The organism is Campylobacter sp. LMG 7929, assembly GCF_024723595.1.
GTDB lineage: Bacteria > Campylobacterota > Campylobacteria > Campylobacterales > Campylobacteraceae > Campylobacter_D.
In genome coordinates this window covers 1-87,717 of the sequence record NZ_JANQCY010000008.1, presented here as the reverse complement: position 1 = coordinate 87,717, position 87,717 = coordinate 1, and the positions used below count along the sequence as shown (strand labels likewise).

Sequence of the window (87,717 nt, the reverse complement as noted above, 5' to 3'; positions counted from 1 at the left end):
TTGATGAGATTAAAATGAAAAGTTTTGATATAATAAAGTTATTATAAGGATGTATAATGTTAGATAATAAGTATGATGATAATATTTTTTTTGATAAATATGCCTTAATGCTAAGATCTAAAGTAGGATTGGATGGTGCTGGTGAATGGGAAGATTTTAAAACATGTTTACCAAGCTTAAAAGATAAAGTTATATTAGACTTAGGTTGTGGATATGGATGGCATAGTATTTATGCTTTAGAAAATGGGGCTAAAAAAGTTTTTGCTATTGATTTATCTTTAAAAATGTTAGATAAAGCTAAGACTAAAACAAGTAAATATAAAAATAAAATATCCTTTTATAGAGGTTCTTGTGAAGAAATAGATAAAATCACTGACTTACAAAATATGAAATTTGATATAGTTATTAGTTCTTTAGTTTTTCATTATATAAAGGATTATGAAAAATTAATTTTTAATATTTCAAATCTTCTTAATAAAAATGGTAGTTTGGTTTTTAGTGTTGAGCATCCTGTTTTTACCGCAAATATTTCCCAAGATTTTATATATGATAATAATAGAGATATTCAATATTTTCCTATTAAAAATTATTTTTATGAAAATAAAAATAAATATAATTTTTTAGGTGAGGGTGTGGTTAAATATCACCGTACCTTAACAAGTTATATTTCTCCCTTATTGCAAAATAATTTTAAAATAACCAATATTATTGAGCCAAAGCCTTCTAATAAAATTATTAATCTTTTTCCTGAATTCAAAAATGAATTTAAAAAAGAATGGCATAGGCCAATGATGTTGATAATATCTTGCATGAAAGAGTAGCTTGAACTTAGTTGTAGATAAATTAAGATTTTTTTTAAAAAATAATAATGTATTTTTAAGTGGTGGTGCAGGTGTTGGTAAGTCTTTTTTAACTATGGAACTTATAAAATCTTATAGAGTTCAAGGAAACATTGTTATTGTATTGGGTTCTACTGCTCTTAGTGCTTTTAATATAGGTGGGGTTACTTTACATAGTTTTTTTGCTTTTAAAAGATGTCAAAATTATGATGAGTTATATTATGAAGATAGAAAGCAAAAAGATAAACTAGAAAAATTAAAGAGAATTTTAAAACAATGCGATTTATTGGTTATTGATGAAATCTCTATGGTAAGTGCTTCGTTGATGGAAATGATTTATTATAGATTATCAAGAAGTGGTTTTAATGGTAAAATTTTATTAGTTGGAGATTTTTTTCAACTTCCACCCGTGGTTAAGCATAAAGAAAATCAAATTCAAAGTACTTTATTTCAAAATACTTTATATGCTTTTTCTTCACAAGCCTGGAACGATCTTAAATTTATTAATTTAAAACTTAGTGTTACAAAAAGAACTTTAGATAAACAATTTTACGAATATTTGTTTTTTCTTAGAATGGGTGAAACAAATAAAGAAATATTGAATTTCTTTAAAAAAATGTTAATTAGTTCAAAAAATTTACTTGAGTATATGGATGAGTATACTTTATTATGCGCTACCAATAAAAAGACTAATCATATTAATACTGAAAAATTAAATCTTTTGCAAGGTAAAGAAAGTATATTTAAAGCAAAAGCTGAAAAACTAGATTGTACCTTAGATGATAAAACTTACGAGCAGTGGATTAATGGACTTAATTCTTTGAGTGAGTTAAAATTAAAAATAGCTGCTAAGATTATTTTTTGTGTGAATAATAAAGAAGAAAATTATTATAATGGGGAGCAAGGTGTTGTTTTAGATTTTATAAAAGATAAAGAGCAAGAATATATTCTGATAGAAAAAAATAATGGTGAAAGATTGAAATTAAAACCATATGAATATACCTTAGAAGAGTATGAGTTAGATAAAGATGAAAAACTAGAAGTTAAGATAAAAGCTAAATTTGTTCAATTTCCTATAAAATTAGCTTATGCTATAACAATCCATAAATCTCAAGGCATGAGTATAGATAAATTAATATGCGATATTGATGGAATTTTTGAAAAAGGACAATTATATGTATGTTTATCAAGAGCCATTAATCCAAGTAATTTAAAAATAATATATAATTATAAAATGCCTTTTGAGGATTATTTTTTAAAAATTTTAAAATTCGATAAAGAGGTAAAGCGATTTTATCTGCAAGAAAAGTTTATAAATTTAGAAGAAGATAGGGAGTGATTATGAGATGGGTAGTAATTTTATTTTTTTCTTTTTGTAGTATTTATGCTAATTCTTTAAGCATAGAAGATTTTAGAACAGATTTGTATTCAAAAGCTGGAAATAATACTTTAAAAAAGATTGAAATGACTTTAGATTTTGAGGGAGAAAATTTAGAACAAAAGAAAATTACAGACGCATTAAATACTATTGTATCTAGTTATTTTTATGAAGATTTGTTTACAGAAGTGGGTAAAAACAACTTCAAAGAAACTTTGCTTAAATTTAGCAATAAAAAATACAAAACCCAAATAAAAAACATTTATATTTTAAAAATTAACTCAGTGGCTCAATTTGATATAGAAGAGCTTAAGCGTTTTGTAAAAGATTTAGAAAAAAAGGAAGAAGATTTAAAAGAAACTGCTAAGCAAGAAGAAATTCAAAATATTCTTAAAGTTGCTAAAACTTCAGATCAAAATAATACCCAGCCAAAAGACATAAATGCTACTCAAACAAACAGTATTAAAGATAGTAATATAAGTTTTAATCAAGATGTTAATACAAGCAAAGAAGCTATGGATATGATTTTAAAAACCATGGAAAATGCTCAAATGCAAATGTTAGCACCAAGCAAAGAACAAGATTTGTTTAAAGAGATACCATTTTGATTAATGGATTATATCAAAATGACTTGGAATTTTTGGTATAAAAATATTATCGTTGATATTTTGATCAAATTTTTGATTGTAAAAATAAAGACTGACTAAATTTCCCAATTCATCTTTGTAAGAAATACTGTCAAGGTTACCGTTTTCTAGTTTGATATTATATATGATATTTTCGTATTTTGCTTCATAGTTTTCGTGAGATATTGATTTTGCATTTTTAAAAATTGCTTGAAGATTTGGTAAATTTTGTAATTGAGTATAAATGGCTTGTTCTAATTCAGGTTCTATGATAACAACTTCTTTATTATTGATATAAATTTGCTTTTTATTCGGCTTAGTATAATTCCAAAAGGCTTTATTTTGAGTGATGATAAAATTTCCTTTGTAATTTAGCGAAGAATTATTACTTTGCACTTTTTGTTCAAAATCACTGCTAAAATTTTTAAAATTTATATCAAAAGCAAAAATATTACAAGCAAATATCATTAAAAATACAAAATATTTCATAATTATCCTTTAAAAATTTTACAAATTATATAAAATTTATGCAAATAAAATTTTATATAGTTCTAATTAAAATCAAGGTATAATCTAGCATATATTTTTGTAATTAAAGGTAAAAAAATGTTTTCTAGTGTATTTAAAGCAATATTTGGCACAAAAAACGATCGAGAAGTAAAAAAATATTTAAAGAGAGTTGCGCAAATTAATGCTTTAGAGTCAAAATACCAAAATTTAAGTGATGATGAATTAAAACAAAATTTTATAGATTTTAAAACACAAATTCAAAAAGAAGAAAAAACTTTAGACCAAATACTAAATGATGTTTTTGCAATAGTTAGGGAAGTAGGAAAAAGAACGCTTAATATGCGTCATTTTGATGTGCAATTAATCGGTGGTATGGTTTTACATGAGGGAAAAATCGCTGAAATGAAAACCGGGGAAGGTAAAACCTTGGTTGCAACTTTACCTGTTGTATTAAATGCTATGAGCGGTAAGGGTGTGCACGTAGTTACCGTAAATGATTATTTAGCCAAAAGAGATGCAGAGCAAATGAGTGCTATTTATAATTTTTTAGGTTTTAGTGTAGGTGTGATACTTTCAGAGCAAAATAGCGATGAAGCACATAAAAAAGCTTATGAGTGTGATATAACTTATGGTACAAATAATGAATTTGGCTTTGATTATTTGCGTGATAATATGAAATTTTCAAAGCTTGAAAAAGTACAAAGAGAGCATAATTTTGTTATAGTTGATGAAGTAGATAGTATTTTAATAGATGAAGCAAGAACTCCGCTTATTATAAGTGGGCCTACAAATAGAACTTTAGATGGTTATATTAAAGCAAATGAAGTAGCAAAACAAATGCAAAAAGGCCAAGCAGCGACTACTCCTCAAGAATTACCAAGTGGAGATTTTGTTGTTGATGAGAAAAATAGAACTATCATGATTACAGAGGCTGGAATTTCTAAGGCAGAAAAATTATTTGGAGTAGAAAATTTATATAGCTTAGATAATGCAATATTAGCCCATCAGCTTGATCAAGCTTTAAAAGCACATAATTTATTTGAAAAAGATGTGCATTATGTATTAAGAGATAAAGAAGTTGTAATTGTTGATGAATTTACAGGAAGGCTAAGTGAAGGAAGACGCTTTAGTGATGGCTTGCACCAAGCGTTAGAGGCTAAAGAAGGAGTAAAAATTCAAGAAGAGAGTCAAACTTTAGCAGATATTACTTTCCAAAATTATTTTAGAATGTATAAAAAATTAGCAGGTATGACAGGTACTGCACAAACTGAGGCAACAGAATTTTCTCAAATATATAATTTAGATGTGGTTTCCATACCTACAAATATACAGGTTGCAAGAATAGATAAAGATGATTTGATTTATAAAACACAAGAAGAAAAATTTAAAGCAGTTATTGAAGAGATAAAAAAAGCAAATGCAAAAGGTCAACCGGTTTTAGTAGGGACTGCAAGTATTGAAAGAAGTGAAGTATTTCATAATATGCTTGTAAAAGAACGCATTCCTCATCATGTGCTTAACGCTAAAAATCACGAGCAAGAAGCTTTGATTATCCAAGATGCGGGTAAAAAAGGTGCAGTAACCATAGCTACTAATATGGCAGGTCGTGGCGTTGATATAAAAATAGATGATGAAATAAGAGCTTTAGGAGGGCTTTATATCATAGGAACTGAACGCCATGAAAGTAGAAGAATAGATAATCAACTTCGTGGTCGTGCAGGGCGTCAAGGTGATCCTGGTGTAAGTAGATTTTATTTAAGTTTAGAGGATAATCTTTTGAGAATTTTTGGCGGTGATCGCATTAAAAATATCATGGAAAGATTGGGTATAGAAGAGGGTGAGCATATAGAAAGTCGCATTGTTACAAGAGCTGTAGAAAATGCTCAAAAAAAAGTTGAAAGTTTACATTTTGAAAGTAGAAAACATTTGCTTGAATATGATGATGTGGCTAATGAGCAAAGAAAGACTATCTATAATTATAGAAATGAATTACTAGATGAAGAATTTGATTTGCAAGATAAAATTTTAAAAAATATTGTTGAATATAGCAATCATTTGGTAAGTCAAATTTATCTAAATGCAGAGCTTGAAGATGATGTTAAGCATTTTGAAAGCTTAAAGCAAAAAGTAAGTTATGAGTGTAACTTTGAGCTAAACGAAGCTGATTTTAAAGATTTAGGTGTGATTGAAGTAGAAAACAAATTAAGTGAAATTTTAGAAAAAGCTTATAAAGACAAAATGAGTATTATTGAAGATAAGGAAGCTAGAAGAATTGAAAGAATTTTATATCTTCAAATTTTAGATAATCTATGGAGAGAGCATTTATACCAAATGGATATTTTAAAAACTGGTATAGGTTTAAGAAGTTATAACCAAAAAGATCCTTTAGTGGAGTATAAAAAAGAAAGTTATAATCTTTTCATGGAGCTTGTTGAGCGTATTAAATTTGACAGTTTAAAATTGTTATTTAATGTAGTTTTTACTCAAAAAGAAGTACAAAATTTTGAAGAAAAAAGCCATGAACAAAATGAGCAGTTGTTGTCAAATACTACAGAAAGTGGTGTTAATGAAAACGGTGAAGCACAAATTACTAAAGTACCTAGAAATTCACCTTGTCCTTGTGGTAGTGGCAAAAAATATAAAGAATGTCATGGTAAAAGTGGTCCTAAAAAAGGTATTTTAGCTTAAGGTTTGAGATGAATTTAGTTATAGTTGAAGATGATATAAATATGAGAAAATCACTCGAAATAGCTTTGGGTGAGTATGAAGAATTTACTATAAAATCCTATAAATCAGCAACTGAAGCACTAAAAAAACTTAATGATGATGTTGATTTAATTATTACAGATATTAATATGCCGGGTATGGATGGTATTGAATTTGTACAAGCTTGTGAGAATAAATATGATTTTATCATTATCACAGGCAATGCAACGCTAAATCGCGCTATAGAGGCAGTAAGGCTTGGAGTAAAAGATTTTCTAGTAAAACCATTTGATATTAATACTTTAGTAACTGCAATAAAACGCGCAAAAATAATTCAAGAAAAGACTTCTAAAAAAACAAATAAAAAGACTACTAAAAAAGAAGAAAATCAAGATTTTTATGGTACTTCTAAGGCTTTGGAAAATTGTCTAAATTTGGCTTTAAAAGCTGCTAAGACAGATGCAAGTGTGCTTTTTTTTGGAGAAAGTGGGGTAGGTAAAGAAGTTTTTGCAAATTTTGTGCATAAAAATTCAAAAAGAGCACAAAAACCTTTTGTGGCTATTAATATGGCAGCAATTCCATCAAATTTGATAGAAAGTGAGCTTTTTGGTTTTGAAAAAGGTGCATTTACTGATGCTAATACTACTAAAATAGGGTTGTTTGAGCTCGCTAATGAAGGCACTTTGTTTTTAGATGAAATAGGTGAAATGCCTTATGAAATTCAAGCAAAATTATTAAGAGCTTTACAAGAAAAAGAAATTACAAGATTAGGGAGTACCAAAAGTATAAAGATTGATGTAAGAATTATCAGTGCAACTAATGCTCATATAGAAAAAAAGATTGTAGATAATGAATTTAGACAAGATTTATATTATAGACTTAATACTATTCCTATTAATATACCACCGCTAAGAGAGCGTCAAGAAGAAATTTTGCAAATTGCGCAAAAGGTATTACTTGATACGTGTAAAGAATATGATTTTAATGAGAAAACTTTAAGCCAAGAAGCACAAGATGCTTTATTATCTTATGATTTTCCAGGTAATATTAGAGAATTGATTTCTATTATACAAAGAGCTTGCATTTTAAGTGAAAATGATGAGATTAGTGTTCAAGATTTATTTTTAGAAAGTAGAAAAAGTAAAGATATTAAAAATCTTGAAAAAGAATTGATTTTAGAAGCTTTAAAAAATTCGCAAGATATTACAGAAGCAGCTAAGCTTATAGGGATGAGTGAGAAAATTTTTAGCGAAAAAATGAAAAAATACAATATTACTTAAAAAGGACGGACAATGAAAAAAATAGCTATTGTAGGTGCAACAGGAGCAGTTGGTGAAGAACTTTTAAATGTCTTAGATGAGCTTGATTTTCCAGTTGAAAGTATTTTGCCATTAGCAAGTGCAAAAAGTGCAGGTAGTGAAGTAGAATTTAGAGGTAAAAGCTATAAAGTAAAAGAATTAACTCCAAGTGTTTTTAAAGAAAATCCTGTAGATATTGCTTTTTTTAGTGCTGGAGGAAATATAAGTGCTGAGTATGCAAAATACGCAGTAGAATGTGGTGCTGTGGTGATTGATAATACGAGCCATTTTAGAATGGATGAGAATGTTCCTTTGGTGGTTCCTGAGTGCAATAGTGAAGATATTAAAGATTGGGAAAAAACAGGGATTATTGCTAATCCAAATTGCTCTACCATACAAATGGTACATGTTTTAAAACCACTTGATGATGCATTTAGTCTAAAAAGAGTAGATGTAAGCACTTATCAAGCAGCAAGTGGCGCAGGTAAAGAAGGTATGGAAGAACTAGTTCAAGGAATGCAAAGTTTTTTTGCTTTTAAATTAGATGAATTTGAAGCAAAAACTTTTCCATATACTTTGGCTTTAAATTTGATTCCTCAAATTGATGTTTTTAGCGACAATGACTATACCAAAGAAGAATTAAAAATGGTGAATGAAACGCAAAAAATACTACATAAAAAACTTGAAATTTCAGCAACTTGTGTAAGAGTTCCTGTACTTAGAAGTCATAGTGAAGCCATTACTATGCATTTTGAAAAAGATGTTGATGTTGCTAAAGTTAAAGAGATACTTTCTAAGACACCAAGTGTTGTTGTGATTGATGATGTAGAAAATAAAAAATATCCTATGCCACTTTTTACAAGTAATACTAACGAAACTTATGTAGGAAGAATTAGACGTGATATTAATCACAAAAACATTTTACATTTATGGTGTGTGGCTGATCAAATTCGTGTAGGAGCTGCTACAAATGCAGTGCGTATTGCGCAAAAATGGCTAGAATTGGTTTAAAAAGGAGAAAAATGCTAGAAAGATTTTTTGAGAATTTATTAGTTAAAAGTCGTTTGGTTACTATTTTACCTGTGATTTTTGGTTTAATAGGGGCTTTTGTTTTATTTTTTATCGCAAGTTATGATGTGATTAAAGTTTTAAAATATGTATTTGAATACTTTATGTTGTCAAATTCTACGGTAGATTTGCATGAAGATATTGTTGGTTTGATTATAGGAGCTGTGGATTTATATTTGATGGCTTTGGTTTTATTTATTTTTTCTTTTGGAATTTATGAGCTTTTTATTAGCGAAATAGAGGATTTTAAACAAACAAAGCAGTCAAAAGTTTTAGAAGTGCATAGTTTGGATCAGCTAAAAGATAAGCTCGCAAAAGTAATTATCATGGTTTTAGTTGTAAATTTTTTTCAAAGAATTTTACAAATGCAACTTAATACAGTTTTGGATATGACTTATTTAGCAGGTTCTATTTTGGCTCTTTGTGTGGGGCTTTATTTCTTGCATAAAAGTGATCATTAATAAGGAATAAAAATGATTTTTATTGATGCGTGTTTTAAAAAATCAACTCCTTATACTCCGGTTTGGATGATGCGTCAAGCAGGAAGATATCTGCCTGAGTACATGGAAGTTAGAGCAAGTGCTGGAGATTTTTTATCACTTTGCAAGGACTATAAAAAAGCAAGTGAAGTTACTTTGCAACCTGTGGATATTTTGGGCGTTGATGCAGCTATTATTTTTTCAGATATTTTAGTAGTGCCTTTAGAAATGGGTATGGATTTAAAATTTGAAAAAGGCGAAGGGCCGGTATTTTCAAATCCCATTAAAACTAAGGAAGATTTGGAGAGATTAGATGTTGAAAAAAGTATTAAAAAACTTTCTTATGTTTATGATGCACTAGCGCTTACTAGAGAAAAACTTGCGCATGATAAAGCTTTGATTGGTTTTTGTGGAAGTCCTTGGACTATTGTTACTTATATGATAGAGGGTGGTGGTAGTAAAAATTATGCAAAATGTAAAAAATTAGTTTATCAAAATCCTGAATTTTTACATCAAATTTTATCTAAACTTACTTTAGCTTTAAAGCATTATATTCAAGAACAAATTAAAGCAGGAGCTAATGCTATACAGATATTTGATAGTTGGGCAAGTGCTTTAGAAAAAGAGATGTTTTTTGAATTTTCTTTTAAATACATGCTTGAAATTGCTGATTTTATCAAAGAAAAATATCCACACATTCCCGTGATTTTATTTCCTAAAGGTGTTAGTGGATTTTTGGATGGTATAAATGGAAATTTTGATGTTTTTGGTGTAGATTGGAGTACGCCTTTAGAATTGGCAAAAGAAAAATTAGGCGCTAAGTATACTTTACAGGGTAATATGGAGCCTTGTAGATTGTATGATAAAAATGCGATTGAAGTAGGAGTGGATAAAATTTTGAATATTATGCAAGATAGTGCACATATTTTTAACCTTGGACATGGTATTTTGCCTGATATTCCTGTTGAAAATGCTAAATATTTTATCAAGCTAGTTCAAGAGAAATCTAAAAAGTGAACAAAATTACCTTTGGCCCCATAAGCTCAAGAAGATTTGGGCTTTCTTTAGGGATTGATTTAAGTCCAAATCAAAAGCAGTGCAATTTCGATTGTGTATATTGTGAGTTGCAAGCTGCAAAACCTGTGGAAAAATCTTTAGTATATCCAAAAATTCAAGATATCTTAGAACAGGTAAAGCAATCTTTAGCTAGCGATGTGAAATTTGATTTTCTTACATTAACTGCAAATGGTGAACCTAGTCTGTATCCTTATTTAAAAGAATTAGTTTGCGAGTTAAATAAAATAAAACAAGATAAAAAACTTTTGATTTTAAGTAATGGTAGTGGTGTGTTAAATCCAAATGCATTCAATGCTTTATTGGATATTGATGTAGTTAAATTTAGTCTTGATAGTGCTAAAGAAAAAACATTTTATAGAATAGATAAAGCTCTAAAACAAATTAAACTTGAAACAATGATTGATAAAATGATTACTTTTAGGGAAAAATTTCTAGGTGATCTTGTTATGGAAGTTTTAGTTGTACAAGGTTTAAATGACAATAAAGAAGAAATGTTAGCTTTAAATGAGGTATTTGATAAAATAAAGCCATTAAGAGTAGATTTTAGCACTATTGATAGACCTCCAGCTTATCCTGTTAAAGGTGTATCTATGGAAAAATTAGAAGAATTAAGTATGTATATTAATAGTGCCCCTGTTGTGCTTGCTAAGCATTATTATAAAGGTGAAAAAATTGATTTTAATACTCAAGAGCTTTTAAAAATGTTGCAACTTAGAGCTCAAAGTGAATTTGATGTTGAAAATAAATTTAGTCAATATAGCAAAGATATATTAGAAAAGCTACTTAAGGAGCAAAAAATTATTGTAAAAAATCTAGCTGGAGTGAAATTTTATAAAAAAATATAATTTTTTACGAAAAACTCTTGACAAGAGTATTTTTTTCTTATATAATACCATTTCTTATTTATTGATGTTCCGGATTAGCTCAGCGGTAGAGTAGTCGGCTGTTAACCGATTGGTCGTAGGTTCGAATCCTACATCCGGAGCCACTTCTTTTTAAATTATAATCCTGGTTTTATAAGTGTTAAGTAAATTATATGATTTTATATAACTAGTATTTTCGTAACGAAAATACTAGTTTTTGATATCAAAAGTAAAGAATTTGCTTTCGAAGTTATTGCCTACTTTTTCATACTGAAACATAGCAGGTTCTAGGTTTTGCACTTCATGGTATAAAAGTCCTAAAGCAAGTCTTGCTTCTAAGGTTTCTTCGTTTTCTAATCTTGCAAGTTCAAGTAAAGCAATGGCTGAGTTTGGATTATTTGAACCTATTGCTGCAACTGCGGCTAAAAATAAAGTTTGAGCATCTTTAATTTTGTAATCATCTATTAAAATATTATAAAGTGTATATGCTTCTTGGTATTCTTTTGCAAATATATCTACATAAGCTAGAGCAAAGATTAATCCAATGGAATTTTTATTACTCATGGCTAGTCTTTTTTTAATATCATTTCTAACATGATTAAGCAAGCCTGTTATTTGCATAAGCGTTACATAGCTATCTTTAACTATCCCAGCTCCTCCAAATAAAGAATTATAATCAAGTTTGGTATTTAAAAAATACATTTGAGCTTGTTTGGCGTATTCTTTGATATTTAAATTCATATTTTTGGAGTTAAAATATAAAATATTGCTAATAATATCCTCACTTAATAAATCTTTTAATTCTTTTATTTTTTGGTTTCTTAGGGTTTCAAGATTATTGCCATTTGCAGCTATAATAGCAAATATTAACTCCAAAGGTGCGTTATTAGTATTTGAAAGATTATCTAGGTAAGGAATAGTAGCAGTAAAGTCATTTTTAGCTAAATATAGTAAATATTTATATATATTGTTGTTTTGATCAATGGTATTATCTGCTTGGAGATTTTCTAAAAGTTCATTAGCAAGTTTTGTATAATCTTTCTTTGCTAGATCCATACAATATATGCCAAAAATTCCTGCAATATAATTTTTAGGATTTAAATGATATGCGGTTGAAAAGTGCTTGTAAGCATTGTTATAATCTTGTAATTGTGCGTAAGTTAGGGCAAGATTATAATGAATTACATCATGAGCATGATAAATTTCACTTAAGTTTTTAAATTCTTGATTAGCTTCTCTTAGATGAAAATTAAAAGCTAAGTTAATAGCATGAGATAATTCTATATTAACCCCTGATAAAGCCTTACTTTTAACAAGTAATTCATTTTCGTACTCATATCCTTGTATAAAATTTCCCAAATCAGCCTTTGTAATAAGTTCCATGCTTTGTTTAACATCAAAAACACGATATGGTGAAAAGTAAAACAGTAAATCATATATTTGTTGTTTTCCAGTAATCAATCTCTTGGCAAAATTTTGTTGGGCAATATCAATATTTGAAAAATTTCTTTTTAATCTTGTTTTGATATTATAGTATTTTGAACCTATATCTTTATCTTTGATGTAAAGAGCTTTTAAAATTTGCGCACCACTTTCAAATTGACCGGTTTTTAATTCAACTAAGGCTAAAGCAACCTTACTTCTAGCTTCATGTTCTCCTATCTTTGAGGCTTTTTCAAGATATTCTTTAGCTTTTTGATAGTCTCCTGATTTTGCATATAATAAGCCTAAGGGCAAACTTGCTTCATAATCTTCTTGTTTTTGTAAAAAATCAATGGCGTTTTTTTCTGATTTTAATAAAGCATAAACTTTTGCTCCAAGATAATAAGATTCACCTTGATAACCATTGATGTTGTTTGAGCGCATAAACATTTGCAAAGCTTCAGGGTAAAATCCTTGATAATAATTAATTAAACCTAGATAATAATCATACAAAGATGATTTGGAATCTTGCGGTAAATGCACTCTTGCTAAGTCAAGATAGTAATTAAATTTTTCTTTATCACCAAGATTAAAATAACACACAGCAGTGTTTATGGCAGCAGCCACCTTGTGTTCTTCTAATTCCAAAGATTGCTTGAAATTTTCAATTGCGCTAGCATAATCTTTTTGTTTCATTTGAGCTACGCCAAGATTATAACTAGATAGGGATTGATTGAAAATGTTAATGTTATTGTAAAGTTCTAAAGCGCTTTCTACATCACCTTTTTCATATAATAAATTTGCTTTTTGTACTACAAGATCTAATGCTGATTGTTTTACTTTAGTGATGCTTGAGCTAGTATTATCATCTAAGACTTGAGTATTTAAAATAGCTTGTTTATCTTCTTTGAAAACTATGAGTAAAATTAAAACTACAAGCAATATTAGAGCAAGAGCTCCAAGTGCAGAAATTAAAATAATAAATTTTTTATCAAAAAGCTTTTTTTTCTCTTCAGGTTGCGGTGCTTGAGGTTCTTCTTCCACTCTTTGAAAGGTGCTTTCTTCCTCCTCTAATTCAGGAGGTATCATGCCAGGAGGGATAGCTTGTTCTTCTACTCCTGGATTTTCATCTAACTCAGAGAAAGCTTTTTCTTGGTTGTCTTGTTCTTTAAGTGTTACTTCTTCGGCCATGTTTTCTCTTAAAAGTATTTTCTTAACACATCAGGAATTCTTATGTTTCCATCTTTTTCTTGATAGTTTTCCATAATAGCTACTAAGGTTCTTCCAACAGCTAGCGAAGAGCCATTAAGTGTATGCACTAATTCGTTTTTGCCTTTATCGTTTTTAAAGCGAATTTTTGCACGTCTTGCTTGAAAATCTTTACAATTAGATACAGAGCTAATTTCACGGTATTTATTTTGAGATGGAAGCCAAACTTCTAAATCCACTGTTTTTGCAGCTGAAAAACCTAAATCTCCAGTACAAAGCATCAAATGTCTGTGTGCTAGACCTAAAGAGCTTAGCAAATCACTAGCACAATTTAGCATTTCTTCAAACATTAGCTCGCTTTGATCAGGCTTGCATATACTAACAAGTTCTACTTTTTCAAATTGATGTTGTCTTATAATACCTCTTGTGTCTCTACCTGCACTTCCTGCTTCTTGTCTAAAACAAGCGCTATAGCAAGTCATTTTTAAAGGTAATTCTTCTTGAGTTAAAATTTCATTAGAATAAAGATTGGTTACAGGAATTTCAGAAGTTGAAATGAGGTATAAATCATCATTTTCTACCTTATACATATCATCTTTAAATTTAGGAAGTTGTCCAGTACCATACATGGTCGCACTATTTACTAAAAATGGCACATTAACTAACTCAAAACCTCTACTTCTATTAAAATCTATCATATAATTTACTAAGGCTCTACTTAGTAAAGCTCCTTCATTTTTAAGTACACAAAAGCGACTTTGCGAGATTTTAACTCCTCTTGTAAAATCAAGCCAATTTAATTTTTCTCCTAAATCATGATGTTCTTTAATTTCAAAATCAAAACTAGGTGGGGTAAGAACTTTTTTTAATTCTACATTCTCATCCTCATCTTCCCCAAAAGGCACACAATCATCAGGGGTATTTGGTACTGCTAGAGCAATTTGCTCCAGTTTTTCTTCTAATTCATTAACGATTTTTGATTGAGTATTAATTTTTTCTTTATTTTGACTTAGTTGTGCTTTTAAGCTTTCTTTATCTTGTGCTGTTGCAAGTTCTTTGCTAAATTTGTTTTGAAAAGCTTGAAATTCTTCTAAAAGTGCTTTTTCTTTTTTTAAATTTATAAATAAATCACTCAATTCTTTGAGTAAATTTTCATCCACTTTTTTAGCTTTTAATTTTTGTGCAATTTCATCGAAATTATTTTGTAAAAGTTTTAAATCTAACATTCTAACTCCTTTTATAGTCCTATTTTAGCATAAATTTTTTCCATTGTTTCTTGGGCTTGTTTTTTTGCTTTACTTGCACCAAATTCTAAAATTTCCTCAATTTTAGAAGGATTAGCTAATAATTTTTCATATTCGTCCTTGGCTGAGGCAAAATACTCACTAATGATTTCATTTAAATACATTTTAAAATGCCCATAACCTTCGCCACCTTTTTCATAACGGCTTTTTAAAGCTTCTTGCTCTGTTTTGTCTAAAAATAATTTTGCGATTTTAAATATATTGCAATTTTGCCAATCTTTTGGATCTTCTAAAGCTGTACTATCTGTAACAATGGAAGAAATTTGTTTTTTAATAGCTTTTGGTGTATTAAAAATATCGATTGTATTTTGATAAGATTTACTCATTTTGGCTCCATCAGTGCCAGGTACTACCGCAACTTCATCATTAACCTTAGCTTGAGGTAGAGTGAAAATTTCACCCCATTCATTATTTACTTTTAAGGCTATGTCTCTTGCTATTTCAACGTGTTGAATTTGATCTTTGCCTACAGGAACTATTTGAGCATTAAAAAGCAAAATATCTGCAGCCATTAAAACAGGGTAAGAAAAAAGTCCATGGTTGGCATTTAAACCTTTGGCGATTTTATCTTTATAGCTATGCGCTCTTTCTAAAAGTCCCATTGGGGTAAATTGAGAAAGAATCCAATAAAGTTCCATTACTTCTTTTACATCACTTTGCAACCAAAACACGCTTTTTTGCGGATCAATCCCTAAACTCAAAAAAGCTGCTGCAGCTTTGAGTGAATTTTGTCTGAGTTTTTCACCATCAAAACTTGAAGTCATAGCATGGTAATTTGCTATAAACATATACATTTGATTTTCTTCTTGCATATTTAGCATTTGTTTGATTGAGCCAAAATAATTGCCTATATGTAAATCTCCACTTGGTTGCAATCCTGTAATAACTCTCATTTTACCTCTTTTTTAATCTCTTTGATAAGTTCTTTAATACTTTTGTTTTCAATGTTAATTATAATATCTGCTTTTTTTTCATATTTTTTTGCTCTTTGATTAAAAAGAATTTTGGCATTATTTATATTTGTAAGTAAAGGCCTAGTGGCTAATTCTTCCCTGTTTAATCTTTGCAAAAGATAATCAAAGCTTGCTTTTAAATATATAATTGCTCCAATGTCTTTTAGTTTTTTTTGTTCTATGAAACCACCACCACTTGCAATAGAGCAATCTTGCACACAAGTTAAAAAAGAAACAAGTTTTTTCTCTTCTTTACGGAATTTTTTTTCACCATATGTTTTAAAAATTTCATCAATTTTAAGATTAAATTTTTCTTTGATTAAACTATCTGTATCTAAAAATATTTTATCGTATTTTTTAGCATAAGCTCTTGCTATGGTTGTTTTACCACAGCCCATAAAGCCTACAAAAAGGAGATTATCCTTCTTGTTCATCTTTGCTACCTTTTTTTCTTGAAGCTAAAATCAAAGGAACACCTTCAAAATTAAATTGTTTTCTAATTTGATTTTGCAAATAGCGCTTATAGCTAAAATGTAAAGCTTTTGGTCTGTTCATGATTAGAGCTATTTTTGGAGGTGCTAAGTCATATTGAACCGCATAATAAATTTTTACTAATTTACCATAATCATGTGGTAGCGGGTGGGCTCTTGTGGCTTCTTCTACCAAGGCATTTAATTTTGCAGTTGGAATTTTTTGTGTAAAATTGGCAAAAACTTCTAAAATTTTATCTAAAAGTACATGCACTCTTTTTCCGCTTAAAGCTGATACGCTTACAACGGGTGCATAAGCTAGAAATTTAAAACGATCTAGTTTTAATTCTTTTAAAGTTTTATCAAAATCAAGCTCGCTTTTATCCCATTTATTAAGCACGATAATCACACCTAGACAATGCTTGGCAGCAAGTCCTGCAATACGCTCATCAAGTTCGTTAAAGCCTTCGGCTGCATCAAGCACTAAAAGTGCAATTTGAGCATTAGCTAGGGCATATTCGGTTCTATTTAGCGCATAACGCTCTAAGCCTTGTATTTTACCACGTTTTCTAATCCCTGCAGTATCTACAAACTCAATGATTTTATCTTTATGCATAATGCTTTCATTAACAGGATCAATCGTAGTGCCTGCTATATCACTTACCACGCTACGCTCTTCTTTAACTAAAGCATTTAAAAGACTTGATTTTCCTACATTTACCCTACCTATAATTCCTACTTTAATATGGTTTTCATTGATAGTTTTTAGCTTAAAATCTCCGCTATTTTCATCAAAATTTTCTAAATAGCTTTCAAAGTCTTCTTCTTCATCTGCATTTAAAAAACTTTCATTTAAAAACTTGCCAGCCCACATGCAAAGCTCATCAATGCCTATATTATGTGTAACAGAGATATTAAAAACTTCTTTCACGCCAAAATTAGAAAATTCCCAAGATCTTTCTTCATCCTTTTTATTATCCACCTTGTTAATTACTAAGGCTATAGGTTTGTTGAGTTTTTTCATTTCATAAAAAAAAGCTTTATCTTCATCATCGGGCAGAAATTTTCCATCCACCATATAAAAGATAATATCACTATTTTTAGCAGCTTTTAATGAATTTGCTTTGACATTTTTAAAAAGCTCATTGCTTTCATCAAGTCCGCCACTATCTATCAATAAGGCTCTTTTACCATCAATTTCCACTTCTATTTTGTTAGTATCTCTTGTAGTCCCACTTATGTCACTGGTGATAGCTATGCGCTTTCTTGCAAGTCTATTAAAAAGACTTGATTTGCCAACATTTGGTTTTCCTATTAAAATAATACTTTGCATTAATACTCATTTTTAAATTTTTATTTGTGATTATATAAAAATTGCCTTAAAATTAAGCAAAAAAAGACTAAAATAACGGGAATTTTTATATGGAATTTATATGTTAAGAATAGTTAAAAAAAATTTAGGTATATATTTTATGATTATTGCTTCCATAGAATTTGCACTTGTAGGTGCTTGTGCAAAAATTCTTAGTGAAGAATTATCATCGATTGAAATTATGTTTTTTAGAAATATCATAGGCACAGCTTTTATGCTTTATGCGCTTTCAAAATTAAATTTTCATAAAAGCGGCGGTCGTTTGGGTTTGCTTGTTTTTAGGGGTGTTATAGGAACGATTGCCTTATATCTTTTCTTTTATAATGTTTCTAATATTTCTTTAGGTGGAGCTTTTGCTTTTCAAAAAACAGCACCGATTTTTATAGCTTTAATTGCTTTTTTATTTTTTAAAGAAAGCTTGGGATTAAAAGCTTGTTTTGGGATTTTGATTGCTTTTATAGGAGTATTGTTAATTTGTCAGCCTTTTGCAGATAGTACTATGCATTCAGGTTTTGATTTAAAAAATAGCATTTTGGGAATTTTAAGTGGTTTTTGTGCAGCCTTGGCACTAACTAGTGTAAGAGAGCTTAGAAAATCATATCCAGCACCTTTTATAGCTTTATCTTTTGTTTTAATTGGTACTTTAATGCCTTTAATGTCTATGATTATAGGTTCTTTTTATGAAATAAAAGAACTTGATTTTTTAATTGCTCCTTTTGTTGTGCCTAGTTTTAAAGCTTGGATTTTTATTATTTTAATGGGTGTTTTTGGAGCAATGTATCAAATTCATGTTACTAAAGCTTATGGGGTGGCAAAAAAGGCAGGAGTTGTTGCTGGGGTTAGTTATATAGATGTAGTTTTTACTTTATTTTTGGGCATATTATTAGGAGATGAATTTCCTAGTTTGATGGTTTTTATAGGAATTTTTAGCATTATTATAGGAGGAATTATTTTGGTTAGTAAGCAAACAAAAGGAAATAAAAATGGAAAATAAAACAGATTTAATTTATGGTTTAGAAGATAAACCGCCTTTTGCTAAAGCTTTTTTTGCTGCTTTGGTGCATTTAATGGCTATGTTTGTGGCTGTGATTACACCTGCTTTATTAATTTGTAAGGGTCTTGGAATAGATGATACTAATACAGCTAGAATTATATGCATGTCACTTTTTGCTTCAGGTGTTGCTTCGCTTTTACAGATTAAAACTTGGGGTCCTATAGGGAGTGGACTTTTATCTATTCAAGGGACTAGTTTTAACTTTGTTGCGCCTATTATACTAGGTGGGCTTGTTTTAAAAAATAATGGCTTATCACAAGAAGCAATGCTTGGGGCTATTTTTGGCACTTTAATGCTTTGTTCTACCACTGAAATGATTATTTCTCAAATTTTACCTTTTATTAGAAGAGTGATTTCGCCTTTGGTTTCAGGTATAGTAGTGATGATTATAGGTCTTAGTTTGATTAATGTTGGTCTTGTGAGTGCAGGAGGTGGATTTGCGGCTAAGGCAAGTGGTGAGTTTGGTTCTTTGCAAAATTTATTATTAGCCGGAGTTGTGATTTTTAGCATTATTGTTTTAAATCGCTTTGATAATGCATATATAAGAATTTCTTCTTTGTTTATAGCTATGATAATAGGGCTTTTAGTGGCTATGACTTTTGAAAATTTTAGCTTTAATTTTAATGAAAATTTACCTTTAATGTTTTTACCTGATCCTTTGCATTATGGTTTGAGTATTGATTATAATCTCATTTTGCCTTTGATTTTGGTTTTTATGGTAACTTCTTTAGAAACAATTGGTGATATTAGTGCTACTAGCGAAGTTTCTAATCAGCCGGTTAAGGGTGAACTTTATGCAAAAAGATTAAAAGGTGGAGTTTTGGCAAATGGTTTTAATTCTTTTGTTTCGGCCTTTTTTAATACTTTTCCAAACTCATGTTTTGGGCAAAATAATGGTGTCATAGCTTTAACAGGTGTTGCAAGTCGCTATGTTGGGTTTATTGTAGCTTTTATGTTGATGATTTTGGGTTTATTTCCTATTGTGGCTGATATTACTTTGCAAATTCCAGAACCTATTTTAGGTGGGGCAACTTTAGTGATGTTTGGTACTATAGCTGCAACGGGGGTTAGGATTATCTCTAAAGAAAATTTAAACCGTCGTTCTATTATCATTATAGCTATGAGTTTGGGTATAGGACTTGGAGTTTCTAATAATCCTGATATTTTAGAATTTATGCCAATGTGGTTTAAAACTTTATTTTCTTCAGGGATTGCAGCAGGTGGGATTACAGCTATTATTTTAAATTTTGTTTTTCCTCTTGAAGAAAATAATAAAAATAAAGTAAAATAATAAAAAAACAAGGAAAAAATGATGAAAAAAATGATACTAATAGCAGGGCCTTGTGTGATAGAAAACGAAGAGCTTGTTTTTAAGGTTGCACAAGAGCTTGAATGCTTTTTAAAAGATGATAGAATTGATTTTTATTTTAAATCAAGTTTTGATAAAGCAAATAGAACTAGTATTAATAGTTTTAGAGGGCCAGGCATTGAAAAAGGTTTGGAAATTTTGCAAAAAGTGAAAGATAAATTCGGCATGCAAGTTCTTACTGATATTCATGAGAGTTCTCAAGCAAGTATTGCGGCTGAGGTTGTAGATGTTTTACAAATTCCTGCCTTTTTATGCAGGCAAACTGATTTATTGGTGGCTGCTGCTAAAACAAAAGCTAAGGTAAATGTAAAAAAGGGGCAATTTTTAAATCCTGAAGACATTAAATACAGCGTAGCTAAAATTTTACAAACTAGAGGCATTAACGAAGAAGGTTTTGAAATAGCCAAAGAAAATGGTGTTTTTGTAGCTGAGAGGGGTTCTAGTTTTGGCTATGGAAATTTGGTTGTAGATATGAGAAGTTTGGTTATCATGAGAAAATATGCTCCGGTTGTTTTTGATGCTACTCATAGTGTGCAAATGCCAGGAGCAAATGGTGGAAGTAGTGGAGGCAAAAGTGAATTTGTAGAGCCTTTAGCAAGAGCTGCTGCTAGTGTGGGTGTAGATGGATTTTTCTTTGAAACACACATTGATCCTTGTAAGGCTTTATGTGATGGACCAAATATGCTTGATCTTTCAAGACTTAAAAACTGCGTAAATACACTTTTAAAAATTCAAGAAATCATTTGAAAAAGGAAAAATATGAAGATAATAGAAGGAAATTTAAGTTTAAAAGGTGATGAGAAAATTGTAATTATTAATGCAAGATTTAATCATATTATCACAGATCGTTTAGTTGAAGGTGCTAAAGATGCTTTTTTAAGACATGGGGGTAAGGAAGAGAACTTAAGTCTTATTTTAGTTCCAGGCGCTTTTGAAATTCCTTTTGCGTTAAAACAAGCTTGTGAGAGTAAAAAATTTGATGGAATTTGTTGTGTTGGAGCAGTAATTCGTGGAAGTACGCCACATTTTGATTATGTAGCAGCTGAAACTACTAAAGGTATAGCGAGTGTGGGGCTTGGAGCTAATGTGCCTGTAAGCTTTGGAGTTTTAACAACTGATACTTTAGAGCAAGCCATAGAAAGAGCAGGTAGTAAAGCAGGTAATAAAGGTTTTGAAGCTATGCTTACTGTGGTTGAAATGCTTAATTTAATCCAAAAAATTAAGGCTTAAAATGGCTACTAGACACCAAGTAAGACAAAGTATTGTTTCTTTGCTTTATGCAGCACAGCTAAATCAAGAAAATAAAGATTTTATTAATGAATTTTTAGATGAGAAAAAAATTCGCAATGACCAAAGAAAATTCACTCTAGATTTGTATAATGGCATTAATGAGCAACTTGCTTTGCTTGATGAGAAAATTAATGAGTGTTTAAAAGAGCATAAGTTAGATGGAGTAGCTAGTATAGAAAAGGCCATTTTGCGTTTAGGTGCTTATGAGATTTTATTTACTTCTACACAAAAAGCGATTATCATTAACGAGGCTATAGAGCTTGCAAAAGAAATGGCAGGGGACAATGCTCCTAAATTTATCAATGGAGTATTAGATAAAATCAACAAGGAAGCACAATGAAACTTTGCGTGGCTTTTGACGTGGCAAGCTATGATGAGTGTATAAATTTAGCCAAGGAATTAAAAGGTTTAGATCTTTGGGTTAAAATAGGGCTTAGATCGTATTTAAGAGATGGAGTAAAACTTTTAGAAGCGATTAAAAAAGTGGATAATTTTAAAATCTTTTTAGATTTAAAGCTTTATGATATACCAAATACTATGGCAGATGCTTGTGAAGAACTTGCTAAGCTTGATGTAGATATGTTTAATATCCATGCAAGTGCAGGTAAAAGTGCTATGTGTATGATTATGGAGCGCTTAAATGCTTTAAGCAAAAGACCTTTAGTGCTTGCCGTATCTGCTTTAACTAGCTTTGATGAGCAAGAATTTTTTAGTGTGTATAAACAAGATATTAAACAAGCTGTTAAAGATTTTTCTAAAATTAGTTATGAAAGTGGTCTTGATGGTATGGTTTGCTCGGTATATGAAAGTTTGCTGATAAAAGAAAATACAAGTACAAAATTTATTACATTAACGCCTGGAATTCGTCCGTTTAAAGAAAATTCAGATGATCAAAAAAGAGTAGCTGATATAGAGTGTGCTAAGGATAATTTGTCAGATTTTATTGTGGTTGGAAGACCTATTTATAAAGCAAAAGAACCTAGAAAGATTTGCGAGGATATATTAGAGTATTTAAAATAAGCCTTAAGGCTTATTTTAAATAAACTTTCATTTTTTTATTTTCTAAAATAATTCCTTCATCATCGTTAATGATTTTAAACTCTCCATTAAAGTATCTTAGGAAATTGTCTTCAAATTTCATAGATTCTTGATCACAAAGCATTTTTGTTGAAGCAAGATTGTCTTCTATTTTTATACTATTTCCTTGATCTTTATAATTTCCAAAAAATCTATTACATCCTGCTGTTCCAAAAAGCCTTTTGTCTTTATTGTCAAAACTAATACTTGTTTTTGTATTTTGAGGAAGTTCGTAGCTTTTTCCATTTGCTTCATAAGAACTTATGGTAAATTCTTTATTTTGCAAATCATCTGTGCTTAAATTTGCCACAGAACACCCACTAAAGACAGCTAAACTTGCTATGCTTAATGTGATTATTTTTTTCATTTTTATTCTCCTTATACATGAAAATGTTTTAATTCATCTTCTAAATTTTGACAAACTACATTTAACTCATGAGCAACATCAAGCAAAATTTTTGAAATTTCTTCATTTTTATCGCTTAATTTTACCGTTTCTTGCATTTTATCAAGTAAAGATTGTAAAGTTTCTTGTGTGCTTGAGATTTTTTGCATACAAGCATTTGCTAAGTCTCTTGCGTTTTCATTGCAAACTTTTACTTCATTGGTCCCTTCTACAAGATCTTTTGCATCTTGGTTTAAAGAATTAATTTCTTTAGCATTGTGTTTTAATTCTTTAGAAACTTCATTAATACTATCTACTAATTGCTTGGTGACAATAGCAATATTTTTTAAAAATTCTTCTGAACTTTGAGCAAGATTTCTTACATCTTCAGCAATAACTGAAAAACCACGACCAAATTCTCCAGCACGCGCAGCTTCAATACCTGCGTTTAATGATAAAAGATTGGTTTTATCAGCAATTTCTCCCATCATATCAGAAGCCTTTTTGATCTCTTCCGCTTGTTTTTCCATAACTTCAACTTTTTGAGATAAAACATCTTCATTTTCTGCAACAACTCTTACTTTATCCACTACCTGATTTAATGAATCAAGCATGGTGTTTAAAACTTCAAAAGATTTTGTATTGGCTTTATTTGCATTGTTTGAAAGCTCAGCAAGATCTTGCAACTCTGTATGAATTTGCTCACTTAAATGATAAGATTCATCAGTTTTTGTGTGACCTTCTTTTGTTCTATTTGCTAGATCAAGCGCATTGGTATTTAAAAGCTTAGATTGTTTATCTACCATTTGAGAATTTTCATTAGTAGAAATCACTGCATTTTGAATTTTTTCAATAAATTGGTTGATGTAGGTGCAAGCTTTGCCTATCTCGTCAGTGCTTTTTATGTTGATTCTTGCGCGTAAATCCCCATCGCCGCTAGCTAATTCTTTAGCGTGTTTTAAAAGATCTAAAACAGGATTACCCACAACTATTTTTAAAATATAAAGCACAGCAAAAACAGTAAAAAGTAAAGCTATGCTAAAGATTATAATATAAGTTCTAGCTGAGCTTGCCAAATCATCATCTACATGTTTTAAATCATTATACATATCCATAACACCCAAAACATCACCTTCTTTAGCATTAGCATGACAAGCTAAGCAACTTTCATTAGCGATTAATGGGCGTATAAGTCTTAGATAATGTCCTTGATTGTTATTGATTTCAACAGCTTGTATTTGCGGCTTGTTAAATTGTTCGTTGATGATACTTTCATCACTTTTTGTATATTTTTGCATTTCAAAAAGTTCAATTGTGCCCTTTGAAGGATAAATTTTAATATCTTTTATGCCTTCAATTTCTCCAGCATCTTTTATAGCTTGTTCTATAATAGCAGGGTCACCTAAATTCATTGCCATTCTTAATGTTTGAAAAACAGAAGTACTTAAGGTATCCAAATGTGCACGGCTGATTCTATCGGTCGTTTGCTGAGAATCTTTTTGTAAGATAATTTGCATGATAATAAAACTAATTAGCAATGTAGAAATCATTGCTAAAGATATCTTCGCACCTATGCTTTTAAACATTTGAAGCTCCTTGTATTAATGTAAAAAGTGTCTTACACCGCTAAAATATAATGCAATACCATATTCATTGGCAGCTTGGATGATATCCTCATCTCTTATGCTTCCACCTGGTTCGATAATGGCCTTTACACCTATTTTACTAGCCTCATCTATGCTATCTCTAAATGGAAAGAAAGCCTCGCTTGCTAAAACACAACCATTTAAATCAAGCCCCATTTCCTTAGCTTTATTAATAGCTGCTTTAGCTGCATCGATACGACTTGTCATGCCCATACCAATGGCTACCATAGCTCCATTTTTTACATAAACTACGTTATTTGATTTGGTAAATGCAGCAATTTTCATAGCTATTTCAAGATCTTTTAATTCTTGTTCATTAGCTTTTCTTTCGCTTTTTAATACTGCATTTTTTAATTCATCTTCTCTAACTTCATCGCTATCTTGATATACAAAACCACCATCTATATGTTTAAAATCATATTTATCATAAGCTCTAGTTAAAAATGGCGCTTTTTGTGTAAAGATTTTAATACGTTTTTTATCTTTAAAAACTTCCAAAGCATTATCATCTACATTTGCTGCAATGATTACTTCTATATAAATTTCATTGATTTTTTGCGCTAATTCTTTGTCTAAGGTTCCATTGATAGCTACAACTCCTCCATAAGCACTCAAGGTATCGCATTTAAGCGCATGGATATAGCTTTGGAGTAAGTTTTCTTTTATAGCAAAACCACAAGCATTTGCATGTTTTACAATGGCTACTGCTGGAGCTTTATCAAAAGCACTTGCTAAATTTAAAGCTGCGTTAATATCGGTTAGATTGTTAAAACTTGCCTCGCCTTTTAAGGTTGTAAAATTGTGTGTGAAAAAATCATCAAATTCATATAAAGCACCTTTTTGGTGAGGATTTTCTCCATATCTTGTGTCAAACACTTTTTGACCTACAATAAATTTACTTGCTCCAAAACCACCATTAAAACGCTCGTTCATATAATTTGCTATATAAGCATCATAATTTGCTGTATGCTCATAAGCTTTGATCATCAAAGCTCTTCTAAAATCAAGATCTAAAGTATTATCTTTTAAAGCTTGTATGATTTTATCATAATCTAAAATATCACAAACTACAATGACATTTTTAAAGTTTTTTGCGCCACTGCGTATCATAGCAGGACCACCAATGTCGATATTTTCTACAATCTCATCAAAATCTTGGGTTAAAATTGTAGTTTTTTTGAAAGGATATAAATTCACACAAAGTAAGTCTATGCTTTCTATATTATGCTCTTTAGCTTGCTTTTGGTGGCTTTCATCTTCTCTTTTGTATAAAATTCCGCCATGAATTTTTGGGTGTAAGGTTTTTACACGCCCTTCAAACATTTCAGGACTTTGAGTAAAATCACTAACTTCTTGTACTTGCAGGTTGTTTTCTTTTAAAAGCTTATAAGTGCCTCCAGTAGATAAAAGCTCAAAACCTAATTTTGCAAGCTCACTAGCAAATTCTACTACTCCTTCTTTATCACTGACACTAATTAGTGCTTTCATTGATTTTTCCTTTCTATATATTGTTTTAAAAATTCATAAGATTCATTAACTTCTTGAAATTTTTTTACACCTTCTTTTATTTTTGCTTCATCGCTGTTGTTTGCGTTTAAAATATCAGGATGATATTTTTTAGCAAGTTCTCTATAGCGTTTTTTAAGCTCTTGTAAATTTACATTTTCGCTTACACCTAAGACCTCGCATGCTTTTTGCAAATTCATACCTACCTTTTGAGTTTGCATAGAATTTAGAAGTCTCTCAAGTATATTTACATCAAGATTAAATGCTTTGACAATGGCTTTTAATACATCTTTTTTAGTGCTGTTAAGTTCTCCATCAATCAAGGCCATTGCGACCAAAACATTTAATATATTAATTCTTTCTTGTTGAGGTAAAGGTACTTCCTTGATGAGTTCTTTGGCTACTTCATGGGTGTCATTTAAGGTGTTTTTGTGTTCATTAAAACTTTGTTTTAAAAATTCTCTTTCTCTTGAATCTTTAGCATTGTAATCAAGAATTTGTGAGATCATATTAGCTTCATTTTCACTAACTCTGCCATCACTTTTTGCTATTTTTGCTAAAAGTGCTATAACATAGTAGTTTAATCTTCTTTTAAATCCATCAATTCTTTCTTCGTGATAGCCTTGTTTAAAACCTTGAGAGAAACTTTTAGCTCCTTTTTTAAAAGAGTCTAAAAGATCATCTTTACCCCATGTTTTATAATACCAATAAAATGCCAAAATTGCCAATACGAGTAAAACAAAAAGCATTTTTATCCTAAATACTCATTAAATTTATCAAAATAAATTGTTTGTAGTTTTGCTAAAGATATCTTAATATCATCTAAAATGAAATCTTTTTCAGTTAAATTTCCAAGTTTTGTAAATTTAATTCCCATTTCATTTGCAAATTTGATAAATTTTTCTTCATTTTTAACACCAACTATAACTCTTGTTGGACTTTCTTCGAAAATAAAACTCTTATCTTTAAAATTAGTTTTTACTTCAATACCTAAATTTGCCTTTGCACTCATTTTAGCTAAGGTAATAGCAAGACCACCTATACCTATGCTATTAGCACAATCAAGTAATTTTGCTTCGTTTGCTTTTAATAGGAAATCCCATAGTTTTAATTCCGCGTTAAAATCTATATCTTCAAGCTCTCCTGCTACTTTTTGATCCAGCACTTTAGCAATTAAAGATCCACCAAAACTACCTTTGCTTTCTCCAAGTAGATAAATAGCACTAGTGTCTTTACTAAAATATGATTTTAAAACATTTTCTGCTTTTTCATTTACTCCAACACAAGCTATGGTTGGACTTGGAAAAATACTTACTCCATCGGTTTCATTATATAAAGAAACATTTCCGCTTACTACAGGTGTATTGAGTTCTTTACAAGCGAGTTTAATACCTTCACAACCTTGGGCAAATTGCCACATTACTTCAGGGTTTTGTGGGTTACCATAATTTAAACAATCGCTAATTGCTAAAGGTCTAGCTCCTGAGCATGCTATTTTTCTTCCTGCACTTGCAACAGCTGCTGCTGCGCCGATTTTTGGATTTACATAGTTTAATCTTGAGTTACACTCAATGGCCATAGAAAGTAAGCAGTTGTTTTCTTTGATTCTAATGCTATTGGCTCCTAGAGCTCCATTGCTTTTTAAAGTATTAGTTTGTACGCTTGAGTCAAATTGCTCATAAATATAAGCTTTATTGCTAACATTTTCATCTGCAAGGAGTTTTTCAAATGCTTCTTGGGTAGGAATGTTGAGCTTAAATTGATAGTTTTTTATCTCATCTAAGTATTTTGGTTTAGCCACAGGTCTATCAAGTATAGGTGCTTTTTCACTTAGCGGTTCAATAGGGATTAAGCCAACTAATTCATCATGCCAAAATAGTTCCATTTTGCCAGTATCGGTAACTTCACCTATAATAGCTGCATCAAGCCCCCATTTGTTAAAAATTTCAATAACTTTTTCTTCATAGCCTTTTTTGGCACAAATTAGCATTCTTTCTTGAGATTCACTTAGCATTAACTCATAAGGAGTCATACCTTCTTCTCTCATAGGGGTTTTGTCAAGATAAAGTTTCATACCGCTACCACTGCGTCCTGCCATTTCAAAAGAGCTTGAAGTAAGTCCTGCTGCACCCATATCTTGAATTCCAACTATATAATCAGTTTTGAAAAGTTCTAAACAAGCTTCCATTAACAATTTTTCAGCAAATGGATCGCCAATTTGCACGGTTGGTCTTAAGCTTTTACTAGATTCATTAAAGCTATCACTTGCCATTACAGCTCCGCCAAGCCCGTCACGACCAGTTTTTGAACCCACATAAATTACAGGATTGCCTATACCTTCAGCTTTTGCATAAAAAATATCTTCGATTTTGCAAGTTCCAAGTGCAAAAGCATTAACTAAGATATTTCCGTTAAAGCACTCATCAAAAGCACATTCTCCACCTATGGTAGGTACACCCATGCAATTACCATAGTGTGAAATTCCACTTACTACACCTTTAACTAAATATTTTTGATGTTTGCCTATTTTTTCATCATGGATATTACCAAATTTTAAAGAATTCATACCTGCAACAACTCTTGCGCCCATGGTAAAAACATCGCGTAAAATTCCACCCACACCTGTTGCTGCACCTGCAAATGGCTCTATAAAGCTTGGGTGATTATGACTTTCTACTTTAAATACAGCTGCCATTCCTTTGCCTATATCTATTACTCCAGCGTTTTCGCCAGGACCTTGGATCACCCAAGGAGCTTTGGTCGGAAAGCCATTAAGGTATTTTTTGCTTGATTTATATGAGCAATGCTCACTCCACATAGCAGAAATAACTCCAAGCTCTAGCAAATTAGGTTCTCTACCTAATATATTTAAAATTTCTTGATATTCCTCGTCGCTAATTTTGTGTTGTTTTATAATTTCTTTATCCATTTTCTCTCCTTTTTATTTTCCTAAACAAAAATTACTAAACATAGCATCTAAAATTTCATCTCTTTCAAAATCTTTTGTAAATTGAGCTATCTCTCCTATGGCTAAATTTAATTCAAAAGCAAAAAGCTCTAAAGAACTTTCTTTTAATAAATCTCTTGCACGCAAAATAGCTTCGCTAGCATTTTTACAAGCATTGAGTATTAAGGTATTGCTAATTAGCATTCCATCACCATCTAAAGTATTTAAGTATTCATTTAAACTTTCCTTAATGGCTAGGGTGTTTTCTTGGACGCAAATGCGTATACAAGAAGTGCTAATTTCATGTTTAAATTTGGTGGCTAGATCACTTTTGTTTAAAACATAAATGATTTTTTTATCACAATCTTTTAAAGCTTGTAAAATACGCTCATCTTCTTCTTCAAATTCTTTAGATCCATCAAAAACAGCTATGATAATATCTGCTTCTTTAATACTTTCATAGCTTAAGTTAACTCCGATTTTTTCTATCTCATCATCTGCATTTCTTATACCTGCTGTGTCGATGATTTTGATTAAATGTGAACCTATTTTTAAACTTTCTTCGATACGATCTCTTGTGGTGCCTGCAATATTCGAAACAATAGCTCTATCAAAAGCTAAAAGTGAATTTAATAAGGAGCTTTTTCCTGCATTTGGCTTACCGATAATAGCAACTTTAAAGCCTTCTATAAGTCCTTTTTTACTTAAAGAAATATCTACTATATCGCGTAAAAGTTTTGAATTTTTTTCACACATGGTAATGATTTGATCAAGTAAATCTTGTGGTAAGTCATCATCTGCATAATCAATACTAGTTTCTACAAAAGCAAGGGTTTGAACAAGATCCATTCTAATGGTATTTAAAAATTTACTTAAATCACCTTTAATGTTTTTTGCTATGATATTTGCAGCACTTGTTGATTTTGACATGATGACATCTTGTATACTTAAAGCTTTTAAAAGATCCATTTTGCCATTTAAACAAGCTCTTTTGCTAAATTCTCCAGGGCTAGCAAGACGCGCTCCTGCTAAAATAAGCTCATCAAGTAAAATTTCACTCAAAGAAAAACCCCCATGAAGTTGAAATTCTACTATATCTTCTCCTGTAAAAGAGTAGGGTGCTTTAAAATAAATCACTAAAGCTTCATCTAAAAAGTCATTGTTGTTTTTATAAAGTTTGCACAAGTGTGCATAGCGGGGCGTTAATTCTTTTTTGTGGGTAATTTTCAATGCAAGCTCTAAAGCTTTCTTCCCACTTACTCTAATGATACTTATAGAGCCCACTCCATGGGCTGTGGCTATAGCAGCTATAGTGTCATTCATTCATTTTTCTTCAAAAAATCATTTACAACGATGTATCTTTGATCGTCATTTTGTTTAATAGCTACATATTTATCAGGAAAACGTTCTCTTAATTTTTCTAATGCAAGTTTTAGCCAAATTCCATCTAAAGGCTTTGTTTGGACTCTTCCTGTACTCTCTACTTTTTCTATAAGAATTTTTAAATAATTTTCTATAGCTTGGGTTTGATTTTCTAAAAATTGAGCGATTTCTAGTCTTGGCTGAATTTTATATTTAGCGCTAAGCCAGTTATAAAGTAAATATGAAAAAGCCTTATATCTATGGGCTTCTTTGCCTATAAGTAAAGCTGCATCTTCTCCATCAAGTTTTATCAATACACAATTTTCGTCCCAAACACTAACTTGTACAACCTTGATATCAAAATCAAAAGTTGCCAGTAAATTTTCTAGTGAAATTTTTATCTCATCAATATAAGAAGCGATATTTTTTTCTTCTGGTGATTCTTTATGAAATGAATCAAAAATAGCATCATTTTTTACTTTATAATGTTCTTTCGTTGGAGCATTGGCTTCAAGTGGTTTTTGAAAACTTTCTCTGTGTTCTTTGTAGTGTTCATTTTTTTCAAGATTTTTTTGTGAATGTTTGCTAAAATTCTCGTTTTGATTTTTTTTAGCTTTTTCTTGATGAGGTTTTTTGGTTTTTTTGTGTCCTTTAATACAAATAATAGCATTTTTTCTAAACAAACCAAAAAATCCTGCTTTAGCATGTTGAATAACTTCATATTCTAGATCAATCACAGAGCACTCAAGTTGTTTTGAGGCTTCTATGAGTGCAGTTTGTAAGTCTTTAGCTTCTATGTTCATGTTTAGCTATTTCCTCTTTTTTGTGGTTTTTGAAAAGTTTATTTACAATCACTTGTTGAATAAGTGAGCATATATTATTTACACACCAATATAAAGTTAAACCTGCTGGGAAGGTTAAGAAGAAGAAAGTGAAAATTAATGGTAAAAATTTCATAATCTTTTCTTGCATAGGATCTTGTATAGCCATTGGTGTGATAAGTTGCTGGATAAACATAGTTAGACCCATAAATATAGGTAAGATAAACCATGGATCCATCACAGATAAATCTGTAATCCAAAAAGCCCATGGTGCAGCTTTTAGCTCTATAGCATTTAGTAAAACTCTATAAATTGCAAAGAAAATTGGAATTTGAATGAGTATTGGTAAACATCCGCTCATAGGATTTGCACCATGTTTTTTATAAAGTTCCATCATGTGCAAATTCATCTTTTGCGGATCGCCTTTATAACGTTCTCTGATTTCTTTCATTTTAGGCGCTAAATCTTTGAGTTTATTCATAGAAATCATTGATTTGTAAGTAAGTGGGAAAAGAATAATACGCACGATTAAAGTCATCACTACAATAGCCCAACCCCAGTTGCCCATGTAGCCATGTAAGAAATTTAAAAATTCAAACATAGGCTTAGCTATAAAAGTAAACCAACCATATTCCACAACATCATCTAAATCCGCATGAATGCTTCTTAAAATTTCATGCTCTTTTGAGCCAACATAACCGCTTGCCTTAAAAGTATTTGTCGCACTTGCAAAAACGATAGAATTTTCGTGATTATCTTTAGTAACTACTGCATTTAAAGGTTTTTCAAAATTATAAAAGAAAACACTATAATAGCGATCTGAAGCCGCCATAAGGGTTACATTAGAAAAACTTTCATCATTTTCTACATCGCCATCTTCTAACATTGTGATTTTATCATCTTTATCTAAGATCAAAACCCCATGTACTGTATAGCTATCAACTGCTATATTTGGACGATAACCTGGTGTGATAAAATAAGCTGCGTCTTTGCTTAGATTAACCTCTAAATCATAGTTTCCATATTTATGGAAAGTGATTTTTTTGGTTACTACTAAATCATTTAAATTTTGAGTAAGGATCAAGGTTGTGTTTTCATCGCTGACATTGATAGTTTTTTGACTTGTGGTATATGGTGTATTAAATGCCTCTTGATTGATTTTTGCATCACTAAATCTTATTTCTAATGGTAAAGGTGATAAAGAAGTATCTACTAGATTAATACTTTTGCCATTTTCATCTTTGTATTTTTCATCACTTAGATAAAATTTAGCTATCCTACCTAAAGAGTCAATATGTGCTTCAAAATGTTCACTTTTAACAACTGCTATTTCTTCTTTTTGATTAACGCTAAGTTCTGTTTTTGGAGCTTGAGAGTTAGTACTTGTAGTGCTTTGTGGAGCTGAGTTGTTTTGTTCTATTTGAGTGATATTTTGCTCAGTTTGTGGAGCTTTGGGTATAAAAAAATAATCATAAACTACAAAAAATAAAAATGATAATACAACAGCAATTAATATGCGTTTTTGTTGAGATAAATTTTCTGACACGGATTGTCCTTTGGAAATATAATCTTAATTAAAAAAAATTGATTATCGTTGCAAGGGATATAAAGATAATTGAGTTGTTTTAAAGCATTAAAACTAGGTTTAAAACATATACCTGAGTTTAGATTATTCTTGCGTATTTTAGGATAATCAATACCACCTTTAAAAAACGGATTGCATTTTAAAATTCTTAAAAAAACTGCACCAAATGCTTTAAAAATATTATTTTTTTTAAATTGCCATAAGGCATACTCAGAGCAACTTGGGTAATACCTACAGCATTGTGGTTTAAAAGGACTGATAAAGAGTTGATAAAATCTGATAAATTTTAGACAAACTATTTTATGCATCCTATTTTTTTCAAACCCCATTTCAAGTTTTTTTCTAATTTTAAAAAAGGAATTTCAGTAATACTTGTCTTAGCTACAAGTATGTATTTTCCGTTTTCAACTTGATTTTTAACCTGAAAAAAAGCTGATCTTAAGAGCCTTTTGGCTCTATTTCTTATAACAGCTTTTCCAACTTTTTTACTAGCAACAACGGCGAATTTTTTTTCTTCGCTTAAAGAGTAAAAGATGATCATGCCTTCGCAATGCCATTTTTTACCTTCTTTATAAATTGCTGCAAACTCTCCTAAGTCGTTAATACTTAGAAAATCTTTTATACCGCTAATCTTTTTCTACCTTTAGCACGTCTAGCATTGATCACTTTGCGACCATTTTTACTCTTCATGCGTACACGAAAGCCGTGAGTTCTTTTTTTAGGAGTTTTATGTGGTTGATATGTTCTTTTCATATTTTTTCCTTAACTTAAAATAAAAAACAAAATAATAAGCGAGTATGTTAGCAAAATCTTACTTAAATCTGCTTTTAATTAAGAGTTATTTTAAAACTTTTTGCTAAATTTTGATTTTATTTTGTAAACTAAGGAAAAATAATGGCTTTTGAAATTTGTGAGAGTAAAAAAGAAGATTTGGAAAAAATTTTAGAATTACTCAAAGAACTTGCTATTCATGAAAATATGCTTGAAGATGTAAAATGCACAAGCAAAGAACTTGAAGAATCATTTTTTAAACATGAATATGCTAAGGCTTTGAGCCTAAAGGTTGATGGTGAGATAATAGGCTATGTGATGTATTATTTTACTTTTTCATCTTTTTGGGGTTTGGGTGGGTTGTACTTAGAAGATATTTACATACAACCAAAGCATAGAAAAAAAGGTTATGCTAGAGCTGTTTTTAAATATCTAGCGCAAATTTGCAAAGAAAAAAATCTTAAACGCTTAGAGTGGGTTTGTTTAAATGATAATGATTTGGGGATTGAATTTTATACCAAGTTAAATGCAAGACATATGAGTGAGTGGAGAACTTATCGTTTAGAGGGTGAAAATTTAGAAGCATTGATGTGATGAATAAACGCAGTTTGTATTATCTAAAAGCTTTTGGTTATGAATACTTTGATGAACAAAAGCAAATTAGACATTTTAACTTAAGTTTTAAAGAATTAAACGAAAGAGTAAAAACTTGCAATCTTTGTCATTTTTCTAAATTAAGAAAGTATAGTTTAATAGAAAAAGAAGCCAAAAATGCTAAAATTCTGATTTATCAAGCTTTTATTGATAAAGAAGAAAACGAAAGTGGAAAGTTTTTTGCTTCTAAAAACAAACAAGAGTTTTTAAGATTATGCAAAGAGCTTTTAAATTTAAAAGAAGATGAGATATATTTTTCTTATATGTTTAAATGTTTTAGTAATTTTAAAATAGATGATCAAGCACTAAAATTATGCTTGCCGTATTTTTATAACGAGCTTGATTTTGTAAAAGCAAAGATTATTTTATGTCTTGGTCAAGAAGCTTTTGTAAGTTTGGGTTTTGAGAACTTTCAAAAACACAAAGGGCAATGTATGCGTTTTAATAATGCTTTGCTTTTGCCAAGTTATGATTTGAATTTTTTGAGTAAAAATCCTAGCTTTTATGCTGAATTTATAGAAGATATTAAAAAAATAAAAGGTTATTTATGAGAAAAAGTTTAGTTTGTTTGATGATGAGTTTTGTTTTAACTTTAAGTGCTTTTGCGAAAGAGCAAAAACCATCGCCCATAGAACCTAGTGAGTCTTTTTATCCTAATTTAGAATTTCAAAATTGTGATAATGATTGTTTATTTACTTTGTTAGAAACAGGACTTTATTTCAATTTCTTATCAAGATTTAACAATGATAATGCAAATGAACTTTTGGTTAATATCTATACTAAACTTTTAAATTCCATCATAGATTTTGAAAAAAGAATTCAAAAAAATGCTAGTGTAAAATTAGCTATTATTATACCTGAGCAAACGATTAAAAGCTATTCTAACACTATTATAAATTCAAGCATAGCGTATTTATTAAGACAAAGAGCGCAAATAAAAGTAAAGGTGTTTTTAATAGGCACAGAAGATGAGAACAAGATAACTAAAGCTTTTAAGCAAGCTCAAGAAGAAAAATTTAATTACATCATCGCAGGTTTTACAGATAAAGGTGTGAAAAATTTATTAAAAGAAAGCCTTGATTCTAATGTAAAAGTTTTTATTCCTACTGCACATAAAAGAAATTTTGATACGCAAAATGAAAATGTGTATTTTGGAAGTATAGACTATCAAAAACAAATTCAAAAACTTTTAGAATATTCAAATGGTAAAAATATTATTTTTTCAGATGGAACACCTTTGGCAAATCGCTTAGATGAGAATGTTTTAAACGCAGGTAATGGTAGTGAGAAAATTTATACTATTAATAGTTCTAAATTTGATTTTAGAAGTATTTTAAATCAAAATAGAAGTTTTCAAGATTCTAGTATTATTTTAAATACTTCTTTGATTAAAACAGCGCTTATAAGCTCACAAATAAGAACTTATGATATAGAGCCTTTTGTGTTATTATCAACTCAGATTAATTATAATCCTATTTTGCTAAGTTTAACGCAAATTAACGATAGAAAAAAACTTTTGCTAGCAAATTCCATTTCTAATGAGGATCAAACTCTAAGCTATCTTAATGAGCTTTTTTCGCAAAATATTAATTACAACTGGATAGCGTATGCAACTAGCGTGGGCCTTGATTATTTTTATACGCAGTTTTTAGATAAAGACTCTCAGAGAATTTTCGATGAGAGTTTAAATGATAATCAATTTGACTATAAGGTTAAGATTATTCGTTCGCAAGGCTTAGGTTTTACTCCTTTGCAAAATCAGTAAAAACCCTAGCTATAGCCTCATCTATAGGGGCTACTTTTTCATTTTTTAAAAAAGCTAGGGTAAATTCAGCCTCAAAAAGTTTGGTGTTTTCTTTGTAAATCTCTTGTTTTATATAAACTGAAGCTTTTTTAAGCTTTGTGATAAATGTTTTTACTTCTATAAGATCTCCAAGTTTAGCGGGTTTTAAAAAGTTACAATTTGCTTTTGTAAGTAGAAAATGTCCTGTGCTTTTGTCAAAAATTTTTGCATTTTTTTGAAAAAATATCTCACTTCTTGCTCTTTCGCAAAATTTTAAGTAGTTGCTATGATATACCACTCCACCTGCATCGGTATCTTCATAATAAATTCGTATTTGCATTTAAAATCCTTTTTTTGTTTTTTATAATACATTATATTTAAAGTAAATTGAATATCAAATATGAATTTTAATCATTAATATTCTGTCTTAAATACATTAATAATTAGATATTATTCTATAATTTTTATTTTATATTTGGAAATTACATGAAAAAAGTGAAAAATAAAACTTTAGCCGAACAAGTATATGATGAATTAGAAAGAAGAATAGTTTTTTGTGAAATAGAGCCTGGTAGTATTTTGACAGAACAGGGCATAGCAAATATGCTTGATGTTGGACGTACGCCTGTAAGAGAAGCGTTATTGTTGCTTTCAAAACGTTATTTGGTGAATATATCAAAAGCAGGAATAATGGTTCCACAAATGAATGCTTCTTTACAAATGCAACTTTTGGAAGTAAGAAGAGTTATTTTGAAACTTTGTATAGAATGTGCTATAAAAAGACTTACTGAGGATGATAAAAAAGCTATAAATGAACTTTTAAATGAAATTGAAAATTATGATGAAATAAATTTTTTATCATGGCTTGATAAAAGACAAGATGTATTAGCTAAAGCTTCTAAAAATTATTTTATTTACGAAGAATTGAGAAATGTGCAAGGGATTTCAAGGAGATTTTGGTATCGCTATGCTCAAAATAGTCAACATGATATTGTAAAAGAAAAACACAAGAATATATTAAAAGCTGTGTATCAAAAAAACACAGAAAAAGCTTTGGAATATGTTGATGACATTATTGATTATTTTGAGAATTTTGTTAAACAATATTTGATTTGATATAATCATATAATAAGTATATATTCAATTTTACAACTAAAACTACCTTACTAACTTATTTGATGTTTTAATCATAGGGATATCTTTTAAATATATTTACCAATATTCACATATTTACATGTTTTTTTCAAGGTAAGAAAATATATAATATATTTATTGTCGGCATTAAGTATTTATTAAGTTTTTTTCCTATAGACTTGAAAATATAACAATACAAAAAGGAGTTGTATGTCAAGTAAAATAGCGGTTAAAACAAAATTATTCCCCTCAAAATCTCCATTAGAATGGGCGGTTGTATCAAATAATATTTTATATACAGCACAAATTCCTATTGATAAAAATGGAGAGGTTGTTACTGGTGGTATAGAAGCGCAAACCAAGCAAGTTTTTTCAAATCTTATTCATACTTTAGAATGTGCTGGTTCTAAATTAGATGATGTGTTACAGATTTTAATTTATGTTACAAAAAGAGAAGATTTAAAATTTGTAAATTCGATATATTCAACCTATTTCAATACAGTTTATCCAAATAGAGCTGCATTTATTGTTTCTGGTTTGGCTAGAGAAGAAATGCTGGTTGAATTTGTAGTTTATGCGCAAACTCATAATTAAAATTATAAAGGATATAAAATGTTAGATTGTACTAAGGGTTTATATATTAATGGTCAATGGGTAGAGGGTGTTAATACTATAAAAAATATTAATCCATCTGATATTGATAATGATCTAGGGGATGTAGCACAGGCTGATAAAAAACAAGTAGAGCTAGCTATTGATGCTGCTAAAGAGGCTCAAGTTTCTTGGGAAAAAACTCCTTTAGAAGAAAAGGCAAATTTGCTTTATAAAATCGGTGAATCTTTAATGAATAGAAGCGATGAGATTGGAAAAATCATATCTTTAGAAGAAGGAAAAACAAAAATAGAAGGAAAAGGAGAAGCGTTTAGATCAGGTCAATTTTTTCAATATTATGCAGCTGAAGTATTAAGACAAATTGGGGAAAATGCAGCGTCTGTAAGAAGTGGTGTTGATGTTGAGATTACAAGAGAGGCTGTTGGTGTTGTTGGTATTATTTCTCCTTGGAATTTCCCTATTGCAACAGCTTCTTGGAAAATAGCTCCTGCTCTTTGTTTTGGTAATAGTATAGTATGGAAACCAGCTAATACCACTCCAGCTTCTGCTGTAGCTTTGGCTGAGATTATTCATGAGCATGGATTGCCAAGCGGTGTATTTAATTTAGTTTTAGGTAGTGGTGGAGAAGTTGGTGAGACTATTATTAATTCTAGAAATATCAACGCACTTTCTTTTACTGGATCTGTTGATGTTGGTAGAAAAATAGCACGTGCTACGGCTGCAAATTTTGTTAAATGTCAATTAGAAATGGGTAGTAAAAATGCCTTAGTTATTATGGATGATGCAGATCTTGATCTTGCTGTTGAGTGTGCTATTGCAGGAGCTTTTTCAGGTACTGGACAAAAATGCACAGCAAGTTCTCGTTTGATTGTTATGGAAAGTATTCATGATGCTTTTGTTGAGAAAATGGTTTCTAGAATGAAAACATTAAAGGTTGGCCATTGCTTAGATGATGGAATTTTTATGGGACCAGTAGCCGATAATAAACAATTTGAATCTAATTTCAAATGGGTTCAAAGAGCTAAAGATCTTGGAGCGGAATTGGTATTTGGTGGTAAAAAATTATCACTTGATAAAAATGGTTACTATATGTCTCCTACTTTATTTATTAATACTAAAAATGATTGGGATGTTAATCAGGAAGAAATTTTTGCTCCATTAGCATGTGTGATTAAAGCAAAAGATTTACAAGAAGCTGTTGCGCTTAATAATGGTACTCGTTTTGGATTGACTTCAGGGATTGTAACATCGAGTTTAAAAAATGCAAACATATTTAAAAAAGAAGCAAAAAGTGGTTGTGTTATGATTAATCTTCCTACAGCTGGAACAGATTATCATGTACCTTTTGGAGGCAGAAAAGAATCTAGCTTTGGTCCAAGAGAGCAAGGTTCTTATGCGAAGGAATTTTACACAGTTGTAAAAACAACTTATGTAAAAGCTTATTAAATGTTGTTTACAAAAAGGAGGTGGTTATGTTTGGGAAAGATATCATTATAGATGGTTTGCAATATTGCAAATGGGATAAAGAATATTTTAAATTTTTAAAATCAAGTGGTGTTAGTGCTGTGCATGTTACTTTAGTATATCATGAAAATGCTAGAGAAACACTCACTAGATTTGCCCAGTGGCATAGATTTTTTGAAGAATTTAATGAATATATATTGCCTGTTTTTTCAAGCGAAGATATTTTAAAAGCAAAAGCTCAAAATAAGGTAGGGATTTTTTTTGGAGCGCAAAATTGTTCTTTGATTGATGATGAAATAGGGTTAATATCTGTTATGAGACAGCTTGGTTTGTTGATTATGCAGCTAACTTATAATAATCAAAGCTTATTGGCTACTGGTTGTTATGAAAAAAACGACAGTGGTATCACTCGCTTTGGCAAACAAGCGATTGAAGAAATGAATAGGGTTGGTATGATTGTTGATATGTCTCATAGTAGTGATAGATCAACATTGGAAGCTATTGACATATCGTCTCGCCCTATATGTATATCTCATGCTAATCCTAAATTTGCGCACAATGGATTGCGAAATAAAAGCGATGAGGTGATAAAAGCTTTAGCTAAGAGAAAAGGTTTGATAGGTTTGTCTTTATATCCTTTTCATTTGCCAAATGGAAGCGATTGTACATTGGATGATTTTTGTAAAATGAGTGCTGATTTGGCAGATATGATAGGGGTTGATCATATAGGTATAGGAAGTGATTTATGTTTAAATCAACCATTAGATGTATTAGAATGGATGCGCAATGGTAGATGGTCTAAGATAAAAGATTATGGCGAAGGTAGTGCTACTAATTCCACATGGCCTAAAAATGTGTCTTGGTTTAATGATACTAGTGGCTTATATAATATCTATAAAGGATTGACTAATTATGGGTTTTCTGAGAATGATGTAAAAAAAATCATGGGTCTTAATTGGCTTCATTTTTTACAAGATGGCTTAAAAGCTCAAACTTGCTAAGGAGTTAAAATGTTAAACAGTGCTCCTAAAAACAATACTCGTATTGATAAGTTGACTTTAATTTGTAGTAGTGGATTTTTGATGATATTTGTTGTAATAGCTTTAATTGATTCAAAGTTACTTAGTGCGATCGTTGAGTTTGGTTTTAATGTCTCAGCAAAATACTTTGGTGCATATTGGCAAATTTTACTACTTTTGACTTTTATTATTGGGATCGGGCTTAGTTGGGGAAGAACAGGCGGCGTAGTTTTGGGTAATATTAAAAATCCTGAAATGAGTACATTTCAATGGATATCTATTATTATGTGTACTTTACTTGCAGGCGGAGGTGTTTTTTGGGCTGCTGGAGAGCCTATAGCTCATTTTGTTTCTCCATCTCCTGTATTTGGAAATACTAGTAATATTTTTCAAAAAATCACAGAAGCTCTAGCGCAATCTTACATGCATTGGAGTTTTTTATCTTGGGCTGTTTCTGGAACTATTACCACAATAGTGCTAATGTATTTACACTATGAAAAAGGCCTTCCTTTAAGACCTAGAACTATTCTTTATCCTATTTTTGGTGATAAAGTTATACACGGATGGATTGGTTCTTTAATAGATGCTTTTTGTATTGTGGCTGTTGCTGCTGGTACTATAGGACCTATAGGATTTTTAGGTTTGCAAATTTCTTATGCACTAAATATGATTTTTCAAATACCAGATAATATAATCACTCAAATGAGTATTATTATTTTGGCTATTTTAGTTTATACTATATCTTCACTTAGAGGTTTAGCAAAAGGCATTCAAATTCTTAGTAAATGGAATGTTATTTTAGCTGTAGGTTTGATGTTTTTTATTTTTATTTTTGGTCCTACAAAATTTATTTTGGATGTTTATGTTCAAGGTGTTGGAACTTTGATACAAAATTTTATACCTATGGCTACTTATAGAGAAGATACTGTTTGGCTTGCATCTTGGACTTTGTTTTTTTGGGGGTGGTTTTTAGGATATGGTCCAGTATTGGCTATCTTTATTGCTAGAATTTCAAGAGGTAGGACTTTAAGAGAGCTTATTATAGCTGTAAGTATTTGCGCACCAATTATTACAATGTTTTGGTTTACTATTGTTGGTGGAACAGGATTGTATTTTGAAATAGAAAATCCAGGCAGCATAAGCTCTGCTTTTAAAGGTTTTAATATACCTGCTGCGTTAATAGCAATCACACAGTCATTGCCATTGTCAACATTTATTTCAGCATTATTTTTGATATTAGCAGCTATTTTTATTATTACAACTGGTGATTCTATGACTTATACTATGAGTGTTATTGTTAGTGGGAACACTGAACCTAGTAAGCTTCTTAGAGCTTTTTGGGGAATTTTAATGGGGGTATTGGCAATTATTTTAATATCTATCGGACAGGGGGGAATTTCGGCTTTACAATCATTTATAGTAATTACTGCTGTGCCTGTTTCATTTATATTATTACCAACCTTATGGAACTCTATACAGATTGCAATTAAAATGGCAGATGAGCAAAATTTACGTTAATACAAAAAAGGAGACAAAATGAAAAATGATATGAAATTAAGAAGTCCACAAGAAGTCATGTCTTTAGAAAGACTAGGCTCTATGCACCCATCTAGACTTAGTTTTACTAGAACTTTGATGAGGAAAATTGCTCAAGAAAAATGGGTATTAAAAAATATTTTATGGGATTTAGATGATAAAGGATTTGGTGATGTAATATATCAAGTTAGAACACCTCATGGAATATATCATCTTGTTATATTTGCTAATTATATAAAAGATGAAGAAAGAAATGATAGAGTTATAGCAAATAAGTGGGATGTTACTTTTACTTTTGTAAATGGAGAGATTGACAGTGGATTATTGACTGTTTTAAAAGAAAATGTTCCACTGCAAGAAGCTGGTAGAAATTTTAACAATGCTTTTGTTTTAGCAAGGGCTAATAAAAGTGTAAGAATTTTTGAATATATTGTTAATTCTTTAGCTAATGGAAAACAACCTGATTTAGATGAACTAGCTAAAGTTGGTTATATATTAAGAACCACAGCTGTATATGGAAGTGGAAAATTTGGAATTTCTGATTTTGATAATCTGCAAAAAAATGGAGATTTTTCTCAGTCATTTTCTGCTGAAATGTGTGCTGTTTATATTGTAAGGCAATTTAGTTTAGATTGGGTAAATTATATAGCCAAACAGCGTGGTGGAGATAAAGCTGTAGAACTTGATAGAGATATTCAAAGATATTTAGGTGTGGGAAATGCTACTGGACTTGGTATGGCTCCTTATTTGATTAAACACCCAAAAGTTGTTGATAATTGGCTTTATCAAAGAGAATTAGCTTTGTCAAAAGTTATGCAACAAAAGCTTGATATGAGTAAGGCTAAAGAATTGATTGATTATTTAAAAAGAGCAAGTTTACATCTTAAAGAAATAACAACAATAGATTCAAGGCAAGATAATTTAAACAAAATAGCTTCAAGTGAGCTTTCTTATATAGTAAAAGAAATAAAAACAAAAATAAATGCTTCTATGGTTATTGAGGAATTTGTAGAATATACAAAAAAATATTCTTTGGAAGCACAAGAAATCGTACTTTCGTGTTTATTAGAACTGTATCCTGAATTAGTTGATATACACGATAAAATGATGACAATCGATGAAACTCCATTAGAGCTTACTGGTGTTAAAATTTCTGAAATTAAAAATGTAATAGAGAAAAAATATGATTGGGCTTTAGGTATTAATTTTGAAAATCCTGAAAATAATTATTGGTTTTGGTATATATCTGAAGAAAAAGAAGAGCCTAGGCTTGGAGTAAGAGGTGTTGATAATGGAGATGAACTAGAACAACCTTTAGATATTGCTAGGCAAGTGGTTAAATTTTACAATGCTTTAAAAAATCAGGATGATTATTTACATATAAGTAAATTTTTATTAGAAAACCCTTGTTTTACATCTATAGCTAGAAGAGTTTGGACTATGGGAAATTGTGTAATGGGTGATATAAGAGCTAATGTTTTAGCAAAAGACTTTTTGCCTATGCATCTTTTAAGAGCTAAATTGTCTATGTTTGGTGCAACAAAGTATGATCCAAGATCAGATAGATGGGTTCAAGTGACATTGTTTCAGAATGCACCTTTAATGGATGAAATTCATGCTAATGAGTGGATGTTTCCATTATTGCCAAAAAATAAGCATAGTGTTTGTGATTTATCTAATAATAATGTTTATGTTTCCAAAAACGAACTTAAAGCTGCTTGTATTAAAGCTTATAATGGATTAAAATTAAATCTTGGAGAAGCTGATTTAATTGCATCTATGGTTATTGACATGCAAATGGCTGGATTAAATGGATTGTCAAATTTTCTTAAAGCCGCGCCTTATTTGAAAAGCGACAATTTAGATATAACATTAAACATTACAAATGAGTATTTAAGTGTTGATCTTAATCATCATAGCATATTATGTCATATTCAAATTATTATTGCGTATGCACTTGATTTTTTAAATCAATATAATTCTTTAAATATAAAAATTTCAAAATGTTATAATAGGTGTTTTGTGTATTCTCAGTTAAAAAGATTATCAAATAAAAATTTATATGTTAAAGCTTATTGGTATGACATAAAGCAATCTCAGTATGTGGAATACTTTATAAAAAATAATGAAGATTTTCCAGATATTTTAATGAAAAATATACCTTGTGATTTAGATGAAAGAGCGCTTTATATTGAAATTTCTAAAAATCCTTTAATCAGAAATGATGAGAATGTAAGTATTTCTCATGATATTATTGAAAAAAATTACGAAGAGAGTGTTCAAAAAGGCATCTTGCTACAAAAGAAAGAATGGGAGGAACTGTTGAAATATACAAAAGGAATTATGGTTCAATCTAGTGAGCAATCAAGAAAAGATGCTGGAGGTGTGGTTGAATCCTGATGTTTATGATATTGCAATATAATTATATTGCAATATCATGATATAGGAGTTAAAATTGAATTTAAAAAATATTTTTTTGATTGTTTGTTGTACGCTCAGTTTTGCTATAAATGCAAATGCGTTAAGTGAGGGTAAAGAGTATATTGCTTTAAAAACACCTATCCCAAATGCACAAAATTCTCTAATAGAGGTATTTTCTTATCGTTGTATTCATTGTTACACTCATCATCAATTTCACACTTTAGCAAAGGTTAAAGAGGTTTTGCCAAGTTTAAAATATGATCTTTTTTCAGTAAGTTCTATGAGTGAGTATGGTGGGGCTTTAAATGAGATGTTTGCTTTAGCTTCTTTTAAAGAAAAATCCTTAGGTTTAGATGTTACTAGCGAAAAAAGTCTTACCTATAAGCTTGCTGATGTGTATTTTATAGGTCATTTTGAGCAAAAGTTAAATTTAAATAATCTTGATTTGTTTTATAAAATAGGTTTAAATGCTATCGGTTCTAGCAAAGAAGAATTGCAAAAATTTTTACAAACCAAAGAAGCCAAAGAGCTTTTAGCTGCTTATGATGTGGCTAATGAAATTTCAAGAAATTACGGCACACCTGCTTTTGTAGTAAATGGTAAATATCAAATCAATCCTGAATACATTACTTCTTTAGAAGAACTAATCCGTATAGTTAAAGAACTTTCAGTTAAATAATGCCTTTATTTTAAAGGTGTTATTGATCTTATAAAGGATAAGCATGAAAATTAAAAAAATCATCAGCTTAAGCTTGCTAGCTAGCATGGTTTTAGTGCCAAATTTAGCTTTAGCTGTAGGTGGAGTAAGCGGAGCTAAGATAGACTATCAAGTGCAAGGAAAAATTGGAGCTATAAAGCTCAATCCTTATGGTTTATCCCCGCTTAGTGCTGTGATTGTAGATGGAGGATATGAGTTAAGTGATGTGAGTGTGACTATAGTTCCAAAGCCAAATGGACAAACTATATCTTATAAGGTAAGTTCTAATAAAATTAAAACTTATGGAGGAATTCCTATTTTTGGACTTTATCCATCGTATTTAAACACAGTAAAAGTAAGCTATACTAAAAGTGCTTTTGGAAAAAGTGAAAAAGTAATAGATGAGGTATATAAAATAGCAACAGGTGGGGTAAATATAGAGCCAAGTGGAAGTCTTATGCAAAGAGGTGTGCCTTTTGAAAAAGTGGAAGTACTTAAAGTAGATAAAGAATTTGAAGATAGATTATATCTAGTAAATAATACTCCAGGAAAATACAGCGCAAAAAGCTCTCAAGCTATATGGAATAATCCAAGTGGTGGTGCTTTAGAATGGGATGAGGCTTCTAATGCCTTCATTGTCGATACAAAGGGTGAAATTCGTTGGTATTTAGATAATGATAAGCTAATGGATAAAAATAATATTTATAATCGTGGTATTATGATGGGTTTTAGACAAAACTCAGATGGGGCATTAAGCTTTGGGTTTGGTCAAAGATATGTAAAATATGATTTAATGGGTAGAGAAATTTTTAACCGCCTTTTACCTTCTTCTTATATAGATTTTTCTCATTCTATGAGTCAAATGCCAAATGGAAATTATCTTTTAAGAGTAGCCTTGGCTAATGTTAAGCGTCCTGATGGTAAAAATGTGCGCTCGGTGCGTGATGTGATATTAGAGGTTGATAATAATGGCAATGTGGTAGATGAGTGGAGGCTTTTTGAAATTTTAGATCCATATAGAGCTAATATTATCAAAGTTTTAGATCAAGGTGCGGTTTGTTTAAATGTAGATGTTTCAAAAGCGGGTAAAACTCTAAGCAATGAAGAATTAGCCAAAATGGATACAAGTGAAATTTTTGGGGATATAGCAGGCACTGGAGTAGGGCGTAACTGGGCTCATGTAAATAGCATAGATTATGATCCAAGTGATGATAGCATTATCATTTCAAGTCGTCATCAAAGTGCTATTATAAAAATCGGCCGTGATAAAAAAGTAAAATGGATATTAGGAGCGCATAAGGGCTGGGGAGAAAAGTATAAAAAAGCACTTTTACAACCTATTGATAAAAATGGCAAAAATATAATTTGTGAAGATGATTATAGTAAATGTCCTGGTTATAAAAATAAGGAAGGTGGTTTTGATTTTACATGGACACAGCACACTGCTTTTAGAATAGATGAAAAATCTAACAAAAGATATGTTTACATTACAGCTTTTGATAATGGCGATGCAAGAGCTATAACACAACCTGCTTTTGCTTCGATGAAATATTCAAGAGCGGTTGTATATAAAATAGATCAAAAAAATAAAACCGTAGAGCAAATTTGGGAATATGGAAAACAAAGAGGCCATAAATGGTTTTCGCCTATTACTTCTTTAGCTGAGTACTATAAAGATAAAAATTCAATTATGGTTTATAGCGCTAGCGCTGGTATGGCTTTTGATTTAAGCAAGGGTGTTGCTATAGGAGAGCCAAAACCTGAAATAGATGAGTTTAAATGGGGAGCTAAAGAGCCTTCAGTACAAATTCGCTTTAGTGGAGCAAGTACTGGTTATCAGGCTATACCTATTGATTTAGAAAAAGCATTTAAATAAAAAAGGGCTTAAAATAAGCCCTTTATTTTATAAATATCCTGCGCCTAAAGCTAAGAAATAACCTACTATGCAAGAAACAATTACACCAATTAAACCTGGTAAGATAAAGCTGTGATTGATAACAAATTTACCTATTTTAGTAGTGCCTGATCTATCAAATTGTATAGTTGCAAGATCGCTTGGATAGGTTGGTAAAATATAATATCCATAGCAAGCTGCTGCAAAAGCAATGATAATGCCTGGCTCAACACCAATTCCTAGTGCAAGTGGCACAAAAGCTGCAATTGCTGCTGCTTGAGAATTAACAAATTTAGAAATTAGTAAAAGCATAACTGCATAAGTCCAAGGGTGTTCTATAACAATATTTCCTAAAGATTCTTTCATCATAGGAGTATGTACTGCAAACATAGTATCTGCCATCCAAGAAATTCCAAAAACAGCTACTAAAGCTATCATACCTGATTTAAAAATTTCATTTTTTGCAATTTTACTTGCATCAAGCTTGGTAAAGATGATGAGTGCTGCACCTGCTAAAAGCATAAACATTTGAATGGTTGCAACCATATTCATAGGTTTAGTAACACCTTTTGAGGTAAATTGTGGTCTAAGTTCTGGGAAGGCTCCAAGTATAGCTACTATTGCAATAGCACCTAAGAAAATCCACATAGCTACCCATTGAATAGTTGGAAGTTGTTGGCCAAGAAGTGTTTTGCTATCACCATAGATGTATTCTCTTTGTTCTGGATCTTTGATTCTAGCTTGAAATTCTTCATCTTTGTCAAGATCTTTTCCTCTAAACCAAGAAAAAATTCCTATAGCTAAAACACCCACTAAAGTAGAAGGTATAGTAATAGCAAGTAAATCTACATAGCCATCAAATCCTGCTAAAGGATGTTTGTTAATTTCTGGATTTAAAAGTAATGCAGTTAAACTTACAACAGCAACTGAAACAGGGCTTGCTATAATACCAAGTTGAGAAGAAATGCTAGAAGCAGCCATTGGTCTTTCTGGGCGTATGCCGTTTTTAATAGCAATGTCATAAATAATAGGCATCATAGTATAAACAACATGTCCGGTTCCACAAAGTATAGTTAAAAAGCAAGTTACAAAAGGAGCTAAGATAGTTAAAAATTTAGGATTTTTTCTTAAAACTCTTTCTGCAATTTGCAACATTACATCTAAACCACCACTAGCTTGTAAAGTTGCACTAGCAACAACAACAGCTAAGATAGTAAGCATAACATCAATAGAAGGTTTTCCAGGTGCTACAGCAAAACCAAAACTTAAAACTAACAAACCTATACCGCCTAATAAACCTAGAGCGATACCACCTTTTTTTGCCCCATAAAAAAGACAAATGAGAACTACGGCTAGTTGGATACTAAATTGAGTGCCTTCGCTAAGACTAGTTAGCATTTCCATACTCTCTCCTTGTTTTTAAAATATGCGAGAGTATAGTGTAAGTTTTATTAATAGTAAATAAATTTTTTTATTAATTTAAATAAATATTTACCAATATTTTGAATTTGTTTGTCAAAATATTGGTTTTTTGCTTATTGGTAATTTTTTAAGATAGCAAAAAGAATTTTGCTGATTTTTTCAATAGAAGCTATTTCACATTTTTCATCTGTTGAGTGAGGGCTATGGATATTTGGGCCTATGGAGCAACATTCTAGTGGTTGTTTTTCACTTATAATACCACATTCTAAACCAGCATGTATAGTATAAAGCTTGGCGTTTGGATTTTCTTTTTTGAAATAACTTAGAATTTCTTCTCCAAAATTAGTATCTTTGTTGGTCCAAGGCGGATAAAAATTTGCACTTGCAACTTCACAATTTTGCATTTTAAAATAAGCTAAGGTTTCAAATTCTATATTTTTAAGCTCTTGTAAATCATTCGACCTTGCAAAAAGTTCAAAATGAAATTTACCTTCTTTTTCATAAGCTAACGAAAGGTTGATACTTGTTTGGACTAAATTTAATTGATGATTAAAAGTTCTAACACCTTGTGCAAAAGCATTGATAAGATTTAAAATGATTTGAGAATTTTTATAATATGTCCTTTTGATTTTACCTATATAATTCACTTTAAAATGATTATTTTCTTTTGGGGGATTTTTAAAAAATGCTATGATTTTAGCATGTTTTGGTATAGAGTTGATTCTCTCACCTGCGTTAAATTCACAAAGCTCACCTTGGTTTTGAGTGATAAAATAACTTGCTTCTTTAATAGAAGATTTAATATTTTTAACAATATCAATCCCTGAATGCCCACCTTTAAAATCAATTGCTTCTATTTCATAGCATTCACCTTCTTTTTCGCCTATTTCTAAGTTTAAACTAGCAAAAATATCCACACCACCAGCGCAACCTATAACAACTTCATCATCACTCTCATGATCTAAATTTAATAGTTTGTTTGAAATCAAAGCATGTGAAAGATTATTTGCTCCACAAAGGCCAACTTCCTCATCATTAGTAAAAAGACATTCAATATTTTCAAAGTCTTTTAAAGCTTGCATCATTAATGATACTCCTATGCCATTATCTGCACCCAAGCTCGAGTTTTTAGCCTTTAAATATCCATTTTCTTCATACATTTGTATATTAGGAGCCTCTCCCATGCAAACCATATCATAATGACTTTGTAAACAAATTTTAGGTTTTCCTTTATATGCATGGATATTACCTGCTTTATCAACGTTTACTCGGCAATTTTGACTTTTGGCAAAATCAATAAGAAAATTTTTTAATTCTTCAGTATGGAAACTACAATGGGGTATTTGAGTAATTTGTTTAAAATTTTGTATAATTTCTTGCATAAAATCTCCTTTTTGTTGTAATTATGGCATATTTTTATATAGATGAGGTTTAAATGAAAATTTCTCAAAAGCAAATTAAATTATTAATAACTTTACTAAAAGATCCAAAGAAATTTTTAATTGCACTTTTTTTATTTGCTTTTGCTTATATTTTAAATTATGATAGTGGCTCATATATTAATGCTAAGGTAAGTCGTGTAGTAGATGGGGATACTATTGAGGCTAAATTTGAAGATGAAAAACTTAAAATTAGACTTTTTGGTATAGATGCACCTGAAAGTGATCAAGCTTATGGAAAGATGGCTACGCAATTTTTAAATGCAATTGTCTTGAATAAAGAAGTGGTTTTGAATATAAAAGATGAGGATAAATATGGTAGAATTTTAGCCATTGTGTATTTAAATGATAAAGATATCAACCAAGTTATGGTTAAAAATGGTTTTGCTTGGGCTTATGAGCATTATAGTGATTTATATGTAAATGAGCAAAATTATGCCAAAGAAAATAAAAAAGGCTTATGGGTAGATGAAAATCCTATAGAGCCTTACAAATGGCGTAAACAAATAAGATTAAAATAGGAAAAGAGATGTTTAAAAAAATATTTTTCATTGGATTTTTAGCATTATTTTTTGGTGGTTGTTTTGTAAATGAAAGAGGAATTTCAAACCGCTTTTATGATGATTGTAAAGAATATTATGATGCAAGCGGGACTTACCATAAAGAATGCCCAAAGAATTGGGTGGATTTACCTTTAACCCCCGATTCCTTTTAAAACAGCATTTAATTCCTCTGGAGTAGCATCTTGCTTGGAGGTTTCTTGTTGGTTTTGACTGCTAGAGCTTGTGCTTTGACTTTGTTTTAATTTAAATATATGATCATCTGTGGTGATTACTTGAAAAGATGCATCGAAAATTTTAATATCATTTACAAAGCCAACTACTTTAACCTCTCTTTTTCTTGAATCATCACTAAATAAAGCACTTGCTTCAAGATTTAAAACATCTCCAACTTTTAAAGGCGCATAAAAAAAGCTTCTTGAGCCTATTAAGACGCTAAATTCTTTATTGATTGCAGCTTGAGCTATATAATTTGCTGCATTAAATACAAAACCACTATGCACTAATCCTAGCTCATCTACTGCCATATCATGGGTTGTGATTAAGATACCTTTAGCAAAGTTTTTTTCTATATGAGAAATGCTTCCTGCTAAGGCATTATTTATCCCTGGACAAGTGATAAGTTCTGATTTAATGCGATTTAATTCTTCAGGGTCTATTAGCTCTTCTATAGTAACAGCACTTACTGTTCTTGCCATTTTTACACCTTTAATTTAACATAAACTCTTTTTGGTGCTTCATAGCCTTCACAAGTTAAATTTGAGTCATTTTCGTCTAAAAATTGATCTAAAGAATAAGAATCAATCCATTGCGTTTTTCTTTGTTCTTCAAAATCAGTTTGTTTGGTTGCTATAACTTCAAATTCACTAAATCCAGCTCTATAACACCAATTTCTTAAACCCAATATCGACGGAATGAAAAAAATATTTGGTATTTTTGAATAAGTTTTTTGAGGGATAAGTGCAATTTCTCTTTCATCTTCTATATACATAGTATCTAAAAAGACTATACCATCTTTATTTAAAGATTGCTTGAGTTGTTTTAGCATGGCTATAGGATCACTGCGATGATAAATTACGCCAAGACAAAAAATTACATCAAATTTTATGCCATAATTTGGTACATCAGCCACGCCTAAAAGCTCATATTGTATAGGAGTTTTTGCAATAGAGTTTAAAAGTAAAAATTGCAAATAATACTTAATAGAAGGATCAAAACCTATGAGTTTTGAAGGATTAAATTCAAGCATTTTAAACATATAATAACCATTATTGCAGCCAATATCCGCAACCACCTTGCCTTTGATTTCTTGCATATAAGGCTTTAATGTGTTAAATTTAATAAAACTTTGCCACTCTGTATCTATGAACAAATCATTGATTTTAAAAGGTCCTTTGCGCCAAGGTTTTAATTCTAAGGCAATGTCCTTAATCTCATTATCTAAGCGTTTATCACAAAAAATATCAAAACTTTCGTTTATTAGATAATTTGAGTTTTTAACTTTTGTACTAAGTTTTTGAATTTTTTCATATAAAGGATGTTTTAAAACTTGCTTTAATAAAGCATTATCTTGCATATTTTTCCTTAAAAAACTCCCTTATTCGGGAGTTTTTATTATTGAAGTAGGCTTGCTAATTTAGTTTGTAGCATTACATTTGAGTGAGCATTTGCAAACAAAAACGCATTTTCTTTTAGGTAATTTGCATTAAAATCATTAATATTTTGCGCTAAGTCATTATTTTGCAATTTGCTTTCAGCTTCTTTAGTGTTAATGCTAGTTTGCAAAGATGAGTTGATATTAGAATGGATAGCATTGATCCCAGCACCAATATCTGCGCGTAAAGAACCTACTTGATCTTGAAAATCGCGAATTCCATCTTGGTTTTCAAGGCTTAAGTTTGCCGTGCTTGGTTGATTTAAATTGATACTTTCAACCCCAGATCCAACAACAAAATCCATACTTTGGAAAACATTTTTTCCATTAAAAGTCGCGTTTGAAAATGCATCATTGATCGAGCTGATGAGCTTATTTGCTTCAGCATTTAGCATGCTTTTTTGTCTATCATTTAATGCAGCACTATTTGAGCGTACAGAAAGCTCATTAAGTCTATCTGCAGTAGCTGAGATATTATTTAATGTCGAATCAGCAATTTGTAAAACACCTGCTGAATCATAAGCATTTAAAATGCCTTGATCTATGGTGCTATACTGACTTCTTAAAGAATCAGCTATGGCTAAATTTGCCCCATCGCTCCCATCTATAGCACGCATTGCGGCTATATTTTCTAAAGCTTTTTCTTGGCTTTTTTGCGCTTGATTTAAGTAATGGTTTTGTTGAGTTGTTCCTATATCGCCTATTTTCATCTTTGACTCCTTTTAAAGACTTATTTTATTATATCACTTTTTTGTTTTAAAATTTAAAAAAAACAAAATTACTTGTGATAACATGATAATTTTCATCACAACTTCACTTGCACCATGAATTTTTATAAATTCTTGAGTCTTAGTTGCTTCTTCTCCTAAGCTTTGTGCTTCTAAAACATAAGCAGTGAAGTAAAATACAAAAAGCAAACTTAGTGCCAAAATGATCAAAGAAAGCATAAATTTTGAAAAATTTATTTTAAAAGTTAAATTTTTATCCTTAAATGAGAAAATTTCCATTAAAACAGATAAAACACTCACACCTAGCAAAACATAACCAAATTGCACAAAAATGTGTGTCATTAAAAGTCCGCTTTGAAAATGAGTTAAAACTCCTTCGCCTATGAATTTAACAGGATAAAATATAGTCGGAGCTAAAAACACGCCTATGCTAATTTCAATCCCAATTAAACTTGCTAGTAAAAATAAATATATTGATTTCATATTTTCTCCTATAAAAAGATAATTATAGTCTAATTTTTTAAATTCCACGCAACAAAGGCTCTATCAAATCCATTATAATCTTGATAAAAAGTAGCTTTAAAATCATTTTCTTCTAAAATTTTATTTAAAATTGCTTTTTGATCATAGCCAAACTCACACGCTAAGACTTTTGTGTTATGATTTTTGGCAAAAAGGATAATTTCATGTAAAATTTCCCAACCTTTATCCCCGCCAAATAAAGCATTATGCGGTTCATTTTGCACCCATTTATCCAAAGGATAATTATTTTTTATATAAGGTGGATTAGAAAAAATAAAGTCAAATTTTCCTTGCATAGTTTTAAAATCACAAAGTTGAAAATTAATTAAATTTGGAACATTATGAAAATCTGCATTTTTTTTAGCAAGCTCTAGCGCTTTTGGATTAATATCGCAAGCTTGTATGAAAATTTGCTTTAACTTTGCTAGAGAGATACTTAAAATTCCACTCCCAAAGCCAATTTCAAGTATATTTTTAAAAGAGTTATGATCTAAAATTTCTAAGCATCTTTCAAGTAGTATTTCACTATCAAAACGCGGTATTAAAACCCCTTTTTTAGTAAAAAAATCTAAACCATAAAACTGTGTTTTTTGAAATAAATACTCAAAAGGTTCGCCATTTAAAAATCTATCTACATATTCTAAAAAAACTTTTTCATTGATTTGAAATTCAGGATTTAAAAAAATCCAAGCCTTATCTTTTTGCAAAAGTTCACAAAGAATAAAAAGTATATATTCTTTGTGGGTAGGATCTTTTGCGTAAGCTTGCTTTAAAGCTTGTTTGATTGAAATCATTGCAAAGCTTTAATTCTATCGTAAATACAAGGATGACTTAGATGAAAGAAAGTATAAATTTTACTTGTTTTAACAAAGGCTTTATTTTCTTTTGCTAAGGCTATAAGGGCATTTTTCATATCTTCTTTAGAGCTTAGTTTTGCTCCATGTAAGTCAGCATTAAATTCATTTTTTTGGCTCATTTTATTAAGTAGCGGAGAGATGATAAAAGTAAAAATATTTCCAAAAATCAATAAAAGCGCAAAAACTCCAGCATTAATCCCATCTAAATGACTTTCAATATAAAAAAAGCTTGGTAAATGTGCAAAGATAAAAAATAAAGCAAAAAGCATCAAAGCACTAGAAAATAACATTTTTAGTAAATCTTTATGCACAAAATGTCCTAGCTCATGACCTAAAACAGCGATGAGTTCTTTTTCTTTTAAAGCATTTAAAAGTGTATCAAAAAGCACTACTCTTTTGCTTTTAAATAAGCCACCAAAATAAGCATTTAATCTTTTATCTCTTTTGCTTGCATCGATAACATAAACACCATTTGCACTAAAGCCACATTTTTGCATTAAATTAGTGATTTTTTCTAATAAATTTTCATCTTCAAGTTTTTTCATTTTGTTAAACATAGGTGCAATAAGTGTAGGGTAGATGAGATTTATAATAAGTATAATTATAAAACTTAGAGCAAAAGCCACTACCCACCAGTATGTGTTAAAAAATTCAAAGCAAAATACTAAGGCATAGATGATTAAAAAGCCAAAAACAAGCATTAGAGCTAAAGATTTAATGCTGTCTTTAATAAAAAGTGCTAAAGTCATATTTGAAAAGCCGTGTTTTTTATCTTTTATAAAGCTTTCATAATAACTAAGTGGTAAATTTAAAATACTAATAATCAATAAAAATGCAAGCAAAAATAAAGTATTTTCTAAGGTAGAATTTTCTTTGATGAAAATTTCTTTTAAATACAAAAAGCCAAAGCTAATCCAAGAAATGTTAATCATCAGATTATAAAGATTAGAAAAGATTTTGTATTTTTCATTTTCTATGGCGATATTTGCAGAATTTTTATAATCATGCTCATTTAAAATAATTGCTTGTTTTTCTCTTTCTTTTTTTAAAAAAGAAATTTGTATATAAGATATAAAAAACAAAAAAGCTGTATAAATACATAAAATAGATATTAAAGTCATAGTTTTTCCTTAAATAAATTTGAGTAATTTTATCTTATTTAAAATATATAAAGTTAATCAGTATTTTCACTTTTTTCTAAAATCTCAAAATAAGCTTCTTCTAAAATACTAAGTTCATTTTCTAAGGAATTTAGTTTTTCATAAAGGGTATTTATACCTAGTTCTTGATAGATTGCAGGATTGCTTAGGGCATTTTTGATTTCTTTGATTTCTTCTTCTAATTTATGAATTTTATCAGGATATGAGTTTAAGATTTCATTTTCTTTATAGCTTAGTTTTTTATTTGATTTTTCTTTTGTTTTTACACTTGTTGTGGTGTTTGTTTCTAAACTTTTGGAAAATTTTTCAAAGTCCTTGTATTCTTTTTCATTTTCTAAATACTCACTATAAGAAAGAACTTCTATGTTAATCTTTGCATTCTCTTCAAAAGCATAAAGTTTAGTTGCTATTTTATCAACAAAGTATCTATCATGTGATACAAGCAAAATCGCACCTTCAAAAGAAAGTAAATATTCTTCTAAAATATTAATTGTAGCTATGTCCAAATCATTTGTTGGTTCATCTAAGATTAATACATCATATTCTTTAGTAAAAAGCAAGGCTAAGGCAACTCTGTTTTTCTCGCCCCCACTTAACACACACACACTTTGTTCTAAAAATTCTTTTGGAAATAAAAATTGTTTTAAATATCCATAAACATGCATATTTTTACCACGCACTTGAATATGATCACCGCCATTTGGGCAAAAAATTTCTAAAAGTTTTTTATCGGTATTGAGTAAGCTTCTGCTTTGATCAAAATAGCCTATTTTAACTTCACCTCTTTTAATTTCTCCACTATCAAGTGGAATTTGATCAAGTAAAATTTTTAAAAAAGTAGATTTACCACAGCCATTTTTACCTACTATGGCTATGCGTTCACCTTGTAAAATTCGTGCATTAAAGTCCTTAAAAAGTGTCTTGTTAGCGATAGATTTTGAGATATTTTTAAGTTCAAAAAGCATTTTTTTACGATTTTGACTTTGGGTTTGGTTGAAATTTTTACTTGCTCTTTTAATCTCAAGTTGTAAGCGTTTGATAGCTCCTGGGTTTTTCTTGGCTTCTTCACGCATTTTAAAAATGCGTTCTTTACGCCCTTCGTTACGTTTAAGTCTAGCTTTAACTCCTCTTCTTAACCATTCTTCTTCGCTTTTTAGTTGCTTAAGTAAGGTTTCATGACTTTTAGCTAAGGAAGCTAAAATAGCTGCTTTTTTTTCTAGATATTGTGTGTATCCGCCTTCAAAAACGCTTAATTTTCCTGCTTCTATTTCTACACATTTTTGAGCTATTGCATCGATAAAATATCTATCATGAGAGATGAAAATAACACACATTTTAGAAGCTTTCAATCTTTCTTCTAAAAAGCTACTCATATATACATCTAGATGATTAGTTGGCTCATCAAGCAATAATATATCAGGATTTTTCAGCAAAAGCGTGCAAAGTCCTACACGTCTTATCTCTCCTCCGCTTAAAGAGCAAAGTGCTCTGTCTTTATACTCTAATAGTTTAAACTCTTCTAGTATTCTTTGTATTTTTTGGTCTAAATTCCATGCATCTTTTGAATCTATAAATAAACTTAATTCATCTACTTTCTTTAAATATTCTTTATTTTCAGGATCAAGAGCTAGTTTTTCATTATAGTTTTCAAATTCTTTTAAGGCTTGGTAAATTTCTTCAAGTTCTTTTTTGATAGCCTCACTCACGCTTAAGGTGCTTTCAAAGCTTACTTGTTGGCTTAGCATACCTATGCTAGCGTTATTTTGTTTAATCACTCTACCGCTATCTAGTTTTAAAGTTCCCATAAGGGCTTTTAAAAAACTTGATTTTCCTTCGCCATTTTTGCCTATAATGGCGATTTTTTCTCCTAAATTTGCACTAAAATTTGCATTTTCTAAAACTATTTTTGTATTAAATTTCTTATTTGCATCGATTAAATCTATTAAAGCCAAATTTCTTTCCCAAATGTTTTTTTGCGATTTTACTTTAAAAAGTATTAATTTTGCTTAAATAAAATTACGCTATGAGAGTGTTTGTTTTTTTTACTTTATTAGTTTTATTTTTTGCTTTGGCAAATTGGTATATTTATAAAAGATTTTTAAGTAAGGTTGATTTTTTAAAACCTTATAAGAAGTTTGTATTAGCTCTTGTTTTAATGGTTTTTGCATGTGAATTAATCTTTTTTGTAAATATGCGTGGGGATTTTTTGCATGAAAAGCTTTATTATATTTTAGCTATTTTTCCTACTATTACTTGCTTTTTCTTGCTTTTTGGAGTGGTTTTTGAAATTGGTTCTTGGATTTTCTTTAACGAAAATAAAAAAGAGCAAATTTTTAGCCTTCAAAGAAGAAAGTTTTTAAAATTAATTTTTGATTCTTGGCTTATTATACTTAGCGTTAGTATGGTGTTTAAAGGCTTTGTAAATGCTATTAGCACACCTAAGGTTAATGAGGTAGATATTAAAATTAAAAATTTAAAAGAAGATTTAAACATAGCTTTGCTTTCTGATGTGCATTTAGGGAAAAATTTAGGTGAAGATTTTTTAAAAACCTTAATTGATGAGGTTAATGCTTTAAATGTTGATATAATCATCATAGCTGGGGATTTAATTGATGCAGATATAGCTAGTATGTCTTATATTAATTTATTAGAAAATTTTAAATCAAAATATGGTACTTATTTTGTTTATGGAAATCATGAGTATTATAATGATATAAATGCAATAAGCAAAAAGCTTAAAACGCTTAAAAATTTCAAAGTTTTAGAAGATGAAAGTATTGATTTTGGAGATTTTACTTTAAGTGGGACTTTGGATTTGGCTGCTAAACGTTTGGGTTTTAAAGAAAGCAATATAGAAAAAATTAAAACTCAAATCAATCAAGAAAAAGTTAATATTTTAATCACGCATCAGCCAAAATATGTAAAAACCTATGATGTGAGTGGGTTTGATTTGATTTTATCAGGACATACACACGCAGGACAAATTTTCCCTTTTTCTTTGCTAGTATATTTAGAGCAAGGCTTTGTGTATGGGCTTTATAAATTAAGCAAAGATAGTTTGCTTTATGTAAGCAGTGGAGCTGGATTTTGGGGGCCTGCTGTGAGATTTTTAGCTCCTAGTGAGATAGCTTTGATTAGATTAAAAGGAGAATGAGTGGGATTTAGTAATAGTGCTTCAAAAATATTTGGAATCATAGCAAAATATAAATTTCCAAAAATCATACAAAAAAACATTAATAAAGCTTATGTGAATGCTTTTAATATCAATATGAGTGAATTTAAATCCTTAGAAGAATATGAGAGCTTAAATGCTTTATTTACAAGAACTTTGTTAAATGAGCGAGAATTAGAAGATGGCTTTATAAGTCCAAGTGATGGTAAAATTTTAGAACTTGGAAGTAGTTTTCAAAATGATTTAAAAGAAAATTTAGCCTTTAGCATTAAAGGTTCAAGTTATAGCATAGAAGAGCTTTTAAAAAACTCAGCTAGCAAAGAAGAATTAGAAAATGGCATAGATTATGCAAATATTTATCTATCTCCAAAAGATTATCATCATTATCACGCACCTTGTAATATGCAAATTTTAAGTGCTACTTATATGAGCGGGGCTTTATTTAGTGTGAGTGAGGCAAAGTTGGCTAAGATTATAAACCTTTATACTAAAAATGAAAGAGTAGTTTTAAAGTGTTTAGTGGAAGGAAAATTTATACTTTGGATGGTATTTGTGGGTGCGCTAAATGTAGGTAAAATGCATTTTAGTTTTGATACTAGTGTACAAACTAATGCTGCAAATTTTGATTTTACTCATACTTATGATGGGCTTTTTGTAAAAAAAGGTCAAAGACTTGGAAATTTTGAGCTAGGTTCAACTATAGTTTTAATTGCCCAAAAAGGGTTTTTAAAATTTAGTAAAAACGCTTATGAACAAGTTGAATTTTCTAAGAAGATTGCGGATTTTGCTTATTCTCATCTTCATTAGCAACTTTATATAAAAAGGCAAAAATTTCAGCCACTGCTTTATACATATTAGGCGGGATTTCATCGCCTAAGTCAAGCTTGCTAAGAACTTCTACTAAGTCTTTGTCTTCTTTTATGGGTATGCCATTTTCTTTAGCTAAAGAGATGATTTTAGCAGCGTTTTCACCTTTGGCATTAGCTAGGATTTTTGGTGCATTTTGATCTTCTTTGTTATAGCCTAGCGCAACGGCTTTTTTTGTTTTTTTAGCCATTTTTAAGCCCTTGTATCAAAACCCATATTAAAGTCATTGTATTCTTCTTGATTATGAAATTTACTTTTAACTATATCACTGATGAAAAAATTAGAGCTTAGAAGTCCTACTTTAACTAAGGCTTTTTTTAGCTCATGTGCTCTTTCGTAAAGTTTTTTTCTAAAATTAGCATTTTCTATCATCATATTTATATCGATGTATTTATCATTGCTTAGAGATAAAAATACATTGATTTTTCCTAATTTTTCAAATTCAAGATTAATTTGCGCATAAAATTTATCTTTTTTGCCACGTTTAAAGACTACATTGGATTTTTCTAAATCATCCCAAAAGAAAGGTAAAAAAGTATGAATGCTATTATTAGCTAAAGATAAAAGCTGATTAAACTCAAGCTGAGCTATAAGACGATTTGCTTGATTTAATATGCTTTCATTGTCTAAATTTTTAGCCAGATTAGAAACTTGCAAAAGAGTAGATTTGATGTCTTTTTGTAATTCTGAAGAAATTTCTGCAGTATCTTTTGGAGTAATTTTTCCAAGATCTTTTATAGAAAGTTCTAATTTTTTTTCTATGTTTTTTATATCATCTAAAGAATTTTTTGCTTCATAATTTTTAGGATCTAAAGCTTTTAAAACCTCATTGAGTTTTCTTCCTATTAAGCCTAGTTCTTTGTTTAGATTATTTAAAAGCTCTTCTTGTAAATTTTGACTAAAATTAAGATTTTTACTTACATTTTGTTTGAAAATATCTTCTAGTAAAATTTTACCTGAAGTACTTTTAAATATATCTTCTAATTTAGTATTATTTGTTTGTAAATTTTGACTTTTATTATCATTTTTGTTTAAATCTTCAGTATTTTTTTGTGGTATTTTTTCTTCTTTTGTGTTTTGAATTTCTTTATCTTTTGTCATGCTTTCTTGTTTTTGTTGAGTTTCTTTTTTATCTTCTGTGTTTTTTTGTGGAGTTTTTATTTCCTCTTTTAACTCTTCTTTGATGTCTTTAGTGTGTGGAGTTTTATTTAAATTTTCTTGTATTGTTTCAGTTTTGTTTTTGTGATTTTTTATGTCTTTTAAAAGTGTTATAAGATCTTTAATGTTTTGACTAAGCTCTTTTAATATATGTGTATTTTGAATTTTTATATTTTCAGGTTTGGCTAGTTCTTTGTTGATAAGTGCTAAATTTTTACTGAGATTTTTAATGAAATTATTAGCAATATTTTGTAGCTTTTCTTGGCTAATGGAATTTGGATTTTTATTGATATAGTTTTTAAAATTTTCTATTTTATCAAATAGTTTAAAAAGTGTCTTGTAGTTTGTATTTTCTAAAGAAATTTTATTATCTTTTTTGTGATTTTGTAAGATGTGAATAAGTTCTTTTAAGGTGCTTGTGGTGTCAAGATTTTTAAGATCTAAATTACTTATATCGCGTTTTAGATTTTCACTAGTAGCCCCTTTTATGGTATTTAAAAGATTAAAAAAGCTTTGTGGTAAATTTTGTTCTTTTAAAGAATGATTGAGTTTTGCTTCTAAAAAAACACCTGAATTTTTTACCAAGGATGAAAGATTTTTATTGTTGATATCTTTAGCGGGTTTAACTAGATCTTCTAAAACTTTAAGTAGTTTTTCAAATTCAGGATTTTTAGAAAGCTCTGCTTGAAGTTTTTTAACTTCATTAGCAAAATTAGGTGCAAAATTTAAATCTTTGTGATTTTTTAATACTGCTAAATCAGGATCTTTGTTGGTTTTGATTTGATCTAAGAGTTTATTTAATAATTCTTGTAATTTTTGATCGATTTTGCTTACATAGTCTTTAGGTAATTTGACTTCAGGATCATTTTTAGAAAATAAAGGATTTTTTAAAGCATCATTAAGTGAGGTTTTTTTGTCTGATTTCTCGCTTTTGTTGTCTTTATTTGTTTCGTTTTTTGCAAATTGATTTTGATTGTTAGAAATATTAGTTATCATCTAGCATTACCATGTTACCTGGTTTTCTTTTAAATTTGGTCAGATTTTTAAATTTTGGTTTATCTATAGCAAAGGCAATTAAAACAGTTAATAAAACGATGTAAAAATACATAAAACCATTGCCTTCAAAATAATACATCAAAGTTCCAAGCACAGCAGGCGCAAATAAAGCACCAAAAGAATAAGTAAAAAGAACGGCTCTGCCAAGTTCAACTCTTTTGCTAGAATCTTCAAGCATGTCATTTGCTCTAGCTAAAGAAAGAGCATATAAACAACACATTCCCATACCCAGTAAAAAGCCAAAAAAGTATTTTAAATAAATATTATAGCTTAATAATAAAATACAAAGCATAGCATTTAAAGCCGTAAAAGCACATAAAATAATAGCAAATTTACGACTAATTTTATCAGAAAGGGTTCCGATGAAAAGTTGAGATATAAATCCTCCTAACATGGTACAAAATATAAAAATCGAAGCTTCTTTTGCACCAAATCCTTGTATGAGTATAAATAAAGAAGCCATAGAGAAAAATCCATTTAAAAGCATACCTGCTATAAAGCTTGTCACTAAAGCTAAAGGCACTATGTCAAAAACTTTAGGGATGGAAATTTTGGTTTTTTGTGGTAAAACCGGCTCTTTAATACGGATTAAAAATAAAGGAATAGAAGCAAACATAATAAAACTAGCGCTTAAAATAAATACTGTATTACTTGGGAAGTCAAATGACATAAGTAAAATTCCAAAGCCTGATGATGAGTAAAATACTACCTCATAAAAGGCTATTACTCTTGAGCGAATAGCATTTTTTGCTTTTTCATTAAGCCATGATTCTATGACCATTAAAAGTGCATAGTAACAAAAACCAAGCAAAAATCTCAAAACCATCCAAAAATAAAGATTAGAATTTAAACTATGAAGCATAGTGGCTATACCAAAAATGATGGCAAAAATTCCAAAAGATCTTATATGTCCTACTTTAGAGACTATCCTATGAGCACTAATAGTGCTTACCATAGCACCAAGAAAATAACAACTTCCTATTATCCCTATATAAAAATTACTAACATCGTTATGTTTTAAAATAATTGCTATAGAATTTACCGTTAAAGCGCTTCCTATAAAAACAAAAATCATACCAAAAAACAATGCAGTTAATGATCTAATCGTTCTTTTTGAGCTCAACATTTTCTTATTAAAAAATTATATATTAATACCGCTATGGGTGTGACAAACATTGCACAAAACAAGGCAAAAATACTCATTAAGCCTTGAAACTCTAAAAACAAAAATCCTGCTATTAAAAACACATAAGCAAAAATTTTAAACAAAGAAAAAAAAGCTAATGCGTTTTTAAAAATACTTTTAAATTTTGGTTTTAAATCGTCATCTATATGGATAAATTTTATAATTTTTGGCAAAGAATGTTGTTTTTTAGCAAAAATTTGCAAAGGCCTTTGTGTAAAATCATAATTTTTAGCTGCTTTAAAAATAAAATTTTTATAATTTAAAAAAGATATCAGAATGATTAAATTTTGAGCTAAAAAGCCAAATTCAAAGCTTATAAAGGTTTTAAAGCTTAATTCTTTATAGAAAAAAACTCCTGCTAAGAAAAGTAAATTCAATCCTAGCAAGAGTTTTAGTAAAATTTTAGGCTTTAGGATCATTTTTTAAATCTTTATAGCGATTTTCTTCTTTAAATTCCTCATAGCTTTTTACTTGTGCTTTGTAAGCTTTGTAAACATTTAAAATCGCTGCAGCTACTCCTATAAACACTCCTACCCAAAAAAGCCAAATAATGCCGGTTAAGTTTTTTAAAAAATAGCCTATGCCAACTCCGATTAAAACAGCTACAACCATGGATATGCCAAGGCTTAATCCATCTGCAGCTTCTATACCTTTGCGAATGATTTTTTGTCTTTTATTCATAGGGCTTTAAAACTTTCTTGTGCTGCTTGTATAGTTTTATCAATGATTTTTTTATCCATACATTCACATATAAAACCTGTTTCAAATTGAGATGGTGCTAAATACACACCTTTGCTTAGCATTTGTGCATGAAATTTAGCAAATAATTTAGTATCTGATTTTAAAGCATCTTGATAATTATTAACAGGGTTTTCGCAAAAGAAAAATCCAAACATAGAACCAACGCAATTAACTTGCAAAGGAATTTTGCAATCATTTGCAGCTTCTTTAAAGCCTTGAGTAAGTCTTTTACCTAGTTTTTCTAATTTTTCATATAAACCTTCATAATTTCTTGCTTTTTTTAAGCTCGCATAACCTGCAGCCATAGCAAGAGGATTGCCACTTAGTGTTCCTGCTTGATATACCCCGCCCAAAGGACTTAATAAATCCATAATTTCAGCTCTTGCAGCAAAAGCAGCCGCAGGCATACCTCCGCCTATAACCTTACCAAAAGTTACTATATCAGCTTTTATATTATTAATTCCAAAAGAGCCTAGGTATGAAGCTCTAAAACCACTCATAACTTCATCAAAAATTAAAAGAATTTGATGCTCATCACATAGTTTTCTTAGCTCTTGTAAAAATTCTATTTTAGCAGGTACTAAGCCCATGTTTCCTGCAATTGGCTCTATAATGATACAAGCTATATTATCATCATTATTGATTAAGTTTTTAACACTATCAATGTCATTATAAATAGCTACTAGAGTATTTTTAGCTACATCGGTTAATACTCCTAGTGAGCTTGGGGTGTTAAAAGTAGCGGCGCCACTTCCAGCACTTACTAGTAAAGAATCAGAATGCCCATGATAACACCCTTCGAATTTGATGATTTTATCTTTTTTGCTAAATCCTCTTGCAAGACGAATAGCACTCATAGTAGCTTCTGTGCCACTACTTACAAAGCGTATTTTGTCTAAATGCGGCCAATCTTTTAGGATAAATTTAGCTAATTTAGTTTCAGCTAGGGTTGGTGCGCCAAAGCTTGAACCATGTTCTAAAGCTTTTTTACAAGCTTTTTCAATATCCTCATCACAATGTCCAAAAAGTAAAGGTCCCCAGCTTTGTACATAATCTATATAAGCATTATCTTCTATATCGCTAATATAAGCACCTTTTCCTTGCTTGATAAATAAAGGATTGCTACCCACGCTAGCAAAAGCACGCACAGGAGAATCAACCCCACCCGCTATATATTCACAAGCTTCTTCAAAGGCCTTTTTATTATTTTTCATTTGTTACTCCTTTTGTTGTTAGTAATATAATCATAAAGCGATTTCATCTCATCTTCTGTTAATGAGTAAGTTGGCATAATGCTTTTTGCCTCTTGAGGTTGGCTTAGAATTTCTCTAAAACGTGTATAAGGAGTGTTTTTAATACTTGGCACTATAAAAGGAGTTTTTTCTCCATTTTTAGTATAATATCCTAGTATTTGTTGACCTCCATCACCATGACATTTAGCACAACTTATGCCTCTTGGATTTTTGTAAAGGGATTCTTGGTATTCTTTAGGTGAGATAAAATCTTCAGCCCAAACACCATAAACTATAAAAAACAAAAATAAAATAATTTTCATTTATCACCTTTAACAAAAAAGAAGTTTTATTATGATACAATTTTTTAAGTTAAAGAAAGCTATAAATTTAAGGAAAGAAATGACACTTTTAGATGGTAAAAAGCTAAGTGATGAGATAAAAAATAATCTAAAACAAGAAGTATTAGAACTTAAAACCCAAAGCATAGAGCCTTGTTTGGCCGTGATTTTAGTAGGTGAAGATCCTGCTAGTGCTACTTATGTGGGTTCTAAAGCAAAGGCTTGCGAGCAATGTGGGATTAAGTCTTTGGTTTATAGACTTGATGTAAATACAACTCAAAATGAACTTTTGGCTTTGATTAATACCTTAAATCATGATGATAGTGTTGATGGAATTTTAGTTCAGCTTCCATTACCAGCACATATTAATAAAGATATCATCCTAGAAAGTATTAATTTTAATAAAGATGTAGATGGTTTTCATCCTTTTAATGTCGGGAATTTAAATTTAAATTTAAAAGGTGGTTTTTTGCCATGTACACCTTTGGGTGTTATGAAAATTTTAGAGCATTATGATATAAAATTACAAGGTGCTGATGTAGCTGTAATAGGAGCTTCTAATATAGTAGGTCGTCCCATGGCTACACTTTTATTAAATGCTAATGCTAGTGTGAGTATTTGTCATATTTATACAAAAGATTTAAAAGCTTATACAAAAAATGCTGATATTATCATCGTAGCAGCAGGTTGTCCAAATCTTTTAAAAGAAGATATGGTTAAAGAGGGTGTGGTAGTAGTTGATGTGGGGATTAATAGGGTTGATGGGAAAATAGTGGGTGATGTTGATTTTGAAAATGTAAGTAAAAAAGCTAGTTATATTACTCCTGTGCCAGGCGGGGTAGGGCCTATGACTATAGCAATGCTTTTAGAAAATACTATAAAATCGGCTAAAAATAGGATTAAAAAATGAATTTTTTGAAAAAAATCTATAAATTCACGCAATCTTGGACAGGGACTTTAATAGTTGTTTTATTGATTATATTTTTCTTTATACAAGCTTTTACTATACCAAGTGGTTCTATGAAAAATACTTTATTAGTAGGGGATTTTTTATTTGTAAAAAAATTCTCTTATGGTATTCCAACTCCGCATATTCCTTGGATAGAAGTGCCTGTTTTACCTGATTTTAATAAAAATGGACATTTAGTAAGTGCTGAAGGTCCTAAAAGAGGAGATATTGTAGTATTTAGATATCCACATGAGCCAAAAATTCATTATGTAAAAAGATGTGTGGCTAAGGGTGGGGATGAGGTAATTTTTGCAAATAAAACCTTATATGTGCGTATGGTTGAGGGTGATGAGTATATGAAAGATTATTATCCTAATAAAACAAAAATCATAGGCGGAAGGCTTTTTGTAAAAGAACCTTTTGTAGAAAAAGGAATACATTATGATTCTAGAGTGGATATAGAAAGTGTGTTTTTTCGCTATTTAAATTTAGGTCAATTTGCTATGAAGCCCGCTTCTTTTGATGAATTAGGTGCTAATAATATTTATGGTTTTAATGCTTATTATTATAAAGTTCCTGAAAATGAGTATTTTATGATGGGAGATAACCGTGATCACTCTAGTGATAGTAGATTTTGGGGGAGTGTAGATTATAAATATATAGTTGGTCAACCTTGGTTTATTTATTTTTCATGGGATGAAAATAAAAAAGTTAGATGGGAAAGAGTAGGGCGTTTGGTTGAAACTATAGAAAAAGATGAGCGTTTTATCCATCATAATGAAAGCGATATAGAAGCTTTGGAATAATTACTCAAAGAAACAATGTAAAATTTTTATGTGTAGAAAATGTATAGTTTCTACACAAATTTATAAAAATATACACTCTTAATTTTATTCGTAGATTTTTTTAAGCTCCAAGTTGTAACAATTAACACAAATAAAAATCAAAGCAAAAAAATAAAGGATAAAAAATGCTAAGTCAAAGATCTCAAAATTTAGGAGAATCCTTAACTTTAGTAATGACTGATATAGCCAAAACTTTAAAAGCAAATGGTGAAAAAGTTATTAGTTTTTCAGCAGGTGAGCCTGATTTTGATACTCCAGAAATCATTAAAAAAGCAGCAATTGAAGCCATTGAAAAAGGTTGTGGAGCTTATACGCCAGTTGTGGGTATAAAAGAAGTTATAGAAGCTATACAATATAAATTTAAAAATGATAATAATTTAGAATATAAAGCAAGCGAAATCATTACCAATGTTGGTGCTAAACATTCTTTGTTTATGGCAATTGAGTGTTTAGTTGAAGAAGGTGATGAGATTATTATACCAAGTCCTTATTGGGTGAGTTATCCTGAAATGGTGAAATTTGCAGGTGGAACTCCTGTATTTATAGAAGGTGAAGCAAAAAATGGCTTTAAAATTACTCCTGAGCAATTAAAACAAGCTATTACTCCAAAAACAAAGGTTTTAATGTTTAATTCTCCATCAAATCCTACAGGGGCAATATATTCTAAAGAAGAAATTACTGCTTTAGCTAAGGTTTTAGAAGGAACTAAAATCGTAGTTTTGAGTGATGAGATTTATGAAAAATTAGTTTATGATGGAGAATTTTGTGCTTTTGCACAAGTGAGTGAAGATGCTTTAAATAGAACTGTAAGTATTAATGGTCTTAGCAAATGCGGTGCTATGCCAGGATGGCGTTTTGGTTATATGGCAAGCAAAATGAGTGAGTTTAATAATGCTGTTAAAAAATTACAAGGACAAAGCACTTCAAATATCTGCTCAATCATTCAGCATGCAGCTTTACCAGCCTTACTTGGAAAAGCAGATAATGATATTGAAATGATGAGGCAAGCCTTTTTAAAGCGTAGAGAATTAGCGTGTGAAATTTTAGCTAAAAACGATAAGTTAAAATTAGAACAAATTCCACAAGGAGCTTTTTATTTATTTATCTCTTGTAAAGAAGTTGATAGTGATTCTATGAGATTTTGTAAAAAATTATTAGAAGAGCAAAAAGTAGCTTTAGTGCCAGGTATAGGTTTTGGTATGGAAGGGTATTTTAGACTTTCTTATGCAACTAATGAAAAAGATATCATTGAAGGTTGTGAAAAAATCGTTGAATTTGTAAAAAACTACTAATTTCTTAAGCCTGTTAAAAACAGGCTTTCTTTCAAAAAAACTTATAAGCAAGTCTTTGGTATGATTATGCAAAAAATATAGGAAAATCAATGGAATTTGAAGTTCAATATAAAAGTGCAAATGCTAGAGCTTGTCGTATAAAAACTACACATAGTGAAATTTTAACTCCCATCTTTATGCCAGTTGGAACTTTGGCTGCGATTAAAAGTTTAGATGCTGTTGATATGAGTGAAATTTTAAATGCAAAAATTATTTTAGCAAATACTTATCATTTGTATTTAAGACCAGGATCTAAGGTGATTAAACAAATGGGTGGCTTGCATGGTTTTAGTAAGTTTAATGGATCTTTTTTAACAGATAGTGGAGGCTTTCAAGCTTTTTCTTTAAATAAAAATTCCAAACCTGATGAAAAAGGAATTGAATTTAAAAGTCATATTGATGGAAGTTTGCATTATTTTACCCCGCAAAGTGTTTTAGATGCTCAGTATGATTTTAACTCAGACATTATGATGATTTTAGATGATTTAGTGGCTTTGCCTGCAAGTAAAGAAAGGATAGAGCTTTCTTTAAAACGTACTATAAAATGGGCAAAAGAAGCTATTGATTATCATAAATTAAAGCAAAGCCAAGGTGTAGGAATAGGGCAAAATATCTTTGGTATTATCCAAGGTGGAACGGATTTTGAAGCTAGAAAAATTTGTTCTCAAGCACTTTGTGAGATGGATTTTGATGGACTTGCTATAGGTGGATTAAGCGTAGGAGAAGAAAATGAGGCTATGTATGATACGGTTGAAGCTATGATGCCTTATGTGGATAACAATCGCCCTAGATATTTAATGGGAGTTGGTACACCTGAAGATTTAGTAGAAAATGTAGCAAGAGGTGTTGATATGTTTGATTGTGTGATGCCAACAAGAAATGCAAGAAATGGAACTTTATTTGCTAGCTTTGGAAAATTTAATATCAAAAAAGCAGAATTTATCACTGATCATGCTCCTATAGACAGCAAATGTTCTTGCTATACATGTAAAAACTTTTCAAGAGCTTATTTAAATCATTTATTTAAAGCCAAAGAATTAACCTTTTTTAGACTTGCAAGTATTCATAATTTACATTATTATTTAAATTTGGTAAAGCAAATGCGTGAAGCTATTATTAAAGACGAATTTGAAAATTTTAGAAAGGAATTTTATAGACAAAGAATGTAAGTAAAGTGGTACGCCCAAGAGGATTCGAACCTCTGACCTTTTGAACCGCAATCAAATGCTCTATCCAGCTGAGCTATGGGCGCAAAATAAAAGAGTAATTTTATCAAAAAATTCTTAAAATTAGCAAAAACAAGTAATTTTATAGAATTTTTATATTTTTATGCTAATCTTCTTTGAATAATATTTTAGCTTAAGGCAAAGTAATGATACATAAGATTTTAATAGCTAATAGAGGTGAGATTGCAGTAAGGGTAATCCGTGCTTGTAGAGATTTACATATAAAAAGCGTTGCTGTTTATACTGAACCTGATCATGAGTGTTTGCATGTAAAAGTTGCTGATGAAGCGTATAGAATAGGAACTGATGCTATAAGAGGGTATTTAGATGGCAAAAGAATAGTTGAAATTGCTAAAGCTTGTGGAGCCGATGCTATACATCCTGGATATGGCTTTTTAAGTGAAAATTATGAGTTTGCTAAAGAATGCGAAGAAGCAGGGATTGTCTTTATAGGACCAAAATCAGATGTTATCCGTAAAATGGGAAATAAAAATATAGCAAGATATTTAATGAAAAAAAATGGAATTCCTGTGGTTCCAGGTACTGAAAAATTAAATCATTGTACATTAGAAGAGATAAAACTTCAAGCTTTAAAAATAGGTTATCCGGTGATTTTAAAAGCCAGTGGTGGCGGTGGTGGTAGAGGTATACGCGTAGTACATAAAGAAGAAGATTTAGAAAAATCTTTTGAAGCGTGCAAAAGAGAGGCATTAAGCTTTTTTAAAAATGATGAAGTTTTTATGGAAAAATATGTTATTAATCCAAGGCATATTGAGTTTCAAATTTTAGCAGATAATTATGGTAATATCATCCATCTTTGTGAAAGGGATTGTTCAATACAAAGAAGACATCAAAAAATCATTGAAATAGCACCTTGTCCAAGTATCTCAGAAAAACTAAGAAAAACCATAGGAGTTACCGCAGTAGCTGCTGCAAAAGCTGTGGGTTATACCAATGTTGGGACGGTTGAGTTTTTACTTGATGATTATAATAGATTTTATTTTATGGAAATGAATACAAGAATTCAAGTAGAACACCCAATCACAGAAGAAATCACAGGAATTGATCTTATCACAAGACAAATTCGTATAGCAAATGGGGAAATTTTAGATCTTGAGCAAAGCGATATAAAACCAAGAGGTTTTGCGATAGAAGCTAGGATTACAGCAGAAAATGTATGGAAAAATTTCATTCCAAGTCCGGGTAAAATCACAGAATATTTTCCAGCTTTAGGGCCATCTGTGAGAGTAGATAGTCATTTATATAAAGACTATACCGTGCCGCCTTATTATGATTCTTTGCTTGCAAAATTAATTGTTAAAGGTTCAAGTTATGATAGTGCAGTTAATAGACTTGAGAGAGCTTTGAAAGAATTTGTGATTGATGATATTAGAACAACTGTGCCATTTTTGATTGCAATTACCAAAATAAGAGAATTTAGAAGAGGGTATTTTGATACTTCTTTTATAGAAACACATATGGAAGAGCTTTTAGAAAAAACAGAAGATAGACACCAAGAAAACAAAGAAGAAGTAATTGCTGCTATAGCTGCGACTTTACAAAAGATAAAAGAAAGTAGACAATCATGAGTTTTTTAGATGAATTAAAAGATATAAAAAAAGCACTCCAAAAAGAACAAGGTCAAGTAAAAAAAGAAAAGGTTAAAGCGAGTAAAAGTGGAGTTAGTATGAAAAATACTGACTTAGATGCTATACAAAAAGATTTAGCTAAGCAAAATGAAGATAAAAAACAAGAGCAAGAATTTGAAGATATGTTTTTAAAAGAAGAGCGTTTGGCTAATGAATTTATGGAATTTGTAAAAAATAGTGATATTAAAAAGATCTAATGAATAATATTATTGGTTTTTGTACTTTAGAAGAAGAATGCCCTTATCTTGAAAATAGGTACTGTAGAAATGAGTATAATTATATATCTTTTATCACAAAAACACAAAATCAAGAACTAGTTTCAAGAGGTTGGCGTCGCTTTGGTTCGTATTTTTCAAGACCAATATGTAATGATTGTAATGAGTGTCAAAATTTACGTATTTTAGTAGAAAATTTTCATTTTAGCAAAAGTTATCGCAGGGTTTTGAAAAAAAATACAGCCACTAAAATAATCTTACAAAAACCTTCTTTAAGTGATGAGCATTTATTGCTTTATGAAAAATATCACCATTACCAAAAAGATAAAAGAAATTGGAAAATTTATGATTTAAATTTTAGAAAATATTATAATCTTTATGTAGATAATGCTGGTACTTTTGGATACGAGCTTGATTTTTATATAGACAATAAGTTAGTTTGTGTTGATTTGATTGATATTTTAGAAGATGGAATTTCTAGTATATATTGTTTTTATGATCCAGATTTTTCCCATCTAAGTCTTGGTAAATACTCACTTTTAACAGAAATTAAACTTGCACAATTAAAAAAATTAAAATATATTTATTTGGGATATTTTGTAAAAGGGTGTCAATCTTTAGCATATAAAGCCGATTATAGTCCAAATGAAATTTTAAAACACACTAGTGCTTTAAATGAGCAAGCATTTTTGTGGAGTTAGGTTTATAGAGAGGATTTTATGCAAGTAGTGCAAACTTTAGAATCAGTTAGTGTTAATACTGATGATTTTTTAATGTTTAAATATTTTCAAGATCTTATCCGTAAAAATTTTTCCAAAGTTATAGGTAATAAAAATAAAACCTTGTCTTTTTTTGTAGAAAATGAAATTCCTCAAAGAAGATATTTTTTAAAACTTGTTAATCACAAATATAAAAAAAATACTGGAAATCAAATTGATAATCTTGCTTTTGCACATTATAAAACCTTTAAATTAAATCTTGCTCAAGCAAATACTTTAAAACCTGTAATCTTTGCTAAAATAGGTTTTGCACAAAAGAATATTTTAATCACACTAAGTTCGAATGAAAAATTATTTGCTGTGTATTTAGAGCAGTATTTTAAAGATCATAAAAGCGTGTATGATGAAAAAAATTGTATTTTTTCAGTAGAATACAAAGATGATAATACTTTAAATCTTTTAGAAATTTTAGCTAGTGTAAATGAGCATTTGAAATATTGTGTTGATTTTACGATTAATGAAACTCAGCTTTTAGAATTTAGAAATAAAATGAAAAACAAAGCTAGTACTAATTGGAAATTTAATGCTCTGGCAAAGCTTTTTGAAAATTATTTTCAAACACTAGGATGTAATTCTAGTGATGATTTTGCTACTATTAGACAAAATTATCTTAATTTGGTTAAAATTTATCATCCTGATCGCCATCAAGGTAAAAGTAAGATCGAACAAGCTTATTGCCGTGAAGAATTTGAGAAAATTCAGCTTGCTTATGAGAGTTTAAAATCTTTATATAAAAATAACACTTGATGCTAAAATAACATCATTTTAAGTTGCAATTTATTAAAATTAATTTTTTATAAAAATTTAGGGAATAATATTGGTTGCTGATAGAAAGTTATTTTTTTTAAGTTGCATTCTTATAACTATAGGAATACTTTTTTCATATTCTTTAAGTGCTTTTACTGTTCTTTATTTAGAATATAATGAATTTCACTTTTTTATCAGACAGCTTTTTTTTGGGCTTAGTGGTATAGCTATTATTTATTTTGTTTCAAGATTAAATCCTGATAGTAAAATGGCGCATTATTTGATGATAAGCGTTTTACTCATCTCTTTTTTATTTATACTTATTTTACCTTTTCTACCTACCTTTCTTGCTACTGCAGCAGGTGGCGCTAAAAGGTGGATTAGGCTTGGTCCTTTATCTATCTCTCCAGTTGAATTTTTTAAAATAGGCTTGATTTATTTCCTTGCTTGGTCTTATACAAGAAGAATTGATGATAGCAAAAAAGCAATCAAACATGAAGTTTTAATTTTAATTCCTTATTTTATTTTAGCTGCTTTTGTTATTGGTTATATTTATATGACACAAAATGATTTAGGGCAAAGCGTTATTTCTTTTTTCTTGGTTTTTGCTTTAGCTTTTTTTGCAGGAGCTAGTAAAAGACTTTTTGCTTTTGGCGTGGTTATTGTTGGAATGATTGGGGTTTTGGTAATCTTAAGTAATCAAAGAAGAATTCAGCGTATTTCTGCTTGGTGGGGAAATATCCAAGATGCGTTTTTACCTTTCTTTCCTGATTGGCTAGCAAGTGTTTTAAGAGTAAGTCACAACTCAGAGCCTTATCAAATTTCACATAGTTTAAATGCTATAGCTCATGGTGGATTTTTTGGAGAGGGTTTAGGGCTTGGAACTTTTAAACTAGGATTTTTAAGTGAGGTCCATACGGACTTTGTCTTATCAGGGATTACTGAAGAGATAGGACTATTAGGATTAAGTATTATTTGTTTTATATATTTGATGGTAATACTTCGAATTTTTAGAATAGCAGGGCGTTGTGAAAATAAAGTTCATTTTTTGTTTTGTTCGGGTGTAGCTTTGCTTTTATTATTTTCATTTTTTATGAATGCTTTTGGAATTATTTCCTTGACTCCATTAAAAGGTGTTGCTGTGCCACTTTTAAGCTATGGAGGTAGTTCAATGTGGTCTATTTGTCTTGGAATAGGCTATGTTTTAATGATTAGTAAAAAGGTAAAAATATAAATTTGTTAATTAAAATATATAAAAAATAACTTAAATAAAAAATATTTGCTATCAAGTCTTTACAAAAAACTTTTTTCTGCTATAATTATGCTATATTTATTATATAAGGAGGCGGATATGAAGAAATACAGGCGTTTAAACACATTATAATCATTTATCAATTTTATTTTTAATTTTTAATAAAGGAAAGAAATGAAAAAAATATTATATGTTGTTTTGGCGTTATTTGGTATATTGGCTTTAGGTGCTTGCTCAAGCGATAAAAATCAAGCTAGTGCTTCTAGTGAAAAAGTTTATAAAGTAGGTATAGCTGCAAATTATCCTCCTTTTGATTTTGTTAAAGATGCAAAAATTACCGGATTTGATGTTGATTTACTAGAAGAGGTTGCAAAAAGAGAAAATTTAAAACTTGAGTGGGTAAACATGAGTTTTGATGGTTTGATTCCTGCTTTAAAAGCTGGAAAGATTGATATGATAGCTTCTGCTATGAGTTCAACACCACAAAGACTTACTAGTATGGATTTTAGTGATACTTATTTTAATACTAAAAATTTATATTTAAAACTAAAAACAGATTCTAGTATCAGTGATAAACAAAGTTTGGAAGGTAAAAAAATAGGTGTTCAACTTGGAACCATCCAAGAAAGTGCTGCTAAGGCTATTCCAAATGCTCAAGTGGTGGCTAGCGAAGAAATGTTAGCTGCAATTTTGGCTTTAAAAGCTGGTAAAGTTGATGCAGTTTTGACAGATAAAGATATCGGTAAAGGTTATTTAAAAACTAATGAAGAGTTAGAAGCATTTTTAGAAGAAAATGATGGAAGTTCAGGATTTTGTATAGCTTTTGATAAAGGAAAACAAACTGAGCTTGTTCAAAAAATTAATGCAGGTTTAGAAAAAGTTAAAGCTGATGGTACTTACCAAAAAATCGTAGAAAAATACGATTTGCAATAATCAACTTAAAGCCTTGATACTTGCTTTCAAGGCTTTAAAAAAATACTCTATATCTTCTTTTGTGTGTGTATAATGAAAACCCACTCTTAGCCAACCTGGTTTAAATTTTAGCTCTTGATTATCTTTTAATTTTAGTAAATCATGCCCATAAGGTCCTGCGCAAGCACAGCCTGCTCTTGTTTCTATCTTATAAGTTTTGCTTAGTTTGTAAGCTAAATCAAAAGGAGAAATTCCTTCTATGTTAAAAGCAAAAATAGGCAATCTATGAGTGATATTTTTTGCATATAAGATCATTTTTGGAAAATTTGTACATTGTTTTAAAAAATACTCACAAAGCTCTTTTTCTTTTTTTTCTATATTTTTTAAACCTATTTCATTGCGTACTTTAAAAGCTAAACTTGCTCTAATAAGTTGAATAATTCCAGGTGTGCCACCTTCTTCTAAATTTTCAACCTCGCATAAGTATTGCTGAGAAGTTCTTGAAACATAGCCTACGGTTCCACCTGCAGCAAAGCTAGGAGTATTACCACATAGATTTTTTTTAATAGCAAGTAAGCCACAAGATCCTACACCACCAAGTAATTTATGAGAACTGATAAACACTGCATCGTAAAATTTAGGATTTAAGTTAGCATAAGGAGCTAAGGTGGAAATATCAAAAGCAACTACGCCATCATATTGTTTGATTAGAGTGTAGATTTTTTTATAATCACTTAAAATTCCTGTGACATTTGAAGCAGCGTTAAAACTTGCTATGATTTGTCTGTTTTTGGATTTTTTTAACAATTTTTCCAAAAAAGCATAATCTAACTCGCCTTTTTTATCTAAGGGTATGCGAACGCATTCACACAAAGCTTCTCTGAATGAAAGCTCGTTAGAATGATGTTCATAAGGTCCTACTATAACTAAAGGTAAGGTGTTTTTATCTGTATTTTTAAAGTATTTTTCTTTAATAAGCGGGGGTATATATAGACCTAAAAGTTCTTGAAATTTTTTAATAGCAGCTGAAGATCCACTCCCGCAAGCTATAAGAGCAAAGCTATTATCTAATTCAAGGTATTTTTTTAAATTTGTTCTTGCATTTTCATAATGTTGCTGCGTGATGAAAGAATTTAAAGAGCTATCTGAATGTGTATTTGCATAAGTTGTAAGAATTTTTTTTATTTCTTTTTCTATACTTTTTAATGCTAAAGCGCTAGCTGTAAAATCAAAATAATATATGCCTTTTTTTAAAATAATATCTTGTTTTAATGTTTCAATATTCAAAAAAATCCCCCAAAAATTTGTTAAAATTATATCATACAAAATATTTAAAATAAGGATGTGGTTATAAATTTTAGTGATTTTTCAAAACGCTGTGAAACTTTGGAGCTTAAAAATATTTTTGATTTTTATAGTATTTTTGATGAGTTTGAATTTGATTTGAAATTAAGTTTATATGATAATATTTTAAATGTTTTTATTTTAAAAGCTTTTGATATTTTATCTTATTTAAATTTAGATGATAATGCTTTGAAGGCTTTGAGCGTTTTAAGTAAAAATGATAGAAAACGCTATTCTATCAATAAATCTATTCCGCATTTTCAAGCTCTAGGACTTGTTAATAAACTTTTAGAAAAAAATATTTTGACTTTGGAAAAAAGTCAAGAAAAGCCTATTGTGAAAAATAAAAGACAAAAGATTAAAAAAGAATTACGCTCATATAGCATTCAAGATAAGGTTGTTTTTAAAAATCAAGGATTGAGATTTTTCTTTTATTTTATATATCCTAATTTAAACTTAATTACGATGAAAAGATACAACGAGCTAATGGAAGTAATCCAAGAAAATTTAGAAAAATATCAAAGCTTTACTTTTGAGCTTTTGTGTAAAGAATTTTTAGCTAAAAAGCTTAAGGTAAAGCAGGTGTATAGTTTTTGGAATTATTACTGTGAGATAGATCTTTATTATAAAAAAGAAAATTTTTGTGTTTTAGGTGAGGTTAAATTTAAAGAAAGAAAAATATGTAAAAATATTTTAAATACTTTAAAAAATAAAGCAAAACAGTTGCAAATTCAACCTAATTTATATGTGCTTTTTTCAAAGAGTGGCTTTAGTAAAGAGCTTATTCTAAATAAGGAGCGTAATTTGCTTTTATATACTTTAGAAGATTTTCAATTTTTAATTAAGGATTAAGTGTGGATGAGAATATTTTAAAAAGTTTAGATTCTAGTGAAAAAGAAAATTTACAACAAGGGCTAAAAGCCTTAATAGAGCAAACCTATGTTATAGAAAATGAATATAAGCAACTTAATGAAAACTACACTGCGTTAAGACAAATGGTAAGTGATATTATAGAAGTTTTACCAATGGCTTTGTGGGTTTTAGATACTAATAAAAAGATAACACTTCAAAATAACTTAGCTAATCAACAACCAAAACTTTTAGAAAAAATTGATCTTGAAAAAACTCATTATGAGCTTGAGTTTGATCATAAATTTTATTTAATAAAAGTCACCTCTCATGCAGATAAACTTATAGTTAGCGCCACTGATATTAGCGATGAAAAAAGGAATGAAAGATTAGCCAGTATGGGTACAGTAGCAGCACACCTAGCACATGAAATACGCAATCCTATCGGTTCTATTTCTTTGTTAAGTTCAACTTTGTTTGAAAGAAGTGAGTTAAAAAATAAGCATATAGTATTAGAAATTCAAAAAGCTATTTCTAGGGTGGAGCGTATTGTAAATTCTACTTTGCTTTTTACAAAAGGAGTGCATGTTAATTTAAATGAATTTAATTTAAAAGAATTACAAGATGAATGCGAACAAGCTATTGGAGCTTATAATTATCTAGCTAATATTGATTTTACATTTGAATTTTTAGATTTAAAAATCAACGCAGATAAATCTTTGCTTGCTTTGGTTTTGCAAAATTTGCTTTATAATGCCATAGATGCTATTGAAGAAAGTGAAAATGATGATGGTTGTATAAAAGTTAAATGTGAGCAAAAAGAAGATAAAATCTTTATCAAAGTTTATGATAACGGGGTAAGTATCAAAGATAAAAAAATGGTTTTTGAAGCTTTTAAAACAACTAAGTTAAAAGGCAATGGTCTAGGACTTTCTTTGTCAAAACAAATTATTGATGCACATAATGGAATTTTAGGTTTTGATGAAAATCCAAAATGTTTTTTTATAGAGCTTAAAATTTAAGCTCTATAAAATAAATTTTTTCTTAAAATAATAAAAAATATTTGTCCTCATAGCTCAGCTGGATAGAGCGCAGAATTCCTAATTCTGAGGCCGCAAGTTCAAACCTTGCTGGGGACACCATTTAAGGAAAAAGATGTTTCATATAGTCTTGGTTGAGCCTCGTATACCACAAAATACAGGAAGTATAGGCAGAATGTGTTTTAATGCGGGATTTACTTTACATATTATCAATCCACTTTTTAGTATCGATGAAAAGGCAGTTAAAAGAGCGGGGCTTGATTATTGGAAAAAATTAAATCCTTTATTATGGAATAATTTAGAAGATTTTTTAAAAGAATATGAAAAATTTCAAGATAGATTTTTCTTTGCGACAACTAAAACTACTCAAGCTTATTTTGACGTAAATTATCAAAAAGGTGATTTTTTGTTTTTTGGAAGTGAAAGTTTTGGCTTACCTATGGATTTAATGCAAAAAAAATGGGAAAATGTCATTACTATACCGATGAAAGATTGTGGTAGAAGTTTAAATTTAGCTACAAGTGTAGGTATAGTGAGTTATGAGGCTTTGAGGCAAAATTTTGCCTCTTTTGAAAAATTTTAATGATTTAAAACTTGATTTAAAAATTCTTTCAATCTTTCATTTTTTGGGTTTTCAAAAGCTATTTTAGGACATTCATCTACTGCTATAATGCCTTTATCCATAAAGAAAATTCGATTAGCTACATTTCTTGCAAATCCCATTTCATGTGTAACTACAAGCATGGTTAGACCTTCTTTAGCTACTTCTTTCATGATGTTTAAAACTTCACCTATCATTTCAGGATCTAAAGCTGAAGTTGGTTCATCAAATAAAATCACATCAGGATTCATCATTAATGACCTTGCTATGGCAATACGCTGTTTTTGTCCGCCTGAGAGTTTGTGAGGAAAATAGCTTTCTTTATCACTTAAGCCAACTTTTTTGAGTAGTTCTCGTGCTTTTTTTACTGCTTCGTCTTTACTCATGATTTTTGTTTGTACTGGCGCTAGACATAAATTTTCTAAAACATTTTTATTATTAAAAAGATTAAAATGTTGAAATACCATGCTTACTTTTTGACGAATTTTATTGATATCTGCTTTTTTATCAAGTATATTAACATTATTGATATAAATATTACCACTATCTGGTGTTTCAAGTTTATTTAAACAGCGTAAAAAAGTACTTTTTCCACCTCCACTAGGCCCTATAATAGCAATAATATCGCCTTTATGTACTTCAACACTAATATCTTTTAAGACTTCTAAATCTCCGTATTTTTTAATTAAATTTTCTATTTTAATCATGTTTATTTAATCTCACTTCTATAATTCTTGCGATAAGTGTTAAAATTTTAACACTTATATAATATACAAGTCCTGTAAAAATAATAGGTTTAGGATTATAATAAATTGCTTGCAAGCTTTTACTTTGCATGGTAATATCCATAACACTAATATAACCTACTATTGAAGTTTCTTTAAATAAAGAAATAAATTCATTCATCAAAGAAGGTAAAATGTTTTTAATTGCCTGCGGGAAGATGATTAGTCTCATAGAAGCAGAATAATTAAGTCCCATTGCTCTTGCTGCTTCCATTTGTCCTTTGTCTACACTTTGAATTCCACTTCTTACGATTTCAGCTACATAAGCAGAGCTATTAAGCCCAAGCGCGATAATAGCCACATAAAAATTATCACTCCAAGTAGCAAAAATCACTACTGAAAAAATCAAAAGTTGTAAAAGTAAAGGGGTTCCGCGTATGATGTCTATGTATTCATCTATAATAAAATTTAAACTTTGGATTTCTAAAAATCTTAAAAATGCTAGGAAAAAACCAAACACTATTCCTATTAAAATCCCACCCACTGTTAAACCAAGTGTTGTGAAATAACTATGAACATAAGCTTTAGCTTCTATGGTATAAGCATATTCACCTGTGGCTAAACCATTTTGATCTTTGACTTGTAAAATTTCAATAGGAAATGAGAAATAAACCCAAAAAATAATAATGGCAAAAAATACAAAAAGTTTCATCGTATTTTGTTTCAACTTGCACACCTTGATAAATTTTTAAAAATCTAAGTGTATAAAAATTAAGTTTTCTTTTTACTTAAAGGTGTTTTATGTGATGTTGTTGTTAATATTTTGAGTTAAAATTTCACATAGCTATAAAAAATAAAATAAATTTAACCTAAAATTATATTTTTTTATAACAAATTCATTTTTTTATGATAAATTTGTATTTGAAAATTTATAAAAAAGGAGATAAATATGGATTTAATATCCCAATTTGTTGCCTTTGTGAATAATCAGTATTATTCTATTTTAGTAATTTTACTTATTGTCACGGGGTTTTATTATAGTTATTTGACTGGTTTTGTGCAATTTCGAATGCTTCCTTATGTATTTGATATCTTAACAGAAAAGCAAGAAAAGCATGAAAAACACCATATTACTCCTTTTCAAGCTTTGATGATTTCAACAGCTTCAAGAGTTGGTATAGGAAATATCGCAGGTATCGCAGTAGCAGTTGTTTTGGGTGGACCAGGTGCTTTATTTTGGATGTGGGCTATGGCGTTTTTTGGTGGTGCCTCAGCTTTTGCAGAAAGTACTTTAGCGCAAGTTTATAAAAGCCGTGATGGTAAAAGTTTTAAAGGTGGTCCTGCTTATTATATTAGTAAAGCTTTAAATTTAAAATGGCTTGGAGCTGTTTTTGCGGTGATTTTAATCATTACTTATGCTTATGGATTTAATGGTCTTCAAAGTCAAACTATGACTTCAGCATTTGAGTTTTACTATAAAGGCATGGTTGATGCTAGTGAAGTAAGCTTTGCTCAAAGTTGGTGGCCTATTGTAATAGGAGCAATTTTAGCTGTTTTTGCTGCTTATATGTTTTTTGGTGATCATACTAAAATAGGTAAAGTAAGCTCAGTTATCGTTCCTATTATGGCAATGATTTATGTTGGTTTATCTATCATAGCAATGTTTATGAATTTTGATAAAATTCCTGAAGTGTTTTCTATGATTTTTAAAAGTGCTTTTGATTTTGAAGCTATTTTTGGTGGATTTGCAGGTTCTGCTTTGGTTATAGGTATAAAAAGAGGATTATTTTCTAATGAAGCAGGCATGGGTTCAGCGCCAAATGCAGCAGCTTCAGCTCTTACAACTCACCCTGCAAAACAAGGAGTTATTCAAGCATTTTCTGTATTAATTGATGTGATTATTTGTACAAGTTCAGGATTTTTAGTGTTATTTTCACTTGCTTATGCAAATAATATCGGCGTAGATGGTAAGCCTATTTTAACAGCACTACCCTTGGTGCAAGAATCTATGAAAGAATATTATGGAAATTTAGGTGTGCATTTTACTACTGTTAGTATAGTTTTATTTGCTATTACTTCTTTGATAGGAAATTATTATTATGCTCAAGCAAATATTAAATACCTTACTCAAAATCCTATTATTATCAATCTTTTTAAAGCAAGCGCTGTGCTTATGATTTTTATTGGTGCAAATATGGATTTAAAATTTGCGTGGGATTTAGCTGATACTACCATGGCATTTATGGCTACGATTAATATCATTTCTATTTTATTACTTGGTGGTATAGTGAAAAAGGTATTAAAAGACTTTAGCGAGCAAAAAAGACAAGGTAGAGATCCGGTATTTAGTGCTTCAAAGCTTGGTATTAAAAATGCAGAGTGTTGGGACTAATGATAGATTATATTATTATTGCTTTGTTTATAGCTTTTATGGTTTTTCTTGTGTTTGGCTTTAACCGCCAAATGCAAGAAAAAGCTAAACAAAGAGAAGAAAAACTAAAAACAAAGAAAGATTTTAAAAAAAATAGGTAAAATACACTAAAAATTTTTAAAAAAGAGTGTAAAATGAAATTGTTAATAGAAATAGGCACAGAAGAACTTCCTGCTATTCCTTTATTAAAAGAGCTTCCAAATATTACTAAAAAATGGGAAAAGATTTTACAAGAGTATCATTTAGAATCTGAATTTAAATTTTTCTATACTCCTAGAAGATTGGTTTTTATTCATGAAAATTTTAAAGAAAAACAAGATGATTCTTTTGTGGAATTTATAGGTGCACCTAGGGCGATAGCTTATAAAGATGGAAAGCTTACTCAAGCAGGGCTTAGTTTTTTAGAAAAAAGTGGCTTAAAAGAAGAAGAGCTTGAATTTAAAGAAATTAAAGGCAAAGAAGTCTTGTATTGTCAAAAACAAGTGCAAGGCTTACAAAGTAAAGCAGTTTTAGCTCAAATGATTGAAACTTTCTTAAAAAGCTTGAGCTTTGGTAAAACTATGAGATGGGGCGATGGTAGTTTTGAATTTATTAGAGCTATTCGCTCGCTTTGTTGTGTATTAAATGATGAGTTGATTGAGTTTGAAAGCTATGGTGTTAAAAGTGCAAAAAGTACTTTTGTACATAGAAGTGTTAGTTATGATTTGATAGCTTTTGCGAATATTGATGAGTATTTTAAAACTTTAGAGCAAAATTATATTATTTTAGATCAAGAACAAAGAAAAAAGCTTATTATCGAACAGTTAAAGATGCTTGAAAAAGAAAATGATATTACTATTGCAGAAGATGATGAGCTTTTAGCTGAAGTTGTAGCTATCACAGAGTATCCAAAAGCATTATTAGGGCATTTTGAAAAAGAGTATTTAGAAATCCCAAGTGAGGTAATTATCACTTCTATGAGAGAAAACCAACGCTATTTTGCAGTATTTAAAAACAATACTTTAAGCAATCATTTTATCGTAGTTTCTAATGCAGTTTGTAAAGATTATTCTAAAATCATTAATGGAAATGAAAGAGTTTTAAGAGCAAGATTAAGTGATGCGATGTTTTTTTGGAAAAATGACTTAGCGCAGGGCTTAAATAATGATAAAATAAGCCAAATGATCTATCTTGAAGGACTTGGAACCTTAAAAGATAAAATCATTAGAGAACAAAAAATCGCTACTAAGCTTTGTGAGGTTTTTGCTAATACCCAAAAAGATGAAATCTTAAAAGCCATAGAATACTCAAAAGCTGATCTAAGCAGTCAAATGGTGTATGAATTCACTGATCTTCAAGGCATTATGGGATCTTATTATGCTAAGGCTATGGGTATGAGCGATGAGCTTGCTTTGGCGATTAAAGAGCAATACCTTCCAAATGGCGATAATTCAGCTATGCCAAGTAATGAATTTAGCTCTATTGTAGCTTTAGCTTATAAATTTGATACACTTATGGGGCTTTTTTCAATGGGGAAAATCCCAAGTGGCACAAAAGATCCTTATGCTTTAAGAAGAGCAGCAAATGGTGTTTTAAAAATTATCCTAGCTTTAAATAAAAATTTTGATCTTAAGATGTTTTTAGAAGCAATAGCTAGTGAATATAAAAGCTTTGATTTGAAAATTTTATTAGATTTTATTTTAGAGCGTTTATATACTTTTTATGAAGTAAATGCTTCTTTTGTTAAAGCTGTGCTTAGCTCTAAAACTTATGATGTTATTTATATTGATTCTTGTATTAAAGCTTTGATTCAAAGTGCAAATAAGGCAGATTTTAGTCAAAATTTTGCTACTTTTAAGCGTTTGGCGAATATTGCAGTATTAAGCGAGGTTCAAATTAATGAAAATTTGTTTAACACTCAAGAAGAAAAAGATTTATATCAAGCTTTTATGCAGTGTAAAACAAAAGAAAATAATACCCAAGAGCTTTTAGAAAGCCTTTTTGCGCTCAAACCGCAAATTGATGCTTTTTTTGATAAAGTGATGATTAATGACAAAGATGAAAATATTAAAAACAATCGTCAAGCTTTAGTATGTGCAATTTATCGTGAGTTTTTAAAAATAGCTGATATTAAAGAGCTTAGTATATGAGAAAAATTCTTTTTTTGCTTTGTTTTTTGGTGTTTGCATTAGAAGCTAGAGAGATTGAGCTTGTAAAAGGGCAAGTAGTTTTTTTAGAATTTGATAAAAGTAATTTTTTACAAGTTAGTTCAAATTCTAAAAAACTTCCTTTTTTTGAGTATAAAAATAAAGTTATTGTTAGTGTAGCTATGCCTTATAAAAACCCCAAAGATAGAAAATTAATAGCTGAATTTAAAGATAATTCCAAAGAGGAAATTAATATAAAATTTAGCGAAGGAAATTATAAAAAAGAATTTTTAAAAGTTAGTGCTTCTAAGGTCAATCCACCTAAAGAAACACTTGATCGCATTAGCAAAGAATATCAAGAAGCTATTAAGGTTTATAATACTTATACTAATATGGCTTTATTTGAAGGCAATTTTGCATACCCTTTAGAAAGTAAAATTACAAGTGCTTTTGGAAAAGCAAGATTGTTTAATGATACTCTTAAAAGTTATCATAGCGGAACTGATTTTAGAGCGGCAAGTGGGACAAAAATTTATGCAAGTAATGATGGTATTGTAAGGATTGCTTCAAATCGTTATTATGCAGGAAATTCAGTGGTGATTGACCATGGATATGGGATTTATTCTCAGTATTATCATCTATCAAAACTTAATGTAAAAGTAGGGCAAAAGGTAAAAAAGGGCGAGCTTGTAGGTTTGAGTGGAGCTAGTGGTAGGGTTACAGGACCACATTTGCATTTTGGAATTTTAGTCAATGGTGTGCAAGTTGATCCACTTGATTTTATAGCTAAATTTAATACTTTATAATGATAGCTTTTAGTGAGTTTTTTCAAAATTGGATTGATAAATATTACTCTCAAGCTGTGAGTGTTGGTAAAAATGGAGATTTTTATACCGCAGTTAGTGTGGGAAATCTTTTTGGAGTGCTCTTAGCTAATCATTTTTTAAAACTTATAGATGATAAAAAATTAACTTTACCGGTTGAAGTTGTGGAAATAGGGGTAAATGAAGGGTATTTAATGCTTGATTTCATACAAGCTTTATACACTCTTAGAGCTGATGTTTTAGAGCAGATTGAATGTTTTATTATAGAGCCGCATGAAAAGTTAAGAAGTGTTCAAAAAAAACTTTTTGATGAATATGATTTAGATGTAAAAATTTATAATTCTTTAGAAGAATGTCATTTTAAAAATGCCTTTTTTTATGCTAATGAATTATTTGATTGTTTTGCATGTGAACTTATAAAAGATAGAACAATGGCATATGTTGATGATGATTTAAACATTGTTTTTAAGCCTATAAATGAAGATCTTTTAAAAGAATGTGAAAAATATGCTATCACTAATAGTGAGCTTTGTATCTCTTATAAACCTTTTTTATCCAAATTAAAACAAACTTGTGAAAAATTAACTTTTGCATGTTTTGATTATGCAAAAAAAGAAGAAAAAATTAGTATTAGAATATATAAAAATCACCAAGTGTATAATCTTTTTGAAGAGAATTTAAAAGATTTTTTTGCTAAAAGCGATATTACATATAATGTAAATTTTGACCATTTTTTACAAGTTTTAAAAGAAGAGGGCTTTGAGGTGTTAGAATATAAAAATCAAAATCAAGCCTTAATTGACTTTGGTTTGGAAGAAATTATCGAACACGCTAAAAATACTAACCCTCAAATTTATAAAAACTTTATCAACCAAAGTAAAAATTTGATGTTTAACTTTGGCGATAAGTTTAAGTTTTTAGAATTTAAGATTTAAAATCACTGCTTGTAATATCAAGCCCAAAACCTTTTAAACCTATAAATTCTTTATCGGTATTTTGACTTAGAAGTTTGATTTTTGAAATTTTTAAATACCTTAAAATTTGCGCTCCTATGCCGTAATTTTTATATTGTGTGTTTTCTTGTTTTTCATTTTTCATGAAAATGATTACACCACCTTTTTGGCTTAAAAACTCAACTTGCTTTAATAATTCATTGAATTTATTAGAAGTTAGAAGTTCAAAGTCGCTTCCACTAAGATAAAATTTAACATTCTCACATTCTTTTAAAGCACCAAAACTAAAAGCTATATGTTCGTTTTCATTATGATCTTTAAAAGTCATTTTTTTAGCTTTAAAACCTGCCAAAATACTGTCTTCTTCTTTGATTAAAGAAATCAAACTTTCATTTTTTAAACGATACTCGATTAAATCTGAAATAGTAATCATATTAATATCGTGTTTTTTGCAAAACTCAAGCAAATCGCTTCTTCTAGCCATATCTCCATTATCTTTAACAATCTCACATATCACGCATGCTTCTTTTAATCCTGCCAAGCGACATAAATCCACTGTTCCCTCGGTATGGCCTGTTCTTTCTAAAACTCCGCCTTTTTTTGCTATCAAAGGATTAATATGACCAGGACGCACAAAATCACTTGCCTTTGTATTATCATCAGCAAAAATTTGTATAGTCATATCCCTTTCATAAGCACTTACTCCTGTTGTTGCATTTTTTGCATCGACAGTGATGGTAAAAGCTGTTTCGTGATTTGATGTATTTTTAGGCACCATTAAAGGTAGTTCAAATTTTTTAGCCAAATTCTCACTCAATGCTACACACACCACACCTCTTGCATGAGTAATGGCAAAATTTACTTTTTCTTGTGAGCTAAATTGTGCAGGGAAAATCAAATCTCCTTCGTTTTCTCTATCTTCTGCATCTACCATAACTAGCATTTTGCCATCTTGAAGTTCTTTTATAGCTTGTTCTACACTAATATATCCCACTATTAATCTCCTTTTTTTATTTTTTAAGAAATTATATAACATTTTTCTTGACATTATGTAAAAAATAATATATAATGCCACTTTTAATTTAAAAATTGCTTCATTTATTGGGGTATCGCCAAGCGGTAAGGCAACAGGTTTTGGTCCTGTCATTCAGGGGTTCGAATCCCTTTACCCCATCCACTTCATATGATGCCGCGAAGTAGAGCAGTGGTTAGCTCGTCGGGCTCATAACCCGAAGGTCGGGAGTTCAAATCTCCCCTTCGCAACCAATTCCTAATGAAATTTTTCAAAGAATTTAAATTAGCTACAGAGTAAATAAAAATATTGTTAATCTTACTTTTAATGATTTTCATTAGTTTTAATACTCTAATTTAACATATCAGAAATTTGAATTTAGCTTTAATATAAAACACTTAAAAAAATAATTAAAATAAGAATGTAATTTAAAAAAGTTTTGATCAGAATAAAAATACGAGATTAAATAAAATGGTGGATTTAGCAGGCGTGTAATTTACCAACTAAACTCCTAAATATCCATACTTTAATGAAATATTTTTCATTTGCACATACTTTTGCACATACTTTGTATTTTATTGTAAAAATGTGTAAAAAAGTGATATTGTTTTGCTAAATAGGTGATGTATTAAAATTTTTAGAGTGTGAATTTCAAGGAAAGAATATTGTGAATTTAAATTCTAATAAAGAAAAATACTGCCTGACTAATGAAGAGTAAGTGTTAATATATTCAAGAAACAATTTCAAAAATAGAATATTTGCTATTATATGAATTGCTAAAGTAGATTAAATCTTATTTTAAAGATTTAACCCCTAGTATAATTTTAGCTATTTTTTCAAAGCTATAAACATTTTTAAAATCATTACCATTTAAATTTTTTCTAATATCTATAATTCTACATTATACTATACTAAATATTTTATTTTATGTCCTGTTTATACTGTAAAATAAAATATAAATGCTATGCTTTAGATAGTTTTAGAAGTTAGTAAAGATATTGTATGTTTAAAACGATAACTATTTTAAATGTAATAGTTGTGTTTTAAAAAAGCACTAGCCATATCGAAGATGAAGATACTCAAGTTGGTATTAATGATGAAAATAATAATGGTTGGGAAGATGATGGTTCTTATAGAGGACAAATTTTTATCTTTAATGGAAAAGATAATAGATGTCGCTCTAAAGACAAATTTTTTGGTTTAACTGGGGG

General features: G+C 29.8%; 86 protein-coding genes and 5 tRNA genes. 52 read left to right on the top strand and 39 right to left on the bottom strand.

The window, feature by feature from the left end:
• Positions 1-56 precede the first annotated feature (56 nt).
• Genes CAMP5118_RS05410 through CAMP5118_RS05400 form a run of 3 tightly spaced genes read left to right on the top strand, consistent with a single transcriptional unit; the run spans position 57 to position 2,825 of the window.
• Positions 57-821, top strand: a complete 765-nt coding sequence (locus CAMP5118_RS05410) for a class I SAM-dependent methyltransferase (RefSeq protein WP_337216796.1) — start codon at positions 57-59, stop codon at positions 819-821.
• 1 nt (position 822) lies between these two features.
• Positions 823-2,178 (top strand): ATP-dependent DNA helicase, encoded by a 1,356-nt coding sequence (locus tag CAMP5118_RS05405; RefSeq protein ID WP_337216795.1) that lies wholly within the window; start codon positions 823-825, stop codon positions 2,176-2,178.
• 2 nt (positions 2,179-2,180) lie between these two features.
• Positions 2,181-2,825 carry a flagellar basal body-associated FliL family protein gene (locus tag CAMP5118_RS05400; RefSeq protein ID WP_337216794.1) on the top strand — a complete coding sequence of 215 codons (645 nt, stop codon included), beginning with the start codon at positions 2,181-2,183 and terminating at the stop codon, positions 2,823-2,825.
• Here the strand turns inward: CAMP5118_RS05400 and lolA are convergent, their stop codons facing one another.
• On the bottom strand, positions 2,826-3,332 hold the full coding sequence (gene lolA / locus CAMP5118_RS05395) for a LolA-like outer membrane lipoprotein chaperone (RefSeq protein WP_337216793.1): 507 nt from the start codon (positions 3,330-3,332) through the stop codon (positions 2,826-2,828).
• Positions 3,333-3,449: 117 nt separating this feature from the next.
• On the opposite strand from lolA, the gene secA reads away from it, so the two are divergent.
• The 7 genes from secA to CAMP5118_RS05360 all read left to right on the top strand — a co-directional run bounded on the left by secA (position 3,450) and on the right by CAMP5118_RS05360 (position 10,969).
• Entirely contained in the window at positions 3,450-6,041 is a 2,592-nt protein-coding gene (secA, locus tag CAMP5118_RS05390; RefSeq protein WP_337216792.1) for a preprotein translocase subunit SecA, read from the top strand.
• Between the two features lie 8 nt (positions 6,042-6,049).
• Positions 6,050-7,339, top strand: coding sequence for a sigma-54-dependent transcriptional regulator (locus CAMP5118_RS05385; protein WP_337216791.1), 1,290 nt, complete (start codon positions 6,050-6,052; stop codon positions 7,337-7,339).
• A gap of 12 nt (positions 7,340-7,351) precedes the next feature.
• Positions 7,352-8,368, top strand: coding sequence for an aspartate-semialdehyde dehydrogenase (locus CAMP5118_RS05380; RefSeq protein ID WP_337216790.1), 1,017 nt, complete (start codon positions 7,352-7,354; stop codon positions 8,366-8,368).
• A gap of 11 nt (positions 8,369-8,379) precedes the next feature.
• A complete protein-coding gene (locus CAMP5118_RS05375) occupies positions 8,380-8,886 on the top strand; it encodes a YqhA family protein (protein WP_337216789.1) in 507 nt (168 codons plus the stop codon).
• A 12-nt stretch (positions 8,887-8,898) separates the two neighbouring features.
• Complete coding sequence (gene hemE, locus CAMP5118_RS05370) at positions 8,899-9,921, top strand: uroporphyrinogen decarboxylase (protein ID WP_337216788.1); 1,023 nt, start codon at positions 8,899-8,901, stop codon at positions 9,919-9,921.
• On the top strand, positions 9,918-10,826 hold the full coding sequence (locus CAMP5118_RS05365; RefSeq protein WP_337216787.1) for a radical SAM protein: 909 nt from the start codon (positions 9,918-9,920) through the stop codon (positions 10,824-10,826). Before hemE ends, CAMP5118_RS05365 begins: the two co-directional genes overlap by 4 nt.
• 68 nt (positions 10,827-10,894) lie before the next feature.
• Positions 10,895-10,969: transfer RNA gene (locus tag CAMP5118_RS05360), tRNA-Asn, on the top strand.
• Positions 10,970-11,054: 85 nt separating this feature from the next.
• Here CAMP5118_RS05360 and CAMP5118_RS05355 read toward each other — a convergent pair.
• From CAMP5118_RS05355 to der, 5 genes are read right to left on the bottom strand one after another with little or no spacing between them, the layout of a single operon-like run.
• Positions 11,055-13,457 (bottom strand): tetratricopeptide repeat protein, encoded by a 2,403-nt coding sequence (locus tag CAMP5118_RS05355; protein ID WP_337216786.1) that lies wholly within the window; start codon positions 13,455-13,457, stop codon positions 11,055-11,057.
• Positions 13,458-13,465: 8 nt separating this feature from the next.
• Positions 13,466-14,701, bottom strand: coding sequence for a serine--tRNA ligase (serS, locus tag CAMP5118_RS05350; protein ID WP_263664014.1), 1,236 nt, complete (start codon positions 14,699-14,701; stop codon positions 13,466-13,468).
• Between the two features lie 11 nt (positions 14,702-14,712).
• Positions 14,713-15,672: a tryptophan--tRNA ligase gene (gene trpS, locus CAMP5118_RS05345; RefSeq protein WP_263702820.1), complete on the bottom strand. Its 960-nt coding sequence runs from the start codon at positions 15,670-15,672 to the stop codon at positions 14,713-14,715.
• Positions 15,669-16,166, bottom strand: a complete 498-nt coding sequence (locus CAMP5118_RS05340; RefSeq protein ID WP_337216785.1) for a shikimate kinase — start codon at positions 16,164-16,166, stop codon at positions 15,669-15,671. Before CAMP5118_RS05340 ends, trpS begins: the two co-directional genes overlap by 4 nt.
• Positions 16,150-17,535 carry a ribosome biogenesis GTPase Der gene (der, locus tag CAMP5118_RS05335; protein WP_263728032.1) on the bottom strand — a complete coding sequence of 462 codons (1,386 nt, stop codon included), beginning with the start codon at positions 17,533-17,535 and terminating at the stop codon, positions 16,150-16,152. The genes CAMP5118_RS05340 and der overlap by 17 nt, the downstream gene beginning before the upstream one ends.
• A 100-nt stretch (positions 17,536-17,635) precedes the next feature.
• Between der and CAMP5118_RS05330 the strand changes: the two genes are divergently transcribed.
• Genes CAMP5118_RS05330 through pyrF form a run of 6 tightly spaced genes read left to right on the top strand, consistent with a single transcriptional unit; the run spans position 17,636 to position 22,307 of the window.
• Positions 17,636-18,568 (top strand): DMT family transporter, encoded by a 933-nt coding sequence (locus CAMP5118_RS05330; protein WP_337216784.1) that lies wholly within the window; start codon positions 17,636-17,638, stop codon positions 18,566-18,568.
• Positions 18,558-19,919, top strand: coding sequence for a uracil-xanthine permease family protein (locus tag CAMP5118_RS05325; RefSeq protein WP_337216783.1), 1,362 nt, complete (start codon positions 18,558-18,560; stop codon positions 19,917-19,919). Before CAMP5118_RS05330 ends, CAMP5118_RS05325 begins: the two co-directional genes overlap by 11 nt.
• A 21-nt stretch (positions 19,920-19,940) precedes the next feature.
• Complete coding sequence (gene kdsA, locus CAMP5118_RS05320) at positions 19,941-20,744, top strand: 3-deoxy-8-phosphooctulonate synthase (protein ID WP_263707024.1); 804 nt, start codon at positions 19,941-19,943, stop codon at positions 20,742-20,744.
• Positions 20,745-20,756: 12 nt separating this feature from the next.
• Positions 20,757-21,227 carry a 6,7-dimethyl-8-ribityllumazine synthase gene (gene ribH / locus CAMP5118_RS05315; protein WP_337216782.1) on the top strand — a complete coding sequence of 157 codons (471 nt, stop codon included), beginning with the start codon at positions 20,757-20,759 and terminating at the stop codon, positions 21,225-21,227.
• Between the two features lies 1 nt (position 21,228).
• On the top strand, positions 21,229-21,627 hold the full coding sequence (gene nusB, locus CAMP5118_RS05310; RefSeq protein ID WP_263678852.1) for a transcription antitermination factor NusB: 399 nt from the start codon (positions 21,229-21,231) through the stop codon (positions 21,625-21,627).
• Positions 21,624-22,307 carry an orotidine-5'-phosphate decarboxylase gene (gene pyrF, locus CAMP5118_RS05305; protein WP_337216781.1) on the top strand — a complete coding sequence of 228 codons (684 nt, stop codon included), beginning with the start codon at positions 21,624-21,626 and terminating at the stop codon, positions 22,305-22,307. The genes nusB and pyrF overlap by 4 nt, the downstream gene beginning before the upstream one ends.
• Positions 22,308-22,317: 10 nt before the next feature.
• Here the strand turns inward: pyrF and CAMP5118_RS05300 are convergent, their stop codons facing one another.
• The 11 genes from CAMP5118_RS05300 to rpmH are packed head-to-tail and all read right to left on the bottom strand — an operon-like array spanning position 22,318 to position 33,369.
• Positions 22,318-22,731, bottom strand: a complete 414-nt coding sequence (locus CAMP5118_RS05300; protein ID WP_337216780.1) for an META domain-containing protein — start codon at positions 22,729-22,731, stop codon at positions 22,318-22,320.
• An 11-nt stretch (positions 22,732-22,742) separates the two neighbouring features.
• A complete protein-coding gene (locus CAMP5118_RS05295) occupies positions 22,743-24,335 on the bottom strand; it encodes a methyl-accepting chemotaxis protein (protein ID WP_263678856.1) in 1,593 nt (530 codons plus the stop codon).
• A gap of 15 nt (positions 24,336-24,350) precedes the next feature.
• Complete coding sequence (gene purH, locus CAMP5118_RS05290) at positions 24,351-25,883, bottom strand: bifunctional phosphoribosylaminoimidazolecarboxamide formyltransferase/IMP cyclohydrolase (protein ID WP_263725211.1); 1,533 nt, start codon at positions 25,881-25,883, stop codon at positions 24,351-24,353.
• On the bottom strand, positions 25,880-26,650 hold the full coding sequence (locus CAMP5118_RS05285) for a tellurite resistance TerB family protein (protein ID WP_263725212.1): 771 nt from the start codon (positions 26,648-26,650) through the stop codon (positions 25,880-25,882). Before CAMP5118_RS05285 ends, purH begins: the two co-directional genes overlap by 4 nt.
• A gap of 2 nt (positions 26,651-26,652) precedes the next feature.
• Positions 26,653-28,830: a phosphoribosylformylglycinamidine synthase subunit PurL gene (purL, locus tag CAMP5118_RS05280; protein WP_337216779.1), complete on the bottom strand. Its 2,178-nt coding sequence runs from the start codon at positions 28,828-28,830 to the stop codon at positions 26,653-26,655.
• A 12-nt stretch (positions 28,831-28,842) separates the two neighbouring features.
• A complete protein-coding gene (mnmE, locus tag CAMP5118_RS05275; protein WP_337216778.1) occupies positions 28,843-30,171 on the bottom strand; it encodes a tRNA uridine-5-carboxymethylaminomethyl(34) synthesis GTPase MnmE in 1,329 nt (442 codons plus the stop codon).
• Positions 30,168-31,013 (bottom strand): Jag N-terminal domain-containing protein, encoded by an 846-nt coding sequence (locus CAMP5118_RS05270; RefSeq protein ID WP_263683038.1) that lies wholly within the window; start codon positions 31,011-31,013, stop codon positions 30,168-30,170. Before CAMP5118_RS05270 ends, mnmE begins: the two co-directional genes overlap by 4 nt.
• The gene (gene yidC / locus CAMP5118_RS05265; protein WP_337206083.1) at positions 30,997-32,577 is read right to left on the bottom strand and encodes a membrane protein insertase YidC; all 1,581 of its coding nucleotides are present in this window, start codon (positions 32,575-32,577) and stop codon (positions 30,997-30,999) included. The genes CAMP5118_RS05270 and yidC overlap by 17 nt, the downstream gene beginning before the upstream one ends.
• Entirely contained in the window at positions 32,541-32,924 is a 384-nt protein-coding gene (yidD, locus tag CAMP5118_RS05260; RefSeq protein ID WP_263664027.1) for a membrane protein insertion efficiency factor YidD, read from the bottom strand. The genes yidC and yidD overlap by 37 nt, the downstream gene beginning before the upstream one ends.
• Positions 32,912-33,238, bottom strand: coding sequence for a ribonuclease P protein component (gene rnpA / locus CAMP5118_RS05255; RefSeq protein ID WP_263664026.1), 327 nt, complete (start codon positions 33,236-33,238; stop codon positions 32,912-32,914). Before rnpA ends, yidD begins: the two co-directional genes overlap by 13 nt.
• Positions 33,235-33,369: a 50S ribosomal protein L34 gene (gene rpmH, locus CAMP5118_RS05250; protein WP_012661270.1), complete on the bottom strand. Its 135-nt coding sequence runs from the start codon at positions 33,367-33,369 to the stop codon at positions 33,235-33,237. The genes rnpA and rpmH overlap by 4 nt, the downstream gene beginning before the upstream one ends.
• Positions 33,370-33,507: 138 nt before the next feature.
• Between rpmH and CAMP5118_RS05245 the strand changes: the two genes are divergently transcribed.
• The 3 genes from CAMP5118_RS05245 to CAMP5118_RS05235 are packed head-to-tail and all read left to right on the top strand — an operon-like array spanning position 33,508 to position 35,806.
• On the top strand, positions 33,508-33,981 hold the full coding sequence (locus tag CAMP5118_RS05245) for a GNAT family N-acetyltransferase (RefSeq protein WP_153801293.1): 474 nt from the start codon (positions 33,508-33,510) through the stop codon (positions 33,979-33,981).
• Positions 33,981-34,592, top strand: coding sequence for a uracil-DNA glycosylase family protein (locus CAMP5118_RS05240; RefSeq protein ID WP_337216777.1), 612 nt, complete (start codon positions 33,981-33,983; stop codon positions 34,590-34,592). Before CAMP5118_RS05245 ends, CAMP5118_RS05240 begins: the two co-directional genes overlap by 1 nt.
• On the top strand, positions 34,589-35,806 hold the full coding sequence (locus CAMP5118_RS05235) for a hypothetical protein (RefSeq protein ID WP_337216776.1): 1,218 nt from the start codon (positions 34,589-34,591) through the stop codon (positions 35,804-35,806). Before CAMP5118_RS05240 ends, CAMP5118_RS05235 begins: the two co-directional genes overlap by 4 nt.
• Here CAMP5118_RS05235 and CAMP5118_RS05230 read toward each other — a convergent pair.
• Entirely contained in the window at positions 35,784-36,164 is a 381-nt protein-coding gene (locus CAMP5118_RS05230; protein WP_263678870.1) for a YbgC/FadM family acyl-CoA thioesterase, read from the bottom strand. The two genes, CAMP5118_RS05235 and CAMP5118_RS05230, sit on opposite strands and share 23 nt — an antisense overlap.
• 146 nt (positions 36,165-36,310) lie before the next feature.
• Between CAMP5118_RS05230 and CAMP5118_RS05225 the strand changes: the two genes are divergently transcribed.
• From CAMP5118_RS05225 to CAMP5118_RS05190, 8 genes are all read left to right on the top strand, one after another.
• A complete protein-coding gene (locus CAMP5118_RS05225) occupies positions 36,311-36,940 on the top strand; it encodes a GntR family transcriptional regulator (protein ID WP_263663994.1) in 630 nt (209 codons plus the stop codon).
• A 228-nt stretch (positions 36,941-37,168) separates the two neighbouring features.
• The gene (locus tag CAMP5118_RS05220) at positions 37,169-37,552 is read left to right on the top strand and encodes a RidA family protein (protein ID WP_263663992.1); all 384 of its coding nucleotides are present in this window, start codon (positions 37,169-37,171) and stop codon (positions 37,550-37,552) included.
• 18 nt (positions 37,553-37,570) lie between these two features.
• Positions 37,571-39,016 (top strand): aldehyde dehydrogenase family protein, encoded by a 1,446-nt coding sequence (locus CAMP5118_RS05215; RefSeq protein ID WP_337216775.1) that lies wholly within the window; start codon positions 37,571-37,573, stop codon positions 39,014-39,016.
• A gap of 26 nt (positions 39,017-39,042) precedes the next feature.
• Positions 39,043-40,035, top strand: coding sequence for a dipeptidase (locus CAMP5118_RS05210; RefSeq protein WP_263663989.1), 993 nt, complete (start codon positions 39,043-39,045; stop codon positions 40,033-40,035).
• A 9-nt stretch (positions 40,036-40,044) separates the two neighbouring features.
• Positions 40,045-41,571 carry a BCCT family transporter gene (locus CAMP5118_RS05205; RefSeq protein WP_214126123.1) on the top strand — a complete coding sequence of 509 codons (1,527 nt, stop codon included), beginning with the start codon at positions 40,045-40,047 and terminating at the stop codon, positions 41,569-41,571.
• An 18-nt stretch (positions 41,572-41,589) separates the two neighbouring features.
• Positions 41,590-43,989 (top strand): DUF3726 domain-containing protein, encoded by a 2,400-nt coding sequence (locus CAMP5118_RS05200; protein ID WP_337216774.1) that lies wholly within the window; start codon positions 41,590-41,592, stop codon positions 43,987-43,989.
• Positions 43,990-44,044: 55 nt separating this feature from the next.
• Positions 44,045-44,689 (top strand): thiol:disulfide interchange protein DsbA/DsbL, encoded by a 645-nt coding sequence (locus CAMP5118_RS05195; protein WP_263678880.1) that lies wholly within the window; start codon positions 44,045-44,047, stop codon positions 44,687-44,689.
• A 43-nt stretch (positions 44,690-44,732) separates the two neighbouring features.
• On the top strand, positions 44,733-46,583 hold the full coding sequence (locus CAMP5118_RS05190; RefSeq protein WP_263678882.1) for an aryl-sulfate sulfotransferase: 1,851 nt from the start codon (positions 44,733-44,735) through the stop codon (positions 46,581-46,583).
• Between the two features lie 27 nt (positions 46,584-46,610).
• On the opposite strand, the gene CAMP5118_RS05185 is transcribed toward CAMP5118_RS05190, so the two are convergent.
• Positions 46,611-48,005 (bottom strand): anaerobic C4-dicarboxylate transporter, encoded by a 1,395-nt coding sequence (locus tag CAMP5118_RS05185; protein ID WP_263673966.1) that lies wholly within the window; start codon positions 48,003-48,005, stop codon positions 46,611-46,613.
• A 131-nt stretch (positions 48,006-48,136) separates the two neighbouring features.
• Positions 48,137-49,405 carry a M20/M25/M40 family metallo-hydrolase gene (locus tag CAMP5118_RS05180; protein ID WP_263678884.1) on the bottom strand — a complete coding sequence of 423 codons (1,269 nt, stop codon included), beginning with the start codon at positions 49,403-49,405 and terminating at the stop codon, positions 48,137-48,139.
• Between the two features lie 53 nt (positions 49,406-49,458).
• On the opposite strand from CAMP5118_RS05180, the gene CAMP5118_RS05175 reads away from it, so the two are divergent.
• Both CAMP5118_RS05175 and CAMP5118_RS05170 read left to right on the top strand, forming a co-directional pair.
• Complete coding sequence (locus tag CAMP5118_RS05175) at positions 49,459-49,983, top strand: thermonuclease family protein (RefSeq protein WP_263678885.1); 525 nt, start codon at positions 49,459-49,461, stop codon at positions 49,981-49,983.
• An 8-nt stretch (positions 49,984-49,991) separates the two neighbouring features.
• Positions 49,992-50,177, top strand: coding sequence for a hypothetical protein (locus tag CAMP5118_RS05170; protein WP_039668212.1), 186 nt, complete (start codon positions 49,992-49,994; stop codon positions 50,175-50,177).
• Here the strand turns inward: CAMP5118_RS05170 and CAMP5118_RS05165 are convergent.
• Genes CAMP5118_RS05165 through abc-f form a run of 7 tightly spaced genes read right to left on the bottom strand, consistent with a single transcriptional unit; the run spans position 50,157 to position 56,895 of the window.
• The gene (locus tag CAMP5118_RS05165) at positions 50,157-50,720 is read right to left on the bottom strand and encodes a hypothetical protein (protein WP_263663982.1); all 564 of its coding nucleotides are present in this window, start codon (positions 50,718-50,720) and stop codon (positions 50,157-50,159) included. The genes CAMP5118_RS05170 and CAMP5118_RS05165 overlap by 21 nt on opposite strands.
• A gap of 2 nt (positions 50,721-50,722) precedes the next feature.
• The gene (gene cmoB / locus CAMP5118_RS05160; RefSeq protein ID WP_263678886.1) at positions 50,723-51,598 is read right to left on the bottom strand and encodes a tRNA 5-methoxyuridine(34)/uridine 5-oxyacetic acid(34) synthase CmoB; all 876 of its coding nucleotides are present in this window, start codon (positions 51,596-51,598) and stop codon (positions 50,723-50,725) included.
• 38 nt (positions 51,599-51,636) lie between these two features.
• Positions 51,637-52,386 (bottom strand): flagellin, encoded by a 750-nt coding sequence (locus CAMP5118_RS05155; RefSeq protein ID WP_337216773.1) that lies wholly within the window; start codon positions 52,384-52,386, stop codon positions 51,637-51,639.
• A 33-nt stretch (positions 52,387-52,419) separates the two neighbouring features.
• Positions 52,420-52,887, bottom strand: a complete 468-nt coding sequence (locus tag CAMP5118_RS05150; RefSeq protein ID WP_263678889.1) for a DUF4149 domain-containing protein — start codon at positions 52,885-52,887, stop codon at positions 52,420-52,422.
• Between the two features lie 29 nt (positions 52,888-52,916).
• Entirely contained in the window at positions 52,917-53,717 is an 801-nt protein-coding gene (locus tag CAMP5118_RS05145; RefSeq protein ID WP_337216799.1) for a HemK/PrmC family methyltransferase, read from the bottom strand.
• Complete coding sequence (locus CAMP5118_RS05140; RefSeq protein ID WP_263678891.1) at positions 53,717-54,904, bottom strand: M48 family metallopeptidase; 1,188 nt, start codon at positions 54,902-54,904, stop codon at positions 53,717-53,719. Before CAMP5118_RS05140 ends, CAMP5118_RS05145 begins: the two co-directional genes overlap by 1 nt.
• 53 nt (positions 54,905-54,957) lie before the next feature.
• Positions 54,958-56,895, bottom strand: a complete 1,938-nt coding sequence (abc-f, locus tag CAMP5118_RS05135) for a ribosomal protection-like ABC-F family protein (RefSeq protein ID WP_263678893.1) — start codon at positions 56,893-56,895, stop codon at positions 54,958-54,960.
• 71 nt (positions 56,896-56,966) lie between these two features.
• Here abc-f and CAMP5118_RS05130 point away from each other — a divergent pair, with 71 nt between their 5' ends.
• Together CAMP5118_RS05130 and CAMP5118_RS05125 are read left to right on the top strand one after the other, a co-directional pair.
• Positions 56,967-58,097, top strand: a complete 1,131-nt coding sequence (locus CAMP5118_RS05130) for a metallophosphoesterase (protein ID WP_263678895.1) — start codon at positions 56,967-56,969, stop codon at positions 58,095-58,097.
• Positions 58,098-58,922, top strand: coding sequence for a phosphatidylserine decarboxylase (locus CAMP5118_RS05125; RefSeq protein WP_337216772.1), 825 nt, complete (start codon positions 58,098-58,100; stop codon positions 58,920-58,922).
• Here the strand turns inward: CAMP5118_RS05125 and CAMP5118_RS05120 are convergent.
• Genes CAMP5118_RS05120 through CAMP5118_RS05090 form a run of 7 tightly spaced genes read right to left on the bottom strand, consistent with a single transcriptional unit; the run spans position 58,882 to position 64,678 of the window.
• Positions 58,882-59,172: a FlhB-like flagellar biosynthesis protein gene (locus CAMP5118_RS05120; protein ID WP_263683008.1), complete on the bottom strand. Its 291-nt coding sequence runs from the start codon at positions 59,170-59,172 to the stop codon at positions 58,882-58,884. The two genes, CAMP5118_RS05125 and CAMP5118_RS05120, sit on opposite strands and share 41 nt — an antisense overlap.
• Before the next feature lie 2 nt (positions 59,173-59,174).
• Positions 59,175-61,136: a flagellar hook-length control protein FliK gene (locus tag CAMP5118_RS05115; protein ID WP_337216771.1), complete on the bottom strand. Its 1,962-nt coding sequence runs from the start codon at positions 61,134-61,136 to the stop codon at positions 59,175-59,177.
• Positions 61,126-62,319, bottom strand: a complete 1,194-nt coding sequence (locus tag CAMP5118_RS05110) for an MFS transporter (protein ID WP_337216798.1) — start codon at positions 62,317-62,319, stop codon at positions 61,126-61,128. The genes CAMP5118_RS05115 and CAMP5118_RS05110 overlap by 11 nt, the downstream gene beginning before the upstream one ends.
• On the bottom strand, positions 62,316-62,801 hold the full coding sequence (locus CAMP5118_RS05105) for a hypothetical protein (protein ID WP_263678901.1): 486 nt from the start codon (positions 62,799-62,801) through the stop codon (positions 62,316-62,318). The genes CAMP5118_RS05110 and CAMP5118_RS05105 overlap by 4 nt, the downstream gene beginning before the upstream one ends.
• Positions 62,785-63,063 (bottom strand): AtpZ/AtpI family protein, encoded by a 279-nt coding sequence (locus tag CAMP5118_RS05100; RefSeq protein WP_263678902.1) that lies wholly within the window; start codon positions 63,061-63,063, stop codon positions 62,785-62,787. The genes CAMP5118_RS05105 and CAMP5118_RS05100 overlap by 17 nt, the downstream gene beginning before the upstream one ends.
• On the bottom strand, positions 63,060-64,337 hold the full coding sequence (gene hemL / locus CAMP5118_RS05095) for a glutamate-1-semialdehyde 2,1-aminomutase (protein ID WP_337206101.1): 1,278 nt from the start codon (positions 64,335-64,337) through the stop codon (positions 63,060-63,062). Before hemL ends, CAMP5118_RS05100 begins: the two co-directional genes overlap by 4 nt.
• Positions 64,334-64,678: a c-type cytochrome gene (locus CAMP5118_RS05090; RefSeq protein ID WP_337206102.1), complete on the bottom strand. Its 345-nt coding sequence runs from the start codon at positions 64,676-64,678 to the stop codon at positions 64,334-64,336. Before CAMP5118_RS05090 ends, hemL begins: the two co-directional genes overlap by 4 nt.
• A gap of 79 nt (positions 64,679-64,757) precedes the next feature.
• Here CAMP5118_RS05090 and folD point away from each other — a divergent pair, with 79 nt between their 5' ends.
• The 4 genes from folD to tgt all read left to right on the top strand — a co-directional run bounded on the left by folD (position 64,758) and on the right by tgt (position 68,990).
• Positions 64,758-65,606, top strand: a complete 849-nt coding sequence (gene folD / locus CAMP5118_RS05085; protein ID WP_337206103.1) for a bifunctional methylenetetrahydrofolate dehydrogenase/methenyltetrahydrofolate cyclohydrolase FolD — start codon at positions 64,758-64,760, stop codon at positions 65,604-65,606.
• On the top strand, positions 65,603-66,451 hold the full coding sequence (gene lepB, locus CAMP5118_RS05080; protein WP_263678905.1) for a signal peptidase I: 849 nt from the start codon (positions 65,603-65,605) through the stop codon (positions 66,449-66,451). Before folD ends, lepB begins: the two co-directional genes overlap by 4 nt.
• A 164-nt stretch (positions 66,452-66,615) precedes the next feature.
• Positions 66,616-67,782, top strand: a complete 1,167-nt coding sequence (locus tag CAMP5118_RS05075; protein WP_337216770.1) for a pyridoxal phosphate-dependent aminotransferase — start codon at positions 66,616-66,618, stop codon at positions 67,780-67,782.
• Positions 67,783-67,871: 89 nt separating this feature from the next.
• Complete coding sequence (gene tgt / locus CAMP5118_RS05070) at positions 67,872-68,990, top strand: tRNA guanosine(34) transglycosylase Tgt (RefSeq protein WP_337216769.1); 1,119 nt, start codon at positions 67,872-67,874, stop codon at positions 68,988-68,990.
• Positions 68,991-68,996: 6 nt separating this feature from the next.
• Here tgt and CAMP5118_RS05065 read toward each other — a convergent pair.
• Positions 68,997-69,073, bottom strand: a tRNA-Arg gene (locus tag CAMP5118_RS05065).
• Between the two features lie 120 nt (positions 69,074-69,193).
• On the opposite strand from CAMP5118_RS05065, the gene CAMP5118_RS05060 reads away from it, so the two are divergent.
• The 6 genes from CAMP5118_RS05060 to CAMP5118_RS05035 all read left to right on the top strand — a co-directional run bounded on the left by CAMP5118_RS05060 (position 69,194) and on the right by CAMP5118_RS05035 (position 74,622).
• Positions 69,194-70,636: an acetyl-CoA carboxylase subunit A gene (locus CAMP5118_RS05060; protein ID WP_263663960.1), complete on the top strand. Its 1,443-nt coding sequence runs from the start codon at positions 69,194-69,196 to the stop codon at positions 70,634-70,636.
• A complete protein-coding gene (locus CAMP5118_RS05055; RefSeq protein ID WP_263692280.1) occupies positions 70,633-70,893 on the top strand; it encodes a hypothetical protein in 261 nt (86 codons plus the stop codon). Before CAMP5118_RS05060 ends, CAMP5118_RS05055 begins: the two co-directional genes overlap by 4 nt.
• Positions 70,893-71,612, top strand: coding sequence for an arginyltransferase (locus CAMP5118_RS05050; RefSeq protein ID WP_263663958.1), 720 nt, complete (start codon positions 70,893-70,895; stop codon positions 71,610-71,612). The genes CAMP5118_RS05055 and CAMP5118_RS05050 overlap by 1 nt, the downstream gene beginning before the upstream one ends.
• An 18-nt stretch (positions 71,613-71,630) precedes the next feature.
• On the top strand, positions 71,631-72,437 hold the full coding sequence (locus tag CAMP5118_RS05045; RefSeq protein WP_039617961.1) for an adenylosuccinate lyase: 807 nt from the start codon (positions 71,631-71,633) through the stop codon (positions 72,435-72,437).
• Between the two features lie 70 nt (positions 72,438-72,507).
• Entirely contained in the window at positions 72,508-73,671 is a 1,164-nt protein-coding gene (gene ftsW / locus CAMP5118_RS05040) for a putative lipid II flippase FtsW (RefSeq protein WP_257397039.1), read from the top strand.
• 192 nt (positions 73,672-73,863) lie between these two features.
• Positions 73,864-74,622, top strand: a complete 759-nt coding sequence (locus CAMP5118_RS05035) for a basic amino acid ABC transporter substrate-binding protein (protein WP_337216768.1) — start codon at positions 73,864-73,866, stop codon at positions 74,620-74,622.
• Here CAMP5118_RS05035 and CAMP5118_RS05030 read toward each other — a convergent pair whose 3' ends face one another.
• Positions 74,623-75,888 (bottom strand): aminotransferase class V-fold PLP-dependent enzyme, encoded by a 1,266-nt coding sequence (locus CAMP5118_RS05030; RefSeq protein ID WP_337216767.1) that lies wholly within the window; start codon positions 75,886-75,888, stop codon positions 74,623-74,625. It abuts the gene before it with no gap.
• A 57-nt stretch (positions 75,889-75,945) separates the two neighbouring features.
• Between CAMP5118_RS05030 and CAMP5118_RS05025 the strand changes: the two genes are divergently transcribed.
• The 4 genes from CAMP5118_RS05025 to CAMP5118_RS05010 all read left to right on the top strand — a co-directional run bounded on the left by CAMP5118_RS05025 (position 75,946) and on the right by CAMP5118_RS05010 (position 78,417).
• Positions 75,946-76,797 carry a DUF234 domain-containing protein gene (locus tag CAMP5118_RS05025; protein ID WP_263682990.1) on the top strand — a complete coding sequence of 284 codons (852 nt, stop codon included), beginning with the start codon at positions 75,946-75,948 and terminating at the stop codon, positions 76,795-76,797.
• 2 nt (positions 76,798-76,799) lie between these two features.
• On the top strand, positions 76,800-77,816 hold the full coding sequence (locus CAMP5118_RS05020) for a fla regulon two-component system sensor histidine kinase FlgS (protein ID WP_263702777.1): 1,017 nt from the start codon (positions 76,800-76,802) through the stop codon (positions 77,814-77,816).
• Positions 77,817-77,859: 43 nt separating this feature from the next.
• Positions 77,860-77,936, top strand: a tRNA-Arg gene (locus CAMP5118_RS05015).
• Between the two features lie 13 nt (positions 77,937-77,949).
• Positions 77,950-78,417, top strand: a complete 468-nt coding sequence (locus CAMP5118_RS05010) for a tRNA (cytidine(34)-2'-O)-methyltransferase (RefSeq protein WP_337216766.1) — start codon at positions 77,950-77,952, stop codon at positions 78,415-78,417.
• Here CAMP5118_RS05010 and CAMP5118_RS05005 read toward each other — a convergent pair.
• Together CAMP5118_RS05005 and CAMP5118_RS05000 are read right to left on the bottom strand one after the other, a co-directional pair.
• Entirely contained in the window at positions 78,414-79,142 is a 729-nt protein-coding gene (locus tag CAMP5118_RS05005) for an amino acid ABC transporter ATP-binding protein (RefSeq protein WP_047208169.1), read from the bottom strand. The two genes, CAMP5118_RS05010 and CAMP5118_RS05005, sit on opposite strands and share 4 nt — an antisense overlap.
• On the bottom strand, positions 79,135-79,887 hold the full coding sequence (locus CAMP5118_RS05000) for an amino acid ABC transporter permease (RefSeq protein WP_337216765.1): 753 nt from the start codon (positions 79,885-79,887) through the stop codon (positions 79,135-79,137). Before CAMP5118_RS05000 ends, CAMP5118_RS05005 begins: the two co-directional genes overlap by 8 nt.
• A 222-nt stretch (positions 79,888-80,109) precedes the next feature.
• Between CAMP5118_RS05000 and CAMP5118_RS04995 the strand changes: the two genes are divergently transcribed.
• The 5 genes from CAMP5118_RS04995 to CAMP5118_RS04975 are packed head-to-tail and all read left to right on the top strand — an operon-like array spanning position 80,110 to position 85,476.
• Positions 80,110-81,552 carry an alanine/glycine:cation symporter family protein gene (locus CAMP5118_RS04995; protein ID WP_214100050.1) on the top strand — a complete coding sequence of 481 codons (1,443 nt, stop codon included), beginning with the start codon at positions 80,110-80,112 and terminating at the stop codon, positions 81,550-81,552.
• Positions 81,552-81,692 (top strand): hypothetical protein, encoded by a 141-nt coding sequence (locus CAMP5118_RS04990; RefSeq protein WP_164717489.1) that lies wholly within the window; start codon positions 81,552-81,554, stop codon positions 81,690-81,692. Before CAMP5118_RS04995 ends, CAMP5118_RS04990 begins: the two co-directional genes overlap by 1 nt.
• A gap of 33 nt (positions 81,693-81,725) precedes the next feature.
• Positions 81,726-83,720: a glycine--tRNA ligase subunit beta gene (gene glyS, locus CAMP5118_RS04985; RefSeq protein WP_337216764.1), complete on the top strand. Its 1,995-nt coding sequence runs from the start codon at positions 81,726-81,728 to the stop codon at positions 83,718-83,720.
• Positions 83,717-84,523 carry a M23 family metallopeptidase gene (locus tag CAMP5118_RS04980; protein ID WP_337216763.1) on the top strand — a complete coding sequence of 269 codons (807 nt, stop codon included), beginning with the start codon at positions 83,717-83,719 and terminating at the stop codon, positions 84,521-84,523. Before glyS ends, CAMP5118_RS04980 begins: the two co-directional genes overlap by 4 nt.
• A 2-nt stretch (positions 84,524-84,525) precedes the next feature.
• Positions 84,526-85,476: an SAM-dependent methyltransferase gene (locus tag CAMP5118_RS04975; RefSeq protein ID WP_337216797.1), complete on the top strand. Its 951-nt coding sequence runs from the start codon at positions 84,526-84,528 to the stop codon at positions 85,474-85,476.
• On the opposite strand, the gene CAMP5118_RS04970 is transcribed toward CAMP5118_RS04975, so the two are convergent.
• Positions 85,466-86,488: a bifunctional 3,4-dihydroxy-2-butanone 4-phosphate synthase/GTP cyclohydrolase II gene (locus tag CAMP5118_RS04970; protein ID WP_337216762.1), complete on the bottom strand. Its 1,023-nt coding sequence runs from the start codon at positions 86,486-86,488 to the stop codon at positions 85,466-85,468. The two genes, CAMP5118_RS04975 and CAMP5118_RS04970, sit on opposite strands and share 11 nt — an antisense overlap.
• Before the next feature lie 108 nt (positions 86,489-86,596).
• Between CAMP5118_RS04970 and CAMP5118_RS04965 the strand changes: the two genes are divergently transcribed.
• Positions 86,597-86,671, top strand: a tRNA-Gln gene (locus CAMP5118_RS04965).
• Positions 86,672-86,684: 13 nt separating this feature from the next.
• A tRNA-Met gene (locus tag CAMP5118_RS04960) sits at positions 86,685-86,760 on the top strand.
• The last annotated feature ends 957 nt before the right edge of the window (positions 86,761-87,717 follow it).

Coding starts and splice junctions, on each gene's coding strand:
- CAMP5118_RS05410 (WP_337216796.1), top strand. CDS start 57: ATGTTAGATAATAAGTATGATGATAATATTTTTTTTGATAAATATGCC.
- CAMP5118_RS05400 (WP_337216794.1), top strand. CDS start 2,181: ATGAGATGGGTAGTAATTTTATTTTTTTCTTTTTGTAGTATTTATGCT.
- lolA (WP_337216793.1), bottom strand. CDS start 3,332: ATGAAATATTTTGTATTTTTAATGATATTTGCTTGTAATATTTTTGCT.
- secA (WP_337216792.1), top strand. CDS start 3,450: ATGTTTTCTAGTGTATTTAAAGCAATATTTGGCACAAAAAACGATCGA.
- CAMP5118_RS05385 (WP_337216791.1), top strand. CDS start 6,050: ATGAATTTAGTTATAGTTGAAGATGATATAAATATGAGAAAATCACTC.
- CAMP5118_RS05380 (WP_337216790.1), top strand. CDS start 7,352: ATGAAAAAAATAGCTATTGTAGGTGCAACAGGAGCAGTTGGTGAAGAA.
- CAMP5118_RS05375 (WP_337216789.1), top strand. CDS start 8,380: ATGCTAGAAAGATTTTTTGAGAATTTATTAGTTAAAAGTCGTTTGGTT.
- hemE (WP_337216788.1), top strand. CDS start 8,899: ATGATTTTTATTGATGCGTGTTTTAAAAAATCAACTCCTTATACTCCG.
- CAMP5118_RS05355 (WP_337216786.1), bottom strand. CDS start 13,457: ATGGCCGAAGAAGTAACACTTAAAGAACAAGACAACCAAGAAAAAGCT.
- serS (WP_263664014.1), bottom strand. CDS start 14,701: ATGTTAGATTTAAAACTTTTACAAAATAATTTCGATGAAATTGCACAA.
- trpS (WP_263702820.1), bottom strand. CDS start 15,672: ATGAGAGTTATTACAGGATTGCAACCAAGTGGAGATTTACATATAGGC.
- CAMP5118_RS05340 (WP_337216785.1), bottom strand. CDS start 16,166: ATGAACAAGAAGGATAATCTCCTTTTTGTAGGCTTTATGGGCTGTGGT.
- der (WP_263728032.1), bottom strand. CDS start 17,535: ATGCAAAGTATTATTTTAATAGGAAAACCAAATGTTGGCAAATCAAGT.
- CAMP5118_RS05330 (WP_337216784.1), top strand. CDS start 17,636: ATGTTAAGAATAGTTAAAAAAAATTTAGGTATATATTTTATGATTATT.
- CAMP5118_RS05325 (WP_337216783.1), top strand. CDS start 18,558: ATGGAAAATAAAACAGATTTAATTTATGGTTTAGAAGATAAACCGCCT.
- kdsA (WP_263707024.1), top strand. CDS start 19,941: ATGAAAAAAATGATACTAATAGCAGGGCCTTGTGTGATAGAAAACGAA.
- ribH (WP_337216782.1), top strand. CDS start 20,757: ATGAAGATAATAGAAGGAAATTTAAGTTTAAAAGGTGATGAGAAAATT.
- nusB (WP_263678852.1), top strand. CDS start 21,229: ATGGCTACTAGACACCAAGTAAGACAAAGTATTGTTTCTTTGCTTTAT.
- pyrF (WP_337216781.1), top strand. CDS start 21,624: ATGAAACTTTGCGTGGCTTTTGACGTGGCAAGCTATGATGAGTGTATA.
- CAMP5118_RS05300 (WP_337216780.1), bottom strand. CDS start 22,731: ATGAAAAAAATAATCACATTAAGCATAGCAAGTTTAGCTGTCTTTAGT.
- CAMP5118_RS05295 (WP_263678856.1), bottom strand. CDS start 24,335: ATGTTTAAAAGCATAGGTGCGAAGATATCTTTAGCAATGATTTCTACA.
- purH (WP_263725211.1), bottom strand. CDS start 25,883: ATGAAAGCACTAATTAGTGTCAGTGATAAAGAAGGAGTAGTAGAATTT.
- CAMP5118_RS05285 (WP_263725212.1), bottom strand. CDS start 26,650: ATGCTTTTTGTTTTACTCGTATTGGCAATTTTGGCATTTTATTGGTAT.
- purL (WP_337216779.1), bottom strand. CDS start 28,830: ATGGATAAAGAAATTATAAAACAACACAAAATTAGCGACGAGGAATAT.
- mnmE (WP_337216778.1), bottom strand. CDS start 30,171: ATGAATGACACTATAGCTGCTATAGCCACAGCCCATGGAGTGGGCTCT.
- CAMP5118_RS05270 (WP_263683038.1), bottom strand. CDS start 31,013: ATGAACATAGAAGCTAAAGACTTACAAACTGCACTCATAGAAGCCTCA.
- yidD (WP_263664027.1), bottom strand. CDS start 32,924: ATGCATAAAATAGTTTGTCTAAAATTTATCAGATTTTATCAACTCTTT.
- rpmH (WP_012661270.1), bottom strand. CDS start 33,369: ATGAAAAGAACATATCAACCACATAAAACTCCTAAAAAAAGAACTCAC.
- CAMP5118_RS05240 (WP_337216777.1), top strand. CDS start 33,981: ATGAATAAACGCAGTTTGTATTATCTAAAAGCTTTTGGTTATGAATAC.
- CAMP5118_RS05235 (WP_337216776.1), top strand. CDS start 34,589: ATGAGAAAAAGTTTAGTTTGTTTGATGATGAGTTTTGTTTTAACTTTA.
- CAMP5118_RS05230 (WP_263678870.1), bottom strand. CDS start 36,164: ATGCAAATACGAATTTATTATGAAGATACCGATGCAGGTGGAGTGGTA.
- CAMP5118_RS05225 (WP_263663994.1), top strand. CDS start 36,311: ATGAAAAAAGTGAAAAATAAAACTTTAGCCGAACAAGTATATGATGAA.
- CAMP5118_RS05220 (WP_263663992.1), top strand. CDS start 37,169: ATGTCAAGTAAAATAGCGGTTAAAACAAAATTATTCCCCTCAAAATCT.
- CAMP5118_RS05215 (WP_337216775.1), top strand. CDS start 37,571: ATGTTAGATTGTACTAAGGGTTTATATATTAATGGTCAATGGGTAGAG.
- CAMP5118_RS05210 (WP_263663989.1), top strand. CDS start 39,043: ATGTTTGGGAAAGATATCATTATAGATGGTTTGCAATATTGCAAATGG.
- CAMP5118_RS05205 (WP_214126123.1), top strand. CDS start 40,045: ATGTTAAACAGTGCTCCTAAAAACAATACTCGTATTGATAAGTTGACT.
- CAMP5118_RS05200 (WP_337216774.1), top strand. CDS start 41,590: ATGAAAAATGATATGAAATTAAGAAGTCCACAAGAAGTCATGTCTTTA.
- CAMP5118_RS05190 (WP_263678882.1), top strand. CDS start 44,733: ATGAAAATTAAAAAAATCATCAGCTTAAGCTTGCTAGCTAGCATGGTT.
- CAMP5118_RS05185 (WP_263673966.1), bottom strand. CDS start 48,005: ATGGAAATGCTAACTAGTCTTAGCGAAGGCACTCAATTTAGTATCCAA.
- CAMP5118_RS05180 (WP_263678884.1), bottom strand. CDS start 49,405: ATGCAAGAAATTATACAAAATTTTAAACAAATTACTCAAATACCCCAT.
- CAMP5118_RS05175 (WP_263678885.1), top strand. CDS start 49,459: ATGAAAATTTCTCAAAAGCAAATTAAATTATTAATAACTTTACTAAAA.
- CAMP5118_RS05170 (WP_039668212.1), top strand. CDS start 49,992: ATGTTTAAAAAAATATTTTTCATTGGATTTTTAGCATTATTTTTTGGT.
- CAMP5118_RS05165 (WP_263663982.1), bottom strand. CDS start 50,720: ATGGCAAGAACAGTAAGTGCTGTTACTATAGAAGAGCTAATAGACCCT.
- cmoB (WP_263678886.1), bottom strand. CDS start 51,598: ATGCAAGATAATGCTTTATTAAAGCAAGTTTTAAAACATCCTTTATAT.
- CAMP5118_RS05155 (WP_337216773.1), bottom strand. CDS start 52,386: ATGAAAATAGGCGATATAGGAACAACTCAACAAAACCATTACTTAAAT.
- CAMP5118_RS05150 (WP_263678889.1), bottom strand. CDS start 52,887: ATGAAATCAATATATTTATTTTTACTAGCAAGTTTAATTGGGATTGAA.
- CAMP5118_RS05140 (WP_263678891.1), bottom strand. CDS start 54,904: ATGACTTTAATATCTATTTTATGTATTTATACAGCTTTTTTGTTTTTT.
- CAMP5118_RS05130 (WP_263678895.1), top strand. CDS start 56,967: ATGAGAGTGTTTGTTTTTTTTACTTTATTAGTTTTATTTTTTGCTTTG.
- CAMP5118_RS05120 (WP_263683008.1), bottom strand. CDS start 59,172: ATGGCTAAAAAAACAAAAAAAGCCGTTGCGCTAGGCTATAACAAAGAA.
- CAMP5118_RS05115 (WP_337216771.1), bottom strand. CDS start 61,136: ATGATAACTAATATTTCTAACAATCAAAATCAATTTGCAAAAAACGAA.
- CAMP5118_RS05105 (WP_263678901.1), bottom strand. CDS start 62,801: ATGATCCTAAAGCCTAAAATTTTACTAAAACTCTTGCTAGGATTGAAT.
- CAMP5118_RS05100 (WP_263678902.1), bottom strand. CDS start 63,063: ATGAATAAAAGACAAAAAATCATTCGCAAAGGTATAGAAGCTGCAGAT.
- hemL (WP_337206101.1), bottom strand. CDS start 64,337: ATGAAAAATAATAAAAAGGCCTTTGAAGAAGCTTGTGAATATATAGCG.
- CAMP5118_RS05090 (WP_337206102.1), bottom strand. CDS start 64,678: ATGAAAATTATTTTATTTTTGTTTTTTATAGTTTATGGTGTTTGGGCT.
- folD (WP_337206103.1), top strand. CDS start 64,758: ATGACACTTTTAGATGGTAAAAAGCTAAGTGATGAGATAAAAAATAAT.
- lepB (WP_263678905.1), top strand. CDS start 65,603: ATGAATTTTTTGAAAAAAATCTATAAATTCACGCAATCTTGGACAGGG.
- CAMP5118_RS05075 (WP_337216770.1), top strand. CDS start 66,616: ATGCTAAGTCAAAGATCTCAAAATTTAGGAGAATCCTTAACTTTAGTA.
- tgt (WP_337216769.1), top strand. CDS start 67,872: ATGGAATTTGAAGTTCAATATAAAAGTGCAAATGCTAGAGCTTGTCGT.
- CAMP5118_RS05060 (WP_263663960.1), top strand. CDS start 69,194: ATGATACATAAGATTTTAATAGCTAATAGAGGTGAGATTGCAGTAAGG.
- CAMP5118_RS05055 (WP_263692280.1), top strand. CDS start 70,633: ATGAGTTTTTTAGATGAATTAAAAGATATAAAAAAAGCACTCCAAAAA.
- CAMP5118_RS05050 (WP_263663958.1), top strand. CDS start 70,893: ATGAATAATATTATTGGTTTTTGTACTTTAGAAGAAGAATGCCCTTAT.
- CAMP5118_RS05045 (WP_039617961.1), top strand. CDS start 71,631: ATGCAAGTAGTGCAAACTTTAGAATCAGTTAGTGTTAATACTGATGAT.
- CAMP5118_RS05035 (WP_337216768.1), top strand. CDS start 73,864: ATGAAAAAAATATTATATGTTGTTTTGGCGTTATTTGGTATATTGGCT.
- CAMP5118_RS05010 (WP_337216766.1), top strand. CDS start 77,950: ATGTTTCATATAGTCTTGGTTGAGCCTCGTATACCACAAAATACAGGA.
- CAMP5118_RS05005 (WP_047208169.1), bottom strand. CDS start 79,142: ATGATTAAAATAGAAAATTTAATTAAAAAATACGGAGATTTAGAAGTC.
- CAMP5118_RS04995 (WP_214100050.1), top strand. CDS start 80,110: ATGGATTTAATATCCCAATTTGTTGCCTTTGTGAATAATCAGTATTAT.
- CAMP5118_RS04990 (WP_164717489.1), top strand. CDS start 81,552: ATGATAGATTATATTATTATTGCTTTGTTTATAGCTTTTATGGTTTTT.
- glyS (WP_337216764.1), top strand. CDS start 81,726: ATGAAATTGTTAATAGAAATAGGCACAGAAGAACTTCCTGCTATTCCT.
- CAMP5118_RS04980 (WP_337216763.1), top strand. CDS start 83,717: ATGAGAAAAATTCTTTTTTTGCTTTGTTTTTTGGTGTTTGCATTAGAA.